Source organism: Arthrobacter sp. AG367, from assembly GCF_007828995.1.
Lineage (GTDB): Bacteria > Actinomycetota > Actinomycetes > Actinomycetales > Micrococcaceae > Arthrobacter.
In genome coordinates, this window is the sequence record NZ_VIVE01000001.1 from 573,673 (window position 1) to 689,015 (window position 115,343).

General features: G+C 66.2%; 98 protein-coding genes and 1 pseudogene (2 of these 99 only partly in view). 27 read left to right on the top strand and 72 right to left on the bottom strand.

What is annotated here, in order from left to right:
• A protein-coding gene (leuA, locus tag FB478_RS02625) for a 2-isopropylmalate synthase (protein ID WP_018769266.1) crosses the window boundary here: on the bottom strand, positions 1–1,133 show its 5' portion. The gene continues 607 nt to the left of window position 1, outside the view; only the first 1,133 of its 1,740 coding nucleotides appear in the window; the start codon lies at positions 1,131–1,133; the stop codon falls past the left edge of the window.
• A 252-nt stretch (positions 1,134–1,385) separates the two neighbouring features.
• Here leuA and FB478_RS02630 point away from each other — a divergent pair, with 252 nt between their 5' ends.
• Positions 1,386–3,338 carry a M13 family metallopeptidase gene (locus FB478_RS02630; RefSeq protein WP_144599753.1) on the top strand — a complete coding sequence of 651 codons (1,953 nt, stop codon included), beginning with the start codon at positions 1,386–1,388 and terminating at the stop codon, positions 3,336–3,338.
• Between the two features lie 99 nt (positions 3,339–3,437).
• Here the strand turns inward: FB478_RS02630 and FB478_RS02635 are convergent, their stop codons facing one another.
• From FB478_RS02635 to FB478_RS02655, 5 genes are all read right to left on the bottom strand, one after another.
• A complete protein-coding gene (locus FB478_RS02635; protein ID WP_144599754.1) occupies positions 3,438–5,024 on the bottom strand; it encodes an LCP family protein in 1,587 nt (528 codons plus the stop codon).
• A 97-nt stretch (positions 5,025–5,121) separates the two neighbouring features.
• Positions 5,122–6,081, bottom strand: a complete 960-nt coding sequence (gene era, locus FB478_RS02640) for a GTPase Era (RefSeq protein WP_018769269.1) — start codon at positions 6,079–6,081, stop codon at positions 5,122–5,124.
• Positions 6,065–7,396 carry a hemolysin family protein gene (locus FB478_RS02645; protein ID WP_018769270.1) on the bottom strand — a complete coding sequence of 444 codons (1,332 nt, stop codon included), beginning with the start codon at positions 7,394–7,396 and terminating at the stop codon, positions 6,065–6,067. The genes era and FB478_RS02645 overlap by 17 nt, the downstream gene beginning before the upstream one ends.
• Positions 7,393–7,866 (bottom strand): rRNA maturation RNase YbeY, encoded by a 474-nt coding sequence (gene ybeY, locus FB478_RS02650; protein ID WP_018769271.1) that lies wholly within the window; start codon positions 7,864–7,866, stop codon positions 7,393–7,395. The genes FB478_RS02645 and ybeY overlap by 4 nt, the downstream gene beginning before the upstream one ends.
• Complete coding sequence (locus FB478_RS02655; protein ID WP_144599755.1) at positions 7,863–8,951, bottom strand: PhoH family protein; 1,089 nt, start codon at positions 8,949–8,951, stop codon at positions 7,863–7,865. The genes ybeY and FB478_RS02655 overlap by 4 nt, the downstream gene beginning before the upstream one ends.
• 405 nt (positions 8,952–9,356) lie before the next feature.
• On the opposite strand from FB478_RS02655, the gene FB478_RS02660 reads away from it, so the two are divergent.
• Positions 9,357–10,274, top strand: a complete 918-nt coding sequence (locus tag FB478_RS02660) for a GerMN domain-containing protein (protein WP_018769273.1) — start codon at positions 9,357–9,359, stop codon at positions 10,272–10,274.
• Here FB478_RS02660 and FB478_RS02665 read toward each other — a convergent pair.
• The 3 genes from FB478_RS02665 to hrcA form a co-directional block, all read right to left on the bottom strand.
• Entirely contained in the window at positions 10,261–11,040 is a 780-nt protein-coding gene (locus FB478_RS02665; protein ID WP_144599756.1) for a 16S rRNA (uracil(1498)-N(3))-methyltransferase, read from the bottom strand. The two genes, FB478_RS02660 and FB478_RS02665, sit on opposite strands and share 14 nt — an antisense overlap.
• Positions 11,041–11,042: 2 nt before the next feature.
• Positions 11,043–12,170, bottom strand: a complete 1,128-nt coding sequence (dnaJ, locus tag FB478_RS02670) for a molecular chaperone DnaJ (RefSeq protein WP_056390413.1) — start codon at positions 12,168–12,170, stop codon at positions 11,043–11,045.
• Positions 12,171–12,257: 87 nt separating this feature from the next.
• On the bottom strand, positions 12,258–13,271 hold the full coding sequence (gene hrcA / locus FB478_RS02675; protein ID WP_018769276.1) for a heat-inducible transcriptional repressor HrcA: 1,014 nt from the start codon (positions 13,269–13,271) through the stop codon (positions 12,258–12,260).
• A gap of 172 nt (positions 13,272–13,443) precedes the next feature.
• On the opposite strand from hrcA, the gene FB478_RS02680 reads away from it, so the two are divergent.
• Together FB478_RS02680 and FB478_RS02685 are read left to right on the top strand one after the other, a co-directional pair.
• On the top strand, positions 13,444–14,295 hold the full coding sequence (locus tag FB478_RS02680; protein ID WP_056390420.1) for a DUF3097 domain-containing protein: 852 nt from the start codon (positions 13,444–13,446) through the stop codon (positions 14,293–14,295).
• Positions 14,296–14,414: 119 nt separating this feature from the next.
• Entirely contained in the window at positions 14,415–14,825 is a 411-nt protein-coding gene (locus FB478_RS02685) for a DUF4870 domain-containing protein (protein WP_018769278.1), read from the top strand.
• A gap of 23 nt (positions 14,826–14,848) precedes the next feature.
• Here the strand turns inward: FB478_RS02685 and hemW are convergent, their stop codons facing one another.
• Both hemW and lepA read right to left on the bottom strand, forming a co-directional pair.
• Positions 14,849–16,078: a radical SAM family heme chaperone HemW gene (hemW, locus tag FB478_RS02690; RefSeq protein WP_144599757.1), complete on the bottom strand. Its 1,230-nt coding sequence runs from the start codon at positions 16,076–16,078 to the stop codon at positions 14,849–14,851.
• A 25-nt stretch (positions 16,079–16,103) separates the two neighbouring features.
• Positions 16,104–17,960, bottom strand: a complete 1,857-nt coding sequence (gene lepA / locus FB478_RS02695) for a translation elongation factor 4 (protein WP_026265766.1) — start codon at positions 17,958–17,960, stop codon at positions 16,104–16,106.
• Positions 17,961–18,136: 176 nt separating this feature from the next.
• Between lepA and FB478_RS02700 the strand changes: the two genes are divergently transcribed.
• Both FB478_RS02700 and rpsT read left to right on the top strand, forming a co-directional pair.
• On the top strand, positions 18,137–18,682 hold the full coding sequence (locus FB478_RS02700; protein WP_144599758.1) for a type II toxin-antitoxin system PemK/MazF family toxin: 546 nt from the start codon (positions 18,137–18,139) through the stop codon (positions 18,680–18,682).
• A gap of 169 nt (positions 18,683–18,851) precedes the next feature.
• Positions 18,852–19,112, top strand: coding sequence for a 30S ribosomal protein S20 (gene rpsT / locus FB478_RS02705; RefSeq protein ID WP_018769282.1), 261 nt, complete (start codon positions 18,852–18,854; stop codon positions 19,110–19,112).
• A 75-nt stretch (positions 19,113–19,187) separates the two neighbouring features.
• On the opposite strand, the gene holA is transcribed toward rpsT, so the two are convergent.
• The 5 genes from holA to leuS form a co-directional block, all read right to left on the bottom strand.
• Positions 19,188–20,204, bottom strand: coding sequence for a DNA polymerase III subunit delta (gene holA, locus FB478_RS02710; RefSeq protein ID WP_144599759.1), 1,017 nt, complete (start codon positions 20,202–20,204; stop codon positions 19,188–19,190).
• Positions 20,138–22,021, bottom strand: a complete 1,884-nt coding sequence (locus tag FB478_RS02715; protein ID WP_261377343.1) for a ComEC/Rec2 family competence protein — start codon at positions 22,019–22,021, stop codon at positions 20,138–20,140. The genes holA and FB478_RS02715 overlap by 67 nt, the downstream gene beginning before the upstream one ends.
• A gap of 230 nt (positions 22,022–22,251) precedes the next feature.
• Positions 22,252–23,163, bottom strand: a complete 912-nt coding sequence (locus FB478_RS02720; protein WP_186447715.1) for a helix-hairpin-helix domain-containing protein — start codon at positions 23,161–23,163, stop codon at positions 22,252–22,254.
• A 48-nt stretch (positions 23,164–23,211) separates the two neighbouring features.
• Entirely contained in the window at positions 23,212–24,231 is a 1,020-nt protein-coding gene (locus FB478_RS02725) for a DegV family protein (RefSeq protein ID WP_144599760.1), read from the bottom strand.
• Positions 24,232–24,318: 87 nt separating this feature from the next.
• Positions 24,319–26,844 carry a leucine--tRNA ligase gene (gene leuS / locus FB478_RS02730; RefSeq protein ID WP_056390433.1) on the bottom strand — a complete coding sequence of 842 codons (2,526 nt, stop codon included), beginning with the start codon at positions 26,842–26,844 and terminating at the stop codon, positions 24,319–24,321.
• 532 nt (positions 26,845–27,376) lie between these two features.
• On the opposite strand from leuS, the gene FB478_RS02735 reads away from it, so the two are divergent.
• From FB478_RS02735 to FB478_RS02750, 4 genes are read left to right on the top strand one after another with little or no spacing between them, the layout of a single operon-like run.
• A complete protein-coding gene (locus FB478_RS02735) occupies positions 27,377–30,535 on the top strand; it encodes an efflux RND transporter permease subunit (RefSeq protein WP_144599761.1) in 3,159 nt (1,052 codons plus the stop codon).
• Positions 30,535–30,987 carry a hypothetical protein gene (locus FB478_RS02740; protein ID WP_018769288.1) on the top strand — a complete coding sequence of 151 codons (453 nt, stop codon included), beginning with the start codon at positions 30,535–30,537 and terminating at the stop codon, positions 30,985–30,987. Before FB478_RS02735 ends, FB478_RS02740 begins: the two co-directional genes overlap by 1 nt.
• Position 30,988: 1 nt before the next feature.
• Positions 30,989–34,132: an efflux RND transporter permease subunit gene (locus FB478_RS02745; RefSeq protein ID WP_026265769.1), complete on the top strand. Its 3,144-nt coding sequence runs from the start codon at positions 30,989–30,991 to the stop codon at positions 34,130–34,132.
• A gap of 41 nt (positions 34,133–34,173) precedes the next feature.
• A complete protein-coding gene (locus FB478_RS02750) occupies positions 34,174–35,073 on the top strand; it encodes a hypothetical protein (protein ID WP_056390439.1) in 900 nt (299 codons plus the stop codon).
• Between the two features lie 178 nt (positions 35,074–35,251).
• Here the strand turns inward: FB478_RS02750 and glpK are convergent, their stop codons facing one another.
• The 3 genes from glpK to FB478_RS02765 form a co-directional block, all read right to left on the bottom strand.
• Positions 35,252–36,766, bottom strand: a complete 1,515-nt coding sequence (gene glpK, locus FB478_RS02755; protein WP_018769291.1) for a glycerol kinase GlpK — start codon at positions 36,764–36,766, stop codon at positions 35,252–35,254.
• A gap of 41 nt (positions 36,767–36,807) precedes the next feature.
• Positions 36,808–37,557 carry an MIP/aquaporin family protein gene (locus FB478_RS02760; protein ID WP_026265770.1) on the bottom strand — a complete coding sequence of 250 codons (750 nt, stop codon included), beginning with the start codon at positions 37,555–37,557 and terminating at the stop codon, positions 36,808–36,810.
• Between the two features lie 93 nt (positions 37,558–37,650).
• Positions 37,651–39,435 (bottom strand): glycerol-3-phosphate dehydrogenase/oxidase, encoded by a 1,785-nt coding sequence (locus tag FB478_RS02765; RefSeq protein ID WP_056390442.1) that lies wholly within the window; start codon positions 39,433–39,435, stop codon positions 37,651–37,653.
• A gap of 166 nt (positions 39,436–39,601) precedes the next feature.
• Between FB478_RS02765 and FB478_RS02770 the strand changes: the two genes are divergently transcribed.
• The 4 genes from FB478_RS02770 to FB478_RS02785 are packed head-to-tail and all read left to right on the top strand — an operon-like array spanning position 39,602 to position 43,467.
• A complete protein-coding gene (locus tag FB478_RS02770; RefSeq protein ID WP_018769294.1) occupies positions 39,602–40,567 on the top strand; it encodes a sugar-binding transcriptional regulator in 966 nt (321 codons plus the stop codon).
• Positions 40,568–40,586: 19 nt separating this feature from the next.
• Positions 40,587–41,456, top strand: coding sequence for an aldo/keto reductase (locus FB478_RS02775; RefSeq protein WP_144599762.1), 870 nt, complete (start codon positions 40,587–40,589; stop codon positions 41,454–41,456).
• Between the two features lie 8 nt (positions 41,457–41,464).
• Complete coding sequence (locus FB478_RS02780) at positions 41,465–42,394, top strand: alpha/beta fold hydrolase (protein WP_018769296.1); 930 nt, start codon at positions 41,465–41,467, stop codon at positions 42,392–42,394.
• On the top strand, positions 42,391–43,467 hold the full coding sequence (locus tag FB478_RS02785; protein WP_018769297.1) for a glycosyltransferase family 1 protein: 1,077 nt from the start codon (positions 42,391–42,393) through the stop codon (positions 43,465–43,467). The genes FB478_RS02780 and FB478_RS02785 overlap by 4 nt, the downstream gene beginning before the upstream one ends.
• A gap of 49 nt (positions 43,468–43,516) precedes the next feature.
• On the opposite strand, the gene FB478_RS02790 is transcribed toward FB478_RS02785, so the two are convergent.
• From FB478_RS02790 to pyrR, 13 genes are all read right to left on the bottom strand, one after another.
• A complete protein-coding gene (locus tag FB478_RS02790; RefSeq protein WP_144599763.1) occupies positions 43,517–45,601 on the bottom strand; it encodes a primosomal protein N' in 2,085 nt (694 codons plus the stop codon).
• 90 nt (positions 45,602–45,691) lie between these two features.
• Positions 45,692–46,927, bottom strand: coding sequence for a methionine adenosyltransferase (metK, locus tag FB478_RS02795; protein WP_144599764.1), 1,236 nt, complete (start codon positions 46,925–46,927; stop codon positions 45,692–45,694).
• A gap of 110 nt (positions 46,928–47,037) precedes the next feature.
• Positions 47,038–48,273 carry a bifunctional phosphopantothenoylcysteine decarboxylase/phosphopantothenate--cysteine ligase CoaBC gene (gene coaBC / locus FB478_RS02800; RefSeq protein ID WP_144599765.1) on the bottom strand — a complete coding sequence of 412 codons (1,236 nt, stop codon included), beginning with the start codon at positions 48,271–48,273 and terminating at the stop codon, positions 47,038–47,040.
• A gap of 38 nt (positions 48,274–48,311) precedes the next feature.
• The gene (gene rpoZ / locus FB478_RS02805; RefSeq protein WP_003800778.1) at positions 48,312–48,572 is read right to left on the bottom strand and encodes a DNA-directed RNA polymerase subunit omega; all 261 of its coding nucleotides are present in this window, start codon (positions 48,570–48,572) and stop codon (positions 48,312–48,314) included.
• A gap of 15 nt (positions 48,573–48,587) precedes the next feature.
• Positions 48,588–49,181, bottom strand: coding sequence for a guanylate kinase (gmk, locus tag FB478_RS02810; protein WP_144599766.1), 594 nt, complete (start codon positions 49,179–49,181; stop codon positions 48,588–48,590).
• A 45-nt stretch (positions 49,182–49,226) separates the two neighbouring features.
• Complete coding sequence (gene mihF, locus FB478_RS02815; protein ID WP_186447716.1) at positions 49,227–49,544, bottom strand: integration host factor, actinobacterial type; 318 nt, start codon at positions 49,542–49,544, stop codon at positions 49,227–49,229.
• A 110-nt stretch (positions 49,545–49,654) separates the two neighbouring features.
• Positions 49,655–50,533 carry an orotidine-5'-phosphate decarboxylase gene (pyrF, locus tag FB478_RS02820; RefSeq protein ID WP_144599768.1) on the bottom strand — a complete coding sequence of 293 codons (879 nt, stop codon included), beginning with the start codon at positions 50,531–50,533 and terminating at the stop codon, positions 49,655–49,657.
• Positions 50,526–53,840 (bottom strand): carbamoyl-phosphate synthase large subunit, encoded by a 3,315-nt coding sequence (carB, locus tag FB478_RS02825; protein ID WP_018769305.1) that lies wholly within the window; start codon positions 53,838–53,840, stop codon positions 50,526–50,528. The genes pyrF and carB overlap by 8 nt, the downstream gene beginning before the upstream one ends.
• Positions 53,840–55,138 (bottom strand): glutamine-hydrolyzing carbamoyl-phosphate synthase small subunit, encoded by a 1,299-nt coding sequence (gene carA / locus FB478_RS02830; RefSeq protein WP_043424936.1) that lies wholly within the window; start codon positions 55,136–55,138, stop codon positions 53,840–53,842. Before carA ends, carB begins: the two co-directional genes overlap by 1 nt.
• Positions 55,119–55,637, bottom strand: coding sequence for a hypothetical protein (locus tag FB478_RS02835; RefSeq protein WP_018769307.1), 519 nt, complete (start codon positions 55,635–55,637; stop codon positions 55,119–55,121). The genes carA and FB478_RS02835 overlap by 20 nt, the downstream gene beginning before the upstream one ends.
• Complete coding sequence (locus FB478_RS02840; RefSeq protein WP_018769308.1) at positions 55,637–56,977, bottom strand: dihydroorotase; 1,341 nt, start codon at positions 56,975–56,977, stop codon at positions 55,637–55,639. Before FB478_RS02840 ends, FB478_RS02835 begins: the two co-directional genes overlap by 1 nt.
• On the bottom strand, positions 56,977–58,005 hold the full coding sequence (locus FB478_RS02845) for an aspartate carbamoyltransferase catalytic subunit (protein WP_018769309.1): 1,029 nt from the start codon (positions 58,003–58,005) through the stop codon (positions 56,977–56,979). Before FB478_RS02845 ends, FB478_RS02840 begins: the two co-directional genes overlap by 1 nt.
• Complete coding sequence (gene pyrR / locus FB478_RS02850; protein ID WP_018769310.1) at positions 58,002–58,589, bottom strand: bifunctional pyr operon transcriptional regulator/uracil phosphoribosyltransferase PyrR; 588 nt, start codon at positions 58,587–58,589, stop codon at positions 58,002–58,004. The genes FB478_RS02845 and pyrR overlap by 4 nt, the downstream gene beginning before the upstream one ends.
• Positions 58,590–58,774: 185 nt before the next feature.
• Here pyrR and FB478_RS02855 point away from each other — a divergent pair, with 185 nt between their 5' ends.
• Positions 58,775–60,046, top strand: a complete 1,272-nt coding sequence (locus FB478_RS02855; RefSeq protein ID WP_018769311.1) for a PrsW family intramembrane metalloprotease — start codon at positions 58,775–58,777, stop codon at positions 60,044–60,046.
• Positions 60,047–60,110: 64 nt separating this feature from the next.
• Here FB478_RS02855 and nusB read toward each other — a convergent pair whose 3' ends face one another.
• The 14 genes from nusB to FB478_RS02925 all read right to left on the bottom strand — a co-directional run bounded on the left by nusB (position 60,111) and on the right by FB478_RS02925 (position 73,697).
• Positions 60,111–60,521 (bottom strand): transcription antitermination factor NusB, encoded by a 411-nt coding sequence (nusB, locus tag FB478_RS02860; RefSeq protein ID WP_018769312.1) that lies wholly within the window; start codon positions 60,519–60,521, stop codon positions 60,111–60,113.
• Positions 60,521–61,084: an elongation factor P gene (efp, locus tag FB478_RS02865; RefSeq protein ID WP_018769313.1), complete on the bottom strand. Its 564-nt coding sequence runs from the start codon at positions 61,082–61,084 to the stop codon at positions 60,521–60,523. The genes nusB and efp overlap by 1 nt, the downstream gene beginning before the upstream one ends.
• A 172-nt stretch (positions 61,085–61,256) precedes the next feature.
• Positions 61,257–61,775, bottom strand: a complete 519-nt coding sequence (locus FB478_RS02870) for a hypothetical protein (protein WP_018769314.1) — start codon at positions 61,773–61,775, stop codon at positions 61,257–61,259.
• A complete protein-coding gene (gene aroB, locus FB478_RS02875; RefSeq protein WP_056390453.1) occupies positions 61,775–62,866 on the bottom strand; it encodes a 3-dehydroquinate synthase in 1,092 nt (363 codons plus the stop codon). The genes FB478_RS02870 and aroB overlap by 1 nt, the downstream gene beginning before the upstream one ends.
• A complete protein-coding gene (locus tag FB478_RS02880; protein WP_018769316.1) occupies positions 62,863–63,432 on the bottom strand; it encodes a shikimate kinase in 570 nt (189 codons plus the stop codon). Before FB478_RS02880 ends, aroB begins: the two co-directional genes overlap by 4 nt.
• Entirely contained in the window at positions 63,432–64,631 is a 1,200-nt protein-coding gene (gene aroC, locus FB478_RS02885; RefSeq protein ID WP_026265774.1) for a chorismate synthase, read from the bottom strand. Before aroC ends, FB478_RS02880 begins: the two co-directional genes overlap by 1 nt.
• Positions 64,632–64,654: 23 nt before the next feature.
• Positions 64,655–65,515, bottom strand: coding sequence for a shikimate dehydrogenase (locus FB478_RS02890; RefSeq protein ID WP_056390456.1), 861 nt, complete (start codon positions 65,513–65,515; stop codon positions 64,655–64,657).
• A complete protein-coding gene (gene mltG, locus FB478_RS02895) occupies positions 65,512–67,248 on the bottom strand; it encodes an endolytic transglycosylase MltG (protein ID WP_144599770.1) in 1,737 nt (578 codons plus the stop codon). Before mltG ends, FB478_RS02890 begins: the two co-directional genes overlap by 4 nt.
• Positions 67,245–67,844: a Holliday junction resolvase RuvX gene (gene ruvX / locus FB478_RS02900; protein ID WP_056390463.1), complete on the bottom strand. Its 600-nt coding sequence runs from the start codon at positions 67,842–67,844 to the stop codon at positions 67,245–67,247. Before ruvX ends, mltG begins: the two co-directional genes overlap by 4 nt.
• 7 nt (positions 67,845–67,851) lie before the next feature.
• Positions 67,852–70,530: an alanine--tRNA ligase gene (gene alaS / locus FB478_RS02905; RefSeq protein WP_056390465.1), complete on the bottom strand. Its 2,679-nt coding sequence runs from the start codon at positions 70,528–70,530 to the stop codon at positions 67,852–67,854.
• A gap of 123 nt (positions 70,531–70,653) precedes the next feature.
• A complete protein-coding gene (locus FB478_RS02910; RefSeq protein WP_222430050.1) occupies positions 70,654–70,884 on the bottom strand; it encodes a DUF6167 family protein in 231 nt (76 codons plus the stop codon).
• Positions 70,885–70,901: 17 nt separating this feature from the next.
• Complete coding sequence (locus FB478_RS02915) at positions 70,902–71,276, bottom strand: DUF948 domain-containing protein (RefSeq protein WP_018769323.1); 375 nt, start codon at positions 71,274–71,276, stop codon at positions 70,902–70,904.
• A 144-nt stretch (positions 71,277–71,420) separates the two neighbouring features.
• Positions 71,421–72,047, bottom strand: a complete 627-nt coding sequence (gene rpsD / locus FB478_RS02920; RefSeq protein ID WP_009357431.1) for a 30S ribosomal protein S4 — start codon at positions 72,045–72,047, stop codon at positions 71,421–71,423.
• Between the two features lie 168 nt (positions 72,048–72,215).
• The gene (locus FB478_RS02925; protein WP_056390468.1) at positions 72,216–73,697 is read right to left on the bottom strand and encodes a replication-associated recombination protein A; all 1,482 of its coding nucleotides are present in this window, start codon (positions 73,695–73,697) and stop codon (positions 72,216–72,218) included.
• Positions 73,698–73,773: 76 nt separating this feature from the next.
• Between FB478_RS02925 and FB478_RS02930 the strand changes: the two genes are divergently transcribed.
• The gene (locus tag FB478_RS02930) at positions 73,774–74,442 is read left to right on the top strand and encodes an acVLRF1 family peptidyl-tRNA hydrolase (RefSeq protein WP_056390471.1); all 669 of its coding nucleotides are present in this window, start codon (positions 73,774–73,776) and stop codon (positions 74,440–74,442) included.
• 18 nt (positions 74,443–74,460) lie between these two features.
• Here the strand turns inward: FB478_RS02930 and FB478_RS02935 are convergent, their stop codons facing one another.
• Complete coding sequence (locus tag FB478_RS02935) at positions 74,461–75,261, bottom strand: N-acetyltransferase (RefSeq protein ID WP_235509777.1); 801 nt, start codon at positions 75,259–75,261, stop codon at positions 74,461–74,463.
• 88 nt (positions 75,262–75,349) lie between these two features.
• Positions 75,350–77,146, bottom strand: a complete 1,797-nt coding sequence (gene aspS, locus FB478_RS02940) for an aspartate--tRNA ligase (RefSeq protein ID WP_018769327.1) — start codon at positions 77,144–77,146, stop codon at positions 75,350–75,352.
• A gap of 96 nt (positions 77,147–77,242) precedes the next feature.
• On the opposite strand from aspS, the gene FB478_RS02945 reads away from it, so the two are divergent.
• Positions 77,243–78,496, top strand: coding sequence for an APC family permease (locus FB478_RS02945; RefSeq protein ID WP_056390475.1), 1,254 nt, complete (start codon positions 77,243–77,245; stop codon positions 78,494–78,496).
• Positions 78,497–78,504: 8 nt separating this feature from the next.
• Here FB478_RS02945 and hisS read toward each other — a convergent pair whose 3' ends face one another.
• Positions 78,505–79,875, bottom strand: coding sequence for a histidine--tRNA ligase (gene hisS, locus FB478_RS02950; RefSeq protein WP_018769329.1), 1,371 nt, complete (start codon positions 79,873–79,875; stop codon positions 78,505–78,507).
• A gap of 229 nt (positions 79,876–80,104) precedes the next feature.
• On the opposite strand from hisS, the gene FB478_RS02955 reads away from it, so the two are divergent.
• The 3 genes from FB478_RS02955 to FB478_RS02965 all read left to right on the top strand — a co-directional run bounded on the left by FB478_RS02955 (position 80,105) and on the right by FB478_RS02965 (position 83,510).
• Entirely contained in the window at positions 80,105–80,923 is an 819-nt protein-coding gene (locus tag FB478_RS02955; RefSeq protein ID WP_018769330.1) for a peptidylprolyl isomerase, read from the top strand.
• Between the two features lie 67 nt (positions 80,924–80,990).
• Positions 80,991–82,634, top strand: a complete 1,644-nt coding sequence (locus tag FB478_RS02960; protein WP_026265776.1) for a DUF349 domain-containing protein — start codon at positions 80,991–80,993, stop codon at positions 82,632–82,634.
• A 102-nt stretch (positions 82,635–82,736) separates the two neighbouring features.
• On the top strand, positions 82,737–83,510 hold the full coding sequence (locus FB478_RS02965) for a type IV toxin-antitoxin system AbiEi family antitoxin (RefSeq protein WP_224083976.1): 774 nt from the start codon (positions 82,737–82,739) through the stop codon (positions 83,508–83,510).
• On the opposite strand, the gene FB478_RS02970 is transcribed toward FB478_RS02965, so the two are convergent.
• From FB478_RS02970 to pdxT, 9 genes are all read right to left on the bottom strand, one after another.
• Positions 83,391–85,781, bottom strand: coding sequence for a bifunctional (p)ppGpp synthetase/guanosine-3',5'-bis(diphosphate) 3'-pyrophosphohydrolase (locus FB478_RS02970; protein WP_026265777.1), 2,391 nt, complete (start codon positions 85,779–85,781; stop codon positions 83,391–83,393). The two genes, FB478_RS02965 and FB478_RS02970, sit on opposite strands and share 120 nt — an antisense overlap.
• A 149-nt stretch (positions 85,782–85,930) precedes the next feature.
• Positions 85,931–86,947 (bottom strand): protein translocase subunit SecF, encoded by a 1,017-nt coding sequence (gene secF, locus FB478_RS02975; protein ID WP_056390484.1) that lies wholly within the window; start codon positions 86,945–86,947, stop codon positions 85,931–85,933.
• Entirely contained in the window at positions 86,947–88,704 is a 1,758-nt protein-coding gene (gene secD / locus FB478_RS02980; RefSeq protein ID WP_018769335.1) for a protein translocase subunit SecD, read from the bottom strand. The genes secF and secD overlap by 1 nt, the downstream gene beginning before the upstream one ends.
• 99 nt (positions 88,705–88,803) lie before the next feature.
• Positions 88,804–89,211, bottom strand: coding sequence for a preprotein translocase subunit YajC (yajC, locus tag FB478_RS02985; protein WP_144599771.1), 408 nt, complete (start codon positions 89,209–89,211; stop codon positions 88,804–88,806).
• Positions 89,212–89,423: 212 nt separating this feature from the next.
• The gene (ruvB, locus tag FB478_RS02990) at positions 89,424–90,509 is read right to left on the bottom strand and encodes a Holliday junction branch migration DNA helicase RuvB (protein WP_018769337.1); all 1,086 of its coding nucleotides are present in this window, start codon (positions 90,507–90,509) and stop codon (positions 89,424–89,426) included.
• Positions 90,502–91,146, bottom strand: coding sequence for a Holliday junction branch migration protein RuvA (ruvA, locus tag FB478_RS02995; protein WP_018769338.1), 645 nt, complete (start codon positions 91,144–91,146; stop codon positions 90,502–90,504). Before ruvA ends, ruvB begins: the two co-directional genes overlap by 8 nt.
• 89 nt (positions 91,147–91,235) lie before the next feature.
• The gene (gene ruvC / locus FB478_RS03000; RefSeq protein ID WP_018769339.1) at positions 91,236–91,814 is read right to left on the bottom strand and encodes a crossover junction endodeoxyribonuclease RuvC; all 579 of its coding nucleotides are present in this window, start codon (positions 91,812–91,814) and stop codon (positions 91,236–91,238) included.
• Positions 91,815–91,876: 62 nt separating this feature from the next.
• Entirely contained in the window at positions 91,877–92,632 is a 756-nt protein-coding gene (locus FB478_RS03005) for a YebC/PmpR family DNA-binding transcriptional regulator (RefSeq protein WP_018769340.1), read from the bottom strand.
• 3 nt (positions 92,633–92,635) lie between these two features.
• Positions 92,636–93,346: a pyridoxal 5'-phosphate synthase glutaminase subunit PdxT gene (gene pdxT, locus FB478_RS03010; RefSeq protein WP_144599772.1), complete on the bottom strand. Its 711-nt coding sequence runs from the start codon at positions 93,344–93,346 to the stop codon at positions 92,636–92,638.
• Between the two features lie 90 nt (positions 93,347–93,436).
• Between pdxT and FB478_RS03015 the strand changes: the two genes are divergently transcribed.
• Both FB478_RS03015 and FB478_RS03020 read left to right on the top strand, forming a co-directional pair.
• Complete coding sequence (locus FB478_RS03015) at positions 93,437–94,729, top strand: Mur ligase family protein (protein ID WP_186447717.1); 1,293 nt, start codon at positions 93,437–93,439, stop codon at positions 94,727–94,729.
• Positions 94,726–95,481: a type 1 glutamine amidotransferase gene (locus FB478_RS03020; protein ID WP_144599774.1), complete on the top strand. Its 756-nt coding sequence runs from the start codon at positions 94,726–94,728 to the stop codon at positions 95,479–95,481. Before FB478_RS03015 ends, FB478_RS03020 begins: the two co-directional genes overlap by 4 nt.
• 48 nt (positions 95,482–95,529) lie before the next feature.
• On the opposite strand, the gene FB478_RS03025 is transcribed toward FB478_RS03020, so the two are convergent.
• Positions 95,530–96,912 carry a hypothetical protein gene (locus FB478_RS03025; RefSeq protein ID WP_144599775.1) on the bottom strand — a complete coding sequence of 461 codons (1,383 nt, stop codon included), beginning with the start codon at positions 96,910–96,912 and terminating at the stop codon, positions 95,530–95,532.
• A gap of 147 nt (positions 96,913–97,059) precedes the next feature.
• Between FB478_RS03025 and FB478_RS03030 the strand changes: the two are divergent.
• A pseudogene (locus tag FB478_RS03030) lies at positions 97,060–98,963 on the top strand (M3 family metallopeptidase).
• Between the two features lie 231 nt (positions 98,964–99,194).
• On the opposite strand, the gene pdxS reads toward FB478_RS03030, so the two are convergent.
• The 6 genes from pdxS to FB478_RS03060 all read right to left on the bottom strand — a co-directional run bounded on the left by pdxS (position 99,195) and on the right by FB478_RS03060 (position 107,463).
• The gene (pdxS, locus tag FB478_RS03035; protein WP_026265780.1) at positions 99,195–100,121 is read right to left on the bottom strand and encodes a pyridoxal 5'-phosphate synthase lyase subunit PdxS; all 927 of its coding nucleotides are present in this window, start codon (positions 100,119–100,121) and stop codon (positions 99,195–99,197) included.
• A 137-nt stretch (positions 100,122–100,258) separates the two neighbouring features.
• A complete protein-coding gene (gene pgsA, locus FB478_RS03040; RefSeq protein ID WP_134164696.1) occupies positions 100,259–100,882 on the bottom strand; it encodes a phosphatidylinositol phosphate synthase in 624 nt (207 codons plus the stop codon).
• A complete protein-coding gene (locus tag FB478_RS03045) occupies positions 100,872–101,459 on the bottom strand; it encodes an HIT domain-containing protein (protein ID WP_144599776.1) in 588 nt (195 codons plus the stop codon). Before FB478_RS03045 ends, pgsA begins: the two co-directional genes overlap by 11 nt.
• Positions 101,460–101,476: 17 nt before the next feature.
• Positions 101,477–103,486, bottom strand: a complete 2,010-nt coding sequence (thrS, locus tag FB478_RS03050; protein WP_056390502.1) for a threonine--tRNA ligase — start codon at positions 103,484–103,486, stop codon at positions 101,477–101,479.
• A gap of 115 nt (positions 103,487–103,601) precedes the next feature.
• Complete coding sequence (locus FB478_RS03055) at positions 103,602–107,093, bottom strand: DNA polymerase III subunit alpha (protein ID WP_144599777.1); 3,492 nt, start codon at positions 107,091–107,093, stop codon at positions 103,602–103,604.
• A gap of 19 nt (positions 107,094–107,112) precedes the next feature.
• Positions 107,113–107,463: a DUF6504 family protein gene (locus FB478_RS03060; RefSeq protein ID WP_018769351.1), complete on the bottom strand. Its 351-nt coding sequence runs from the start codon at positions 107,461–107,463 to the stop codon at positions 107,113–107,115.
• A gap of 132 nt (positions 107,464–107,595) precedes the next feature.
• Between FB478_RS03060 and FB478_RS03065 the strand changes: the two genes are divergently transcribed.
• Complete coding sequence (locus FB478_RS03065) at positions 107,596–107,985, top strand: hypothetical protein (RefSeq protein ID WP_018769352.1); 390 nt, start codon at positions 107,596–107,598, stop codon at positions 107,983–107,985.
• Between the two features lie 27 nt (positions 107,986–108,012).
• Here FB478_RS03065 and FB478_RS03070 read toward each other — a convergent pair whose 3' ends face one another.
• Positions 108,013–108,336, bottom strand: a complete 324-nt coding sequence (locus FB478_RS03070; protein WP_043424939.1) for a chorismate mutase — start codon at positions 108,334–108,336, stop codon at positions 108,013–108,015.
• A 16-nt stretch (positions 108,337–108,352) separates the two neighbouring features.
• Between FB478_RS03070 and FB478_RS03075 the strand changes: the two genes are divergently transcribed.
• Entirely contained in the window at positions 108,353–108,775 is a 423-nt protein-coding gene (locus FB478_RS03075) for a VOC family protein (RefSeq protein WP_018769354.1), read from the top strand.
• 95 nt (positions 108,776–108,870) lie between these two features.
• Here the strand turns inward: FB478_RS03075 and FB478_RS03080 are convergent, their stop codons facing one another.
• A complete protein-coding gene (locus FB478_RS03080) occupies positions 108,871–109,632 on the bottom strand; it encodes an SOS response-associated peptidase (RefSeq protein ID WP_082581718.1) in 762 nt (253 codons plus the stop codon).
• 132 nt (positions 109,633–109,764) lie between these two features.
• Here FB478_RS03080 and FB478_RS03085 point away from each other — a divergent pair, with 132 nt between their 5' ends.
• Complete coding sequence (locus tag FB478_RS03085; protein ID WP_018769356.1) at positions 109,765–110,022, top strand: mycoredoxin; 258 nt, start codon at positions 109,765–109,767, stop codon at positions 110,020–110,022.
• 39 nt (positions 110,023–110,061) lie between these two features.
• On the opposite strand, the gene FB478_RS03090 is transcribed toward FB478_RS03085, so the two are convergent.
• From FB478_RS03090 to FB478_RS03105, 4 genes are all read right to left on the bottom strand, one after another.
• Positions 110,062–110,811, bottom strand: a complete 750-nt coding sequence (locus tag FB478_RS03090) for a lipoyl protein ligase domain-containing protein (protein ID WP_144599778.1) — start codon at positions 110,809–110,811, stop codon at positions 110,062–110,064.
• Between the two features lie 68 nt (positions 110,812–110,879).
• Positions 110,880–112,592 (bottom strand): AarF/ABC1/UbiB kinase family protein, encoded by a 1,713-nt coding sequence (locus FB478_RS03095; protein ID WP_186447718.1) that lies wholly within the window; start codon positions 112,590–112,592, stop codon positions 110,880–110,882.
• Positions 112,593–112,596: 4 nt separating this feature from the next.
• Positions 112,597–113,139 carry a PadR family transcriptional regulator gene (locus FB478_RS03100; protein WP_018769359.1) on the bottom strand — a complete coding sequence of 181 codons (543 nt, stop codon included), beginning with the start codon at positions 113,137–113,139 and terminating at the stop codon, positions 112,597–112,599.
• A gap of 140 nt (positions 113,140–113,279) precedes the next feature.
• A complete protein-coding gene (locus tag FB478_RS03105; RefSeq protein ID WP_018769360.1) occupies positions 113,280–114,083 on the bottom strand; it encodes a thioesterase family protein in 804 nt (267 codons plus the stop codon).
• Positions 114,084–114,238: 155 nt separating this feature from the next.
• Here FB478_RS03105 and FB478_RS03110 point away from each other — a divergent pair, with 155 nt between their 5' ends.
• Positions 114,239–114,916 carry an endonuclease/exonuclease/phosphatase family protein gene (locus tag FB478_RS03110; protein WP_018769361.1) on the top strand — a complete coding sequence of 226 codons (678 nt, stop codon included), beginning with the start codon at positions 114,239–114,241 and terminating at the stop codon, positions 114,914–114,916.
• A 4-nt stretch (positions 114,917–114,920) separates the two neighbouring features.
• Here FB478_RS03110 and FB478_RS03115 read toward each other — a convergent pair whose 3' ends face one another.
• Positions 114,921–115,343, bottom strand: the 3' portion of a protein-coding gene (locus tag FB478_RS03115; protein WP_144599779.1) for a glycosyltransferase. It continues 1,359 nt past the right edge of the window; the window shows 423 of its 1,782 coding nt (coding positions 1,360–1,782); its start codon lies beyond the right edge, outside the window; the stop codon is at positions 114,921–114,923.

Here is a 115,343-nt window from a genome sequence, read left to right on the forward strand (position 1 = left end):
TACGGAACCTGCCAGGTGAAGTCGTCCACGGGCTTGCCGGCTGCTGCAGCATCGCGCTCCAGCGCTTCGAAGCCCTTCTTGATGGCGTCCTGGTGGGAGCCGGAGAAGGCGGTGAACACCAGGTCGCCGCCGTACGGCGAACGTTCCGGGACGGGCAGCTGGTTGCAGTACTCCACGGTGCGCCGGACGTCGTCGATGTTGGAGAAGTCGATCATGGGGTCGATGCCCTGGACGAACAGGTTCAGGCCCAGCGTCACCAGGTCCACGTTTCCTGTGCGTTCGCCGTTCCCGAAGAGGCAGCCCTCGATGCGGTCGGCGCCTGCCATGTAGCCCAGCTCGGCGGCGGCGACGCCGGTTCCGCGGTCGTTGTGCGGGTGCAGGGACAGGATGATGCCGTCCCGCGGGTGCAGGTGCCGGCTCATCCACTCGATGGAATCGGCGTAGACGTTGGGCGTGGCCATTTCCACCGTGGCGGGCAGGTTGATGATCACCTGCCGGTCGGCGGACGCTTCAAAGACATCGGCGACGGCGTTGCACACCCGGACGGCGTACTCGAGCTCCGTACCCGTGAAGGACTCCGGGGAGTACTCGTAGGTCACGTGCGTGTCCACGAGTGTTTCCTCGTACTTCTTGCACAGGCGGGCACCCTGCAGTGCGATGTCCAGGATGCCGTCCTCGTCCTGGTTGAAGACCACGCGCCGCTGCAGCACGGACGTGGAGTTGTAGAGGTGGACGATGGCCTGCTTGGCACCCACGAGGGACTCGTAGGTCCGTTCGATGAGGTGTTCCCGCGCCTGCGTCAGGACCTGGATGGTGACGTCGTCCGGGATGTGGTTGCCCTCGATGAGCTGGCGGACAAAGTCGAAGTCCGTCTGGGAAGCGGACGGGAAACCGACCTCGATTTCCTTGTAGCCCATGCGGACCAGCAGGTCGAACATCTTCATCTTGCGCGCCGGGCTCATGGGATCGATCAGGGCCTGGTTTCCGTCGCGCAGGTCCACCGCGCACCACCGCGGGGCCTTGGTGATGATCTTGTCCGGCCAGGTGCGGTCCGGCAGTTCAACCTTGATCAGGTCCTGGAAGGGCGTGTACCGGTGGGCGGGCATTCCGGAGGGCTTTTGTGCGTTACGCATGATGTTCGTGGCCTTTTCTATCGATCTTCAGTGAAAGGGTGGCCGGGCAACACAAACTCCGCAGCGAGGGTGGGCCGTGCGCTAGATAGCGTCTGTGGCCTCGCCGCGGCAGCTAAGGAGAAGGAGCTCTGCACGCACTCTTTGAGCCTAACACGGGTGCGTAAGATGAAAGGGCACTACCGTCCGTAAAGTCCAGCATGCAGACGCCTCCGGTGGTCAGCCGGACGCAGGCGTTCCAGCAAAGGAGTTGCAGTGCCCATTTCGGGGATCGATCTGTCCACCATTGATCACACAGTCCGGCCTCAGGACGACCTTTACCAACATGTCAACGGCGCCTGGTTGAAAGCCACCGAAATTCCGGACGACCGGCCACTGGAGGGAACCTTCACCGCTCTTCGCGACGGGTCCGAAATCGCTGTCCGGGACATCATCGAGGAGGCGGCGGCCAAGGGCGCGGACGCCAGCGGGATCGAACGGAAGATCGGCGGCCTCTACAACAGCTTCATGGACGAAGCGACGGTGGAAGGCAAGGGCATGGAGCCGATCCGCGGGCGGCTCGGCGACGTGTTCGCCACGGGCACGGCAGCTGACCTCATCGCACTGGCGGGCCGGTTGTTCCGTGCGGACGTGGGCGGGCTTTTCTACATCTACCCGGCCCCCGATGCGGGGAACCCTGACCGGGTCCTGTTGTACACCGGGCAGGGTGGCCTGGGCCTTCCCGACGAGTCGTACTACCGGGAAGAGAAGTTCGCGCCCATCGTGGCGGCCTACACCGCGCACGTCCAGAAAATGTTTGAACTGGCCGGGGTGGCCGATCCCCATGGTGCGGCCGGGCGGGTTGTCGAACTGGAGACGAAGCTCGCGTCCCACCACTGGGACAATGTCACCCTCCGGGATCCGCAAAAGACCTACAACCTGAAGACGGCGGAGGAAGCCAATGCGCTGTTCCCCCTCCTGGCCACGTGGTTCGACGCCGCGGGAATCGACGCAGACAAGCGTACGGAAATCGTGGTGAGCACCCCTGACTTCTTCACCGGTGCCGCCGGCCTCCTGGACGAAGTTCCGGTGGCAACGTGGCAGGAGTGGCTGGCCATGCGCGTCATCAGCGCCGCTGCACCTTATCTGTCGGCAGCCTTTGTGGACGCCAATTTCGCGTTTTACGGCACCACGATCAGCGGCACGCCCCGCAACAAGGACCGGTGGAAGCGCGGCGTTGGCGTCGTCGAAGCCGCCCTTGGTGAAGCTGTGGGCCAGATCTACGTGGCCCGCCATTTCCCCGAATCGCACAAGGCACGGATGCAGACCCTGGTGGCCAACCTTATCGAGGCCTACCGCCGCAGCATTAATGACGTTGCATGGATGGGCGGGGACACCAAGGCCGAGGCGCTCCGGAAGCTGGAGGCCTTCCGGGCCAAGATCGGCTACCCGGACGAGTGGATTGACTACTCAGCCGTGGAGATCGACCCCGAGGACCTCCTGGGGAACGTCGAACGCGCCCACAATGCCGACGTCGACAGGCACCTGGATGAGGTGGGCAAGCCGGTGGACCGGAACAAGTGGCTGATGACGCCGCAGACGGTTAACGCCTACTACCACCCGATGATGAACGAAATCGTGTTCCCGGCAGCGATCCTGCAGCCGCCCTTCTTCACCGCCGACGCGGACGACGCCGTGAACTACGGCGGCATTGGCGCCGTCATCGGCCACGAGATCGGGCATGGCTTTGATGACCAGGGCTCACAGTTCGACGGCGGCGGAGCGCTCCGCAACTGGTGGACGGACCAGGACCGCCAGGCTTTCGAGGCGCTGACGGCGCGGCTTGTGGCCCAGTTCGATGCGCTCTCCCCCGCTGCAGCGCCCGGACACCACGTCAACGGACGCCTGACATTGGGCGAAAATATTGGTGACCTGGCAGGCCTGACCATCGCCTACAAGGCCTACCAGATCAGCCTGGACGGGAAGGAACCGGAGGTCCTGGACGGGCTGACCGGTGAACAGCGCTTCTTCGCTTCCTGGGCAGCAGGCTGGCGCCAGGTCATCCGGCAGGAGGAGGCCATCCGGCGCCTTGCCACCGATCCCCACTCCCCCAACGAGTTCCGGACCAACGCGATCGCCAGGAACCTGGACCCGTTCCACGAAGCGTTCGACGTCACCGAGGAGGACGGCATGTGGATGCCGCCCGCCGAGCGGGTCAGCATCTGGTAGCCGCATAACAGAAATGGGCCCCGCCGTTGCCGGCGGGGCCCATTTTGTTGCCTGCCGGAGGTACTGCTGCCTGCAGCTGTACCAAGGCATGGAACGCCGCTACCGGCGCACGATCAGTTCGGGATTCGCCTGCTGGCAGACCTTGTCCCCGGCGGTCTGGTTGACGATGTCCTGGGGCAATGCTGCGGCAGGACTGCCGGCCTCATAGGCGGTGCCGGTGGTGAAGTCGCTGCCGAGGTAAACCTGTACGCCGGTCACGCCGGGAGCCGGAATCATCAGGGTGGCAGGAATCCCCAGCATGGCAGCGACATCTGCTGCCACGTCATCGAAGCCGTTGCCGTAATACACTGCCGTCTTGGCCACGGGCTGGGCCAGGAACTGGCCTGTCTGGGCGAAGCCGCCCGACACCAATGCCTGGACGATTTCCTGGGCGCGGCCTGCGACGCCGCTTCCGTTGGCGACGGTTACGGGCTGGATGGCCTTGTTGTAGGGCGGCACCGGCGGGGCTGTCTCAGTGGGGGCCGCGGACGGGGTTGCCGATTCAGTGGGTGACGGCGTGGTGGGCGCGGTGGGGTCGGTGAGGTCCACGTTCTTCCGCATTGCCGAGAAGAGCTGTGCGCCCGCTGGTTCGGCGATGACCAGCCGGTTGGGATCGATGGGTGCCGGCGCGGTGGGCACCGCGACAAACGCGACCTTGCCGATGTCGATGTTCTTGAGCCGGTTGCCGATCGTCAGCAGGGTGGGGACAGAGGCAAGGCCGTCATCCACTGTCAGGTTCTGGGTTACGACGTCCGCGATCTTCAGCATCTTCGCGGGATCGGACAGGGTTCCATCGTCCTTGATCTTGCGGGTCAGCGCCGAGAGGAAGCCCTGTTGCGCCTTGATGCGGCCAAGGTCGCCGCCGTCGGCAAAGGCGTGGCGGGTGCGGAGGAAGGCAAGCGCCATCTCGCCCTGCACGGTCGAGGTTCCGGCCGGCAGCCGCAGCCGGGAATCAGGATCGTAGACGGCGTCGCTGATGCAGACTTCCACACCACCCACGGCGTTGGAAAGTTCCTTCACTGCGTTGAAGTCGGCCATCATGAAGTGGTCCACCTGCATGCCGGTGAGCTTGTTGACGGTATCCACGGCGCAGCCGATGCCGGCCTCGCTCATGGCCTCATTGATCATGACGCCGGTGCGGGCAGGATAGTCCTTGCCGGTCTTCTTGTCCTTGCAGTCAGGAATGTCCACCAGCAGGTCGCGCGGAAAGCTGATGACGTTGACGCGCTTGTTGTCCTCGGAGATGTCCATCAGCATCATCACGTCCGACTTGCCATAGCCCGTGGAATCGTCGGCTGTGCCGTATTGCGAGTTTTTTCCGTCGCGGGTGTCCGAGCCGAGGATCAGGATCTGCAGCCGGCCCGTGGCATCGTTCCCGGGGGATTCGGTGCTTTCGCCGCCGGCATTCAGCGGCGCCTTGGAGATGTTGTTCTGCAGCCGGAGGAACCAAAAACCGGCAAAGGCGATCCCGGCCACGAGGACCAGCGCCATGACACCCGTGACGGCTTTGAGCCAGATGGGCATCCCGCGCAGCGTACCGAGGTGCCGGGCGGCACCTACGGCGCCGCCGTTCGCGTGGCGGGATACCGGTCCCGGTCCGGCTGACAGGTCAGCCTCGTTGTCGCGTTTGTCGCGGCCTCGACCCACGTCGTGAACCTTCCTCTAAATACAGAATCCGGTCCATTTTAGTGGTCCAGCCTGAAAAACTTGCCTGCCGCACTCCTGCGAACGTTCTTTTCGTGGATCAGAAACCCAGCTTGACCAGCTGTTTCGGGTCGCGCTGCCAGTCCTTGGCCACCTTGACGTGGAGGTCCAGGTAGATGCGCGTGCCCAGGAGGGCTTCGATGCCTTTGCGGGCGTTGGTCCCGACTTCACGCAACCGGCTGCCGCCCTTGCCGATGATGATGGCCTTCTGGGACGGCCGCTCGACATAGAGGTTGACGCGCACATCAAGCAGGGGGCTGTCGTCAGGCCGGTCCTCCCGGGGAACGATTTCCTCCACCACCACGGCCAGGGAATGGGGAAGCTCGTCCCGGACACCCTCAAGGGCAGCTTCGCGGATCAGTTCCGCCACCATGACTGCCTCGGGCTCATCCGTCAGTTCGCCGTCCGGGTACAACGGGGGCGACGGCGGCATGTGGCTGATCAGCACGTCGGCGACTGTTTCCACCTGGAAGCCGTCAGTGGCGGATACCGGAACGATGTCCTTCCAGCCGTCCTCCCCCATTACTTCGCGGCCCAGGGCCGCCACCGCAAGGAGCTGTTCGGTGAGCGCCTGCTTGTCCACGAGGTCAGTTTTGGTGACGATGGCGATCACCGGTTTGCGGCCGACGGCGGCAAGCTGGGCGGCGATGAACCTGTCGCCGGGGCCGATTTTCTCGTTGGCCGGCAGGCAGAATCCGATGGCGTCCACCTCGGCGAGGGTATCCGCGACGAGGTCGTTCAGGCGCTTGCCGAGCAGGGTGCGGGGACGGTGCAGGCCCGGAGTATCCACCAGGATCAGCTGGGCGTCCTCGCGGTGCACGATGCCCCGGATGGTGTGCCGCGTGGTCTGCGGTTTGGCGGACGTGATGGCCACCTTCTTGCCCACCAGCGCGTTGGTCAGGGTGGACTTGCCCGCATTGGGCCTGCCGACGAGCACCGAAAATCCGGCGCGGAATCCGCCGAAGTCGTCCGTGGCCGCAGCCTTATTTTTCTTGCTCACGTGGAACTCCCTGCTGGGTTGCTTCGGCCTCTTCCAGGAGGCCTTCAAGGTCAGTCTCTACTCTTGGTACCGGCGCCGCAATGATGTGGCTGACCCGGTTCCGCCGGCCTTCAAGCCGGTCCGCACGCAGCGATACGCCCTGCACTTCCACGCTGCTGCCCACGATCGGGACGCGGCCAAGTGCCTTGGCGAGGAGGCCGCCCACGGTGTCCACCTCGTCGTCGTCGATTTCCAGGTCGAAGAGCTCGCCGAGATCGTCGATGCCCATCCGGGCACTGACCCGGTAGGAACCGTCCCCCAGCGCGACGGCTTCCGCGCTCTCGGTGTCATATTCGTCGACGATCTCGCCGACGATCTCCTCGATCAGGTCCTCGAGGGTTACCAGTCCGGCGGTGCCGCCGTATTCGTCGATCACGATCGCAACGTGCGTGGACTCCTTCTGCAGTTCACGCAGGAGGTCGCTCACAGGCTTGGACTCCGGCACGTAGCGCACCTCGCGGGCCAGCGACTCGACCAGCGGCGGCTCCTGGTCCGCACGGAGCTGGTGGATCACTGCAGCAACGTCCTTGAGGTACACGATGCCAAGGATGTGGTCAGTGTTCTCGTTGATGACCGGGATCCGCGAGTATCCGGACCGCAGGAACAGGGACATCGCCTGGTGCAGGCTGGACCCGGCGTCAATGCTGACGATGTCCGTCCTGGGAACCATGACGGCGCGCACCAGGGTGTCGCCGAAGTCGAAGACCGACTGGATCATCTCCGCTTCGGTGTCCTCGATCATGTCGGACTCGCTGGCACGGTCCACCAGTTCCCGGAACTCCTGTTCGCTGAAGAACGCATCGTCGCCGCCCGGCGCCCCGGGGGCCGCCGAACTTCCCAACGCCACCAACCAGCCGGGAATCGGTCCCAGCACGCTGGTGAGGAACCGGACCATCGGGGCAGTGAAGCGGACAACGGCAGTGGAGTGCAGCCTGCCCAGCTGGCGGGGCGAAACGCCCACGATCACGAACCCAAGAAGGGCCATGATGCCGGTGGCGACCAGGCCGGCAAGCCACACGTTGTCCAGCAGGCTGGAGATCAGGACGGCGACGGCCACCGCGGAGGCCATCTCGAACCACACCCGCCAGAAGCGCAGCGCCCGGGTGTGGGCCACGGGCTCGGCAAGGATGCGCCGCATGGCGGTGCCGCGGCTCCTGTGCAGAGCATCTTCGGCGTCGTGCCGGGGAAGGAAACTGAAGGCGGCCTCGGCCGCTGTCAGCAGGGCCGCGACGGCAAGGAAAACCAATGCCACCGCGACCAGGAGCAGTTGCGTCACTGGGTCGTCTCTGCAGGTGCTTCTTTGCCCGTGAAGCCGGACAGGAGTTCCCGCTGGAGCCCGAACATCTCTGCCTTCTCCTCCGGTTCGGCATGGTCATAGCCCAGCAGGTGAAGGATGCCGTGTGTGGCCAGCAGCAGCATCTCGTCCTGCAGCGAGTGGCCGGCGTTCCGGGCCTGCACCTTTGCAACCTGCGGGCAGATGGCAATGTCACCCAGCATGCCCTGCGGGGTGGGCCGGTCGGGCGTCCCCGGGGTCAATTCGTCCATGGGAACCGAGAGCACGTCGGTGGCACCCGGTTCGTCCATCAGTTCAATGTGCAGCTTCTCCATGGCCGGCTCATCCACGAGGAGGATGGACAGTTCGGCCTGCGGATGAATGTAGAGCTGCTCAAAAATGTACCGCGACAGTGCCACGAGCTCCGACTCCTCCACCTGGACGCCGGACTCGTTGTTCACCTCGATGCTCACGCGTGTTCCCCCCGTTTTTCCCGGCCGGCTGAATGCTTGAGCCGGCTCCGCTGGGCTTCATCCCAGATGCTGTACGCGTTGACGATGTCCCCGACCAGCCGGTGCCGCACCACATCGGCGGCATCCAGGACCGAGAAGCTCACGCCGTCGATTCCCTGCAGGATTTCCTCAACGATCCGCAGCCCGGAACGCGTCCCAAACGGCAGGTCCACCTGGGTGACGTCTCCGGTGACCACCATCTTGGATCCGAAACCGAGCCGGGTGAGGAACATCTTCATCTGTTCCGGCGTGGTGTTCTGCGCCTCGTCAAGGATGATGAAGGCGTCGTTAAGCGTCCGGCCGCGCATGTAGGCCAGGGGTGCCACTTCAATGGTGCCGGCCGCCATCAGGCGCGGAATGGATTCGGGGTCCATCATGTCGTGCAGGGCGTCGTAGAGCGGCCGGAGATAGGGGTCGATCTTGTCGCTGAGCGTGCCGGGGAGGAAACCAAGCCGCTCCCCCGCTTCCACCGCGGGGCGGGTCAGGATGATCCGGCTGACCTCTTTTTGCTGCAGCGCCTGGACGGCTTTTGCCATGGCCAGGTACGTCTTGCCGGTGCCGGCCGGACCAATGCCGAAGATCACGGTGTTGGCGTCGATGGCGTCAACATAGTTCTTCTGGTTCAGCGTCTTGGGCCGGATGGTCCTGCCGCGGCTGGAGAGGATGTCGTGGGTGAGCACATCCACGGGATTCTGCAGTGACTGCGTGCGCAGGAGGGACACCAGCTGCTGCAGCACAGCAGGAGTGATGACCGTGCCGCGGGCCACCAGGCCACGGACTTCCTGCAGGAGCCGCATGATCCGGGGAACATCACCGGCGGGGCCGTTGATGGACAGTTCATTACCCCGGGCATGGAAGTTGACGGCCGGGAACTGCTCTTCGATGAACCGCAACGCCTCGTCATGGCTGCCGAGTGATTGAACCATCTGGTCGGAGTTCTCAAAGAGGACTACTTCAGTCCGGGTGCCGGGCAGGGAGTGCGGGAATTCACCCGGACTGCCTTCGCCCGTATTGAGCCGGCGCTTACCATTTGCTGATTCAGTCATGGTGCTGGCCCGCAGGCCCGTGGTCCCCTCGAAGATCGACATCAATGTTTGCGTTCGCTGATGCCGGCGCCCGTTGGACGGTGCTCCTGGCCCCAGCGATCCCTTTATCTTACGCCAGCGCGGGGCCGGGCCGGATACCAGGCCGCCATGGAGCAGCGGCTGCAACCCGTCCGGAGGGTGCCGGGACGTCCTTAGGTATCAACTTCATATCGGCCTCATATCGTTCCCGTTGCAGTTGTGCCCGCGGAGGCAAAGAGCGGCTGGGCGGCCGCGCCGCTGTGCAATGCTGGAAATCCAGCATCTGCTGGAACACCAGGCCGCCAGGGGGATCGGCCCGCCACGCCAGGAAAGGACAATGGCAGGACAGTGCCGGAAACCTCTGCGCCCGAAAGGGCAGGACGACCGATGGGCCGTCTGCGCCCCGCCGTCCTTGCAGGAATCCTGGTCCTGGTTCCGGTCCTTGCGGGCTGCACGGCCGAGGGCGGCCCCTCACCCACCGGCACCATCGCCTCGGTGCCGGCAACGGGCGGCACCATGCCGGACACGCTGTCCACCAGCGCCCCGCTGGAAACCGCACAGTCCTCCAACAAGGCGCCGGTCTACTGGATCGGCCGCAGCGGCGGGAACATCTTTCTTTACCGGGAATTCCGCGACGTCCCTGAACAGGAGAACCCGGTCACCCGCGCCCTGCGGGCCATGATGTCCGAGAAGCCGCTGGACCCTGACTTCTTCACGCCCTGGCAGAACCCGGACAAACTTGCCACCTCAATCTCCGGCAAGGACGTCATCACCGTCGACGTCTCCTCGGACGCTTTCAACAGCAACCTCGATGCCGACATGGCTGCCCGGGCCATCCAGCAGCTGATCTACACGGCAACCGCTGCCGCCGCCAGTTCGGGCCTGATCGACACCGGCCAGCAGATCCGGGTCCGGATCCTCGTGGACGGCCACACGGACTACGTGGCCTTCGGCAAAGTGCAGCTCGGGGCCCTGATGACCCGCGCCGCGGGCCTGGTGGCGCCCGTCTGGATCATTGATCCCCAGGAGAACGCCGAAGTGCCCGGCGGGAGCGTGAAGATCACCGGCCGCAGCACATCGCCCGGGGCGAAGCTCCGCTGGCAGATCCTGCAGTCTACGGACGGCGGCAGCAAAGCACCGTTCCTGGCGGGTGAAACCACGGCTGCGTCCGAACAGGGGCAGGCCGGCGTCTTCACCCTGGCCCTGAACCTTCCGCCGGGCGATTACATGCTGCGGGTGGCCCAGGCCGGCTCCGGCGGGGAACCGGACCGGAACGAGGACACGAGGTCCTTTAAGGTCCGGTAGCCGTCCACCGGCCAAGGACGTCGCTGGCAAGCACGACGGCGGCCGGGCCGGCTGTGGAGGACCGCAGGACATGGTGCCCCAGGAGGGCGGTCACGGCGCCCTTATCGCAGAGTTTGGTTACCTCCCGCTGGCTGATGCCGCCCTCCGGACCGACGATGAGCAGGATTTCCCGGGGTCCGGAGCCTGCTTTCCCTTGCCATGCTTCAAGGACGGTGCGCAGCGGCCGAACGGCGTCCTCATGCAGGATGACAGCGAGGTCGGCAGCTTCCACGGCAGCGGAAAGCCCGGCAGTGTCGACGGCGGACCGCACTTCGGGGATCCAGGCGCGCCGTGCCTGCTTGGCGGCCGCGGCCACGGAGGATTCCCATTTGGCATGGGCCCGGGCTGCGCGGTCGCCCTTCCAGCGGACGATTGACCGTTCGGACTGCCAGGGTATGACGGCGTCGATGCCCAGTTCCGTGGCCGTCTCGATGGCCAGCTCGTCGCGGTCCCCCTTGGCGAGGGCCTGGACCAGCACCAGCCGGACGTCCGGCCTGTCTTCGACGGTCAGCGTCCCGCATTCCACCTCGAGTGCGGAGGGAGCGGCGGACACCACCTTCCCGGTCATCCGGGTGCCGGCGCCGTCGACGATGTCCACCGCTTCGCCGGGAGACAGCCGTTTGACGGTGACGGCATGCCGCGCCTCCGCCCCGTCGAGGACAAAGAGTTGGCCGGCCGCCATCCCGGCCAGCGAACCGGGGGGCGTGAAGAAGACGGGGTTGCTCACCGCTACAGGTTACCGAGCCGGTCCCGGAGCTTGGCGAACATGCCGCCGCTGGCAGCGAGCTTGCCCTCGGTGATCTGTTCACCACGGAGCTTGGCCAGTTGGCGCAGGAGGTCCTCCTGCGCGGGGTCGAGCTTGGCCGGGGTGTCCACCTGGAGGTGGACCTTCAGGTCGCCGCGGCCGTAGCCCCTCAGGTGGGTGACGCCGAGGCCGCGCAGGGTGATGATCTCCCCCGACTGGGTACCGGGCTTGACGTCGATCTCCTGCGTGCCGTCGAAGGTTTCCAGGCTGACATCCGTGCCCAGGGCGGCTGCCGTCATGGGGATGTGCAGGGTGGCGTGCAGGTCGTCGCCCTCCCGCACGTAGGTGGCGTCATTGTTGACGCGGATCTCCACGTACAGGTCGCCGGCCGGACCGCCCGCGGGGCCGGCCTCGCCCTGGCCGGAGAGCTGGATCCGGGTTCCGGTGGCCACACCGGCAGGGACCTTGATGGTCAGCGACCGGCGGCTGCGGATACGGCCCTGGCCGCTGCACTCGTTGCAGGGATCCTTGATGACGGTGCCGAAACCTTCGCAGGTGCCGCAGGGGGCGGCCGTCATGACCTGGCCGAGGATGGAGCGGACGGCCCGCTGGACCTGTCCGCTGCCGCCGCAGATGTCGCAGCGTTCCGGATGGGTGCCGGGGCGGCAACAGGATCCGTCACAGGTGGGGCAGACCACGGCGGTGTCCACTTCGAGTTTCTTGTTCACGCCGAACACGGCGTCGCGGAGGTCGATCCGTACGCTGATCAGGGCATCCTGGCCGCGGCGGACACGGGAAGCCGGACCGGACGTGCCGCCGGCGCCGAAGAAGGTGTCGAAAATATCCTGGAACGCGAAGCCCTGGCCCGCGTAGCCTGCGCCGCCGAAACCGTTGTCGGTGCCGTTCTCATTGCCGGTGGTGTCGTAGATCCGGCGCTTCTGGGGGTCCGAAAGCACCTCGTAGGCGTGAGTTACTGCCTTGAACCGTTCCGATGCGTCCGCACCGGGGTTTACGTCCGGGTGAAGGGTGCGGGCCAGCTTGCGGTAGGCCTTTTTGATTTCTTCACCCGTCGCTTCGGGTGAGACTCCAAGGACGTCATAGTGGCTGCTCAAAGTTCGTATCTCTTCCTTGTTGTACTGCGTTCAGTTGGGCGGCCCGGCTCTTGCTTTCCGGCCGAAGCGCGCTCCGGCGGCCAAGAGTCAGGGCCCCAAAATCCTGGAAAGGTAGCGCGCCACTGCCCTGACGGCGGCCATGGTGGTGGGGTAATCCATCCGGGTGGGCCCGAGGATGCCTACTTTCGCCGAGCTGTCCGGACCGTAGGCAGTGGCCACCACGGAGGCCTCGGCAAGGCCGTCGTACGGGTTCTCCCGTCCGATGCTGACAGCGACGCCGCGGTGGTCCTGGGCCATTTCGCTCAACAGCCGCAGCATCACCACCTGTTCCTCCAGCGCCTCGAGCACCGGGCCGATGCTGAGGGGGAAGTCGACGTTGGACCTGGCCAGATTGGCGGTGCCGGCCATGACCATCCGGTCCTCCCGGCTGTTTTGCGCCAGGCCCTCCAGTCCGAGCGCCAATGCGTGTGCCGCCTGCCGCTGCGGGTGCGGGGTGGCGGCGACGACGGCGGGCAGCGCCTGGGCCAGTTGGCGCAGCGGTGTTCCGCCCAGTGCACCGAGGAACCGGGTGCGCAGTTCGGCCAGTGCGTCGTCGCCAAGGTCCTGCCCGACGTCGATCACCCGCTGCTCCACCTTGCCGCTGTTGGCGATCAGGACGACGAGGACCTTGCGCGGGGCGAGCAGGACGAATTCGATGTGCCGGACCAGTGCCCTGCTCAGGTGCGGATACTGCACCACGGCAACCTGGTTGGTCAGCTGCGACAGCAGCCGGACGGTCCTCTCCAGCACGTCGTCGAGGTCGTCCGCGCCTTCGAGCAGGGACTGGATGGCGCGGCGTTCGGCGGCCGAGAGCGGCTTGACAGCCGAGATTTGGTCCACAAAGAGCCGGTAGCCCTTGTCCGTGGGAATCCGGCCGGCACTGGTGTGCGGGGCGGTGATCAGCCCCTCGTCCTCCAGTGCGGCCATGTCATTGCGGATGGTGGCGCTGGAAACACCAAGATGATGCCGCTCCACCAGGGCCTTGGACCCAACCGGCTCGCGGGAGTGGACGTAGTCCTCCACGATGGCCCGCAGTACTTCCAGCTTGCGTGGCTCGCTCACTCTCCACCTCCATCCATGGTTCGGGGCGCATGCCCCTCCCGATGCAAACCCAGGGTTAGCACTCGACATGCCTAAGTGCTAACAGTCTATTATGCCTCGGCCCGTTGTTAGCATTGGTACCGCTCCGGGCGAAATTGCGGAGTTGAACACTAGCGCTAGGCGGATCAAATCCATGGATTACCGGAACTGGGGCCCACGCGGCATATCCGCTCCCGCACGGACGGAACTGCCTGAGGTCCCCGTGGAGCGCGGCATGGTGCTCGAGGAAGTGCAGTCGGGCTGGGTGGGTGCCGTGACCCGGGTGGAGAAATCCGGCGGCATGCATGTGGTGGCGCTGGAGGACCGCAGGGGAAAATCGCGTTCCTTCCGCCTTGGGTTCGGCTTCCTCCTGGAGGGCCGGCCGATCCGGCTGATGCCACCCGCCCCCCGGCCGGCCGCTGCCGGTCCCGCGGCGGGCAGGACGGCCTCGGGGTCCGTTCGGGTCGCCGGACAACGCGCCCAGGTGGCCAAGGCCAGCCGGATCTGGGTGGAAGGCAAGCACGACGCCGAACTGGTGGAAAAGGTCTGGGGAGACGACCTCCGGGTGGAGGGCATCGTCGTCGAGCCCCTGCACGGCATTGACGACCTTGCCGCAGCCGTCGCGGACTTCAGGCCGGGGCCTGGCCGCCGTCTTGGCGTCCTGGTGGACCACCTGGTTCCTGACTCCAAGGAGTCCCGCATCGCGGATGCCGTCATGGCCTCCCCGGGCGCCGCAGGCAACGTCCTGATCGTCGGTCACCCCTACGTGGACGTCTGGCAGGCGATCCGGCCCGCTGTCCTTGGCATCGACAAATGGCCGGCCGTGCCCCGCGGGCAGGACTGGAAGACGGGGATCCTGAAAGCCTTCGGCTGGCCCCACGCCACCAAGGAAGATGTCGGCCTGGGATGGCAGAAGCTGCTGGGCGCCGTGCGCACGTACGCGGACCTCGAAGCGTCGCTGCTGGGCAGGGTCGAGGAAGTCATCGATTTCCTGACCGTGCCGTGAAGGGCGGACGGCGTCCCGGGAACCAGTATTCTTGGTAGTGCGGTTCCTTGTTTCCTGAGGCACTGCGCACCGCGCCGGAATTGTAGTCAGCACCACTTGCACCTTCGAAGGAACAGACTGTGGCAGAAAACGCACGTGATCACAGGGACGGCCAGGGCCGTTCCGAGTACCATGGCGTCCCCGCCAACGCCCTGCCGCTTACGGCCAGCGAAGACCGCCAGTGGGCGACGCTGGCGCACTTCGGCGGGATCCTGGGGTGCGTCCCCTCGCTGCTGATCTACTTGATCTTCCGTGACCGCGGGCCATTTACCGCCCAGGAATCCAAGGAAGCGCTGAACTTCAGCCTGCCGCCCACCATCGCCGCGGTGCTGGCCAACATCCTGGTGTTCGTCCCCTACGTCGGGAACATCTTCGCGGTCATTGCCACGCTGATCTGGGTGGCGCTCACGTGCTTCTCCGTCGCGGCAGGGATCCACGTCAACCGGGGCCAGCCGCACCGCTACCAGTACAACCTGCGCTGGATCAAGTAAGGGCAACTGCCCGCGGGCCGGCTCTAGTCCGGCAGGATGCGGCGGACTACTGCGTCTGCCAAGAGCCTGCCCTTGAGGGTCAGGACCAGGCGTCCGCGGAATGCGGCAGCAGGATCAACCAGGCCGGCTGCGATCAGTCCGGCCACCTCGTGGCGTCCCCCGGCACTCAGCGTTGAGACATCCAGTCCCGACTGGAGGCGGGCCTCCAGCATGACCCGCTCCAGGTTCCTTGTTTCCGCGTCCAGGGTTTCCCTGCCGGCGGCGGGCGAAAGCCCCTGCGACAGCCGGTTCGCGTAAGCGGACGGGTGCTTAACGTTCCACCAGCGGACCCCGCCCATGTGTGAGTGCGCGCCCGGGCCGATGCCCCACCAGTCGTCACCCCGCCAGTATGCGAGGTTGTGGCGGCAGGCCTGCTCCGGAGTCCGCGCCCAGTTGCTGACCTCGTACCAGCCAAGTCCGGCTTCGGTGATCAGCTGGTCGGCGAGCTCGTACTTGTCGGCGTGGTCGTCGTCGTCGATTCCCGGGACTTCGCCGCGGCGCATCTGCGCGGCCAGCTTGGTGCCCTCCTCAACGATCAGCGCGTAGGCGCTGATGTGGTCCGGCCCGTAGGAAAGCGCCGTTTCGAGGGAGTGCCGCCAGTCGGCCAGCGACTCCCCCGGCGTCCCGTAAATCAGGTCCAGGCTGACAGCCAGTCCTGCCTCGCGCGCCCACTGCACCACCTGCGGCACCCGGCTGGGCGTATGGGTCCGGTCCAGCACCTTGAGCACGTGCGGAACCGCGGACTGCATCCCAAAGGACACCCTGGTGAACCCGGCGTCCTTGAGGACGGCAAGGGACTCCGGCGTGACGGAATCGGGGTTGGCTTCGGTGGTGACCTCGGCGCCGTCGTCAATGCCCCATTGGTCGATGGCGGCCCGGAGGATCAGGGCGAGGTCATCGGCCGGCAGCAGCGTGGGCGTGCCGCCGCCAAAGAAGACGGTGCTGAGCTTCCGGTCCGGCAGCCCTGAACGTGACAGCACAGCAGCCGCCAGCGACACCTCGGACACGGCGGTCTGGGCGTATGCGTCCTGGGACGCTCCGCCGCCAAGTTCCGTGGCGGTGTAGGTGTTGAAGTCGCAGTAGCCGCAGCGCACAGCGCAGAACGGGATGTGGACGTACAACCCGAAAGCCCGGGCCACCGCACCGTCCGCTGCCTGGGCAGGCAGCAGACCGTCCGACGGCGCCGGGTCGCCGAGGGGAAGAACGCTGGGCATCAGCGGGTCCCCCGCTGTGCGGTGGTCACTTCTTCTTGGCCTTGTCCTTCGATTCGTCGGTGGTCAGGGCGGCGATGAACGCTTCCTGCGGCACCTCCACTGTGCCCACCATCTTCATGCGCTTCTTGCCTTCTTTTTGCTTCTCCAGCAGCTTGCGCTTCCGCGAGATGTCACCGCCGTAGCACTTGGCCAGCACGTCCTTGCGGATGGCGCGGATGCTTTCGCGGGCGATGATCCTGGAACCGATCGCGGCCTGGATGGGCACTTCGAACTGCTGGCGGGGAATCAGTTCGCGCAGCTTGCCGGTCATCATCACGCCGTAGGCGTACGCCTTGTCCCGGTGCGTGATGGCGCTGAACGCGTCCACCTGTTCGCCCTGGAGCATGATGTCCACCTTCACCAGGTCGGCGGCCTGCTCGCCGTCGGCCTTCCAGTCCAGCGAGCCGTAGCCCCGGGTCTTGGATTTCAGGATGTCGAAGAAGTCGAAGACGATTTCCGCCAACGGCAGGCGGTAGCGGATTTCCACCCGGTCCTCGGAAAGGTAGTCCATGCCGCCCATGACGCCGCGGCGGGACTGGCACAGTTCCATGATGGCGCCGACAAATTCGTTGGGGGCCAGGATGGTGGCGGAGACCATGGGCTCGCGTACCTCGGCGATCTTCCCGGTGGGGTACTCGCTGGGGTTGGTCACCCGGACCACCTTCTTGTCCTCCAGGGTCACCTCGTATTCCACGTTCGGTGCGGTGGAGATGAGGTCGAGGTTGTATTCGCGCTCCAGGCGTTCGCGGGTGATCTCGAGGTGCAGGAGACCCAGGAAGCCCACGCGGAACCCGAAGCCGAGGGCAGCCGAGGTTTCCGGTTCGTAAACCAGCGCGGCGTCGTTGAGCATGAGCTTTTCGAGGGCGTCGCGGAGTACCGGATAGTCGGCGCCGTCCAGCGGATACAGGCCGGAGAACACCATGGGCTTGGCATCGGCGTAGCCGGGGAGGGACTCCGCCGCCGGCTTGGCCAGGTTGGTGACGGTATCGCCCACCTTCGACTGCCGGACGTCCTTCACGCCTGTGATCAGGTAGCCCACTTCACCGACGCCGAGCCCCTTGGACGGTGTGGGTTCCGGGGAGCTGACACCGATTTCCAGAAGCTCGTGCGAGGCCCTGGTGGACATCATCTGGATGCGCTCACGCGGATGGAGCATGCCATCCATCACACGCACGTAGGTGACCACGCCGCGGTAGGTGTCGTAGACCGAGTCGAAGATCATGGCACGGGCCGGGGCATCGGGGTTGCCCTTCGGCGCCGGCAGGTCGCGGACGATCTTGTCCAGGAGGGCCTCGACGCCGACGCCGGTCTTGCCGGATACGCGCAGGACGTCCTCGGGATCGCCGCCGATGAGGCTGGCCAGCTCGGCGGCGTACTTTTCAGGCTGCGCCGCCGGAAGGTCGATCTTGTTCAGCACCGGGATGATGGTGAGGTTGTTCTCCATGGCCAGGTACAGGTTGGCCAGCGTCTGGGCCTCAATGCCCTGCGCCGCGTCCACCAGCAGGATGGCGCCTTCGCAGGCCGCGAGTGACCGGGATACCTCGTAGGTGAAGTCCACGTGGCCGGGCGTGTCGATCATGTTCAGCGCGTAGCTGACGCCGTCCACCTCCCAGGGCATGCGGACGGCCTGGGACTTGATGGTGATGCCACGTTCCCGCTCGATGTCCATCCGGTCCAGGTACTGGGCCTTCATGTCACGCGCCTGGACCACACCGGTGGACTGCAGCATGCGGTCAGCCAGCGTGGACTTGCCGTGGTCGATATGCGCGATGATGCAAAAGTTCCGAATGATTGCCGGATCTGTCGCGGCGGGCACCGGTGCGGTGCGGGCCATGGGAGACACGCAGGGTCCTTACTGTTGGCTTTTCAGCAGCCACCCGCCGGGCAACGCCATAGGCGCCTGCGGAACAGCTGCACGTCTTGAACATCCAGTGTCCCACGTCCGGGACGCACGGACCGCATCCGGGCAGGGCGCCGCCCGGCAGTTCCATGCCGAACCACCGCCGATAGGCTTTTCGCATGGTCATTGATCTCCGCTCCCTGGGAAACGCCGTCCGCCGCGGCCTGCGCATGCTGCAGAAACGGCGGCCCGCCCCGCCGGCCCCGGGCCCCGGCCGGGACCGCCGGGCCATGCCTCAGGCTCCCGGCGGAGGTCCTGCCGGGTCCGGGTATCCCGGTGATTACCGCGGGCGGTCCGCCGTCCGGTATGCACCGCAGCCGGACGGCGACCCGGATCCGGGCGAGGTGGTGTGGGCCTGGGTCCCTTACGAGGAGGACCACGGCAAGGGGAAGGACCGGCCGGTGCTGCTGGTGGGGCATAACGGCCCGTTCCTCCTGGGACTGATGCTGACCAGCAGGGACAGGGTGCCTGCCGGTTCAACGTCCGGCGACTACGTGGACCTCGGTTCCGGGGACTGGGACAAGCAGGGCAGGCCCAGTGAAGTGCGCCTGGACCGTATCCTGCAGATCCGCCCTGACAGCATCCGGCGGGAGGGCGCCGTGCTGGACGCGGCGCGGTTTGAGAAAGTTGCGGCCGGGCTGCGCCGGCGACACGGCTGGACCTGACCAACCCAAATGGCCAGTGCCGCCGCTGACCTGCTATTCTTTATTGCTGTGTGTCCGTGCAGGTCGACGGTCACTGATGGCTGGCCGCCATAGGTATCCCCACGCCGCTCAGTCAAGGCCAGCCTGAAAGCCCTCTAGACCATTTCCGCATTACAAAGAGAGTTCACACGTGGCGAATATCAAGTCCCAGAAGAAGCGCATCCTGACCAACGAGAAGGCACGCCTGCGCAACAACGCAGTCAAGTCTGAGCTGAAGACGGCCATCCGCGCCGTCAACACCGCCGTTGAGTCCTCTGACAAGGAAGCTGCTACTACTGCGCTCGTTACTGCCAGCCGTAAGCTGGACAAGGCTGTCAGCAAGGGTGTTCTGCACAAGAACAACGCAGCGAACCGCAAGTCGGCGATCTCCAAGAAGGTCAACGCACTCTAAGGTTTCCAGTTCCCACGAACTGATGGTGTGGCCGGTACCGCAAGGTACCGGCCACACGCTTTTAATCGCTGCGGCCTACCTGCCCTGGACGGACATGGCAATCACCGTCACAGCGTGTTCGACGGCGTAGACGGGGTCCCGGGACAAGCCCTTGACCTGCGCATCAGCCTCCGCCGTGGCCTGGATGGACCGGACCAGGCCTTCCGGGGTCCAGCGCCGGACGTCCCGCTGTGCCTGCTCCACGAGCCAGGGCTGCATCCCGAGTTCCGCCGCGATCTGCGCGGGCGATCCGGAGGCGCCGGCCACCCGTGCTACAGTCCTCAGCTTCGAGGCGAGGGCTGCCACCAGCGGAACCGGGTCAGCACCGGTGGCAAGGGCGTGGCGCAGCGTCGACAGCGCCTCGGGGGCGTTTCCTGCCATTGCGGCGTCGGCGACCTTGAACGCGGTGGCCTCGATCCGTCCGCCGTAGTACTTGTCCACGGTCTCAGTAGTGACGGTGCTCCCTGCGTCGGCAATCAGTTGCGAGCACGCCGCGGCGAGTTCCGAAAGGTCGGCCCCCACGGCATTCACCAGCGCCTGGACGGCGTCCTGGTTGATCCGCCGCCCGGCCGCCTTGAACTCCGCCATGACGAACGAGACCTTGTCCGCATCCTTCTTCAGTGGCTGGCAGTCGACGACCGGCCAGCCACCCTTCTTAACGGCGTCGAGGAGCTTTTTGCCGCGTGCTCCGCCGGCGTGCCGGAGCACGACGACGGCGTCCTGTTCCGGGTGCTGCAGGTAGGCAAGGGCATCCGCCAGGAAGGCGTCGTTCATCCCTTCCACGGCCTCCACTTCAATGAGCTTGCTCTCACCGAACAGTGAAGGGCTCACCTGCATGGTCAGGGTGCCGGCGTCATAGCCGGCGGCGTTGATGCGGCTCAATTCGACGTCCGGCGCGGCCGCCCTGACCTGGGATCGGATCCTGTCCATGGCCCTGATGCCCAGGTACTCTTCCGGGCCGCTTATCAGCACGATCGAGGCCGGGGCTACGTCCCGCCAGGAGGCTGTGTTCGACGCCGGGGAGCGTGTTGCCCGCTTTTGCGCGACGGCCATCCAAGGTCCCTTCCGGAGGTTTTATTGCAGTATCCCAGCCTGCCACGTCTGCGCCCGCGGTCCAAGCTGCCCTTGCGGCGGACGTGCTGCAGCCGCAGCTCCATCAGCCCGATCAGTGCCACCGTGACGGCGTGCGCTTTCCGGACCTGGCAGGCGAACCGCAGGGGCCGGACCACTGCCCACACGGCCGCCAGGGTAACGGTGGACAACAGCACCATCGACAGCAGCCCGGGCACTCCCTCAGGCCAGGGCAGGGCGGAGCCGGGCAGCTGCGCCGTGAACCTGGCGGTGGCGGCGACCCCGGCGCTGAACGTTCCAGCCACAGCGATCAGAAACGTGGCGGCCCACGGAAGCAGGACCACCAGCGGCACCGCTGCCGTTCCCAGCAGGGTCACCGGCGCCACCAGGGGTGACACCACGACATTGGCCAGCAGCGAATAGGTGGCGAACCGGGGCTGCAGGAGGACGATGACGGGCCCGCACAACAGCTGTGCGGACAGCGGAACCGCAACGGCGGCGGCGATCCACCGGGGCACCGCTGCGGGAATCCAGGCGACGATCCGCCGCCCCAGGAGAATGATCCCCAGCGTGGCAAGGACGGACAGCAGGAATCCGAAACTGGTGCCAAGGGCAGGCTCGGCCAGTAGAAGGCCGATGACGGCGAGGCACAGGAAGCTCAGTCCGCGCCCTGGGCGTCCGCCCGCGAGGGCGGCCACCCCGATGGCACCCATGAGAGCGGCCCGCAGGACGCTGGCGTCCGGTCCCACCAGGACTATGAAGAGGGCCAGGCCGCAAAGTGCTCCAGCCGCAGCGGGAGCACGCGGCAGCCGGCACCGGCGGCACAGGAGCAGCAAGGCCCCCAGCACCAGGCTGCAGTTTGCCCCGCTGACCGCCGTTAGGTGGGTCATGCCCACAGCCTTCATGGCGTTGTCCAGTCCCTCGTCCAGTGCGCTGGTGTCTCCGGTGACCATTCCCGGAAGGAGTCCGCGGGCATCGGGTGACAGGAAAACCGCGGCGGAAACGAAGCGCGTCCGAAGCTCCTTCGCTGCCCCCTCCAGCAGCGAGCCTCCCATGGCCTTGCCGGGGGCGGTGGAGGCGGCCAGGGTTCCCGCGTCCTGGTCCCCCGGCTCCGCCGGCCGCAGCTTTCCTGCTGCGCGCAGGGTCTGCCCCGGCACCACCCCGCCCCAGCCTTGCCCGCCCATGATGGTGAGCCGCGCCCGTGTCCGCACCAGCATGCCGCCGGTGGTCACTTCCTGCGTCCACACCGGAACTGCCCAGCGTCCCGCCGACCCGCCCGGTCCTGCCATGGCACTTGGGTTTCCGGCCACCTCCACAATGGCGACGACGGACTTGCCGGCAGTGACCGCGTCGGCGAGGGGACCCTCGAACCGTTGGCTTGACGACGTTGCAGCGTGGGCTGCGGCGGCAGCGGCCAGCATCAGGGAGACGCCCAGGGCGGCGGGAAAGCTGCGTCCGGTGGCGCGGGGCGGCCCGGCCCGTTCCTGGTGGCCGACGGCGGGACGCGCAGTTCGTGCCGTGCGATGCCTGGCCGCGCGGGCCAGGAGGAGGCCGCCAAGTGCCGCCAGTGCGGAGCACAGTGCTGCAAGCTCCGCAGGCGGCAGCCAGAGCCCGGCCACTGAGGCGGTCCATACCAACAATGCCGGAAGGGCAAGGCGGAGGTCCGTGCGGCGTCGTGGTTCCGCGGGACTGGTATCAGCGTTTTCCTGGGCCTTGCCGCCATCGGCCACCCGCTGGCGCACGTGGTGCACGGCGCGCGTCCAGTGCCCCTGCAGCGGCCGGTGCCCGGTGGCCGGCAAGCAGGGGGTCCGTGGGTGGGCCGGTGTCGATGGCGGAGAAGGGGTCCCGGAGGCTTCCGTTGCGCCTGGAGGCGTCGGAGCCTGTGGTTCCAGGCCGGGGCCATTCACCGCGGATTCGATGAAGCGGTGCCAGGGACTGCGCCGTTGCTTTCCGCCGCCGGGATCGGGCGCATTCCTTCCCTGACCCTTGTCCCGGCCTCCCCTTCCTGAATTCGCTCCCACGGCCGTCCCTAGACCGTCACCAGCGGGAGCAAGGCCTCAAGCATTTTTGGTCCCACGCCGTCGACGGCGTCCAGTTCTTCCGCGCTCTTGAAGGGGCCGTGTTCCTTCCGCCAGTCCACGATCCGCTGGGCCAGGACCGGCCCGACTTTTGGCAGCGTGTCCAGCGTGGCAGCGTCCGCGGTGTTGAGGTTGACCTTTCCGCCGGTCTGGCCGGGTACCGTCCCCTGCTGCGCAGTGCCTGAACCAGCACCCATTGACCCAGTGCCGTCCGGACCTGCGGCACCGGCCGCGGAGGCCTGGGGTTCCCCTTGCCGCGGAACGTGGATTTTCTGGCCGTCCTCCATCACGAGCGCAAGGTTGAGCCGGTTGACGTCGGCGTCCGGAGTAGCACCGCCCGCCGCAGCGATGGCGTCGTCAACGCGGCTGCCGTGCGGCAGCCGGATAACACCGGGTCTGGCCACGGCGCCAACAACGTGCACCACCACCGTCCCCGCTGACGCGGAGCCGCCCTGCCCGCTGCCGGAATCCGGTGGGGCTGGGGTCCCGCCCTGGACGGAACCACTGTCACCGGCCGCTGCTGATGCGCCGCCGGAACCGGTGCCGCCCAACGGCAGGACCTGGGGCGCGGCCGCCCCGGCCTGCCACCAAAACCAGGCTCCCGCGGCCACGGCCAGAACAGCCAGCAGCACGGCGACGCGCAGCCCCACCCGCCACCGGAGCGAAGGCGCCACACCGGAACCAGCTCCGGAGCCACTGCCGGGTTTGTCTCCGCCCGCGTCACCGGAACCCCGGTACTCAAAACCGTCGGGGCCGGCCCCGTCCTGCAGGAGCCCGGAAGGTCCCTCCCCCAGGGTGGCATGGAGCCTCGCCCTCACATGGCGCGCCTGCTGACCTGCTGCTCCAGCATCCCGGCGTGACATAGCTCCACCCTAGGAACACGGTCCGCCGACCGGCAGCCGGCAAAGAGGCTATGTGGAAAGGTGCGCTTCGGCGGCCGGTCCGCCGTCCGTCCCGCCATCGGCGGCCGTCCTGCCCACGATGACCGCAAGGACGCCGAGGCCCGCATGGGCAGCGAGGACCGCCGGGAGGGAACTGATCTGGGCGGGCGGGCATTCGGGAAGTGCCGCTTCCAGCCGCGCGGCCAGGCTCTCCGCCTCTTCGGGGTTCCCGAAATGATGGACGGCCAGGCGCACGGCCTCTCCCGGACGCGCCGCCGCTTCGGCCACCACGATTTCCTCAAGGCGCGCCACGGCCCTGGCACCTGACCGCACCTTCTCCAGCGGGACGATCCTGCCGCCGTCGACCGCAAGGATAGGTTTGATGGCAAACATGGTGCCCAGCAGCGAGGCCGCGGCGCCGATCCGTCCGCCCCGCCGCAGCTGTTCCAGGCTGGGGACGTAGAAGAAGACCTTGGTGCGGGCTGCCTGGGCCGCTGCCGCGGCAGCAACCCCCGCATGGTCGGCGCCGGCGGCGGCTGCCTCCACGGCAGCCTGCACGGCCATCCCCTGTGCCATGCCCACGGTTCGGGTATCCACCACCTCCACGGGGATCCCCACCTTTGCCGCAGCAAGCCGGGCCGCGTCGGCAGTGCCGGAAAGTTCCCCGGAGATATGGACGGAAACGACCGCCTGGAATCCCCGGAGTTCGGCCGCGCGGTACGCCTGCTCAAATTGGCCCGGTGACGGCCTGGATGTTTTGACCTGCGTTCCGGAGGCCAGCGCCACGGCGATGGTCTCGAGGATGTCGTCTTCACCCTCGCCGTAGATTTCCCGGCCCACCATGACGGGCATGGGTGTCACGGTCAGGATGCCGTCCCGCGGCAGCCTGCCTGCATAGTCTGCAGGCAGGGCGGCAGCGGAATCAGTGACGACGGCGGTGCGCACCTCAGCGCTCCCGGCCGCCCGCCGCGTCCCCGGCCGCGCCCCGGGACGGAGGCCTGACAGCCGTGCACGGACCCATGGCCAGGCGGCGGCATTACTGTCGGGCAAGGGGCCTCCTGGAGACGGTGTCCGGATCAGTCAGCACCGGCCGCCGGAAAACTTCCCGCGGCCGGTGCGTGCTGCAGGGTGCAGCGCTTATGCCGGGACGATGTTGACCAGCTTAGGCGCACGGACGATGACTGTCCTGATGCCGCGGCCGTCAAGGGCGCGCTGGACGTTGTCGGACGCCAGGGCCAGCTCGCGGAGCTGATCCTCGGAGACGTCCGGGGACACCTCAAGCCGGTCACGGACCTTGCCCTGCACCTGGACAACGGCGGTGACCGTGTCCTGGACCAGGAGCGCGGGATCGTGGGCGGGCCAGCCTGCGTTGGCCACCGACGCCGGGTGGCCCAGCAGGTTCCACATGTCCTCGGCGGTGTATGGCGCGAAGAGGCTGAGGATCACGGCGACGGCTTCAGCGGCTTCGCGGACCGCCGGATCCGCCGCCCCTGCGCCGGAGTCAATGGCCTTGCGGGTGGCGTTGACCAGCTCCATCAGCTTGGCCACCACCACGTTGAACTTGTTGGCGTCCAGCAGTTCAGCGGCGTCCGCGATGGTGCGGTGCGTTACCGACCGCAGCGCGCGGTCGCCGGTGGTGGCGTCCACGCCGGGCCCGCTGGCCACGTCCTGCGCCAGGCGCCAGGCGCGGGCCAGGAATTTCGCCGAGCCCGACGGCGAAACATCGGCCCAGTCGACGTCGTCCTCCGGCGGGGAGGCGAAGATCATGGTCAGCCGGACCGCGTCCACACCGTACTTGTCGAGCTGCTCGCCGAGGTCCACGCCGTTGCCCAGCGACTTGCTCATGGCTTTGCCGCCGTTGAGTACCTGGCCCTGGTTCAGCAGGGCGCTGAAGGGTTCGTCGGCGTCGATCATGCCCAGGTCGTGGATGACCTTGGTGAAGAAGCGGGCGTACAGCAGGTGGAGGATGGCGTGCTCCACACCGCCGACGTACTGGCCCACGGGCATCCAGTCGTTGATCTTCTCCGGATCGAAGGGGCCCCCGGTGTAGTGCGGGGAGACGAAGCGCAGGAAGTACCAGGAGGAGTCGACGAACGTGTCCATGGTGTCGGTGTCCCGCTTGGCAGGGCCGTGGCAGGTGGGGCATTCGACGTTGACCCAGGACTCGGCCGCGGCCAGCGGCGAGGTGCCCTTCGGGGCCAGGTCCTCGCCGCGGAGGTCCGAGGGAAGGGTCACGGGCAGCTGCTCATCGGGAACGGGGACTTCGCCGCAGGACGGGCAGTGGATGATGGGGATGGGGGTGCCCCAGAACCGCTGCCGGCTCAGGAGCCAGTCGCGGAGCCGGAAGTTCACGAACTTCTCGCCGGTGCCCTGCCGCTCCAGGATGGTGATGGCCGCCGGGATGGCCTCGGCCTTGGGCAGTCCGTCGAGCTCGCCGGAGTTGATCAGGGTGCCCTCCCCCGAGGTGGCGGTGCCCGAGACGGCGGGGTCCTCTTCGCCGGTGTCCAGGACGGCGCGGACCGGCAGGTTGAACGCGCGGGCGAAGTCGAGGTCCCGCTGGTCATGCGCGGGCACGGCCATGATGGCGCCCGTGCCGTAGTCGGCCAGGACGTAGTCGGCAGCCCAGACCGGCAGTTTTTCGCCGTTCAGCGGGTTGATGGCGTAGCGGCCGGTGAAGACACCGGTCTTTTCGCGCTCGGTGGACTGGCGTTCGATCTCGGAGAGCGCCTTGACCCGTTCACGGTATTCGTCCAGGGCAGCTGCGTGGTCGTCCGTGACAAGTTCGACGGCGAGCGGCGCGTCGGCAGCCACCACGAAGAAGGTTGCCCCGTACAGGGTGTCCGGGCGGGTGGTGAAGACCGTGACCTCCTTGGCGGGCTTGCCGCCGTCGGCCTCGATCACGAAGTTGACGTGGGCACCCTCGGACCGGCCGATCCAGTTCTTCTGCATGGCCAGGACGCGCTCGGGCCAGTGGCCGCGCAGCTCGTCCATGTCATCCAGCAGGCGGTCCGCGTAGTCGGTGATCTTGAAGTACCACTGGTTGAGCGACTTCTTGGTCACGGTGGTGCCGCAGCGCTCGCAGGCGCCGTTGACCACCTGCTCGTTGGCCAGGACGGTCTGGTCCTTGGGGCACCAGTTGACCGGGGAGTTCTTCCGGTAGGCCAGCCCGCGCTCGTAGAAGCGCTTGAACAGCCACTGGGTCCAGCGGTAGTACTCGGGGTCGGAGGTGTGGAGGCGGCGCGACCAGTCGGCGGAGATGGCGTACCGCTTGAAGGACGCTGCCTGGGTGTCGATGTTGGCGTAGGTCCACTCGCTGGGGTGGGCGTTGCGCTTGATGGCAGCGTTCTCCGCGGGCAGGCCAAAGGAGTCCCAGCCGATGGGGTGCAGGACGTCGTACCCCTTCTGGCGCAGGTAGCGGGCCACGACGTCACCCATGGCGAACGCTTCGGCGTGGCCCATGTGCAGGTCACCGGACGGGTACGGGAACATGTCAAGCACGTAGCGGCGCTCCCGGGACCCGTCATCCACCGGGGTGAAGACCTTGAGGTCCTCCCACACCTGGGGCCATTTGGCCTCCATGGCGGTGAAACTGTAGGTGCCCTCTTCAGGCTCCGCCGATACTGTTGTTGCTGTTCCGGTCTCTGTCTCCGGCTGAACGCCCACTGCTGCCCTCTTCTGTTCTGTTACGGCATCGGTGCTGCCATAACGGCCTGATCCTCCTGCTGCCGGCCCGGCGCCATACCCCGGACACACAAAAGCCCCTCGCCAAGGGAGGGGCTGCCGCTCAGCTATCCGATATCCGGAGCCGGCGGCTAACTAAGCAGAAGGATCGCACGCATGGCTCTACTTTAGCGCACCGCCAGTGTAAACAAGTGCCGGATTACCGCCCAGCCGATGAGGGCACGCGCCGGAGCCCGCATCCCCCTAAAGCCACCACCCCCGAATTGGGTGCTCCCCCTACTGCCGGAGCCGCAAAGTTGAGGGGCTAAGTACTCTTGCCAAGTTATGCTATGCGGTCCACAGTGATGGCAAGTCTGCGGGGTACTGAACGGTCTCAGGTCGAGGAGCCCGAAATGTGTTCTTGGCGTAGATTTCCCGCACGACAACTGGCGGACAGCAGCTTCGCCCCCGCAAAAGTAAAGGTCCGCACCGAAGCTCCCGGGTTGTGGGCCAGGCAATCACCGTGGTACTGGTCATGACCGCCATAATTCGCTGGGCAGTCCAGTTCCGGTTGTTGGTCCTGGCATTGGCTGCGGGAATTCTCGCTTTTGGGTTATCAAGTTTGCCGGGCATGTCCGTTGATGCCTATCCGGAATTCGCCCCGCCGCAGGTGGAGATCCAGACGGAGGCCCTGGGGCTCTCGGCCGCCGAGGTGGAACAGCTCGTCACCTCCCCGATGGAGGCCGACCTGCTGAACGGCGTTGCCTGGGTGGAGGCGATCCGATCCAAGTCCCTCCCCGGGCTGTCCTCGATCCAGATGGTCTTCAAGCCGGGGACTGACCTTTTCCGGGCACGCCAGCTGGTCTCTGAGCGCCTTACCCAGGCCCGCGCACTGCCGAACGTGTCAGCAGCGCCGGTCCTCATGCAGCCGCTCTCATCCACCAGCCGGGTGATGATGATCAAGCTCACGTCAAAGGACATGTCGGCCATCGACATGTCTGTCCTGGCCCGCTGGACGATGAAACCAGGTCTCCTGGCGGTGCCTGGTGTCGCCAACGTGGCCATCTGGGGCCAACGGGATCAGCAACTGCAGGTCCTGGTGGATCCGGGTCAGCTTGCAGCCAAAGGCGTCACGCTGGACGATGTCATCAAGACCACCGGCAACTCAGTATGGGTATCACCGCTGAGCTACCTGGAGGCCTCCACCCCGGGAACGGGCGGCTTCTTCGAGACCGGACACCAGCGGATCGGCGTCCAGCACGTCCTGCCAATCACCACTCCCCAGGACCTGGGTCAGGTTCCATTGGACAGTCCGGCGGGGAACCTCCTCCTGAAGGACGTCGCCACGGTTCAAACGGACCACCAGCCACTGATCGGCGATGCCCTCCTGAGCAAGGAAACCGAGCTCCTCCTGGTGATCGAGAAATTCCCCGAGACCAACACCATGGACGTGACGCGGGGCGTGGACGAGGCACTGCGCGCACTCCAGCCGGGCCTGCCCGGGGTACAGGTGGACACCACCGTTTACCGGCAGGCGTCCTTCATCGAGGAGGAAGTCGGCGTAATCGGCGTCGGCCTGCTCATCACATTGCTGGTCATCGTCGCGATGTTCTGGGCGTTCTTCCGGTCATGGCGTGCCGCTGTCATCAGCCTGGTCACCATCCCGGCGGCACTCACCGCGGCGGCCCTTGTCCTGTACTGGCGCGGGGTCGGGATGAACTCCATGGTGTTCGCGGGCATGGTGCTCGCCCTCGCGGTTATCGTAGGCGACGTCGCCGAGGACCTCAGTGGGGTGGTGGCGGCGAACCTTTCCGCCAGGAAACGCGGGGACGCGCTGCACGATACCCAGCGGGGCTCGGGCCTGATTCCGGAGGCCCTTCGCTCGGTTCGTACTCCGATTCTCTACTCGCTGTTGATCATGGCGCTGGCCACGATGCCGGCATTCTTCTTCACAGGTGAGAATGGAGCCCTTTTCGGTCCACTTGTCCTGGCCTACCTGCTTGCCCTGGCAGTCTCGATGATCGTGGCGCTGGCCGTCACAGCCGCGCTGGCGTTCGTCCTCCCCGGAGCGTTGAACGCGCCGCGGGAACGCCGGTCGCTGAAGCGGCTCGAGGTGGGCTACGGCCGGCTCCTGGTCCGCCTGAGGGGAGGGGCTAAATGGATGTTCGCTGCTTCCGCCGTTGTGGCGCTGGCGGGGCTGGCCTTGATGCCCCAGCTGGCAGCCGGCCACCCCGTGGTGCCGGTAATGGCGGACAAGACCCTGGTGGTGCACTGGAGCGCGATCGCTGGTACCTCGGACCAGGAAATGAGCCGGATCACGGAGGCGGCGGCGGGCGAGCTGCGCGGCGTGCCCGGCGTGGCCAATGTGGGAGGCCACGTTGGCCGGGCCATCACCTCCGACCAGGTCGGTGACGTAAGTTCGGGTGAACTTTGGGTCAGCGTGGCACACGATGCGTCCTTCAGGGATACTGCTGCCGCCGTCAAGCAGGTCATTGCCGGCTACCCCGGGCTGACCAGCAAGGTATCGACCTATCCCCAGGAGCGCCTCGACGCGATCCGGGACGCTGCGGACAGCGGATTCGCCGTCCGGGTCTACGGCCTGGACCCCGCGATCCTGCGGCAGAAGGCGTCGGAGGTGCAGCAGATTCTGGAACACACCGCCGGCATTGCGAACGCCCATGTTGACGTTCCCCCCGAGCAGCCCATTGCCGAGGTCACGGTTGACCTTGCCAAGGCGCAGAAGGCCGGCGTCGCCCCCGGGGATGTTCGACGCGCTGCGGCCGCCTTGGTGCAAGGTATCGAAGTGGGCAACCTCTACGAACAGCAGAAGGTCTTCTCGGTCATCGTCAAGGGGGTCCCGTCCACGCGGAACAGCCTGGACAGCGTTCGTGACCTGATCATCGACACCCCCAGCGGCGGGCATGCCCGCCTGGGCGACGTCGCCCAGGTCAATATGGTCGGAAACGAGTCCGTCATTCTTCACGATGACACCTATCGCCGCCTTGACGTGAAAGCCGATATCCAGGGCCGGCCCCTGAGCGACATCCAAAACGACATTAATGCGGGCCTCCAAAAGATGCAGTTCCCGATGTCGTACCACGCCGAAATCCTCACGCAGTATGCCCAGCAGCAAAGCAACATCCAGTGGCTCTGGTTGCTCGGAGCCATTGCCGCGGCCGGCATCCTGGTGCTTCTGCAGACTGCTGCCGGAAGCTGGCGGCTCGCCGTCCCGCTCGCCCTGTGCCTGGTCCTTTCGCTCTCCGGAGGCGTGCTTGCCGCCCTGGTTACCGGGGCGGTAAATTCCCTGGTCGCACTGGTGGCGTTCGCCGTCGTGCTGGGGATCGCGGCCCGGGGCACCCTGCTGATGGCGGAACGCGTCCGGACACTACAGGCCCGGGGCGGTGAAATGCCGATGCCTGGCCTGGTGGTCCATGCGGCGAGGGACAGGCTGGGTCCGACGTTGATGTCGGCCGGGATGACGGCACTTGCACTTGTGCCCCTCGTCCTGTTCGGCGGTGTGGCAGGAACGGATATCATTCAACCGCTTGCCGTGATCATCTGGGGCGGCCTGCTGACCTCCACCCTGTCCACCCTGTTTGTGGTACCCGCCGTACTGCTCGCCTTCGCGCCGAAGGCACCAGCACACAGCGCCGGCCACGCCATCTATGAACCTACTGAAAACCAGGTTGTGTGATGAAATCAATTCCAGCAGGGCCTGCCAGGAAGCACGCAGCCCTCATTATCGCGGCGTTCCTGTCACTCCTGGTTGCAGGGTGCGCACAAGTGTCCGAAGCGGCGTCAGCCAACGACCCGGCGGCTATTGCCACGGTGCCGGGAACGGACCTTCACCGCATCACGCTCACCGATCACGCTGTCCAACGCCTCGGGCTTACCACCGTCCAGGTGGCGACGGACCCCCAGACCGGGAAGCTCACCGTCTCCTATGCGGCCATTCTGTATGACAGCACCGGCAAGACCTGGGTGTACACCAACCCCGAGCCCCTGGTTTACGTCCGCGCGCCAATCACCGTCGAACGCATCAACGCCGATGTTGCGCAGTTGGGCGACGGGCCGCCTCCCGGCACAACGGTGGTGACCACGGGCGCTGAGGAGCTTTTTGGCGCGGAATTCGACACGGCCCAGTGACATGCGCTGGATAATCGGGGTCAGCCTCAGGTTTAGGACGATCGTCGTCGCCATCGCGTGTGCGGTCATGCTGCTCGGATCCCTGCAGCTGGGTGCCGCGTCCGTGGACGTCTTTCCCGAATTCGCCCCACCCCGGGTCGAAATCCAGACCGCGTGCCTTGGCCTGACTGCCCAGGAAGTCGAAGAGCTGGTCAGCGTTCCCATCGAGGCAGCGGTAGGCGGCATGCCGGGACTGGACGAGCTGCGGTCCAAATCCGTTGCGCAGCTGTCTTCGATCGTGTTGCTCTTCCATCCGGGCACCGACCTGCTCAACGCCCGCCAGCAGGTCTCGGAACGCATGGCGTCCGTGACGGCGGCGCTGCCGACCTGGGCGGCCCCGCCGGTCATGCTGCAGCCGCTGTCCGCCACGAGCCGCGTGATGAAGATAGGAATGACGTCATCTGAGCACTCGCTCATTGAGATGTCCATGCTGTCCTACTGGACCATCCGGGCCCGCCTCCTGCGGGTTCCCGGTGTGGCCAACGTGGCAATTTGGGGGGAACGGCTCCAGATGCTGCAGGTGCAGGTGGAACCCGACAAGCTCAAAGCCCAGGACGTTTCCCTCAACCAGGTCATGGAAGTTACCGCCGGCGCCCTCGACGCAGGCCTGCTTAGGTACTCGCCCGGAAGGTTCATCGGCACCGGGGGCTTTATTGACAGCCCCAACCAGAGAATGGGGGTTCGGCACGTCCAGCCGATAAAGACTCCCGCCGACCTGGCCCAGGTGACGATCCGTGAAAAGGACGGCGTGCCCCTCCACCTTGGCGACGTAGCCCAAGTAGTGGAAGACCACCAGCCACTCATCGGTGACGCCGTCATCAATAGCGGCCATGGGCTCATGCTCATTGTCGAGAAACTGCCCTGGGGCAACACCCTGGACGTGACCAAGGGCGTTGAGGAGGCCCTGCATGAGTTGCAGCCCGGCTTGAGTGGAATCAGCTTCGACACCACCATCTTCCGCCCGGCAAGCTTTGTGGAGGAATCCATCTCCAACCTCAGCCTGGCCCTGCTGCTCGGCTGCCTGCTCGTCGTCCTGATCCTGGGCGCTTTCCTCTTCCAATGGCGGACAGCCCTCATCAGCCTCATCGCGATTCCGCTGTCCTTGCTCACAGCTGCCCTGGTCCTGTATTTCACCGCCAGTTCGATCAACACGATGGTCCTTGCGGGGCTGGTCATTGCGGTCGGTGTCGTGGTCGATGACGCCATCATCGACGTCGAAAACATCATGCGGCGGCTGCGGCAGCACCGCGCCCGGGGCAGCGGCGAATCCACGTCCTCGGTGGTGTTGAAAGCCTCGCTCGAAATGCGGAGCCCCATCGTCTATGCCACCCTGATCATTGTGGTGGCGGCAGTACCCATCTTCTTCCTGGATGGACTGACGGGCGTCTTCTTCCGGCCGCTGGCAATCACCTACACGCTGGCAGTACTCGCCTCAATGCTGGTGGCGCTGACGGTCACTCCGGCCCTGGCACTGATCCTCCTCGGTAACGCCAAACTGGAGGAGCGTGACGCTCCCCTCGTCCGCGTGCTCAAGCGCGGCTACCACGCGGTCCTTTCAGGCATGATGAAGCGGCCCCGCTACGGCTACGCGGGATTTGGAGTCGTCGCCCTGGCAGGTTTGGCGATAGCACCCCTCCTGGGCTCATCCCTGTTCCCCACTTTCAAGGAACGGGACTTCCTGATGCACTGGGTCTCACAGCCGGGAACGTCAGCCGCGGAGGAATATCGGATCTCCCAGCGCGGCTGCGAGGAGTTCCTCAAAGTGCCCGGCGTCCTGAATTGCGGTACACACATTGGTCAGGCCTTCACCGCCGACGAGATTGTTGGCGTCAACGCGGGCGAGCACTGGATCAGCATTGACCGTCACGCCAACTACGACGAGACGCTCGCCGCCGTGCAGGACGTTGTCAACGGGTATCCCGGCCTGCACCGGGACGTCCAGACCTACCTGAAGGAACGGATCGAAGAGGTCCTCACGGGAGCCAGTGAGCCGATCCTCGTCCGCGTTTACGGGGATGACCTCAACGTGCTGCGTGAACAGGCCCAACGGGTCAAAGACATCCTGGACGGCATCCACGGCACCCAGGACGCCCATGTCTCCCTTGAGGTTGAGGTTCCGCAGATCTCTGTCACGGTCAACCTGGCCCAGGCACAGAAATACGGACTGAAACCTGGCGATGTGAGACGTGCGGCAGCCACGCTCGTGGCTGGCGAGGAGGTAGGCGACGTCTTCCGCGACGGACGTGCCTACGACGTCCACGTCTGGAGCACTCCCGCCACCCGGTCCAGCGTTACCAGCATCGAAGACCTGCCGATCGACACGCCCACCGGCCAGCGGGTCCGCCTCGCTGATCTGGCCACCGTGGCCCTTCAGCCGGTGCCGAACCAGATTGACCGTACCAACGGATCGCGCCGCGTTGAAGTTGGATCGTTCCTGGCATCGGGCGCAGACCTCGGCAACGTCGCCCGCGAGCTGCAGCAACGCCTTGACACCCTGGACCTGCCGGCCGGTTACAGCGTGCAGCTGCTAGGCGAATACACCGAACGTGAGGCGGCCACGAACCGCCTGATGATTTTCGCCGCCGCTGCCCTCGTCCTGATCCTCCTGCTCCTCCAAACATCATTCCGGAGCTGGCGGCTCGCCGTACTGTCCCTTCTGACCCTGCCGATCGCCTTGGTGGGCGGGGTTTTCGCCGCTTTCATGTCCGGCGGGATCCTTTCCCTGGGCTCGGTTGTGGGCTTCCTGACGGTGATGGGTATCGCTGCGCGCAACGGCATTTTGCTCATCAGCCACTGCCAGCATCTGGAAAGGGACGAGGGTGAGACCTTTGGCCGTGACCTGGTGCTGCGCGGGGCAGCCGAGCGGCTGTCCCCGATCCTCATGACCACCCTGGCAACCGGATTGGCCCTGGTGCCCCTGGTGGTCATGGGGAATGTCCCGGGCCACGAAATCGAACACCCCATGGCAGTGGTCATCCTGGGCGGCCTCGTCACGTCCACCCTGCTGAACCTCTTCATTGTGCCGTCGCTGTACCTCCGCTTCGCCAAGCGGCGCCCGGCCCGCGGCACTCGCCGCCCCAACCCGGAACCAGCCCCCGCTGGATAGCGGCAGGGTGCACAAAACCCACTCACAACGAAAGGCCGGCCATGTTCCATCGACAAAAGCGATTCACCGCATACGGTTCCACGCTCATGCTTGTCCTGGCGACGCTCACCGTGACGTCCGCCGCCACCGCGGCCGCGGCACAACAACCACCGGAGCTCTGCGGTCCCGGCTCTGCGATCAACTTCGACCCTTCTGATTTCCAGACAAAACCGCATATCGACAACAAATGGTTCCCGCTCAAGCCGGGCATGCAATTCACAACCACTGGGGAGGTGTCCTCTTCGGACGGCGTCCACGCGCACAGCGTGGTCAGCACCGTGACAGGGCTGACGAAAGTGATTGACGGCATCACCACGCAGGTGGTGTGGGACCGCGATTATGACAACGGCGAACTGGTCGAATCCGAGCTGGCGTTCTTCGCGCAGAGCACCAGCGGCGCCGTCTGGCTGTTCGGCGAATACCCCGAGGAATACGAAAACGGCAAGTTGGCCGGCGCACCAAGCACCTTCATCAGCGGCATCGCGAAGGCGCAGGCCGGTATCGCAATGAAGGCCACGCCCCGGACAGATACTCCTCCGTATGTGCAGGCGTACGCACCGAAGGTGGATTTCCTTGACTGCGGGCAAGTCTTCAAGCAGGACCAGCACGTTTGTGTTCCTACGGGCTGCTACAACGACGTGCTGGTGATCGATGAATTCAACCCTCTGGAACCACCTGACGCCGGGCATCAGCGAAAGTTCTATTCAGCCGGAACCGGGCTGGTGAAGGTCACTGCAGTGGGCGGTTCCGACCAGGAATTCATGGATCTGGTGAAAGTGCGGCAGCTGGATGCCCGGCACTTCGCCCGTGTCAATGAGGAGGCCCTGGAGCAGGACGCGAGGGGCTACGAGGTCAGCAGGAGCGTTTACGCGAAGACACCGCGGGCCCAACTCTGCGATTGAGCCTCGGAACCGGACATCTCCTGACCGGAGCCCGTGAACAGGGAGGGCGGCACCAATGCCGCCCTCCCTTTTCACTGCTGTCCGGATTGTTCACTGCTGTCCGGATTGTACACTGCTGCCCGGACTGTTCACTGCTGCCCGGATTGTCCACTGCTGTCCGGGCCGCAGAGAGTGCTGCCTAGCGCACGTCCTCGTCGACCCAGTCCATGGACTTGGTGACAGCCTTCTTCCAGAGCCGCATCTGGCGGTCCTGTTCGGCCTTGTCCATCTGCGGTTCCCAGCGCTTGTCCTCGGACCAGTTGGCCGAGCACTCGCCCAGGTCCTTCCAGAAGCCAACAGCCAGGCCAGCCGCGTAGGCTGCCCCCAGCGCCGTGGTCTCGATGACCTTGGGCCTGATCACCGGGACGCCGAGGATGTCCGCCTGGAACTGCATCAATGCGTCGTTGGCGACCATGCCGCCGTCGACCTTCAGTTCGGTCAGCGGAACGCCGGAGTCCGCGTTGACGGCGTCAAGCACCTCGCGGGTCTGGAATGCCGTGGCCTCCAGGGCTGCCCGGGCGATATGGTTCTTGTTAACGAACCGGGTCAGGCCCACGATGGCCCCCCGCGCGTCGGAGCGCCAGTACGGGGCGAAGAGGCCGGAGAACGCGGGGACGATGTAGACGCCGCCGTTGTCCTTGACGGATGCGGCCAGGGTTTCCACCTCGGGGGCGCTGCTGATCATGCCCAGGTTGTCGCGCAGCCACTGGATCAGCGAGCCGGTCACGGCGATTGAACCTTCCAGGGCGTAGTGCGGCTTGGCATCGCCCAGCTTGTAGCCCACGGTGGTCAGCAGCCCGTTCTTCGAGTGGACAATTTCCTCGCCCGTGTTGAAGATCAGGAAGCAGCCGGTGCCGTAGGTGTTCTTGGCTTCTCCTGCTTCAAAGGCGGCCTGGCCGAATGTGGCGGCCTGCTGGTCGCCCAGGATGCCCGCCACCGGCGTTTCCCGCAGCAGCTGCGAGCTGTGGACGGTGCCGTAAACCTCTGAGGAGGACTTGATCTCCGGCATCATGCTTCGCGGCACGCCAAAGATCCCGAGGATTTCGTCGTCCCACTGCAGGGTTTCGAGGTCCATGAACAGGGTCCGGGAGGCGTTGGTGACATCGGTGACGTGGACACCGCCGTCCACGCCGCCCGTGAGGTTCCAGAGGACCCAGGCGTCGGTGTTGCCGAACACCAGGTCCCCGGCCTCTGCCTTTTCACGGGCGCCGTCAACGTTGTCCAGGATCCATTTGATCTTGGTGCCGGAGAAGTAGGTGGCCAGCGGCAGGCCCACCTTTTGTTTGAAACGGTCCGCGCCGCCGTCCCTGCCCAGTTCGTCGACGATGTCCTGGGTGCGGGTGTCCTGCCACACGATGGCGTTGTACACCGGCTTGCCTGTGGTCTTGTCCCACACGACGGCTGTTTCACGCTGGTTGGTGATGCCGACGGCGGCAATGTCGTGCCGCGTCAGGTTCGCCTTGGAGAGGGCCGAGCCGATGACCTCACGGGTGTTGTTCCAGATTTCCGCGGCGTCGTGTTCCACCCATCCTGCCTGCGGGAAGATCTGCTCATGTTCCATCTGGCCGGAGGAGACTATGGCGCCGCTGTGGTCGAAGATGATGGCGCGGGTGCTGGTGGTGCCCTGGTCAATGGCGATTACGTACTGGTTCATGATGACGTCCTTGTCTTGTTAATGGCTGTGATGAGTACGGGTCAGGAAGCGGCCGTGATGATGATCGGGACAATCCGGGCGACGAGTCCACCCAGGGCGCCGCCCACAAGCGGGCCGACCACAGGAATCCACGAATAGCTCCAGTCGCTGGAGCCCTTGCCCTTGATGGGAAGCACAGCGTGGGCGATGCGCGGTCCCAGGTCACGGGCAGGGTTGATGGCGTAGCCGGTGGGGCCGCCGAGGGAAACACCGATACCGACCACGAGCAGCGCTACTGCCAGCGGGCCGAGCCCTGAGGGGGTACCGCCGAGGGTGAGGATGACGAAGACCAGCACAAAAGTGCCGATGATTTCGGTGATCAGGTTCCATGGGGTGGACCGGATGGCAGGGCCGGTGGAAAAGGTCCCAAGCTTGCTGGCAGGCTCGGGTTCGTCGTCGAAGTGCTGCTTGTAGGCCAGCCAGCAGACCACGGCACCAAGGAATGCACCCACCATCTCGCCACCGAAGTAGGTGAGGGTGGAAGCGAAGTCTACGGTGACTCCCGGCGCATATTCAGCCTTGCCATTGAGCAGCAGGCCGAGCGTGACGGCAGGGTTCAGGTGCGCGCCCGACTTGGCGGCGACGAAGACACCACAGAAGACGGCAATGCCCCATCCCCAAGTGACCATCAGGAAGCCGCCACTGTTGCCTTTTGTCCCCCGCAAAGCCACGTTGGCAACGACGCCGCAACCCAACAGGGTCAGCATGCCCGTGCCAAAGACTTCGGAGAGGAAGACTATTCCTAGAGACATCTTTGACTCCATTTCTTTGTTTAGTTGTCGGTCCTCCGCTGGTGAAGGACCGTGTGGCCGGGACGCTGTAACGCCCCGGCCGGAAACCTGGCCTTAGGCGACCAGGCTGTGCGTTTCCACGCGGTGGAAACGCTGCAGCACGTCCTGTGCGTGCTTGATCTCGGCGGCGCGCGCCGCCGCGTCCCACTGGAGCGGGACGGACAGGACTTCCGCCACTTCGTTGAGGAGTTCACCGGTAACCAGTCCGCGGAAGGCCAGGGAGGTACGCCGGATGAGGACGTCCACCAGGTGCCCCACCTGCTCATTGGCCGCCATGAATTCCAGTTCACGGACGCTCAGTTCACGGGTGGACCGCAGCGCGTGGTCGGGCTCGGCATCGAGGTAGGCGATGACCTCTTCGGCCCGGGTCCCGTAGCGGGTCAGCAGTCCGGCCGTGCGGTCTGCATCCCGGCCGCCGGCCATGTGGGCCTTGATCCATTTCTGCACGCCAGCTTCGTCGGCAGGGAAACCGGCGCCGCCGCCGATGGGGAGCTGCGCCGTGGACACCTTGCGCTGCACGCCGAGTTCACTGAGGACCTCGTTGGTCAGGTGCTCGGCAAGGGCACGGAAGGTGGTCCATTTGCCGCCCACCAGGCTCAGCACGACGGCGCCGCTCCCCTCAGGTGCGGACGCGCGGCGTTCGATGCGGTAATCACGTGAGACGAAGCCGGGCTGGGTGGCGTCATGGCTGGGCAGGGGGCGGACACCCGAGAACGTGTACACGATGTCCTCTGGTGTGACGTCGACCGAGGGGAAGACGTGGTTGATCAGTTCAAAGAAGTACTGGATCTCCTCGTCGGTGCAGACGGCGTCCTCCGACATGTCCGCGTCAACGTCCGTGGTGCCCACGAGAACCCGGTCGCCCATGGGGTAGATGAGGACGATCCGGCCGTCGGTGTGCTCGAAGAAGATTTCCCGGCCGCGGCAGGCGGCGAGGAGGCCCGGGTGGTCCAGCACGATGTGGGACCCCTTGGTGCCTCCCATGAACGAGGATGCCGCACCCATTGCCTGGTTGGTGTGGTCCACCCAGGCCCCGGTGGTGTTGACGATGATGTCCGCCGTGAAGTCGAATTCCTCACCGGTCAGTTCGTCGCGAAGGCGGACAGTGCTTCCCCTGCCGGTTCCCGGATTGGGGGTTGCAGACATGGATTGGAGTGACAGGTAATTGCTGGCGCGGGCCGTATCACTCTGTGCGCTGGTGCCCCTCGCGTTACCGGCGCGTCCGGCCTTTTCGCCGTCCTGCAGGACGTCCAGGGTCAGCCGCTCCGGGTTGTGGACGGACGCGTCGAAGTAGGTGGCCGTGTATTTGACGTCGGGCCGCAGGGCGGGCAGTTCCCCGAGGGCTGCCTTGTGGGTCCTGAACTGGTGCCGCGGTACCGTCCCGCCGTTCCTGGAGAACGAATCGTAGAGACTAAGCCCCACCTTGATGAGGAACGCTCCACGCTCCTTGGGCTTTCCCTGCTGCTTGTGGGTCAGGAAGCGCAGCGGTGCCGAGAGGATGCCGGAGAAGGTGCTGAAGATGGGGATGGTTGTCTGCAGCGGCTTGACATAGTGCGGCGCAATCCTGAGCAGGCGGTTGCGTTCCACCACGGACTCCCGGACCAGGCGGAACTCGCCGTTCTCGAGGTAGCGGATTCCGCCATGGATCATGTGCGAGGACGCACCGCTGGCGCCCTGGCAGTAATCTCCGCGTTCCACGAGCGCGACATCGACGCCCTGGAGTGCCAGATCACGGAAGGTGCCCACTCCGTTGATGCCACCGCCAACAACCAGCACCTTCGCGTGCGGACGTTGCCGCAGGCTGTGGACGGACGCGCGCCCGGCCCCCGGCCGGGGCACTGAAACAGAGGAGGGTTGAACAGTTGAATCCTTGGGTCCCAAAACGACTCCCTTGGGGCTTTGTGTGATGCGGACGCACTGGATAGCGCCGCCGTTCTGCTCTATTGTTCGGAGAAATGGAAAATGGAGTCAAGGACTATGCACGAACGTGCAGAATGGAAGTGAGATGGCACTTTCACGGGACGCAGATGCCCTCCGAGCTGCACAAATGTACTACTTGCAGGACCTCACCATGGACGCGATTGCGCGTGAACTGCGCACGTCACGGTCCACGGTTTCCCGCCTTTTGTCGTCCGCACGGGATTCGGGCCTGGTGCAGATCCAAATCCGCAACCCTTTGGACACCGGACCCGAACTGGAAGGGATCATCCGCCGCCGGTACAACCTTGATGTCCACGTGGTTCCCATCCTTGGCACGCTCAACGAAGCCGAAACCCTCGACCGCGTGGCCATGCAGGCGGCGCGCACCATCGGGCCCCTGGTGGATTCCAACGCCATTATCGGCGTGGCCTGGGGATCAACGCTCAGTGCAGTCAGCCGGCACCTCACCAGGAAAATCACGCATGACAGCGTGATAGTCCAGCTCAACGGCGCCGGAAACATGCACACCACGGGCATTACCTATGCCAGCGACATCATGCGCAGGTTCGGCAGCGCGTACGGAGCCCGGGTGGAGCAGTTCCCGGTTCCGGCCTTCTTCGACCACGCCGCCACCAAGACGGCAATGTGGAATGAACGCAGCGTGCAGCGCGTGCTGGAGCTGCAGGCAAAGATGAGCATCGCCATCTTCGGTGTGGGTTCCGTGCACGCCGACTATCCCAGCCACGTCTACGCGGGCGGGTACCTCGATGAGGACGACCTGAACGCCCTTGCCAACTCGGACGTGGTGGGTGACGTCGCCACGGTCTTCTTCCGCGCCGACGGGTCCTCCGACGGGATCGTCCTGAACGAAAGGTCCACCGGTCCGGCGCTTGCCCAGCTGCGGCAGGTGCGCCGCAGGATCTGCGTGGTGTCGGGGGTTTCCAAGATCAACGGCCTGCGCGGCGCCCTGGCAGCGAGGCTGGCCACCGACCTGATCCTGGACGAAGCCACCGCACGCCGCCTAGTCGATTACGAGGGACTGACCAGCTGAAGTGGGTAGAGTCGTTGCCATGAGAACCTCACCCCGGCTCAGCCTGAACAACGGCGTGCTGATAGACCAGCTCGGCTTTGGGCTGTACAAGGTGCCGCCAGCAGAGGCGGAAGGGCTCGTGGCCACCGCGCTCGCCGCCGGCTACCGCCACTTCGATACCGCCGCCATGTACGGGAACGAAACCGGCGTGGCCCGCGGCATCAGTTCCCAGTTGGGCGACGGGACAGGCAGCGGCGGCTCCGGGGAACTGTCGCCGTCCCTGAGCCGGGAGGACGTCTTCATCACCACGAAAGTGTGGAACGACCACCACGGCTACGACGCCACGCTGCGGGCTTTCGACGACTCCATGGTCAACCTGGGACTGGACTACGTGGACATGTACCTCATCCATTGGCCCTGCCCACGCCGTGGCCTGTTCCCGGAAACCTACCGGGCCCTGGAAACGCTGTACCGCGAAGGCAGGGTCCGTGCCATTGGCGTCAGCAACTTCCAGCCGGCACACCTTGACCGCCTGCTCCAAAGTGCCGAGGTGGTTCCCGCCGTCAACCAGATCGAACTGCACCCGTGGCTGCAGCAGGAGGAACTGCGCAGCAAGCACGCCGGCCTGGGCATCCGGACAGAAGCGTGGAGCCCGCTGGGCCGCGGCCAGGTCCTGGCCGATCCGGTGATCCAGGCCTGCGCCGCCGAGCACGGCCGGACGCCTGCGCAGGTGATCCTTCGCTGGCACATGCAGCTGGGGAACATCGCCATTCCCAAGGCCAGTTCCGAAGCGCGGATCCGGGAGAACCTTAACGTCTTCAATTTCGAACTCTCCGAACGCGACCTGGCGGCCATCAACGCGCTGGACCGCGGGCAGCGGACGGGCTCGCACCCGGACAACGTCAACTAGGCCCGCGCATGGACACCGTAAATCCGGGGACCTCCCCTGCGCCTGCGTACCTGAGCGCGGGGCTTTCCGCCCGCACCTCCGCCTCCACCGTGACCATCGACGGCGGCACGGTGGCCTTCTGGACCTATGCGCCCCTGCAGGAAACGCCGGAGACCCGCACCATCCTGGTGGTCCATGGGTTCCGCGGCGACCACCACGGGCTCCTGCGCGTCGCGGACAAACTGCCGGAGATGCGCATCATCATGCCGGACCTGCCCGGCTTCGGCAGCTCCGATGCCTTTGCCCGGGACCCGCACTCGGTGGAGCGCTACGGGCAGTTCATCAGTGACTTCATGGCGTCCCAGGGACTGGGGCCGGAAACCGTGCTGCTGGGACATTCATTCGGCTCCATCCTTGCTGCGTACTTCGTGGCCAACAACCCGGAGGCCGTGCGTCCCCTGATCCTCATCAACCCCATCGCTGCTCCGGCGCTGGAAGGACCCAAGGGCGTGATGACGCGGCTGGCAGTCCTGTATTACCGGCTGGCGGCACGGCTCCCCCGCGGGCCGGGCCTGGCCCTGCTGCGCAACCGGCTGATTGTGCGGGTCATGAGCGAGGCCATGGCCAAGACCCGCGACCGGGAGCTGAGGGCTTTCATCCACGGCCAGCACCACGCCTACTTCAGTTCCTTCGCGGACCGGGACAGCCTGCTGGAGTCGTTCACGGCCTCCGTCAGCAACCACGTGGCGGAGGTGGCCGGACAACTCGAACTTCCCGTGCTGCTCATCGCGGGCGAAAAGGATGAAATCGCCACCCTTCCCAGCCAGCACCGCCTCCTGTCACTGCTTCCGGACGGGGAACTGAAGGTGATTCCCGGCGTCGGACACCTGATCCACTACGAAACGCCGGAGCCGGCCGCCCGACACATCCGCAGCTTCCTGAAGGACCACCCCGCGTGAAGATCGTCATTGATGCACGTTTCACCCGTACCGACCATCACGACGGCATCAGCCGCTACGGAGCCAGCCTGATCGCTGCCACGGCAAAAATCGCGGATGTCTCCATGCTGGTTTCCGACGTCCGGCAGCTGGCCCTCCTGCCGGACGTGCCGTACACGCTCATCAGCAGTCCGCTGTCGCCGCTGGAGCTGTTCGTTGCCCGGAAGGTCAATGCCACCGGGGCTGACGTGGTGGTGTGCCCCATGCAGACCATGGGTACCTGGGGCCGGAAGTACGGGCTGATCCTCACGCTGCACGACCTCATCTACTATGAGCACCCCGCTCCCCCGGGCTTCCTGCCGGCCCCCGTCCGGCTGCTCTGGCGCCTCTACCACAAAGCGTTCTGGCCGCAGCGGCTGCTCCTCAACCGGGCCGACACCGTGGCCACCATCAGCAGGACCACGGAGGCGCTGATGGCCAAGTACCGGCTGACGCGCCGGCCCGTCCGCATCATCGCCAACGCTCCCCAACCGGCGCAGGAACCCCGCCAGCCTGGCGACGGCGCGGACAAGACCATCATTTACATGGGTTCGTTCATGCCCTACAAGAACGTGGAAACCATGGTGGCCGGCATGGCCGGACTGCCCAAATACACGCTGCACCTGCTGAGCCGGATCACGCCGGAGCGGCGGGCGGAACTGGAAAGCCTCATCCCGCCGGGCGCCTCCGTGGTGTTCCACAACGGCGTGACGGACGCAGAGTATGACGGCCTGCTGCGCCGGGCGACGGCGCTGGTGAGCCTGTCCCGGGCCGAGGGATACGGCCTTCCCCTGGTCGAGGCCATGGCCGTGGGTACCCCGGTGATCGCCAGCGACATTCCCATCTTCCGGGAAGTCGGCGCGGACGCCGCCACCTACGTGGACCCGGAGTCACCCGGGCAGTTCGCGGACGCGGTTGCGCAGCTGCAGGACGACGCGCACTGGCAGGACATGTCGCGCCGCTCCCTGGCCCGGGCGCGGGAGTTCAGCTGGGATGAATCGGCCCGCCAACTGGTGGAAGCGGCACACGAGGTCGTTGCGAAAAGGCGCCGCTGAGGACGTCCCCAAGGCACCATTGCCCTGGCCGTCACAGGACGTCCCCAGCCTAGAGGACGTCAACACCGTCCAGGCGCAGCTGCACAGGGTCCGTGGCCCGTTTGGCGGCCACGGCTGCGCGGGTCACCCGCAGGACACGGACGACGGCGGCGGCCTGGCCATAGGGGAAGAACAGCAGGGTCCGGACGTCCTCGGCCGAGCGCCGGCCGGAAGGCGGTGCGGTGAGCACCAGCGGCGCCGGACCGGCGGTGCGGATAGTTATCCCCGCGCCGGCGAGGTCCGCTTCCACGGCACCTGTGTAGTGTTCGACGGCGGCGCGCGGCCCGGTGACCGAGGCGATGCGCACCGCTGGGGGAAGCTGCAGTTCCACGCGCAGGGACAGTTCCCGCTGGGCATAGCCGGCCGGGTCCCAGCGCAGCAGCGCGCCGGTGGCTGCTGCGTCCGTGGCGGTGACCACCACCAGCCCGCCGTCCGGGGCGGGACGGACGAGGGCAGCGGCGTTGAACCAGCGGCGTACCGTGTCTTCGCCCGCCCGGAGAGTCTCCCGGCGCAGCAGGGAATCGCCGTCCAGCAGCAGGGCGGCGGCATACCCGGCGTCCGCCACCGGTTCGGCCCCCACGGTCGCCACCACCAGCGACTTTCCCGCCCCCACCGTGGCTTTCACTTGGTCGCCGGACGACGTGATGACCGTTGTGCCGGGAAAGGCCCGGCCAAGCTCCTCGGCTGTACGGAGGACTCCGGTGGAACCTTTCCGCAGCCGCCGGGCGCCGCAGTGGGAGCACTTCCAGTCCGGCGCCGGCGTGGAACACCAGCGGCATTGGGGAAGCGCGGAGGTGCCGGCCAGCGCAAGGGGCCCCTGGCAGTTCCCGCAGCGGGCCGGCTCCCGGCAGGTTTCACACACCAGTGACGGCGCGTACCCTGCCCTGGCAACCTGGACCAGGACAGGGCCACGCTCAAGACCTTCCTTGGCGGCCTGCCAGGCAGCGTGCGGCAGGCGCGCGATGGTGGCCAGTGGGTCCCGCCCCTGCTCGAAGCTGTCTGCCGTGCTGACCACTCGGGGAACCGTCCTGCGGACGGTGGCACGCTCGGTGTCAACCGGAACGGCCCAGCCGGCTTCCACCAGACGCTGGACCTCGGTGCTGCGCGCGTGCCCGGCAAGGAGGCAGGCCGTGCCCTCCTGCTCGGCGCGAAGGAGCAGGACCTCCCGTGCGTGGGCGTACGGTGCGCGCTGCTCGATATGGAGGTCGTCGCCGTCGTCCCAGCACGCCACGAGCCCCAGGTCCTGCACCGGGGCGAAGGCGGCCGAGCGTGTACCGATGGCGATGGTGGCCTTGCCCGCGAGCAGGCGCAGGAAGTTCCGGTACCGGGGCGTGGGCCCGTCGTCGGCGGTCAGCCTGGCTACGGCAGCGTCCGGCACCAGGTCATTGAGTGCCTGCTCCAGGCGGTCCAGGTCCCGGTAGTCAGGCACCACCAGCAGGGCGCCCCTTCCGGAGGAATACGCTGCAGCGGCGGCCTGGGCAAGCATGGCCGGCCAGCCGGCAGTTCCGTAGCCCTGCAGCGGATTGACGGCGGCCCGCGGAGATCCACCGGCGGCCAGGTGCCGCAGGAAAGCGGCACCTGTGCGGAGTGTGCCCCAGGCTGAAGATCCGGGGCTGCCCTGGACGTCCTGCACGGCTTCGGCGTCGGGGATGTCCAACGAGTCCGGAAAGTCCTTTTCCAGCCTGGCAACCCGGGGTGGAACGGCTAGGCGCAGGACATCGCTGACCGTTCCCGCATACCGTGCAGCGACCGCCGTGGCAAGGTCCCGGACGGCCGGCGTAAGGACCTGGACCGGGGACACAACTTTTGCCAGGGGTACAAGGGTGTGTCCGGCGTCGGACTGTGCCACGCGTTCCAGGACGAATCCACTGAGGTCCTGGCCGTTGAACTTGACCTTGACCCGGACCCCAGGCTGGGCTGCCTGGTCAAGCGCGGCCGGGACGGCATAGTCGAATGGGCGGTCCAGGTGAGGCAGCGAGGACTCAATGAGCACCCGCGCCACCGGAAGCTGCTCCGCCACGGTGACGCCGCCTTGCACGGGACGTGCAGGGAAGCCCTGGAGCAGGGACGGCTGGACGGAACTGCCAGCAACCATGGCGGTCACCTCCGTTCAGCTGACGGGTTGGACAGGATCAGCCAAGCACCGGGCACTGACATTGGACGTCCGGCAGCCGGCGGAAGCCGGCTAGGCGTTGAAGAATGCCTTCAGGTCGTCCACCCGGTCCAGGCGCTCCCAGGTGAAGTCGGGCTCATCCCGGCCGAAGTGCCCGTGGGCGGCGGTCTTGGCGTAGATGGGGCGCTTCAGATCCAGGGCATCGATGATGGCGCGCGGACGGAGGTCGAAGATTTCCGCGATTGCTGCGCTGATCCGGGCCGGATCCACCGTCTCGGTGCCGAACGTCTCCACGTAGGTTCCCACCGGCCGGGCCTGGCCGATGGCGTACGCGATCTGGATCTCCGCGCGCTTGGCCAGTCCAGCGGCCACCACGTTCTTGGCAACCCAGCGCATGGCGTACGCGGCGGAGCGGTCCACCTTGGACGGGTCCTTCCCCGAGAAGGCGCCGCCGCCGTGGCGGGCCATACCGCCGTAGGTGTCCACAATGATCTTGCGGCCGGTGAGGCCGGCGTCGCCCACCGGGCCGCCGATGACGAACTCGCCGGCAGGATTGAGGATATTTGCCGTCCGTGAGATGTCCAGGTTGGCGCCCGCGAGGACGGGTTCAATGACGATGGCGGCAAGGTCGGCGCGCAACTGCTCCAGGCTTGCCCCCTCCGCGTGCTGGCTCGAAATCACCACGGTTTCCACGGAAACGGGCACGTCTTTGTCGTAGCCGACCGTCACCTGGGTCTTGCCGTCGGGGCGAAGATACGGCAGCTGGCCGGTCTTGCGGACTTCGGTGAGCCGCTCGGACAGCCGGTGGGCCAGCCAGATGGGCGTGGGCATGTAGGAAGGGGTTTCATCGCTGGCGTAGCCGAACATCAGGCCCTGGTCGCCGGCACCCTGGAGGTCATAGTCGTCCTCCTGGCGGCCTTCGCGTGCCTCGAGGGAGTTGAACACGCCGCCGGCGATGTCGTTGGACTGCTGGCCGATGGAGACGGACACGCCGCAGCGGGCGCCGTCGAAGCCGTTGGCTGAGGAGTCGTAGCCGATGCCCAGGATGGTCTCGCGGACGATCTGCGGGATTTCGACGTACGCGTCGGTGGTGACTTCGCCTGCCACGTGCACCAGGCCCGTGGTGGCCATCGTTTCCACAGCCACGCGGGATTCGGGGTCCGCGGCCAGCAGCGCGTCCAGGATGGCGTCACTGATCTGGTCGCAGATCTTGTCCGGATGGCCTTCGGTGACCGATTCGGACGTGAAAAGCCGGAGCGCGGAGGGCGTGGCCCCATGGGTGTGGGGAAGGTGCAGCGGTAAAGTCACTCAACTACCTTACTGGTTGGTGGTGGCACTCCCGTCAGGGAGAAGTCGGTAGATGTCCCCGTGCTAAGCAAAGGTGGCCGGAAACACTTCAGGCGAGGGGCGAAACAGGTTCAAGTGGACGAAACACGGTTCAGTTCAAAGCTGATGCGGCGGACGATGGCTTCCGAAACCTCTGTCTTGGTTCCCGAAGCTTCCTGTGGTTCGGAGCCGGAGCGCGACAGGATGACCACCGAGTTGGAGTCGTGGCCAAAGACCTTGTCCGCTCCTACGTGGTTCACCACCAGCAGGTCGCAGCCTTTCCGCTGGAGCTTTGCTTCCGCATATGCCAGGACGTCGCCCTGGCTGTCCCCGGTTTCGGCGGCGAATCCGACGATGAGCTGCCCGGCCTCCCCGGCACCCGCGTTGCGCTGCTCCACGAGCTCCTGCAGGATGTCCGGGTTGCGGACCAGGGTGATGACGGGATCGGCGGTGTCGTCCCGTTTCTTGATCTTGGTGTCCGAGACTTCCGCCGGGCGGAAATCGGCCACGGCCGCGGACATGATGACGACGTCGGACACGGCGGCGGCTTCCAGTGCGGCTTCCCGAAGTTGCAGGGCGGTCTCCACGCGGACCACCTCCACGCCGGCGGGCGGCGGAACGTCCATGTGGGCTGCCAGCAGGCGCACGGTAGCCCCGGCGTTCCGCGCTGCGACCGCAAGGGCCACTCCCTGCTTGCCGGATGACCGGTTGCCAAGGAAGCGAACGGGGTCCAGCGGTTCGCGGGTGCCGCCGGCGCTGATGGTGACGGTGCGGCCGGCAAGGGGCAACTGGTAATCACTGCGTCCCTGGACCAGGGCCATGGCTGCGTCGAAGATCACCTGGGGTTCCGGAAGCCTGCCGGGACCTGAGTCTGCCCCGGTCAACCTGCCGGAGGCGGGTTCCAGGACGGCTGCGCCCCGGCCGCGGAGCGTCTCAACGTTGGCCCGGGTGGCCGGATGCTGCCACATTTCCGTGTGCATCGCGGGGGCGAACAGCACCGGGCCGTGGGCCATCAGCAGGGTGTTGGTGAGCAGGTCCCCGGCCTGGCCGGTGGCAGCCTTCGCCAGGAGGTCCGCTGTGGCAGGTGCCACCACCACGAGGTCCGCCTCATGGCCAAGGCGGACGTGGTTCACCAGGTGCACGTCATCAAAGACACTGTTGCTGACCGGGTTTCCGGACAGCGCCTCCCAGGTGGCGGTACCGATGAAGCGGGTGGACGCCTCCGTGGGAATCACCGTGACGTCATGGCCGGCTTCAGTAAAAAGCCGGAGGAGCGATGCCACCTTGTAGGCGGCGATCCCTCCCCCGACTCCGAGGACTATGCGCACGTGACCTCCGTCAACAGCAAGTCAGTTCAGCGGCAGGATTACTCTGCGGCTTCGATCGGCGTGGAAACCAGCTTGCCTTCGTTGATTTCGCGCAGTGCGATCGACAGCGACTTTTCGTTCAGCTTGGTGTCGACCAGGGGTCCGACATACTCGAAGAGGCCCTCGTGCAGCTGGGCGTAGTAGGCGTTGATCTGACGAGCACGCTTGGCACCGAAGATCACCAGGCCGTACTTGGAGTCGGCTGCCTCAAGCAGCGAGTCGATCGGCGGGTTGATGATGCCTTCAAGGTTCGTGGACACGAATTCTCCAAATTCCTAGCGGGCTGACGGTTCCGGCAGGTGTGGATGCGGTGTCAGCCCCATGAGTGAAACTAGCTCGTCCGCTGCCCGGCGGACGTCGTCGTTGATGACGGTGTGGTCGAACTCCGGTTCAGCAGCAAGTTCCAGTTTAGCGGTTTCCAGGCGTCGCTGCTGTTCTTCCGGTGTTTCGGTGCCCCGGCCCACCAGCCGGCGGACCATCTCGTCCCAGGTGGGCGGGGCCAGGAAGACGAACTGGGCGTCCGGAACGGCTGCCTTGACCTGGCGCGCACCCTGCAGGTCGATCTCCAGCAGCACGGAGCGGCCCTCCGCGATGGCCTGGTTCACGGTGCTCTTCAGGGTGCCGTAGGTGTTCTGACCATGGACGACGGCCCATTCCAGGAGTTCACCATCGGCGATAAGCCGCTCGAACTCATCCTTGGTCTTGAAGAAGTAGTGGACGCCGTCAACTTCCCCGGGCCGGGGCGCCCGGGTGGTGGCTGAAACGGAAAGCCATACTTCGGGGTAGTTGTCACGGATGTAGGTGGACACGGTGCCTTTGCCAACAGCCGTCGGACCTGCGAGGACTGTCAGTCCAGGTTTCTTGCTCACGTATTCCTTTTGCCGCAGTTGGGGGAAAGACAGGCGCCGCCTGCCTCAATGCTCGTCAATAAAATCTACCAGCGCCCGGCGCTGGTGGACGCCCAGGCCCCGGACCCTGCGGGACGCCGCGATGCCCAGCTGCTGCATGATGGCGGCGGCCCGCACCTTCCCGATGCCGGGAAGGGCGTCAAGCAGTTCCGAGACCTTCATCCTGGCCAGTGCGTCGTCTTCCAGGGCGGAGCTGATAATGTCCGCCGCGGACCTGTCGCCGTTCCGAAGGCTTTCCTTGGCGGCCGCACGGGTGGCCCTGGCTGCCGCTGCCTTGCCCAGGGCGTCGGCCCGTTCAGATGCGGATAAAGGTCGCAGGACCATCACGGACACCCCCGGATTCGGCGGATTTCATCCAAGGGCGGCCGCCCTTGGACCTGTCCTGAAACTACCCTTTGGTGCAGCCCGAATCAATGCATCCGGGCAATTGCAGCCTATTGTCCCCGCAGCCCATCCAGCGTCCGCAGGGCCGCCTCCCGCAGGCCACCCATGTGCGGGCCTGCCGAAAGGATGTCGCGGCTGGAGGTTCCCAGGACCAGCGGGTAGGCGTCGCCGAAGGTGGAGCGGAGGTCGGCCGGCGTTGCCCCCTGCGCCCCCAGGCCGGGGGCGAGGATGGGCCCGCGGACGGCAGCGAGGTCGAGTCCAAGGTCTTTCAGGGCACTGCCAACGGTGGCGCCAACCACCAGGCCCACGGAACCCAGGCTGCCCCCGTACCGGGCATTTTCGGCCGCTGCGGCGGCCGTGATCCTGCGGGCCACCGAGTCCTTACCGCCAACATGCTGGACGGAAGCGCCTTCAGGGTTGGACGTCAGCGCCAGCACGAAGACACCGCGCCCGGTTTCGGCCGCGAGGTCCAGCGCGGGGCGCAGCGACTCGAAGCCGAGGTAGGGGCTCAGCGTGACGGAGTCCGCCGCCAGCGGGGACCCGTCCCGGAGCCAGGCGTCGGCATAGGCGGCCATGGTGGACCCGATGTCGCCGCGCTTGGCGTCGGCGATGCTCAGGACGGACTCGTCCCGGGCGGTGGCCAGGACTTCCTCCAGGACCGCCATACCGGCCGATCCGTGCCGTTCGTAGAGCGCCACCTGGGGCTTTACCGCGGCAGCGAGCGAAGCCACCGCCTCCAGGACGGTGAGGGAAAAACGCCTCAGCCCGGCGGCGTCGTCGTCCAGTCCCCAGCTCTTCAGCAGTGCCGGATGCGGGTCGATGCCCACGCAAAGCGGGCCGCGGGCGGCCATGGCCGCGCCGAGCCGGGAGCCGAAGGACTCCCGGCCGGCGGCGGATACCGGCCTGCTGCCTGGTACCTGCTCAGGCATGCTGCAGCGCAGCCTTCTGTGATTCCGCAAGCGCGGCGGCGTGCTCCTGCAGGCTGGTGACGGACCACTCGTAGGTGCGCAGGGCTTCGATGGCCTGGACGGCGGCGTTGAACTCGGCCACCGTGGTGATGCACGGAATGCCGATGGACGTCGCCGCTGCGCGCAGTTCGTAACCGTCGCTGCGGGCTTCGCCGCCGGAGGGGGTGTTGAAGACCATGTCGATCTCGCCGGCCACAATGAGGTCCGCGATGGTGCCTTCACCCTCAGCGCTGCTGCCCTCGGCGACCTTGCGGACCGGGGTGGCCTGGATGCCGTTGCGGCGCAGCACGTCGGCGGTGCCGCCGGTAGAGACGATCTCGAAGCCGAGGTCCGAGAGCCGCTTGACGCCCATGATCACCGAGCGCTTGTCCCGGTTGGCTACGGAGACAAACACCTTGCCCTCGGTGGGCAGCGCGTTGTTGGCGGCCGCCTGGCTCTTGGCGAAGGCGGTGTCGAAGTGCTTGTCGATTCCCATGACCTCGCCGGTGGAACGCATCTCGGGACCGAGCAGGGAGTCCACCACCTTGCCTTCAAGGGTCCGGAACCGGCTGAACGGCAGGACCGCTTCCTTGACGGCGACGGGGGCGTCCAGTGGCAGGGTGGAGCCGTCACCGGTTTCCGGCAGCATCTTGTAGGCGCTGCGGAGCTGGTTGATGGTCACGCCGGTGCCAATGAGGGCTGCGGCCTTGGCCATCTGGACGCCGGTGGCCTTGGACACGAACGGCACGGTCCGGGACGCGCGGGGGTTGGCTTCCAGGACGTACAGGACGTCCGAGGCCAGCGCGAACTGGATGTTGATCAGGCCGCGGACGCCCACGCCTTCAGCGATGGCGCGGGTGGCGGTGCGGACGCGTTCGACGACGTTGCTCCCCAGGGTGATCGGCGGCAGGACGCAGGCGGAGTCGCCGGAGTGGATGCCGGCTTCCTCGATGTGTTCCATGATGCCGCCCAGGTACATGTCGGTGCCGTCGTAGAGGGCGTCGACGTCGATTTCGACGGCGTCCTCAAGGAACCGGTCAATCAGCACGGGGTGGTCCGGGGTGATTTCGGTGGCGTTGGCGATGTAGCGGGAGAGATTGGGCTCGTCATAGACGATTTCCATGCCGCGGCCGCCCAGCACGTAGGACGGACGGACCAGGACGGGGTAGCCGATCTCGTCCGCGATCTTCTTGGCGTCCTCGAAGGAGACGGCGGTGCCGTTCTTGGGCGATACCAGGCCGGCCTTGTCCAGCACCCGGGAGAAGGCGCCGCGGTGCTCGGCGAGGTCGATGGCCTCCGGGGACGTTCCCAGGATGGGGACGCCGGCGTCGGCCAGCTGCTGGGCCAGCTTCAGCGGGGTCTGGCCCCCGAGCTGGACGAACACGCCCATGACGCCGCCGGTGCGTTCCTCGGCCGCGATGACCTCCAGCACGTCCTCGAGCGTCAGCGGCTCGAAGTACAGGCGGGTGGAGACGTCGTAGTCGGTGGAGACGGTTTCCGGGTTGCAGTTGACCATGACGGTCTCGTAGCCGGCCTTGCGCAGCGCCATGGAGGCGTGGACGCAGGAGTAGTCGAACTCGATGCCCTGGCCGATGCGGTTGGGCCCTGAGCCGAGGATCAGGATGGACGGCTTGGAGTGCAGCGCAACCTCGTCCTCCTCGTCATATGCCGAGTAGTGGTACGGCGTGTAGGCGGCGAATTCTGCGGCGCAGGTGTCCACGGTCTTGTAGACGGGACGGATGCCCAGCGCCTGGCGTACGCCGCGGACCACGGCCTCGGGGTTGTGCGTCAGGGCGCCGATCTGTTCGTCGGAGAAACCGTGGCGCTTGGCACGCTTGAGCATGTCGGCGGTCAGGGCGCCGGCCTGGCGGATTTCGCGGGAGATTTCGTTGAGCAGCTCCAGCTGGTCAAGGAACCACGGGTCGATCTTGGTGGCTTCGAAGAGCTGTTCCACGGTGGCGCCGCCCAGGAGGGCGCGCTGGACCTGGTGCAGGCGCTCGGTGGTGGGGCGCTTGGCCTTCTCGATGAGCTCCGGCACTTCCCATTCCGGGACGGAGCTGAAGTCCAGCTGCGAGCCCTTCTGTTCCAGGGAGCGCAGGGCCTTCTGCAGGGCTTCGGTGAAGTTCCGGCCCATGGCCATGGCCTCGCCCACCGACTTCATGGTGGTGGTGAGGGTGTTGTCCGCTGCCGGGAACTTTTCGAAGGCGAACCGCGGGACCTTGACCACCACGTAGTCCAGGGTGGGTTCGAAGGACGCGGGGGTCTTCTGCGTGATGTCGTTGGGGATCTCGTCCAGGGTGTAGCCGAGCGAGAGCTTGGTGGCGATCTTGGCAATGGCGAAGCCGGTGGCCTTGGATGCCAGTGCCGAGGAGCGGGAAACGCGGGGGTTCATCTCGATGACCACCACGCGGCCGGTCTTGGGATCGATGGCGAACTGGATGTTGCAGCCGCCGGTGTCCACGCCCACCTCGCGGATGACGGCGATGGCGACGTCGCGCAGCTTCTGGTATTCGCGGTCGGTGAGGGTCAGCGCCGGTGCCACGGTGATGGAGTCGCCGGTGTGCACGCCTACGGGGTCGAAGTTCTCGATGGAGCAGACGACAACCACGTTGTCGTTCTTGTCCCGCATCATTTCGAGCTCGTATTCCTTCCAGCCCAGGATGCTCTCTTCGAGCAGCACCTCGCTGGTGGGGCTGTACTGCAGGCCCTGTCCGACGATGCGGCGCAGGTCCTGTTCGTTGTAGGCCAGGCCGGAACCCAGACCGCCCATGGTGAAGGACGGGCGCACCACCATGGGGTAGCCCAAATCTTCGGCCGCCGTGAGGGCCTCATTCATGCTGTGGATGATGTGGCTGCGGGCGGATTCCGCGCCACAGCGCTCCACCACGCCCTTGAACTTTTCACGGTCCTCGCCCAGCTCGATCGCGGCGATGTTGGCGCCGATCAGCTCGACGTTGTACTTCTCCAGTACGCCGTTCTTGTCCAGGGCGATGGCGGTGTTCAGCGCGGTCTGCCCGCCCAGGGTGGGCAGGACGGCGTCCGGACGTTCCTTGGCGATGATCTTCTCCACCACCTCGGGGGTGATGGGCTCAACGTAGGTGGCGTCGGCGAACTCGGGGTCGGTCATGATGGTGGCCGGGTTGGAGTTCACGAGGATGACGCGCAGGCCTTCCTCCTTGAGGACACGCAGTGCCTGCGTGCCGGAGTAGTCGAATTCGGCGGCCTGGCCGATGACGATCGGGCCGGAACCAATGACGAGGACGCTCTTGAGATCTGTACGTTTCGGCATTACTTCTTGTCCTCAGTCTTGTTGTCGTTTTTGTGGTCAGCGCCTGCGGGGTGGGCCGCGTCCACGGGGTCCTTGGACGCGTTGGCGTTCCGGCCGTCCCGTGTGCCTTCCATGAGCTCGATGAAGCGGTCGAACAGGTAGGCGGCATCGTGCGGTCCTGCCGCGGCTTCCGGGTGGTACTGCACGGAGAACGCCGGGATGTCCAGGCAGGCGAGGCCTTCCACGACGTCGTCGTTCAGGCTGATGTGGCTCACTTCCACCCGCCCGTAGCGTGCCTCCGGGGCCTGCGTGGCGCCGTCGAGGGGGGCGTCCACGGCAAAGCCGTGGTTCTGGGAGGTGATCTCCACCTTGCCGGTGCGCCGGTCCATCACGGGCTGGTTGATGCCGCGGTGGCCGTAGCGGAGCTTGTAGGTGCCAAAGCCCAGGGCGCGGCCCAGGATCTGGTTGCCGAAGCAGATGCCGAAGTAGGGCAGCTTTTCGTCCAGGACCGAGCGGAGCAGCTTGACCTGGGCGTCGGCGGTGGCGGGGTCGCCGGGGCCGTTGGACATGAAGAAGCCGTCCGGGTTGACGGCCTTGACGTCCTCAAGGGTGGCGGTGGCGGGAAGCACGTGGACTCGGACGCCGCGCTCGGCGAACCGGACCGGGGTCATGGCCTTGATGCCCAGGTCGATTGCAGCGATGGTGAGGCGGGGTTCGCCGTCCCAGCCGTGGTCCTTTGGCTCCACGACGTAGGCTTCGTCCACGCTGACTTCCTCGGCCAGGCGCGAGCCCTCCATGGGGGCGCTGGCCAGGACGGCGTCGAGCAGTTCCTTGTCCGTGGCCTGGGCTGCCTCGCCGGAGAAGATGCCGGCGCGCATGGTCTTGTGCTCACGCAGGTGCCGGGTGATGGCGCGGGTGTCCACGCCCTGGATGCCCACGATGCCCTGGGACACCAGCTCTTCGTCCAGCGACCGTTCGGAGCGCCAGTTGGAGGGCCGGCGCGCGGCGTCGCGCACAATGTAGCCGGCCACCCAGATGCGCCGGGACTCGGCGTCGTCGTCATTCACGCCGGTGTTGCCGATGTGCGGGGCCGTCTGGACCACCAGCTGGCGGGCGTAGGAGGGATCGGTGATGGTTTCCTGGTATCCGGTCATCCCGGTGGCGAAGACGGCTTCGCCCAGGGCGGTGCCGGTGGCGCCGTAGCTGGTGCCGCGGAAGATGCGCCCGTCTTCGAGTACCAGCGCAGCTGGCGCTGCCGGAGCGGAGGTGGTTGCTGTCAATGTATTCGCTTTCACTGTCTTACTTTCCACTGGTGGCACCAGCCGCTGGGGCTGACGAAATCAAATCCTGCAGGGCCTGGTAGAGCACGTCCTTGTCCGCGGCGCGGCGGGTCCGGAAGCCGGTGTCCAGCTGGTGGGCACCGTGCGTCCATGCCAGCACCAGCAGGCCGTCCTTCTCCACGAACTTCCCCGCCATGCCGCTGTCCTGCCGGACATCGGAGAGGGAGGCTGCGGGGATGTACAGCGCAGGCGCACCCGACCGCTCATAGAGCACGCCGTGCGGGTACACCGCGAGGGTGGCATTGGTGCGGATCCCCAGCCCATGCACGGCAATGCGGTCCAGCCAGTCGCCGGCCGTGGTGGTGGCCACGTACTGCCCTTCGGCAGTTGCGGTGGGCTCACCGGGCACGGCGGGCACCTGGGGCAGTTGTTCGACGTCGGACTGGCGCTTGAGGCGGTTGCGCCAGCCGACGGCGAGGAGGACGAACACGACGGCGACCACCGCCAGCATGGCAAGTCCGGGAAGGATTTTGTCCATCAGGCAGCGCCTGCCGGGGTTGCGGCGGAGTCCGGGTGCGGGGTGTTGAGTTTGCCGTCAAGGACGGTGGGGTGCCCCCTGAAGAAGGTGGCCACCACCTTGCCGGGGAGTTCCCTGCCCTTGAACGGCGAGTTGCGGCCCATGGTGGCCATCTGGAAGGGGTCCACCGTCCAGCGCGCCGCCGGATCCACCAGGATGAGGTTGGCGGGTTCCCCGGCTTCGATGGGCCGGCCCTGGTCGCTCAGCCGGCCAATCGTCGCGGCCGCCGTGGACGTGACCCGGGCGAAGTCCGCCCAGGTCATCAGGCCGGTTTCAATCATGGCGTGCTGGACCACGGACAGGGCGGTTTCCAGCCCGGTCATGCCCATGGCTGCCTGCGCCCATTCGCATTCCTTGTGCTCACTGGGGTGCGGCGCGTGGTCGGTACCCACAACGTCGATCGTCCCGTCTGCCAGCCCGGCGCGCAATGCCTGGACGTCGGCGTCGGTGCGCAGCGGCGGGTTGACCTTGAACACGGGGTCGTAGCTGCGCACCAGGTCATCGGTCAGCAGCAGGTGGTGCGGGGTGACCTCGGCCGTGACGTCGATGCCGCGTTCCTTGGCCCAGCGGATGATTTCCACCGAGCCTGCCGTGGATACGTGGCAGACATGCAGCCGCGAGCCGACGTGCTGGGCCAGCAGGACGTCGCGGGCGATGATGCTTTCCTCGGCGACCGCGGGCCAACCGGTCAGGCCGAGGACCGCGGAGACGTCGCCCTCGTTCATCTGTGCCCCGGCTGTAAGTCGGGGTTCCTGTGCGTGCTGGGCCACGACGCCGTCGAACGCCTTGACGTATTCCAGGGCGCGGCGCATCAGCACGGGGTCGTGGACGCAGATGCCGTCATCGGAGAACATCCGCACCCGGGCGCGGGAATCGGCCATGGCGCCCAGCTCGGCCAGTTGCTCCCCTGCCAGTCCAACGGTGACGGCACCAACGGGGCGCACGTCCACCCAGCCGGCCGCGCGGCCCAGAGTGTAGACCTGCTCCACCACGCCTGCGGTGTCCGCGACGGGGGTGCTGTTGGCCATGGCGTGCACAGCTGTGTAGCCGCCCAGGGCCGCAGCCCGTGTTCCGGTCTCCACGGTCTCGGCGTCCTCGCGGCCGGGTTCGCGGAGGTGCGTGTGCACATCGACCATGCCCGGCAGGGCCACCAGGCCTGCAGCGTCGATGACAGTGGCCCCATCAGCGTCAAGGCCGGTGCCAATCTCGGCGATGATGCCGTCACGGACCAGCAGGTCCGCGGGGTCGCCGCCCAGGATGGCGGCGCCTTGGATGAGGTAGGTTCCGGTGTTGCCTGCCATCAGTTGCTCTCCTTGGGGGACGGGGCCGCGGCGGCATAGGCCGGTGCCCGGTGGGCGGCTGGTTCCCGGGTATCCCCGGAGAGCAGCAGGTACAGTGCGGCCATCCGCACGGACACGCCGTTGCGGACCTGAGCCAGGACGGTGGAACGGGGTGAGTCCGCTGCGGCGGCGCTGATTTCCAGGCCCCTGTTCATTGGCCCCGGGTGCATGATGATGGTGTCCGTCATGCCCAGGTCGTCAAGGGCGCGGAGGCGGTTGTCGTCGAAACCCCACCGGCGCGAGTATTCGCGGGTGCTGGGGAAGAACGAGGCGTTCATGCGTTCGCCCTGGACGCGGAGCATCATCATGGCGTCGACACCGTTGGCCAGGGTCTGGTCCAGATCGTAGCTGACGCTGCAGGGCCATTTGTCGACGCCGACCGGCAGGAGGGTGGGCGGCGCCACCAGCGTGACTTCGGCCCCGAGTGTCCGGAGCAGCCAGACGTTGGACCGGGCCACACGGGAATGCAGGACGTCGCCGGCGATGGCGACCCGCATGCCCTTCAGGTCAGTCCCATCGGAACGCGTGCCGGCCAGGCGGGCCCAGTGCCGGCGCATGGTGAAGGCGTCAAGCAGGGCCTGGGTGGGGTGTTCGTGGGTGCCGTCGCCGGCGTTGATGACTGCGGCGTCGATCCAGTCGGTGGCGGCCAGCCGGTGCGGCGCGCCGGAGGCCCAGTGCCGGATGACGACGGCGTCGGCGCCCATGGCGGACAGGGTCTGGGCGGTGTCCTTGAGGGATTCGCCCTTGGACACCGATGATCCCTTGGCGGCAAAGTTGATGACGTCAGCGGACAACCGCTTGGCAGCGGCTTCGAAGGAGATGCGGGTCCGCGTGGAGTCCTCGAAGAAGAGGTTGACCACGGTGCGTCCGCGCAGCGCGGGAAGCTTCTTGACTTCCCGCTCCCCCACGGCAGACATTTCCTCCGCGGTGTCAAGGATGCGGATGGCGTTCGAAAGGCTGAGGTCCTCGGTGGACAGGAGGTGTTTCATGCGCCGCCTTCGATCACGACTTCGTTGACCGGGGTTCCGGCGTCGGACGTGTCTGTTTCTTCGAGCCGGACCCGGACCTTCTCGGCGGAGGACGTGGGCAGGTTCTTGCCAACGTGGTCAGCCCGGATGGGAAGTTCGCGGTGGCCCCTGTCGATCAGGACCGCAAGCCGGACGATGCGGGGGCGGCCGAGATCTACCAGCGCATCCAGGGCGGCGCGGATGGTCCGGCCGGAGTACAGGACGTCGTCGATGAGCACCACTACTTTGTTGTCGATGCCTGTCCGGGGCAGCCTGGTGGGGTACGGCGGCCGTGTCCCCTGGTGGGAGAGGTCGTCGCGGAACATGGTGACGTCGAGCTGGCCCACAATGGCGGCGGCGTCAACGGTGGCGTCCGCGGCGGCGATTTTTTCCGCCAGCCGGACAGCCAGTGGGTAGCCGCGGCGGGGAATGCCCAACAGGACCAGGTCCTGGGATCCCTTGTTGGCTTCGAGGATCTCATGGGCGATACGAGTAAGTGCCCGGTCAATGTCCGCCTGGCTGAGGACAACCCTGGCTGGAACCGGTGCGCTGGTGACGGAAGTCAACGCTCGTCTCCCCTTTCCCCGCCTCACAGGACGGAATTAAAAAAGGAATGTTTGCTGTTCAAAATTACCACACGGTCCCTGCCCGGCCGGTCCCCGGGTGACGCGGTACTGGTCACACCCGAACGGCGCGGGAGGCCCGGTCCTTTGTGGTGTGGTGGCCCCCGCTTAGGCTTTCGGATATGCCGATGTATCCGCAGCAGCCTTCCTCCGGCCTCCCCGACGACCCCTACCGCAGGCCCACCGGCCCCCTGCCCCGGCAGGCCAATCCCAGCTGGATGGGACAGGTGCAGCCCGAATACTACCGCGCCGCCCCCGGACACCAGGGCCACCCGCTGGCTGCAGTGGTGCCGCCGCAGGCGCAGGAAGCCGCGCTGCGGGCATCGCGGACCCGCAGCGGGCTGGCGGGCCTGACGGTTGCGGGCGGCGTGCTTGCTTTCCTGAGCCTTTTCCTGGTGGTGCCGTTCCTGCTGTCCAACACCGGCGCCGCCGGTTTCCTGATTGGTTTCCTGGCATCGCTGGTCCCGCTGTCGGTGGTCCTGGCTGCGGTCCACATCATCGACAGGTGGGAACCGGAACCCAAGCGGCTGTTGTTCTTTGCCTTCACGTGGGGTGCGGCGGTGTCCGTTGCCGTGACCCTGCTCATCCAGCCGTTCTTCGTGATCGCCTTCCAGTTCACCGACGAACCAGACCTGCAGACCTACATGGCCACCGTCCAGGCCCCCATCGTCGAGGAGTTCGCTAAGTCCCTTGGCCTGCTCATCCTCCTCCTCGCGGCGCGCCGGCAATTCGACGGTCCCGTGGACGGGGTGGTGTTTGCCTTCACCATCGCCGGCGGCTTCGCCTTCACCGAAAACATCCTCTACTTCGGCAGGGCCATCGCGGAATCGGCATCCCCGGCCAGCGACTTCGCCCAGGTGTTCTTCCTCCGCGGTGTCATGTCCCCCTTCGCCCATGCGATTTTCACCGGCACCACAGGCCTGGTCATGGGCTTCGCTGCCAGGCGCTGGCACACGGGCGCCTCGATCGGCGCCTTCTTCGTGGGACTGCTGCCGGCCATGTTCCTGCACAACAGGTGGAACAGCATGGGCGGCGGCTTCCTGCTGGACTACATCATGGTCCAGGTACCGATCTTCGTGCTGGCAGTGGGCGGCATCATCTTCCTGCGGGTGGCCGAAAACCGCCTCACCCGGCAGCGGCTGATGGAGTATTCCGCTGCGGGATGGTTCACGCCCGCGGAAGTCCAACTGCTGGCCACCCGCGGCGGCAGGCGCATGGTCCTGGCATGGGCTGCGGGTTCGGGCAGGAAGCGGCAGATGAAGCAGTTCGTGAAGGCGGCCACCCAGCTTGCCAACACCCGCCAGCGGATCCTGAGCGGACGCGATGTTCCGCTGCACCAGGCCGAGGAAAGGCAGCAGCTCCAGCGGATCGTGTCCCTGAGGGCGGCAGTGGCCGGATGATGTGAACCGCTTGCACGCAACAGGGCCCCGCCGGATGGCGGGGCCCTGTTGCGTGGTGGAAAGGCTACGCGAGCAGCGAAGGCTTCAGCTGCTGCAGCCGGCCCAGCAGGCCGTTGATGAACTGCGGCGACTCGTCCGTGGACAACGTCTTGGCCAGCGCGACGGCCTCACTGACCGCCACGCCGTCGGGGACGTCGTCGTTGTAGAGCAGCTCCCAGGTGCCGATGCGCAGGATGATGCGGTCTACGGACGGCATCCGCTCCAGGCTCCAGCCCTGCGAGTACGTCTCCAGGAACTCGTCAATGGCTGCCTGCTGGGAAAGCACGCCTTCGACGATTTCCAGGGTGTAGGGGTTGACCACCTGGTCGGTCTTTTCCCGGCGCGCACGAAGCACGTCGAACGCCGAAACGGAGCGCTGCTCCGCCTCGAAAAGAACATCCAGTGCCCTGTTGCGGGCTTTACCGCGGGCGCTCACTACTCAGTGACCCGGCCCAGGTAGCTGCCGTCGCGGGTGTCCACCTTGACCTTGGTGTTGTTCTCGATGAACAGCGGAACCTGGATCTCGTAGCCGGTCTCCAGCGTGGCGGGCTTGGTACCCGCGGAAGAGCGGTCACCCTGCAGGCCCGGCTCGGTGTAGGTGATTTCGAGGACGACGCTCGGCGGCAGTTCAATGTAGAGGGGGTTGCCGTCGTGGATGGCAATGTTGACCATCTGGTTCTCGAGCATGAAGTTGGTGGCGTCGCCCACCGTGGCACCGGAGACGGTGATCTGGTCGTAGTCGGAGGTGTCCATGAAGACGAAGTCCGCACCGTCCTGGTACAGGTACTGGTAGTCGCGGCGGTCCACGGTGGCCGTCTCGATCTTGAGCCCGGCGTTGAAGGTCTTGTCAACAACCTTGCCGGACATCACGTTGCGCATCTTGGTCCGCACAAAGGCGCCGCCCTTGCCGGGCTTGACGTGCTGGAATTCGATGACGTTCCAGAGCTGGCCCTCAAGCTTCAGGACCGTTCCGTTCTTAATGTCGTTAGTGGTTGCCACTGGTTTCCTCTGATTTCTTTGTCTGGCCGCGTGGTCAGATGCTGTATGCCGGGCGGGCACGCCACAACGGCCCGCCTGCACGTGTTTGTCAAAAATCGCGTGGATGCAAAAATTCCACAACCATTCTACCGGTAAATCGGAGCGGGCCTTTCCGCCGGCGCTGCCGGCCGGCTCAGCAGGCCAGGTCCAGGACGTCCCTGGCACGCTGGAGGGCCACCGTGGAGGAATAGATCTGGGCGGCATCCGCCGATTGCGCCACCCCCAGGTCAAGCGCCCTGGAGAAGGACTCCACCGCCGCGGAGGTTTGGCCGGCTGCGTACTGCGTGCGGCCCAGGTACAGCAGGGCCAGGGCCTCCCGCGGCGTGCCGTGCGCCTCAGCCAGGAGCTGCCGGAACAACCCAATGGCACGGTCCATGCGGTGGCTGACGCTGAGCACCTCGGCTTCGAACACACGGAGCAGGAATGATTCCGGGTCCTTGAAGCGTGCCTCGGCCAGCAGTTCGGCAGCTTCGGACGCGTGGCCCTCAACCAGCAGCACGAAGATGTGGTCAGCGGGGTCGGTGGAGGCGGCCAACGCCTCCCGCACCGCGTCCTCGTTGACGACCTGGGGCAGCAGCGTGTCCGGATTGATCCGGATACCCGGGAAGCCGGCCTCGGGCCAGTCGGAGGTTCCGCTCATGTTGCCCTGCATCAGGAGGCAATTTCCTGGTAGGCCGCAAACAGCAGCGAGGTGTCCGGGACGTCGAGGATCCCCGGTTTGGCGATGCCGTCAAGCACCACGAAGCGCAGCAGGTCGCCGCGGGATTTCTTATCGCGCCGCATCCCGTCCAGCAGGCCCTGCCAACGGTCCCGCCGGTAGGTGACCGGGAGCCCAAGGCCTTCCAGGATGCTCCGGTGCCGGTCGGCGTCGGTATCGCTGAGCCGGCCCACGCTGCGGGCAAGTTCCGCTGCGAACATCATGCCCACGGACACGGCGGCGCCGTGCCGCCAGGAATACCGTTCCACCAGTTCGATGGCGTGTCCCAGGGTGTGTCCGTAGTTCAGGATTTCCCGCAGCCCGGACTCTTTGAGGTCCTCGGAAACAACTTTCGCCTTGACGGCGATAGCCCGCTCGATGAGTTCCCGGAGCACGTCGGAGCGCGGGTCAACCACGGTGGCCGGGTCCTTTTCCACCAGGTCAAGAATGGCGGGATCGGCAATAAAGCCGCACTTGATCACCTCGGCCAGTCCGGAAATGATCTCGTTCTTCGGCAGCGTGTCCAGGGTGTCCAGGTCCGCCAGGACGGCGGCGGGCGGGTGGAAGGCGCCGACGAGGTTCTTCCCCTCCGCGGTATTGATGCCGGTCTTGCCGCCCACGGACGCGTCCACCATGCCCAACAGGCTGGTGGGCATGTGGATGACTTTGACCCCCCGCAGCCAGGTGGCGGCGACGAAGCCTGCCAGGTCGGTCACTGCCCCGCCGCCGACGGCGACGATGGCGTCCGAGCGGGTGAAGTCGTTTTGGCCCAGGACCTGCCAGCAGAAAGCTGCCACCTGGATGTGCTTGCCTTCTTCGGCGTCCGGGATTTCGGCGGTGAGGGAGGTGAAACCGGCGGCTGCGAGTTCATCGCGGACGGTGTCGCCGGTGAGGCGCAGGGCGCGGGGGTGGATCACCAGGACCCGGCGGACGCGCTCCCCGAGCAGCGCGGGAAGGTCACCAAGCAGGCCGCGCCCGACGACGACGCCGTAGTTGTTGCCGGCACCCTCGCCGGTGACGTTGATGACTGTTGATTGGGTGTTCACTTTTCAACTTCCTGTTTGGCAGCTGCGTGGTTCCGCAGTGCTGCTTCCAGCCGGCCGCCGAGCTCGGGTATCGAGCCGTGGCGGACGTCCAGGGTGATGTCGGCCAGCTTCTCGTAGACCGGCCTGCGGGTGGCGAACATTGCTGTCCAGCGGCCCATGGCGTCGCCGGCAAGGAGCGGCCGGCCGGAGTTCCGGGCAATCCGGTCGGCGACGGTGTCGGCGTCGCACTCCAGGTACACGACGGTGCAGTGGCTGATCAGCTGCTGCGTCCCCGAGTCGAGCACCGCTCCCCCGCCGAGCGAAATAACAGTGGTTGTCCCTTCGGCTTCCTCAACGGCGCGGGCGACGGTCCGCGCCTCAATTTCCCGGAAGGCGTGTTCACCGCGGCCCGCGAAGATCTCGGCGATGGATCCGTGCCCGGCAACGATCACGGCGTCCGTGTCGACAAACCGGACGCCCAACTGCTGCGCCAGCTGCTGGCCGATGGCCGATTTGCCCACGGCCATGGGGCCGATGAGCACAATCGGCCGGTCGCCGACAGATCCGGTACTGCTGCGGTGGAGCACTACTGGCCGATCGAGTCCAGGGATGCCGGGATGTTGTCCAGGTAACCCTTGATGTTGCGTGCGGTTTCCGCCACGGAGTCACCGCCGAACTTTTCGATGACAGCCTCGGCGAGGACCAGGGCCACCATGGCCTCGGCCACCACGCCGGCGGCCGGGACTGCACAAACGTCCGAGCGCTGGTGGTGGGCCTTGGCCGGTTCACCGGTGCTGACGTCGATGGTCCGCAGGGCACGCGGCACGGTGGCGATGGGCTTCATGGCTGCACGGACGCGGAGGACATCCCCGATGCTCATGCCGCCTTCGATGCCGCCGGCACGGTTGCTGGCGCGCACAATCCGGCCGCCGCCGTCGCGGACGATCTCGTCATGGGCGGCAGAACCGCGGCGGGCTGCGGTGAGGAAGCCGTCGCCCACCTCCACGCCTTTGATGGCCTGGATCCCCATGAGGGCCGCAGCAAGCCTGGCGTCCAGCCGGCGGTCCCAGTGCACGTAGCTGCCAAGTCCCGGCGGGAGGCCGTAGGCAAGGACCTCCACCACGCCGCCCAGTGTTTCGCCTTCCTTGTGCGCGGCGTCCACCTCGGCCACCATGGCGTTCGACGTGTCACGGTCGAAGCAGCGCAGGGGGTCGGTATCCAGGGCAATGACATCGCCCGGTACGGGCAACGGACGGCCTTCGGGCACCGTCACGCTGGCAATGGACACGGTGTGGCTGACGAGCTCAATGCCGAGGTGCTTGAGGAACTGCGCCGCTACGGTGCCCAGCGCCACCCGGGTGGCGGTCTCCCGCGCGCTGGCGCGTTCCAGCACCGGACGCGCTTCGTCGAAGCCGTACTTCTGCATGCCGGTGAAGTCCGCGTGCCCCGGACGGGGACGCGTCAGGGGCGCGTTGCGCGCCTGGTCGGCGAGGAGTTCGGGGGCCACCGGGTCGGCGGACATGATCTGCTCCCATTTGGGCCATTCGGTGTTTCCCACCTGGATGGCAACGGGGCCGCCCTGGGTGATGCCGTGCCGGACACCGCCGAGGATGGTGACCACGTCCTGCTCGAACTTCATCCGCGCACCGCGGCCGTAGCCAAGGCGGCGGCGGGCCAGGGAGTCTGCGATGTGCCCGCTGGTGATTTCCACACCGGCGGGGACGCCCTCAATAATTCCCATCAGAGCCGGACCATGGGATTCACCGGCAGTCAACCAACGCATAATTTCCATCCTGCCACGTAGGGCGGTCAGAACGCCCGCCGGGCAAGGCCGACTGCGTCACACATCACATCTATGACAGCTGCATTAACGTCTTCCCCGCGACGGGTGAAGAGCCGCACCTGCTCCACTGCCTGGTAAAGCAACATCTCCAGCCCCGGCACCACGCGGCCACCGCCGGCCTGCCATACCGAGGCAACCAGGCTGGGCCACGGATCGTAGGCAACATCCAGCAGCACGCCGGGCGTCGGAGCTTTCAAGGCGGCCACTTCGGCTGCGAGTCCGTCTGCCGCACGGGGCGGCAGGGTGGAAATCACGACGTCGGCTTCCGACGTGGGGCGCGCGGCTCCAGCCAGGGGGCGGACCTCCAGGGCAACTCCCAGGCTGTCCGCGGCTGCACGGACATCTGCTGTGCGTGAGGCATCGCGGACGAAGACCTGCACCGTTCCGGTGCCCAGTTCCTTCAGGGCAGCGATGGCCGATGCAGCGGTCCCGCCGCCACCAAGGATGACAGCCGTTGGTGCTGCGGGGGTGCCCGCATGGCACAGGGCGTTGACGATCCCGGCAACGTCCGTGTTGGAGCCCACCGTCTTGATGCCGCCGGCTGAGTCCTCGAAGGTAACGGTGTTCACCACGCCGAGGGTCTGCGCGACTCCCCGTACCTCGTCCACTTCCTGGAGCATCGCCGTCTTCAACGGCATCGTGACGGAGAGCCCGCGCCAGCCCGGCTGGTGCCGGATCTGGCGCATGAAGGACGGCAGCAACTCCTCTGTGACGTCGATGGCCGTGTAGCTGATGCCCGCGCCCAGCTGCCCGTATGCCGAGAGATGCAGCGCCGGGGATTTCGAGTGGCTGATCGGGTGGCCCAGCACGGCAGCCCGCAGAGTCATGTGCAGCGGCCCGCGTTGGCCTGGCACCACGCGTTGTACTGCTCGACGTACGCGTTGTGTTCAGCCAGTGTCTTGGCGAACTTGGTTTCCTTGGTGTCCAAATTGATGGTCACCCAGTACAGGTAGTCATTGGCTTTGGGCCGGGCGGCCGCATCGATGGCGGTCTTGCCGGGAGAACCGATGGGTCCCGGCGGCAGCCCCGGATTGGCGTAGGTGTTGTAGGGGTTGGATTTGTCCTGGCGCTGCTCGTCCGTGAAGTTGAAGCTCCGGGTGCCAAGGCCGTACGTGACGGCGGAGTCAACCTGCAGGAAGCCACCGGTCTGGTCATTGGGCTTGAGCCGGTTGTAAATGGCGCCCGCCACGTCACCGTAGTCTGCCTGTCCGCCCTCGGCCTGGACAATGCTGGCCACGATAACGGCCTGGTACTGCTTGGCGGGGTCCGTGATGCCCTGCGAGACGAGTTCATCGGTGGTGGACTTCACCAGCGCCTGCAGGATGTCCTTGGCCGGGGTTCCCAGCGGGAAACGGTACTCACCCGGTGCCAGGTAGCCTTCGAGGTTCTTGGCGTTGGCGGGCAGGCCAAACTGTGCGGGCTGGTTGCTGAGGGCCTGCAGCTGCTGCACGGAAATCCCCGAGCCCTCCGAGATCGCCTGCAGCGATTCGCCAATCCTGAGGCCCGCGCTAAGGGCGAAGTAAATGACCTTCGTCTTGTCCTTGCCCGCCAGGATGTTGACCGCGTCCGCGTTCTTCATCTCGGTTTTGAAGGTGTAGTCGCCCGGCGACAATGTGCCGCCGGAGGCATGGAACGCCTGCATGAACGTGTCGGCGTTGGCCACGACGCGCTGGTTCTCCAGTTCCGTGGCGACCGATCGGGTTCCCTCGCCGCTTGCCACCGTGATCCGGACCTCACCCGATCCGGGACCCGGGAAGTCCGAAGGCTTGCCGTTGCCCAGGAGTGGCTTGAGGAATTGGGCTCCCACGGCCACAGCCGCCACAAAAACGGCAAGGGTCAGGAACAGGGCGAGCAGCCTGCGCCGGCGCCGGACCTTCTTCGAGGGGCGCGGCACTACCTGGGCTGCCGATGAGCCGGGCAGCAATCCATGGTCCGCGTCGTGGTGGTGGACATCGTGGTGCGGCGCGTCCACGTGGGCATCGTCGTGGTATCCGGCGGCGTGGTGGACATGGTCGTCGTGCACTTCCTGGTAGTCGTGCAGGTCCGGGTGGTGCAGGTCCGCTTCATGGTGCACGTGGTCTTGGTGCCCGACGGCGTCGTGCTGCAGGGCGACTTCATGGTGCACATCGTCATGAAGCGTGACAGCGTCATTATGTCCGACGGCGTCATGGCCGCCGACGTTGCCATGGTGCGGGACGTCGTCGTGATGTCCAAGGGGCGCAGGGGCGTCCGGGGCGGCAGCGTCGCCGTCGAAAGGGTCCGCGTGGGAAGGACCTGCGGGCTCTTCATCCTGGATGGACGGGGGTGCCTCCGGTGCCGCAGGAACATCACCTGCGCCGGGCAGCGGAGCAAACGTGGGCGCCGCTGCGGGCGACGGCGCCGCAGGCGGTGCGGCCGGGGGCGGCGGGACGTCGCCGGTTTCATAGGCCTGCTCGGGCACGGCGTCCTGGCCACCGGTATTGAGGCTCTTCTCCCGTGCCCGCAGTTCCTTGCGGGTCAACGGCCTCCCAGCCCCGGTATCCAGCCGGCCGAAGGTGTCGTCAATGTTGGCAGGGCTCACTGTTGCCTTCCATTATCTGAAGATTGGGCCGTGTCTGCGGGGATGGCGCGGACGGTTTCGTCCGTCCCACCGGCCCCCAGGTCCACGGACGGGGGTGGCGCTGTCACGCGTGAGCCGACATCCGCTCCCCTGGCTTTCTGCATGTCGATGGCGTGCTGAAGAATACCCGCCGCCGCGACCTGATCCACTACTTTACGGTGGTCCCTGCTGCTCATGCCAGCTTCGTGCAGGTTCCGGTGGGCCGTGACACTGCTGAGGCGCTCATCCACGAGGTTCACCGGAACGGCAAGACCGCGCCGTGAAAACTCCGCGGCGAGGAGGAGGGCATAGTCCGTGGCCATCCTGGCCGAGGCATGTTCTTCGCCCTTCATCGTCCTGGGCAGCCCGACGATAACCTGCACCGCGCCGAGTTCCTCCGCCAGTTTGGCGATGACGCGCACGTCCGAGTTTTTCCTGGCATTCCGGTCGAGGGTCTTGTACGGCGTGGCAAGGATGGAGTCGCGGTCGCAGACGGCCACGCCCACCCGGACGGTGCCGACGTCCACCCCCAGTTTGACGCCCTGGGGGTAGCCGCCGGCAGCAACAGGATCGGTCATAACGTGGTTAGCGCCTTGAAATGGCGTCGACGACGGCTGCCAGGGCAGCGCCGACCTTTCCGGCGTCGGTTCCGCCGCCTTGGGCGACGTCGTCTTTGCCGCCGCCACCACCACCGAGGACACCGGCAGCCACCCGGACCAGGGCACCGGCCTTGACGCCGGCCTCCCTGGCTGCCTCATTGGTGGCTACCAGGATCAGTGGACGGTCGTTGGCGACGCCGGCCACAGCCACGGCGGCAGCTGCCGAACCGAGCCGGTTGCGCAGGTCAAGGGCCAGGCCGCGAAGGTCATCGGCTCCGCTGACGGTGCCGGCGTCGTGGGCCAGCACCTTGACGCCTGCGGCGTCCTGGGCGGTGTTGACCAGCTGCGCAGCGGAAGCGGCCAGCTGTTCCTTGCGGAGCCGGTCCAGTTCCTTCTCGGTGGCCTTCAACTTGGCCAGGGTGGCGGAAATCCTGTCGGCGAGCTGGCCGGACGGGACCTTCAACAGGTCCGTCAGTTCGGTCACCAGGGCACGCTCAGCCGCAAGGTGGCGGAAGGCCTCCATGCCAACGAAGGCCTCCACGCGGCGGTTGCCCGAGCCGACGGACTGTTCGCCCAGGAGCGACAGGCTGCCGATCAGCGAGGTGTTGGCAACGTGGGTGCCGCCGCACAGCTCGCGTGACCACGCGCCGTCGATCTCCACCACGCGCACCTCGCTGCCGTAGTTCTCCCCGAAAAGGGCCATGGCGCCCATGGCTTTCGCTTCGGCCAGCCCCATGATCTTCGTTTCCACCGCGTAGTTGTTACGGATGGCCAGGTTGGAGACTTCCTCGATTTCGGACCGCGTGGCGGTGCTCAGGCCTTCGCCCCAGGCGAAGTCGAAGCGCAGGTACCCCGCCTTGTTGAAGGATCCACGCTGGGTGGCCTCCGGACCAAGGATCTGGTGCAGCGCGGCATGCACGATGTGCGTGCCCGTGTGGGCCTGCTCAGCGGCATGGCGGCGTTCACGGTCGACGGCGGCGCGCACCAGCGAGTCAGCGCCGATTTCGCCTTCGCGGACAATCGCCTTGTGGACACTCAGACCCTTCACGGGCCGCTGGACGTCCAGGACCTCGACGACGAATCCGTCACCGGTGATCAGGCCGGTGTCGGCGGCCTGGCCGCCGGCTTCGGCGTAGAAGGGGGTTTCGGCCAGGACGAGTTCGATCTCGTCGCCGGTGGCGGCCTGCTGCACCTGGCGGCCGGCGCTGAGCAGGCCGCGAACGCGCGACTCGCCCTCAAGCTCGGTGTACCCGGTGAAGACCGTCTCGCCCTGGGCCAGGATGTCCTGGAAGACGGTGAGGTCGGCGTGGCCGCCCTTCTTGCCCTTGGCATCGGCCTGGGCGCGCTGGCGCTGTTCCTGCATGAGGCCGCGGAAGGCCGCCTCATCCACTTTGAGTCCCGCTTCCTCCGCCATCTCCAGCGTGAGGTCGATGGGGAAGCCGTAAGTGTCGTGCAGCGTGAAGGCGTCCGCACCGGACAGCGGCTTATTGGCGGCCTTGGATTCCTTCACGGCCTCTTCCAACCGGGCGGTGCCGGACGCGATGGTGCGCAGGAACGCCTTCTCTTCGGCGTAGGCAATGCGGCTGATCCGGTCGAAATCGGTCGCCACCACCGGGTAGACGCCCTTCATGGCGTCGCGCGATACGGGCAGCAGATCAGGCAGGCAGGCCTGTTCCACACCCAGGAGGCGCATGGAACGGACGGCACGCCGGATGAGGCGGCGCAGGACGTATCCGCGGCCCTCGTTGGAGGGGGTCACGCCGTCGGAGATCAGCATCAGTGCCGACCGGATGTGGTCGGCCACCACGCGCATGCGCACGTCGTCGGTGTGGTGGGGATCGTCCGGGGTTTCGGCGGAGGTGTATTCCCTGCCGGACAGTTCGGCGGCCTTGTCGATGACCGGCCGCACCTGGTCGGTCTCGTACATGTTCTCGACGCCCTGCAGGATCATGGCAAGGCGTTCCATGCCCAGGCCCGTGTCGATGTTCTTCTTGGGCAGCTCGCCGACGACGTCGAAGTCCACCTTGGAGCGGACGTTTTCGATCTGGTACTGCATGAACACCAGGTTCCAGATCTCGACGTAGCGGTTCTCGTCGGCGATGGGGCCGCCGTCAACGCCGTAGGCGGGACCGCGGTCGTAGTAGATCTCGGAGCAGGGGCCGGCGGGTCCGGGCTGGCCGGTGTGCCAGTAGTTGTCCGACTTGCCCATCCGCTGGATGCGTTCAGCCGGGACGCCGGTGTTCTTCAGCCACAGTTCCTCGGCTTCGTCGTCCTCTTCGTAGACCGTCACCCACAGACGTTCGGGCGCAAGGCCGTAGCCGCCGTCGTCAACGCTCTTGGTGAGGAGCTCCCAGGCGAACTTGATGGCGTCTTCCTTGAAGTAGTCGCCGAACGAGAAGTTGCCGCACATCTGGAAGAAGGTGCCGTGGCGGGCAGTCTTGCCCACTTCCTCGATGTCGCCGGTGCGGATGCACTTCTGCACGCTGGTGGCGCGGGAGTAGGGCGCTTCTTCGCGGGCAGTGAGGTACGGAATGAACGGGACCATGCCGGCCACCGTGAACAGCAGGGAGGGGTCGCTGGAGACCAGCGATGCGGAGGGAACCGCCGTGTGGCCCTTGCTGACAAAAAAGTCCACCCAGCGCTTTGTGATCTCCTGCGACTTCATGAGCTGTTTTCTTACCCTTCTTGGTCCGTCCCGCCGGGCGGCACGGAAATTTCGTTCAGGTGGCAAGGTTCCCGGATCGGGTTCCTGCCGGTTGTTGGCTGGTGCCGGTTGTGCCCCGCGGGCTCAGCGGCGGACCAGTTCCGCGGACTCGACGCCAAGGGCGGTCCGCAGGTCGGTTTCCCGTTCGCGCATCCCTGCGCGGACGGCATCCGCGAAGTCGTACACCCCGTCGGCAAGACGCCCTACCGCACGGTTGAGGCCCTCAGGTCCAAGAGTGGACTGGGCCTGGCTCACTTTGCGGAAGGCAATGACCCCAATGGCCACGCCGATTCCCATCCAGACAATTCTTTTCATGTTCGTTCTCTTCGAATCTAGCGGCTGCGGCGGCCGGCAGCGGGCTTCCGGCGGTTGGCGACGGCGCTGCGCACGCCGTAGCTGAACGCCGCAACCTTGATCAGCGGCGAGCCCACCGTGGCGGCCACCAGCGAGGACAGGGCGGAAATGTTGGCGGATGCGTCGGAGACGTTGGACGCGATACCGTCCACCTTCTTCAACTGCTGGTTGGTGGTGGAAACGGTGGCCGTTACCTCATCCATCAGGGGCGTGGCGCCGTCGCTGATGGACCTGATGGCAGTCCGCACTTCGTCGAAGACTTTCCCCAGCTTCAGGATGGGGACCGCGAGCAGCAGCACCAGGAGCGCGAACACCCCGGCAGCGATCAGGCCGGCAATATCGCCACCAGTCATAGACGTTCATCTCCTCGAAATTCTGTGATTGAGCCCCATCCGCGGCGTGACGGAATGCCCGTTGCGCAGATGTCCCCCAAGTACCTTACATACAAAGAAGCCCGCGGCGCGTGCCACGGGCTTCTTTGGATACGCTGCTGGGATTCAGCGTGCGTAGAATTCGACGACGAGCTGCTCTTCGCAGGTCACCGGGATTTCCGAACGCTTGGGGCGGCGGACCAGGCGTGCCTGCAGGGCTTCCAGCTTGACGTCCAGGTAGGCCGGAACGGCAGGCAGGACGTCGCGGTGTGCGCCGGCTGCGGCAACCTGGAGCGGAACCATGGTCTCGCTGCGGCTGTGGACGTGGACCAGCTGGCCCTCGCCGACGCGGAACGACGGGCGGTCAACGCGGACGCCGTCAACCATGATGTGGCGGTGCACAACCAGCTGGCGGGCCTGGGCGATGGTGCGGGCGAAGCCGGCACGCAGGACCAGGGCGTCGAGACGCATTTCGAGCAGCTCGATGAGGTTTTCACCGGTCAGGCCCTTGGTGCGGCGGGCTTCTTCGAAGGCACGGGTCATCTGTGCTTCGCGGATGCCGTACTGGGCGCGCAGGCGCTGCTTTTCGCGCAGACGTACGGCGTAGTCGGAGTCCTGCTTCTTGCGGGCACGGCCATGCTCACCGGGGCCGTACGGGCGGCGCTCCATGTACTTGGCGGCCTTGGGGGTCAGAGCGATGCCGAGGGACCGCGAGAGGCGGGCCTGACGGCGAGCACGAGTGTTGTTAGCCACTAGTGTCCTTCCAATATCTGCGGTGTGTCAGTGTTACTGGCCTCCACGATGGAGAGCATCGGCCAACCGCTGCCTTTTGCTACTGGGCGCAGGGCATAACCTTCTCAACGAATTGGGGAGATTGTGCGTCCGTGCCTTGCCAGACGAACATCCAGCCTACCATGGCGGCTACTTGCCCCGCACAATCTTCCGCAACCGCTCCAGCCGCTGGGCGATGTCCCGTTCCGCTCCGTTGCCGGTGGGCTGATAGTAGTCGCGGCCCACCAGGTCGTCCGGCGGGTACTGCTGCGTTGCCACCGCGTGCGGGGCGTCGTGGGCGTACTTGTACCCCACGCCGTGTCCCAGCTGCTTGGAGCCCGGGTAGTGCGCATCCCGCAGATGCGCGGGAATGCCGACGCCGAGTCCCGCGCGCACGTCCGCGATGGCTTTGTTGATGCCCATGTAGGCGGCATTCGATTTTGGCGCGGTGGCGAGGTGGACCACGGCCTCAGCCAGGATGATCCGTCCCTCCGGCATCCCGATCAGCTGCACCGCCTGCGCCGCGGCCACGGCGGTCTGCAGCGCCGTGGGGTCGGCCATGCCCACATCCTCTGCCGCCGAGATGACGATCCGCCGCGCCACGAACCGCGGGTCCTCCCCGGCTTCAAGCATCCGGGCAAGGTAATGCAGGGCAGCATCCACGTCCGAGCCCCTGATGGACTTGATGAATGCGCTGGCCACGTCGTAGTGCTGGTCACCGGCACGGTCATAGCGGACGGCGGCCGCATCCAGCGCACGCTCGGTGTGGCGCAACTCCACGGTGACCGGCTCAGCAGTGACCGGCTCAGCAGCTGCACCCTCCTCCCCCACGGAACGTTCGACGTCGTCCGCGTCACCGAAGGCGACGCCGGCCGCAGCCTCCAATGCAGTGAGCGCCCTTCGCGCGTCCCCGCCGGACAGCCGGACCAGGTGTTCCAGCGCTTCGTCGCTGAGCCGGACCTTCCCGCCCAGCCCGCGCGGGTCCTCGACGGCCCGCACCAGGAGGCCCTCGATGTCGGCATCCGTCAGCGGCCTGAGCGTGAGGAGCAGGGAGCGGGACAGCAGGGGTGAGACCACCGAAAAGGAAGGATTCTCCGTGGTGGCAGCCACCAGGACCACCCAACGGTTTTCGACGCCGGGAAGCAGCGCGTCCTGCTGGGCCTTGTTGAAGCGGTGGATCTCGTCAAGGAACAGCACCGTGGTGGTCTTGTACAGGTCCCTGGCCGTCAGGGCGTCGTCCATGACGCGGCGGACGTCCTTGACGCCGGCGGTGATGGCGGACAGTTCCACGAATTTCCGTCCCGGTCCGCGCGCGATGACGTGCGCCAGCGTGGTCTTTCCCGTACCGGGCGGCCCCCAGAGGATGAGGGAGGTGGGACCGGCCGGGCCCGTACTGTCCGCCCCGGCGCCTGCGGCCAGCTGCCGCAGCGGCGAACCCTGGCCGAGCAGGTGCTGCTGGCCCACCACTTCGTCCAGGGTGCGGGGCCGCATCCGGACGGCCAGCGGACTGCGCGGCGAACCTTGGCTACGGGAACCCTGCCCCCTGGAACCCTGGCCCCCGGAACCGGTGCTTGCCCCGGAGACGGGACCGTCGTCGTCGTTTTCTGGTCCGTGCCCGAAGAGATCATCCACATAGATAGGCTACTTCCAGTCCACCGCTGCTTTTCGCCTCCGTCTTCCGCCCGGCCCTGACACCAAAGGAACTCCCATGCCTGCCACCGTTGCCCACGGCGGGCCGCCGTCCGTCCGCACCGCGTTCGTGCCCGGCAGCCGGCTGCCGGGCTGGGCCGACCGGTTCGGCGCCTCGCATGGCGGTTACCGGCTGCAGGATGACGACGACGGCCTCCGCCTGGTGGCGGCCGACGGCACCGAAGCGCTCCTGCAGGCGCCGTGGCCGGCCGACGGACGCCCGGGACGCGGCAGCGGAGCGCTGGAGCGGCTGGCCGCCCTTGCGGCCCAACCGCGACGGCTGGGCCTGCTGCTGGTGCGGCGCGGCGGTTACGGCATAGGGGTGGCAAGCGAAGGCATCCTGCTGGCATCCAAGGCAGGCACCAGGTACGTCCAGTCCCGTACGGCTGCGGGCGGACAGTCCCAGCAGCGGTTTGCCCGCCGCCGTTCCAACCAGGCGGACGCTTTGGTTGCGGCCGTGGCCGGCCAGGCGGCGGACGTGTTCCGTAGTGCGGCCTTCGAGTACCTGGTGCCCGGCGGCGACCGGCCCCTGGCCGACCTTGTCCTCCAGGAACCTGCCCTGCGTGACTACGCTCGCCTGCCACGCCTCGCGTGGCTCGACGTCGCCGAGCCCCGGGCCGCCGTGTTGAAGAAGGCCGCGGTGGACGCCTGCTCGGTCCGGATCACGGTGACCGACGCATCCGGATAGCGCACGGCTGTTGCCTGGTCAGCAGCCTGTCAGGGCGCGGCGGGGGCGTTCCTGCCGGTACAGGTAACGCCCGGCTTCCGTGAACCCGGCGTTGGCATACATCGCCTGCGCCCCATGGTTGGCGGCGGTGACAAGGAGCCAGTACTTCCCCGCCCCCTGCTCCGCACCGGCCTGCAGCAAGGACTGGAGGACAGCAGTTCCGTAGCCGCGGCGGCGCGCTTCAGCCCGGGTGGCCATGCAGTACAGCCCGCCCTGGGCGCTTCCGGCGGGAAGGGCGAGGCGCCCGACGGCGGCGGGCAGCCCGGCTCCGTCACGGACAAGCGCGTAAATCGAAGGACAGCCCAGCAGGATTTCCCTGGCGGTGGCGAGGGCGTCCTCCCCGCCGCGCCCGTCCACCTCCCACCAGACGCGCAGCCAGTCCGCGGAGGGTTCCCGGGAAACTTCAACGGCAGCGTCCGCGGTTCCTCCAGTCATCGGGCCGCGGGTCATGACTACGGTCTCGGATTGCCGGGTGAAGCCTTCAGCGTCGAGCAGGTCGTGCAGCGCGGCTGTTGCGGGGGTGTCGAACAGCTGGAAGATGACCGGCAGCCGGCGGCTGCGGTACCAGGACCTGGCGTCGGCGAGCAGGCCCCGGAGGCTGTCACCTTGCAAATCCGCGGTGACGGCACGCGGCCAGATGGAGTTGGCGCGCTGGGTCACTCCGCCTGCTGCGCGCAGGACCCAGCCCCCGGCGTCGTACCGTTCCAGGGCCGGCCAGGCGGCATCCATGGCGGCTTCGAGGTCCAGTGGTGCGGGTTCACTTTTGCCCGGGGCGGACAACTGACAGCTCCTTCGTTAAAGGCGGGAGGTTCCCCGGTGATCCGGGGAACCTCCCTTGGCCGCTGCCTTGCGGCAGCGTTGCGTGATGCTACTGCTTCTCTTCGGGCTTCTTCACTTCCGGCTTTTTGGCCTCCGGCTTGAAGTCCACGCCTGCCTCCTTGCGCTGCTGCGGCGTGATGGGGGCCGGGGCATCGGTGAGGGGGTCGTGGCCGCCGCCGGACTTCGGGAAGGCGATGACGTCGCGGATGGACTCGACGCCCGCCAGCAGCGAAACCACGCGGTCCCAGCCGAAGGCGATTCCGCCGTGCGGCGGGGCGCCGTACTTAAAGCCCTCCAGCAGGAAGCCGAACTTGGTCTGGGCGTCCTCCTTGTCCAGGCCCATCAGCTCGAAGACGCGCTCCTGCACGTCCCGCTGGTGGATACGGATGGAGCCGCCGCCGATTTCGTTGCCGTTGCACACGATGTCGTAGGCGTAGGAGAGCGCCGATTCCGGATCCTTGTCGAAGGTGTCAAGGAACTCGGGCTTGGGCGAGGTGAAGGCGTGATGGACGGCGGTCCACTGCCCTCCGCCGACGGCGACGTCACCGGAGGCAACAGCGGCTGCTGCGGGCTCGAACATCGGCGCGTCCACCACCCAGCAGAAAGCCCAGGCGTTGGGATCGATCAGGCCGGTGCGGTGGCCGATCTCCACGCGTGCAGCACCCAGCAGGGCCCGCGACGGCGTCTTCTCACCCGCGGCGAAGAAGATGCAGTCCCCGGGCTTGGCGCCCACGGCGTCAGCCAGGCCGGCGCGCTCGAACTCGGTGAGGTTCTTGGCGACCGGTCCGGCGAGCTCGCCGTCCTCCTTGTAGAGGACATACGCCAGGCCCTTGGCGCCGCGCTGCTTGGCCCACTCCTGCCAGGCATCAAGGGCACGGCGTGCCTGCGACGCGCCGCCGGGCATGACGACGGCCCCAACGTAGGGTGCCTTGAAGACGCCGAAGTTGGTGTCCTTGAAGAAATCCGTGAGCTCGGTCAGTTCCTGGCCAAAGCGCAGGTCCGGCTTGTCCGAGCCGTAGCGCGCCATCGCGTCGGCGTACGTGATCCGCTGGATGGGCGTGGGGATGTCGACGCCGATGAGCTGCCACACCGCCTTGACGATGTTTTCGCCCAGCCGGATCACGTCGTCCTGGTCCACGAAGCTGGCCTCAATGTCCAGCTGGGTGAATTCCGGCTGGCGGTCCGCGCGGAAGTCCTCGTCCCGGTAGCAGCGGGCAATCTGGTAGTACTTTTCGAAGCCACCCACCTGCAGCAGCTGCTTGAACAGCTGCGGGGACTGCGGCAGCGCGTACCAGGACCCCGGAGCCAGGCGTGCCGGAACCAGGAAGTCACGGGCGCCTTCCGGCGTCGAACGTGTCAGCGTGGGCGTCTCGATCTCCACGAAGCCCTCATGGTGGAGCAGTTCGCGCGCCACCCGGTTTGCCTCGGAGCGGAGGCGCAGGTTGCGGCTGGGGCCGGGACGGCGCAGGTCCAGGTAGCGGTGCTTGAGGCGCGCTTCCTCGCCGACTTCCACGTGCTCGTCGATCTGGAACGGCAGCGGGTCGGAGGTGTTGAGGACGGTGACGTCCTCGGCGATGACCTCGATTTCGCCCGTGGCCAGCGCCGGGTTCTCGTTGCCTTCAGGACGCCTGGAAACGGTGCCCTTGATCTGCAGGACGTATTCATTGCGCAGTCCGTGGAACACTTCCTCCTCGCGGACCACCACCTGGGCCACGCCCGAAGCGTCGCGCAAATCCACGAATGCCACACCACCGTGATCACGGCGGCGGCCCACCCAGCCGGCCAGGGTTACGGTTTGTCCAATGTGCTCGGAGCGAAGGGATCCGAGGTCATGTGTGCGCAGCACAGCACGCCTTTCTGCGGGAAAACAGTGGGAAGTCAATATGATCGTTGCGGGAACGATCCCGTCCGAGTTTACCCGCTGGAAAGGGACTGCCGCCGCATGAGCGAACCGCAGCAGCTGCAACGCAGGCTGGGAACCTTTGATGCCACCGCCATCGGACTGGGCTCCATGCTGGGTGCCGGAGTGTTCGTGGTGTTCTCCCCGGCCGCGGCACTGGCAGGGAATCTGCTGGTCCTGTCCGTGGCTGTTGCCGGGCTGGTGGCGTACTGCAACGCCGTGGCATCGGCAGCCCTCGCCGCCAAGTACCCCACCAGCGGCGGGACCTACGTCTATGGCCGGAAACAGCTGGGCGAATGGCCGGGCTTCCTGGCCGGCTGGGGTTTCGTCACGGGCAAGACGGCCTCCTGCGCGGCCATGGCGTTGACGTTCGGCAGCTATGTGGCGCGGGACTACGCCGTCCCGGTTGCCGTGGCCGCCGTCGTGGCCCTTACCGCCGTCAACCTGCTGGGCATCACCAGGACAGCCCTGCTGACGAGGATCCTGCTGTGCCTGGTCCTGGCAACACTGGTGTTCGTTGGCACCGCCGCCGTGCTGGGTCCGCACCCCGCGCCACTGCCGGGAGGCGCGCATTCCGGCGGGGTGGAGGGCGTCCTGCCTGCCGCCGGGCTGATGTTCTTCGCGTTTGCCGGTTATGCCCGGATCGCCACGCTGGGCGAGGAGGTCAGGAATCCGGCGCGTGCCATCCCCCGCGCCATCCTGGCGGCCCTGGCGGGCGCATTCGCCATTTACCTGCTGCTGGCCCTGCTCCTGCAGGCCCACCTCGGAGAGCGGTTGGGGTCCACGGGCACTCCCCTGCTGGACGCAGTGCTGGACAGCCGGCTGGCAGCGGGTGCACCGCTGGTGCAGGCAGGAGCAGCGGCCGCGTGCCTGGGCGCACTCCTCGCGCTGATCACGGGCGTGGGAAGGACAACGTTGGCCATGGCCAGGGAGCGCGATCTTCCGGGGCCTCTGGCCAGGGTGGGCGGTCCCCACACCGTTCCGTTCGTCGCCGAACTGGCCGTGGCCGCCGTCGTGATCCTGCTGCTCCTGACCACCAACGTGATGACCGTCGTGGGCTTCTCAAGCTTCGGCGTGCTGGTCTACTACGCGGTAGCCAACGCGTCAGCATTCACCCTTTCCGCCCATCCCGGCTACGCTCCCCGGTGGCTTAACGCGCTGGGTTTCGTGGGCTGCGTGGTACTGGCCTTCACTTTGCCGGCTGCGTCGGTGCTGACCATGGCCGCAGTCCTTGCCGCCGGCGTGGTGGGGCGCTGGCTGGTGCTGCGGTTCCGGCAGCACCGGCACCGGACATAAGCGCCCGGCTAGACCGACGCCGCGGCGGCCGCGGTTGTCTCAACCTGCACTGCCAGGTCCTCCAGCGGCGGCATCCAGGTTTCAGGGGCGGCCAGCACCTGCTCGCCGGTGCGGATGTCCTTGACCTGGTGGGTGCCGTCCTCGTCCGTGAACCAGACGAACGGGATTCCCCGGCGGTCCGCGAACTTGATCTGCTTGCCGAACTTCTCGGCCTTGGCAGCCACTTCGGTGGGGATTCCCCGGCTGCGCAGCAGGGCGGCGACATCCTGGGCAGTGCCCCAGCTGTCGTCATGGTTCAGGGCCACCAGCACTGCAGTGGGAACAGAGCGGGAGGCTTTGGCCAGGTCCTGGCTCAGGATCCGGGACACCAGGCGGGTGACGCCGATGGAGAGGCCAACGCCCGGGAACTTGCGGTTGCCCTTCGACGCCAGGGCGTCGTACCGGCCGCCGGAGCAGATGGACCCCAACTGTTCGTGGCCCACCAGGACGGTTTCCACCACCGTGCCGGTGTAGTAGTCCAGGCCACGGGCGATGCTGAGGTCCGCCAGTACCTTGCCGGGCGCCCGCTGCACGGCGGCATCGATGACCTGCTCCAGTTCGTCCAGGCCCTCGTCCAGGAGTTCGCTGCTGACACCCAGGGCACGGACCTGGTCCACAAAGGACGTATCTTCCGTTCGGATGGCAGCCAGTTGAAGCGCCTTGGCAGCCTGCTCGTCGGTTGCGCCGAGCTCGGTCTTGAGCAGTTCGGCCACCTTTGCCGGACCGATCTTTTCGAGTTTGTCGATACTGCGCAGCACGCCTGCGGTGTCATCGAGTCCGATGCCCCGGTAGAAGCCTTCCGCCAGTTTGCGGTTGTTGATCCGGAGACGGAAATCGGGGATGGGCAGCGCACTGAGTGCTTCGGCGATGACCAAGGCGATCTCGACGTCGTAGCGGAACGGAAGCTCGCCGTCGCCGACCACGTCGATGTCCGCCTGGGTGAACTCGCGGGCCCGGCCTTCCTGGGGCCGCTCGCCGCGCCACACTTTCTGGATCTGGTAGCGGCGGAAGGGGAAGGCCAGGTAGCCGGCGTTTTCCACCACGTACCGGGCGAAGGGAACGGTCAGGTCGAAATGCAGGGCAAGCGCGTGGGGATCGGCCTTGCCGGCTTTAACGGGGTTCTCGCTCTCGTCCTCCTGGAGCCGGCTGAGCCCGTACACTTCCTTGTCGATCTCGCCCTTGCGCAGCAGCTGGCCCACTGTCTCCACGGCGCGGGTTTCGATCGAGGTGAAACCATGCAGTTCAAAAACCCGGCGCAGGGTATCGAGCACATGCAGCTCCACCAGCCGCTCCTCGGGAAGCCACTCGGGGAATCCGGACAGGGAGGCGGTGCGTGCCATGGGGAAGGTTCTCCTTAGGAATGGAAGGTGCGCCGGAGCTGCCGGCCGCGCCCGCAACGGCGGTCGTTCGGCGGCAGCACAGCCAGCCATGCATAAACTATGTGCGGCAGCCAGTTTATGCGTCATCCGTGTGCATCTCTAATGCGGCGGACCCGCACGGCCTGGCCCTTAACACCTGCGCCCCGCGGCCAACCGCCGGGCACCAGCAGCCCGACGACGAGGAGGACCCTTGGCGGCCAGTTCACGCAGTGCACGCGAAGCAAAACGGCGCATCCAGCAGATGGAAGCCAAGCGTGAGCTCCGGCGCGACCAGGAGAAGCGGCGGAAACGCGACAACCTCGTGGCCGCCGGCGCCGGAACCGCCGCCGTGCTGCTCGCCGTCGTCCTCCAGCTCACCGCCTTCGCCGGAAACCCCACTGAGGACGAATATGCCGCCGCGCAGGCGGGACTGACGGAACCATCCACCTCTGCAAGCGCCTCCGCGACACCCTCGGCGCCGGCCACCAACGGGCCCAACATCCCGTCCGCGGACACGGCGGCGGGCAAGACGTTCACCGGCGAACTGCTGCTGAACGGCAGCGCGCTCGGCGTGGAAGTGGACGGGACCAAGGCTCCGCAGGCAGCAGCCGTTTTCAAGTCCCTCAGCGACCAAGGCTATTTCAACGGCAAGTCATGCCACCGGCTCACCACTGCGGACCAGTTCGGCGTGCTGCAGTGCGGCTCCCCCAACGGGGACGGACAGGGCGACCCTAATTACACTTGGGGTCCGCTGGAAAACACGCCCGCAGACAACACCTACCCTGCCGGCACCATCGCCGTGGCCCGCACGGGGAACAACGCGTACGGCAACGGGACACAGTTCTTTATTGTCTACAAGGACACGGTCATTCCGGCCGATGCTGCCGGCGGCTATACCGTGGTGGGGAAGGTGACATCCGGGCTTGATGTTGTATCCAACATCGCTGCCGCAGGCATCACCCCGGGAGCCGGCGACACGGACGGCGCGCCAAAACAACCAGTCACGATAGACTCGTTCTCTCTGAAGTAGGAAGCCGGGCCGGCCAGGCCGCGGTGCAGTACGTGAGTATTTCCCTCCAAGCGAAAGACTTTTAGCGGTGACAGACAGTCAGAAATCCGACGAAACAGCAACAGACATGACCGAAGCAGCGGCTCCGGCCGAGGTTGGCGGTACTGATGCCAATGCCGGGCAGTCCCCCGTGACCCCTGAAGCCGCCGCTTCCGATGAGGGCACCGGGCAGGCTGACGAAGCCCAGGCCGCCGAAAGCCAGGCCATCGGGGACCCGGCCAGCGGGGCCCTGGCCACCGAAGACCACGGCGCTGAAGACCAGGCTGGAGGGACCGCCGCAGCGGAGACCTCCGCACCTGCCCCGGCTCCTGCCCCCGCTCCGCGGCCGTCTGCACCGTCACCGGCAGCGTTCGCGTCGCGTCCCAAGCCTGCCGCTGCCGCTCCGGCCGCGGTTACGGCTCCGGCTGCACCTGGTACGTCCGTTGCCGAAGCCTCCAAATGGGGCCGGGTGGAGGGGGACGGACACGTCTACCTGAGCATCGACGGTGGCGAACACCCCGTGGGCCAGTACCCGGGTGTCAGCGACGACGAAGCGCTGCTCTACTTCGCGCGGAAGTACGACGACGTCGTGGCCCAGATCGTCCTGCTGGAGCAGCGGGTCAGCTCCAAGGCACCCAGCACCGACATGCAGAAGACCGTGACGCACCTGCGGGAACAGCTCGCCGAGCGCAACATGGTGGGCGACCTCCGTGCAGCGGAGGCGCGCCTGGACGCGCTGGCAGGCCAGATCACCGAGCTGGAAAAGGCCGAAAAGGCGGAGCACGACGCCGTGCGTGCCGCCGAGCTGGCAGCACGTGAAGCCATAGTCGCTGAAGCAGAGGAAATCTCCGGCCAGGATCCGGCGCAGACGCAGTGGAAGACCTCCAGCGCCCGGATGAACGAGCTCTTCGAGAACTGGAAGACGGCCCAGAAGAGCGGCGTCCGCCTGGGCCGCAGCAACGAAGATGCCCTGTGGAAGCGGTTCCGTGCCGCCCGCACCGTTTTCGACCGGCACCGCCGTGCCTATTTCTCCCAGCTGGACAGCAACAACTCTGCCGCGAAGGCCGCCAAGGAGAAGTTGATTGCCGAGGCTGAGGCACTCTCCACATCAACCGACTGGGGCTTCGCTGCCGGTGAGTACCGCCGGCTGATGGACCAGTGGAAGGCCTCACCGCGGGCAAGCCGCAAGGACGACGACGCGCTCTGGGCAAGGTTCCGCGCCGCCCAGGACGTCTTCTTCACGTCCCGCCAGGCTGCCAACGAGGAGATCGACCAGGAGTACGCAGCAAACCTCACGGTAAAGGAGGCGCTGCTGGCCGAGGCCAACGCCATCCTGCCGGTGAAGGACCTGGCAGCGGCCAAGAAAGCCCTTCAGTCCGTTCGTGACCGCTGGGAGGAAGCCGGCAAGGTTCCCCGCGCGGACATGGGCCGGGTCGAGGCCGGGCTGCGGAAGGTTGAAGACGCCGTGCGGCACGCTGAGGAAGAGCAGTGGCAGCGGTCCAACCCCGAGCGCAAGGCACGCACCAACAGCGCGCTCTCGCAGCTGGAATCCGCAATTGCCGGGCTCCAGGAAGACCTTGCCAAGGCTGAGAAGAGCGGCGACCAGCGCAAGATCAAGGCCGCCCAGGAAGCACTCGAGGCACGCCAGGCATGGCTCGACCAGATCCAGCGTTCCGCCAGCGAGCTTGCCTGATTTTTCTGTCGTGAACTGACGGGCACAGGCCCGGTCCGGGTGTTATCCACATACTCCGGGCCGGGCCTGTGCCTGTTAACGGCGTCGGGGCAGGATGAAGGCATGGCCTCATCTCCAATCCCCTCCGCCGCCGGTCCCGGCAGGGAAGCCACCGCTGCCGGCGTACGGCCGGGCTGTCAGGCAAACGTTGGGGAGGCGGCCGCGCCGCCGCGTTTTCCCGACCTGTACGCACCCGGCGTGCCCTTCGCCGCTCCCGAGTTGCAGTCCCTGGCGGCCGACGGGCTGTTGGCCCGCTTCCACCAGCATGGCTACACCCTCCCCGGAATACCGGCATCGCCGCAGCTCCGGGCCAGGGCAGCAGCCGGAATCGTCCCGGCGGCCATACGGCAACGTGTTGTCGCCGGGCGCATGACGGCGGCCTGGATCTACGGCTGCGCAGCGGAACCGGAGAGGCTGGCGCTGCTGGTGGACGCCAAGCGAAGGGTGTCCAGTCTCCGGAACACCCGGGGCTGCACGCTGCACGAAGTGAAGCTCGGGCCCTTCGATGTGATCAGCCTCGGCGGACTGATGGTCTCCAGCCCGCTGCGGACCGCACTCGATATCGCCCTGCATGTGGATGCCGAACGGGCCGTCCCCGCCCTGGCGGGATTGCTGGCCCGGCCGCAGCAGGATGTCAGGCTGCGCCTGCTGGTGCGCGCCATTGAGGCCACCCCAAGGGTCCCGCACAAGCGGGCTGCTTTGGAAAAGCTTGCCCTGCTAGCTCCGGCGCTTGTTCCCGGTGGTGCGGTAGACGTCGAAAACCCCGTCGATCCTGCGGACGGCGCTCAGGACGTGGCTGAGGTATTTGGGGTCGCCCATCTCGAAAGCGAATCTTGAAATGGCCACCCGGTCGGTGGACGTGTGGACGCTGGCAGCAAGGATGTTGACATGGTTGTCGGACAGGACCCGCGTCACGTCCGAGAGCAGGGATTTCCGGTCCAGGGCCTCAACCTGGATTTCCACCAGGAAGACGCTCGACTGGGTGGGTGCCCAGTCCACGTCCACGATCCGGTCCGGCTGGTCCTTCAGGTCGGAGATGTTGGTGCAGTCGGTGCGGTGCACGGACACGCCGGATCCCCGGGTCACGAAGCCAAGGATCGGGTCCGGCGGAACGGGCGTGCAGCAGCGCGCCAGCTTCACCCATACATCGCCTACTCCACGGACCACGACGCCGGAGTCGGAGAAGCGGGCCTTGCTGACCTGGGTGGGGATGCTGACCTCTTCGACGTCATCATCGGCACTCTCGTTGCCGCCCAGGCTTTCAATGAGTTTCTCCATGACCGACTGGGCGGAGGTATGCCCGTCGCCCACACCGGCGTACAGGCCGGAGATGTCCGCGTACTTGAATTCCTCGGCCACGGCGGCCAGGGCCTCGTGCGTCATCAGCCGCTGCAGCGGAAGGTTCTGTTTCCGCATGGCACGGGTCAGCAGTTCCTTGCCGCGGTCAATTGCCTCTTCGCGGCGTTCCTTGCTGAACCATTGGCGGATCTTGTTGCGCGCCCTGGCGCTCTTGACGAAATGCTGCCAGTCCTGGCTGGGACCTGCCCCCTCGGCCTTGGAGGTGAAAATCTCCACCCAGTCGCCGTGGTTCAGCTCGCTGTTGAGCGGAACCAGCTTTCCATTGACCCTGGCGCCGATGGTGCGGTGGCCCACCTCGGTGTGCACGGCATAGGCGAAGTCCACGGGAGTCGATCCTGCCGGGAGCGCCATGACTTCGCCCTTGGGCGTAAACACGAACACTTCGCGCGCATTGATTTCGAAACGCAGTGAGTCCAGGAACTCGCCGGGATCGGACGTTTCCTGCTGCCAGTCCACCAGTGAGCGCAGCCACCCCATGTCTCCGTCGCGCGGGCTTCCGGGACCGACGGCGGTGCGGTTGGGCTGGTCCTTGTATTTCCAGTGCGCCGCAACACCGTACTCCGCCCGGCGGTGCATTTCGTGCGTGCGGATCTGGATTTCCACCGGCTTGCCGCCGGGGCCAATCACCGTGGTGTGCAGGGATTGGTACATGTTGTACTTGGGCATCGCGATGTAGTCCTTGAACCTGCCGGGCAGGGGGTTCCAGCGCGAGTGCAGGGTGCCCAGGGCGGCGTAGCAGTCCCGGACCGAGTCCACCAGGACGCGGACGCCCATGAGGTCGTTGATGTCGTCGAAGTCCTTGTCGCGGACAATCATCTTTTGGTAGATGGAGTAGTAGTGCTTGGGCCTGCCGGTGATGGTGGCTTTAATCCGGGCAGCGCGGAGGTCCTCAGTGATCTGGTCACGGATGACACCCAGGCTCTTCTCCCGCTCCGGCGTCCTGTCCCCCACCATCCGCACGATCTCTTCGTACACCTTGGGGTAGAGCGCAGCGAAGGACAGGTCCTCAAGTTCCCACTTAATAGTGTTCATGCCCAGCCGGTGCGCCAGCGGCGCGAAGATCTCCAGGGTTTCGCGGGCCTTGCGGGCGGACGATTCAGCCGACACGAAGCGCCAGGTGCGGGCATTGTGCAGCCGGTCCGCCAGCTTGATCATCAGGACCCGGATGTCCTTGGCCATGGCCACGACCATTTTGCGGACCGTCTCGGACTGTGCGGCCTCGCCAAAGCTGACCTTGTCGAGCTTGGTGACGCCGTCCACCAGCATGGCCACTTCCGGCCCGAAGTCCCGTTTCAGGTCCGCCAGGGTGTAGGGAGTGTCCTCGACCGTGTCGTGGAGCAGGGCGGCTGCCAGTGTGGTGCCGCTGAGGCCCAGTTCCGCAAGGATGGTGGCCACAGCCACCGGGTGGGTGATGTACGGATCCCCACTCTTGCGCTTTTGCCCGCGGTGGCTGCGCTCGGCGACGTCGAACGCACGCTGGATGAGGTCGAAGTCCTCTTTGGGGTTGTTGGCGCGTACGGTCCGCAGCAGCGGCTCAAGGATGGGTGAGTATGTGGCGGTTCCCCGTCCGGTCAGGCGGGCAAGCCGGGAGCGTGTGCGCTCCCTGCGGCCGGGAAACGTGGGGCGGGATCCTGAGTTATCGACAGGTACCAATGAGCCCGGGCGCGCAGAAGGTGCCGCACCGGCTTGCATGCCGGCAGGATTTTTTTCCTCCTGTGCCGTTGGCGCTGACGCCGAACGTTCTTCCAATGAAGCACCCCTCACCACCGTCTTAATTACCCCAGTCTATTCCTCCGGGCAGCGACTTTTATAACCGGGCCTGCACAGGCAAAGGCCGGGCGGCGCAAAGTACGCGCCGCCCGGCCTTTGGGTGGTTTAAAGCTGCCGGTGGTTGCTGATCAGGCCTTGGCCGGCGATGCCGGAACTGCCCGTTCAGCTGCACCTGCGCGGCGCTGTTCAACACGCCTTGCCTGCTTCACCAGCTCCGGTTCGCCCTGGCGGAGCCAGGCGTACATCGGCGCCGCCACGAAGATGGTTGCCGCTGTACCGATGAGGATTCCGACGAACAGTGCCAGGGACAGGTCACGCAGGGTTCCTGCGCCCAGGAGGCCGGCACCAATGAACAGGATGGCGCCCACGGGAAGGATGGCCACCATCATGGTGTTGATGGAGCGCACCAGCGTCTGGTTGACGGCAAGGTTGACTTCCTCGCCGAAGGTCCGGCGCGTGGACGCGTCGATCCCGGCCGTGTTTTCGCGGATCTTGTCGAAAACCACCACGGTGTCATACAGCGAGTAGCTGAGGACGGTGAGGAACCCGATGATGGCCGAGGGCGTGACCTCGAAATCGCTGAGGGCATAGACCCCGGCCGTGATGAACATGGTGACGGCCATGCCGGCAAGCGCCGAGAGGGACATCTTCCAGGTACGGAAGTACAGGGCCATCAGCAGGGCCGCGAGCAGCACGAATACTCCCAGGCCGATCAGTGCCTGCTTGGTCACGTCTGCACCCCAGGTGGGCCCGACGAACGTGGAGGTCACCTCGTTGTCGGTAACGCCGTAGGCGGTGGTGAGGCCCTCCTTGATCCGGAGGGTCTCGTCATCCGTCAGTTTGTCGGTCTGGATGCGCATGGTGTTGCCTGCCACGTTGGCTACCCGCGGAACACTGCCTGACACCACATCAGTCACGGCCTTCTCACCGATGGAGGCATCGGTGGTCTTGACGTTGGACACGGTGAATTCGGAGCCGCCGCGGAATTCGATGCCGAGGTTGAAGCCGCCCTTGGCCACCGGGATAAGGATGGACAGGGCCACGCCCACCGCGGCGATGATGAACCAGATCTTCTTGGCGCCGACGAAGTCGTAGGAGCGCTTCCCGGTGTAGAGCTCGTTGCCGAAAGTAGCGAAGCCTGACATTACTTGTTCTCCTTCGCGGAGGTCTTGGACGAACCAGCCAACTGTTCCTGCTTCTCTGCCAGGCGCCGCTCGGCGATGGTCATGCGGCGCTCGGCCTCGGCAGCCGCCCCTGTGTTCTTGGTGCGGACCACCACGGGCTTGTCCTCCGGGGTGCGGACGCGTCCGGCGCCGCGGTACAGCGGGACGGCACCCAGCCGTTCGGGGTCGAGGCCGGAGAACTTGTGGCCTTCACCGAAGAACCGGGTACGGGCCAGGAGCTGCAGCGTGGGGTGGGTGAACATGAACACCACGATGAGGTCGGCGATGGCGGTCAGGCCCAGGGTGAAGGCGAAGCCGCGGACGTTGCCCACTGCCACGAAGTACAGGACCAGTGCGGCCAGGAGGTTGACGGCCTTGGAGGCGAGGACGGTGCGCTTGGCGCGCTTCCAGCCGTTTTCGACGGCGGATACCAGGCCGCGCCCTTCACGCAGTTCATCCCTGATGCGTTCGAAGTAGACGATGAAGGAGTCTGCCGTCTGGCCGATGGCCACGATGATGCCGGCCACGCCGGCCAGTGACAGCCGGTAGTTCTCCGTCCAGCCCAGGATCGCGATGGCCAGGTACGTCAGGGCACCGGCCACCACCAGCGATGCGATGGTGACGAAGCCCAGGGCACGGTACTGGAACAGCGAGTAGACCACCACGAGCAGGAGCCCGATCAGGCCGGCCAGCAGGCCCATGCGCAGCTGTTCGCCACCAAGCGTGGCGGAAATCTGCTGCTCGCTCTGGATGTCGAAGCTGATGGGAAGGGCGCCGAACTTCAACTGGTCGGAGAGTGCCTTGGCCGTCTTCTCATTGAAGCCACCGGTAATCTGCGGACGGCCGTCAGTGATGACAGCCAGGGAACGCGGGGCGGAGATGACCTGGTCATCCAGCACAATGGCGAACTGGGACTTGGGGTCGGTGCCCGACTGGCCGCCGGCTGCCACGTAGAACTGGTTGAGCCGTTCGGTGACCTCTTTGAACTTGGCTGTACCCTCGGCGTCGAACTGGATGTTGACGGCCCATTCATTGGTGACAGCCCCCTGTGCGCCCTGCTGCAGCTGGAAGGACGAGGTGACGATGTTGCTGCCCTTCACCTCCACGGGACCCAGGATGTACTTGATGGCCGGCGACTTGTCCGTGGCCGGCTCGCAGGTCACCAGCGGCTTGGTGGGATCCGACCGCTGGGCTTTCTCCGCAGCGGCACTGTTGCAGTCCAGTGCCTCGAACTGCTTGTAGATCTCGGGCGTGATCCAGTTGGTGTCACTGCTGTTGGCAGGCTCGGCGGTCGGCTTGGGCAGCTGGTCCTCCGGCGTCTGCGACTCGGCAGGAACTGCTGCGCCGTCGCCATTGAGGAGGACAGGGCGGAAGTTCATGTCCGCCGAGGCCTGGATCAGGTTGCGCGTCTCGGCAGAGGGTGTGCCGGGAAGGCTGACCACCACGTTGCGCCCTGACTGGGTGCTGATTTCCGCCTCGGAGACGCCGGAACCGTCAACGCGCTGGCGGATGATCGCCACCGCCTGGTTGAGCTGCTGTTCGTTGATGTCCGAACCGCCCTCCACCTTCGGGGCCAGGATCATCTGGGTGCCGCCCTCGAGGTCCAGCGCCAGCTTGGGTGCCCAGCTGGCCTGTCCGGCAATGGTGCCGCCGGCCAGGACGGCGGTCAGCGCTGCCAGGATTACACCAAGCCAGACCAGGACGCGGAGCCCTGGTTTCTTGCGGCCAGTTCGTGCCATTGTCGATCTTTCTCTTGTTCGCGGAGAAACCGCCGGAGCGGGCTGCTGCCTGCGCCGGCGGTGGTCCGCAGCGGTAGAGGGAGGAAGGGGCCAGCGGGCCTAGCTGTCCTTTTTGCCCTCGTCGTTGAGGCGCTTCAGGGTTTCCTCGGGAGTCTCGGCACCTGTTGCGGTGCTTCCGGACTCCGGGGTGGTGAGGGAGGACGCATCATCCGGAACCACCGGGGAGGCGTCGGCCGGCTGGGCGGCGGCTTCTGCCACCGGCTCAACGACCTTGGTGACGGCCTGGCGGTGCACAGTGGCCAGGTTGCCGGGGGAAAGTTCAAGGGTGACCTTGTTCTCGGCCTCGTCGATGTCCACGATCCGGCCGAAAAGGCCAAAGCTGGTCATGACCTCCACGCCCGGGGCAAACTTCGACTGGAGCTCTGCCTGCTGCTGCTGCGTCTTCTTGTTGCGGCGGAACATCATGAAGATGAATACGCCGAGCATGACGAACAGGAGAATTGACATTGGATCCAAGGGGAATTCCGTTCTTTAGCGTGGTGTAGCTGGGTTTTCCGGCGACGTTGGCTTCGCTTCGGCCGGGGCGGGTTTGCGGTGCAGGCAGAACGCCTGACATGTTCCTTCCCCAAGCGACGGGGGCGTCAGGGCCACCCGCGAAACAAAGACCCGAACGTGCCGGGCGTCATACCAGTCTAAAGGGAAAAGCTGAAGGGAGCCTGCTATTGGCTCTCCGGGGCCCAGTCCCCCGCCGCGGCATCGCCCCCGGCGGGCTCGAAAAGGTCCAGTTGCTCCTGCGCGAAGACGCCGGACGGGATGGCATAGCCCAGGTGCGTCCATGCCGGTGCCATGGCAATCCTGCCGCGGGGCGTACGGCCCAGCAGGCCCTCCCGGACCAGGAACGGTTCGGCGACTGTCTCAACGGTTTCGGTTTCTTCACCGACGGCGATGGCGAGGGTGGACAGTCCGACCGGACCGCCGCCGAACTTGGTGATGAGTGCGTCGAGGACGGCCCGGTCCAGCCGGTCCAGTCCCTTTTTGTCCACCTCATACATATCCAGGGCAGCGGACGCGGTCCTGGCGTCGATTTGTTCGACGCCGTGCACCAGCGCCCAGTCCCGGACGCGCCGCAACAGCCGGTTGGCAATACGGGGAGTGCCGCGGGAACGGCCGGCGATTTCGGCGAAGCCGGCCGAGTTGACCTTCAGGTCCAGCAGTCCGGCAGAACGCCGCAGCACCAGTTCCAGCTCCGGAACCGAGTAGAACTCGAGGTGCCCGGTGAAGCCGAACCGGTCGCGCAGCGGTCCCGGCAGCAGTCCCGCGCGGGTGGTGGCGCCCACCAGGGTGAACGGCGGCAGCTCGAGCGGGATGGCGGTGGCACCGGCCCCTTTGCCCACCACGATGTCAACGCGGAAGTCCTCCATTGCCATGTAGAGCATTTCCTCTGCAGGCCGGGACATGCGGTGGATCTCGTCCAGGAACAGGACCTCGCCCTCAGAGAGCGAGGACAGGATTGCTGCGAGGTCGCCGGCGTGCTGGATGGCAGGTCCGCTGCTGAGGCGCAGCGGCGCGTTCATCTCGGCGGCAACGATCATCGCCAGGGTGGTCTTGCCCAGGCCGGGCGGCCCGGAGAACAGCACGTGGTCGGCAGTCCGTCCGCGCATCCGGGACGCCTGGAGCACCAGCGACAGCTGCTTGCGCACCCGGTGCTGGCCAACGAAGTCGTCAAGGTTCTTGGGCCTGAGCGCCGCCTCAATGGCACGCTCCTCCGGCTCCTCCCCCGCTGCGACCAGGGACGGTTCAGCCACGGGTGCCTACGCGGTTGCCTGCCCGGGCGCCGTCCTGGCCCAGCCAGCGGAGGGTGGTGCGCAGGATTTCGGGCACGTTGCCGCGGAAGGACACTTCCGGGTCCTCCGCAAGGGCTTTGTCGATGCTGGTGGAGGCGTCCTTTTCGGACCAGCCCAGGCTGGTCATGGCAGCCACCACCTGGGGCTTCCAGGCAGCTTCTGCGGGCGTGGCGGCACCGGGGGCCGCGGCGGTTCCGTGCGGGACGAGCTTTCCAGCCAGCTCCAGCACTATCCTGCCGGCCACCTTGGGGCCGATTCCGGGGACCTTCGTGAAGGTCTTGCTGTCCCCTGTGTGCGCGGCAACCCTGATTGCTTCGGGATCGTGGACGGCCAGGACTGCAAGCGCAAGCCGGGGACCGACGCCGCTGACACTCAGCAGGATGTCGAAGACCTCGCGTTCGTCGTCGGAGGCGAAGCCAAAGAGCGTCAGCGAGTCTTCCCGCACGATCAGGGAGGTGAACAGCTGGCCTTGTTCACCCACGTGCAGCCTGCTGAGCGTCTGGGGCGTGGCGTTGACGCTCATCCCGGCACCGTTGAGGTCTATCACGGCCGTGGACAGGCCAACATGCGCTACGGTTCCGCGGAGGAAACTGATCAAGGCCGGGCTCCCGTTGTACCGCCGGCCTCACAGTGAGGGCCCGGCTATCCGAACATATTTACGAATACCCTAGCAAGCAGCAGGGACAATCAGCGTGCACGGCGCGCCTTCGCCTCCGCCTCGGCCCATGCCCGCTGCGCGGGAGTCAGGGATGAACTGCCGGGACCCGTGGTGGCCACGGCCGCGCCGCTTCCGGCCCGCCACGCGTGCGTGATGGCCAGCGCCAGCGCGTCGGCGGCGTCGGCCGGACGCGGCGGCGCGTCAAGGCGGAGGATCTTGGTGACCAGCTTGGTCACGGCGTCCTTGTTGGAGGACCCGCTCCCGGTCACGGCGGCCTTGACCTCTGATGGCGTGTGCAGCGCCACCGGAATTCCCCGGCGGGCCGCCGCAGCGATGACCACGCCGGAAGCCTGGGCTACGCCCATCACCGTGCTGACGTTGAGCTGGGAAAAGACGCGTTCGACGGCGAGGACGTCCGGCTCGTAGCGGTCAAGCCATTCGTCAATTGCCGTGGCGATCACCAGCAGGCGCCGGTCCAGCGTCTCCTCAGGGGACGTGCCTACCACGCCGACGGCCACCATGCTGGCCCGCCGGTTCCGCTCAACATCCACCACGCCAATGCCGCACCGGGTGAGGCCGGGATCAACGCCGAGGACGCGGAGTGTCACCCGGCCCCCATCGAAGTGCCCGGCACAGCCTCCGGGGACGCACTAGCCGGCAAGGCGGGACGTCACTCGGATTCCAGGGCGGCCTGGACTTCGTCGCTGAGGTCGGCGTTGCTGTACACGTTCTGGACGTCGTCGAGGTCCTCGAGGGCGTCGGCAAGCTTCAGGAACTTGCGGGCGCCGTCCACATCCAGCTCAACCTGCATTGAGGGCACGAACTCAACTTCGTCGGTGTCGTACTCGATGCCGGCTTCCTTGAGTGCTTCGCGGATGGCGGGAAGATCTCCCGGCTCCGAATGGATCTCGAAGGTCTCGCCGTTGTCCTTGACTTCCTCCGCGCCTGCGTCGAGGACGGCCATCAGGACGTCGTCCTCGCTCAGGCCGTTCTTGGGCAGGTTCACAACACCCTTGCGGGTGAAGAGGTAGCTGACGGAGCCCGGGTCCGCGATGGTGCCGCCGTTGCGGGAGATGGCCAGCCTTACTTCGGAAGCCGCCCGGTTCTTGTTGTCGGTAAGGCACTCGATCAGCAGGGCTGAGCCCTGGGGCCCGCGGGCCTCGTACATGATTTCGGTGTAGTCCACCACTTCACCGGTGAGCCCGGCGCCGCGCTTGATGGCGCGGTCAATGTTGTCGTTGGGGACGGACGTTTTCTTGGCCTTGGTAACGGCCAGTTCCAGGCCGGGGTTGCCGGCGAGGTCCGGTCCACCCATCCGGGCGGCAACTTCGATGTTCTTGATCAGTTTGGCAAACGACTTTGCGCGGCGGCTGTCAATGATCGCCTTTTTGTGCTTGGTCGTTGCCCATTTGGAGTGGCCTGACATGCTTTACGCTTCTCCTCTGATCATGCGGATAAAAAGTTCGTGTACGCGTTTCTCGCCGGTCACTTCCGGGTGGAAGGAGGTGGCCAGCAGCTGGCCGGAACGCACTGCGACAATTCTAGCCGTCCCGGGCAGCGCTGCGGCGTGGGACGCCTGGCCGGGGTCCGCCGGTTCCACCTGCGCCAGGACCTCCACGTCCGCACCGACCCGCTCCACCCACGGACCGCGGATGAAGACAGCGTGCACGAGTGCCACGCCTGATTCCGTGGCGCTGAATTCCAGGCCCTTGAACTCCAGATCGGTTTCGAAGGACTCGCGCTGCCGGCCAAAGGCGTTGCGGCGGACGGTGATGTCCAGGCCGCCGAACGTCTGCTGGGGGGCGCCCGAAAGATCGGTGGCAGGATCGGCGATGTCCGAGGCAAGCAGGATCATCCCTGCGCAGGAGCCATAGACCGGCAGTCCCTCGGCGATGTACTTCCGGAGCGGGTCTGCAAGGTCGAAGGCCCTCGCCAGCTTGTCGATGGTGGTGGATTCGCCACCGGGAATGATAAGGCCGTCCAGGCCGTCCAGCTCCTCCGGGCGGCGGACAGCCACACCCTGCGCGCCGGTGGCTTCGGCGGCGCGGAGGTGTTCGCGGAAGTCTCCCTGGAGGGCCAGGACGCCAATCCGCAGGCCTGAGCCCACGCGCGCAGGAGCAGCAGAGGGGGGATTCGTCATCCCTCCAGCATACGGGCCCTCCCTCCATGGCTGCTGCCACTCGGAGGCCCCGGCAAAGGTTGCATGCCGCTGCTGGGATATATTCAAAACATGGTCTTCTTCAGTGTTCCGCTCGGCAAGCTGGTCCGCAGGGTGTCCCGGCTGCGGGGCGGCGGGTCCGCACTTCCAGGACTGGTGGTCGAGAAAATCGATCCCGGCTTCATGCGGCGGACGCTCACCACGCTGCCCCATGGTGTGGCGGTGGTCAGCGGTACCAACGGCAAGACGACCACCACCAAGATGGTGGTCGAACTGCTGGAGAGCCAGGGCCTGAAGGTCTTCACGAACCGGACCGGCAGCAACTTCACCCGGGGCGTGGCGGCGGCCCTCCTCGGCGAGGTGGACTGGCGCGGCAGGCTGGACGCGGACGTCGCGGTGCTGGAACTGGACGAAGCCCATGCGGTCCATTTCGTGAACAGCGTCCCGCCCCGCTACTGCCTCTTGCTGAACGTTCTGCGTGACCAACTGGACCGTTTCGGCGAGATCGACAAAACGGCACAGCTCCTGCAGCACATCGCTTCCAAGACCACAGGAACCGTGGTCCTGAACCGCGAGGACCCCCGCGTTGCCAGGATCGCGGATACACTGACCGGCCAGGAGGTCAAGTACTTCGGCCTTGACGACTCCCTGCTGGGCACCTTTCCCAATGACGACGACATGCGTGCCGCTCCGGGGAGCCCCGCGCCGGCGGGCCTGCAGGAAAAGCCGGCAGCCGACGTCGTGCTCCGCAAAGTGGGCGCGGACAGCGCCGAGTTTGAGTACGACGGCGGGACGGTCACCACGGCGATGAAGCTGCGCGGCGTCTACAACATCTTTAACGCCGCTGCTGCGCTGACGCTGGCCCGCAGCATCTGCGGCGGTGGCGCCGCCACCGCCGACCACGCCACTTTGCTGGACGCGCTGTCCCGGGTGGCGCCGGCCTTCGGCCGCGGCGAAAGCCTCACCGTGGACGGCCAGCCGCTGGACCTGGTGCTGGTGAAGAACCCCAGCGGTTTCCGGCTGGGACTGAAATCCTTCCCCGCCGCCGGGTACGCCACCATGATCGCCATCAACGACAACTACGCGGACGGGCGGGACATGTCCTGGCTGTGGGACGTGGAATTTGATTCCCTGCGCGGGGCGGGGGTGGAAATGATAAGCGGGTCGCGCGCCTACGACATGGCGCTGCGGCTCCAGTACGACGACGTCCAGGTCGGAGCGGTGCAGACCGACATCCCGGCCGCCCTGGCAGCCTTTATCCGGGAAGGCCAGGGCAAACCCAAACGGATTTTCTGCACCTACACCGCTATGCTGGCCATCCGCCGCGAGCTGTCCAAAATCACCACCGTGGAGGTTGTCTCGTGAATCCTGCAGAAGCAGCGACGGCCGGCGGCCAGTCCAAGGGCACCCTCCGGGTGGTGCAGCTGTATCCGCGCGACATGAACATCTACGGCGACTGGGGCAATGCCCTGGTCCTGCAGCGCCGCATTTCCTGGCACGGGTACACCCCTGAACTGCTCGAATACAACGTGGGCGATCCTTTTCCCGAGGGCGTGGACATCATTGTCGGCGGCGGCGGGCAGGACAGCGGGCAACTGGTGATCCAGGACGACCTGCAGGCCCGGGCCGGCCAGCTCAAGGAGCTGGCCGAGGATGGTGCGCCGATGCTGGTCATTTGCGGCCTCTACCAGCTTTTTGGCCGGTTCTTCAAAACCCGCACCGGCGCTGTCATCCCGGGCATCGGCATCCTGGACGTGGAAACCCACGGCACCGATGAGCGCCTGATCGGCAACGTCAAAGTCTCAACCAATGAGTTCGGCGACGTCCTCGGCTACGAAAACCACAGCGGCCAAACCACGTTGGGCAGCGGTGTGCGGCCACTCGGTACCGTGGCCAAGGGAACGGGTAACAACAGCAACGACGGCCATGAAGGGGCCCGCTACCGCAACATCGTGGCCAGCTACCTGCACGGCTCGCTGCTGCCGAAGAACCCCGCCATCGCCGACTTCCTCATCCGCACCGCAGCGGAGCGCAACTTCGGCAGCTTCTCCCCCGGCAACCCGGACGACACCTTTGCCGTCCTGGCCCGGGAGCACGCTGCCCGCCGGCCGCGCTGACCAAAAAGACTACTGACCCGGGTTACCGGCAGAGGTGCGGCATCCCGGTCAACGCCACTGGAAGTACTCCCGGTGGATGTTGGCCCGGCGGACTCCGGCGGCCCGGAAGGCTTTGCGGAACTGCCGCAGCATGGGATCCGGTCCGCCCATGAAAACCGACAGCTGGCGTGGTTCGGTTCCCACTGCGGCCAGGACTGCCTCCGGGGTGAGCCGGCCATCCGCCTCGGTGTCCACCAGATGGACCGTGAGCCGTGGCTGATTCCAGGCGGCGGCAGTGATCTCGTCGGCAAAGGGCGACGGACCTGCCGAGGTCACGAAGAAGTGGACGTCTTCGTGGAGCTCCCCGTCCAGTGACCGCAGCCAGCTGAGGAAGGGCGTGATTCCCACACCGCCGGCGATCCAGGCCTGATGGGACGTGCCGCGGTGCCGGTCAAAGCGTCCGTAGGGCCCACCGACCACGGCCGGCATCCCCGGCTGGACCACGTCCGGAAGCCTGGCTGTATGGTCGCCCAGCGCCTTGACCGTGATGCTGATTCCACCTTCCTCTGCCGGTCCCGAGATGGAGAATGGGTGCCGCTGCCAGCCCTCTGCTGTTTCCAGGTAGACCATGGCGAACTGGCCCGGCCTGAAATCCAGCGGCCGGCCCAGGGGACGGAGCGCCACTTCCACCAGGTCCGGCGCAACGGGCCGGACGGACGCAACCTGGTAGTCGTGGTGCGGCAGGAAATGCCGCGACAGCAGCTCGCGGTAGGCGTAGAACCCCAGTCCCGTCCCGCCGATAACCACGTAACTCCACCGGAGCGCGGGCACGGCCTCAAACGCGCTGGCGTCGAGCAGGCCGTGCAGGAAGCCGGCGGCCAGGAACAAGCCGGTCAGCCGGTGGAAGCCCCGCCACCGCTCGTAGCCACCCAGCACGCGGGCCGCCATCTGGACCGGCCGGGTTCCAAGAGATGCCAGGACCAGGCGGCGGAGAGGTGCGGGAAGCATCGTCCGCCAGCGCGGCAGGACTGCCCACACCACCAACGCGGCCAGGCCGCTGATGGCAACCACTGCCAACGTCTTGCCCAGGCTGGTTGCTCCCGGATTGGCGGCAAGTTCAATATGTGGCAGCAACAGGATGGTTGCCATAATTGCCGCCCTGCGGTGCCAAATGGCGGCGTGGTCAATGCCACCAAAAATCGGCTCGACGTGAGGGAGGGTGCTGACCAGGACCAGCGCGATCGAATACAACAAGACGGACTCGCCACCGAAGAGCTGCCCAACATGCCCCAGGACAGGTTCGCCGGCAGGGCGTGCCAGTAACCAGAAGACGCCGTACACCGCCACCAGCACCATGATGGCGCCGGGCCCCAGCCATCGGAACGGTATGCCCAGGAAGGCGGTCCCGGGCCTGCTGCCAACCTTGGTCATGGGCCACGGTCCCTTCGTCATTGCCATGCCTTTTGCGCGTGCCATGCAGGTCGCGTCGAATGCGGCCCGTGCCGGGCCCCATAGCGGCAATTGTAGGGACACAGGCTGGGAGCGCATCCTCCATCCCCCCAATTGAGAAGCGTGCCCCGCTGTGAAAGGTTTTACCCCATGACGAACCCGCTCCTTTCCGCCAGTCCCCTGCCCTACGGCCTTCCACCGTTCCAAACCATCGCCGTGGAGCAGTACCGTGAAGCCATCAACGCGGGGTTGTCCGCGCACCTGGACGAGATCGGGGCCATCGCCGGCAACGCCCAGCCCGCGACATTCGAGAACACGGCCCTGGCCATGGAACGTTCCGGGCAGTTGCTGAACCGGTCAGCCGCGGCGTTCTTCACCCTGGTGTCGGCAGATGCGTCGCAGGAAATCCGGGAGCTGGAGACAGAACTGTCCCCGCGCTTCCAGGCCCACCAGGACGAGGTGTACCTCAACAGGGCCTTGTTCGAACGCTTCGCCGCCATCGATACGGACACTTGCGATCCCGAGTCGGCCCGCCTGGTGGAGGAATACCTCAAAGAGTTCCGCCAGTCAGGCATCCAGCTGGATGCGCCGGGCCAGGAGCGGCTGCGCGCCATCAACGCCGAACTGGCGCGCCTGGGCACCGAGTTCGGCCAGCGGGTCAAGGAAGGAATGAAGTCCGCCGCACTGCTGCTGGATGACGCGGGCGACCTGGCGGGGCTGCCGGCCGACGACGTCGCCAGCGCAGCGGTTGCAGCCCGCGACGCCGGACACGACGGCAAATACCTGCTCACCCTGATCCAGCCCGGCAACCAGCCTGCCCTCGCCGCACTCGAGAACCGTGACGTCCGCCGTCGCCTGTTCGAAGCCTCCGTGGCGAGGGGCAGTGACGGCGGCAGCCTGGATGTCCTGGACCTGGCCCGGGACATGGCCGGGCTGAGGGCGGAGAAGGCACGGCTGCTGGGGTTCGCCAACTATGCCGAACTTGTGGTTGACCGGCAGACGGCGCCGGACTTCGAAGCGGTCCGGACCATGCTGGGCCGGATGGCGCCGGCCGCCATCCGCAATGCCGACGCCGAGGCGGCGGCGCTGGCCGGGGTTGCCGGCCACCCGCTGGAAGCGTGGGACTGGGCCTACTACTCGGCCAAGGTGCGGCGGGAAAAGTACGACGTCGACGAACAGGCGCTCCGGCCGTACTTTGAACTCAACCGCACCATTAACGACGGCGTGTTTTTTGCGGCCACATCCCTGTACGGCGTCACCTTCCACGAGCGGACCGACCTCCACGGCTACCACCCTGACGTGCGTATCTGGGAGGTCCGCCACGAGGACGGCTCCGCCCTGGGGCTGTTCCTGGGCGACTATTACGCGCGCGAATCGAAGCGCGGCGGCGCCTGGATGAACTCGCTCGTGGACCAATCGGCGCTGCTGGGCACCCGGCCCGTGGTGATCAATACCCTGAATATTTCCAAGCCGCCCGCGGGTGAACTGACGCTTCTCACCCTGGACGAACTGCGCAGGTGAACGAAATGTGGATCATGTGGCCGGATGTAGTGTCCAACTACGCACGCCACCACATCACCGGCGAGCCGCTGCCGCAGGACATCGTGGACCGGCTGGAGGAATCCCGGCTCTGGGGCGAGGGATTCGCCACCACCGAATACCTGGGAGCTGCCCTTCTTGACCTGGCGTGGCATGTGCTGGAACCGGGCGGTGCCCCTGACCATGTGCTGGAGTTTGAGGCGAAGGCCCTGGCTTCCGCCGGGATCGCCCATCGCCTGATTCCGCCCCGGTACCGCACCGGGTACTTCCAGCACATCTTCGCCGGGGACGGATACGCGGCGGGCTACTACTCCTATATCTGGAGCGAAGTATTGGACGCAGAGACCGTTGACTGGTTCAAGGAGAACGGCGGCCTAACCAGGGCGAACGGCGAACGCTTCCGGCAGGAGTTGCTCTCCCGGGGCAACAGCCGCGACCCGCTGGAATTGTTCCGCATCGTGAGGGGCCGCGACGCACAGCTGGACCCCCTGCTAAGGCGCCGCGGCCTGGAGTAACCCCCTGACCTTAAAGAAGTACGACGCCGGTCCCCCACCGAAAGAAGGTGAGGAACCGGCGTCGTCATTACTTAGGTGAGGCGACCACCAGCGACAGGCGGGGGTGATCCGGCAGCACGCGTAAAAGGGGCCCCGCGCCCCGACCAGCGACAAAGCCGCCAAACGAGGCGCGGGGAATAGCGTGCAGAGGATCAGCGCCGCCAGGCGCCCAAAGAGGACGCGAGGAGGGTGTTACCAGCCGCGTTCGGCGAGGCGGTGCGGCTGGGGGATCTCGTCGACGTTGATGCCCACCATGGCTTCGCCGAGGCCGCGGGAGGCCTTGGCGATGACGTCGGGGTCGTCGAAGAAGGTGGTGGCCTTGACGACGGCGGCCGCGCGCTGGGCGGGGTTGCCGGACTTGAAGATGCCGGAGCCGACGAAGACGCCGTCGGCACCGAGCTGCATCATCATGGCCGCGTCAGCGGGGGTGGCGATGCCGCCGGCGGTGAACAGGACGACGGGCAGCTTGCCGGCGGCGGCAACTTCCTTGACCAGTTCATACGGGGCCTGCAGTTCCTTGGCCGCGACGTAGAGCTCGTCCTCGGGCAGGGAGGACAGCCGGGCGATCTCGGAGCGGATCTTGCGCATGTGTCCGGTGGCGTTGGAGACGTCGCCGGTGCCGGCTTCGCCTTTGGAGCGGATCATGGCCGCGCCCTCGTTGATGCGGCGCAGGGCCTCACCGAGGTTGGTGGCGCCACAGACGAAGGGAACCTTGAAGTTCCACTTGTCGATGTGGTTGATGTAGTCGGCGGGGGTCAGGACCTCGGACTCGTCGATGTAGTCGACACCAAGGGACTGCAGGACCTGGGCCTCGACAAAGTGGCCGATGCGGGCCTTGGCCATGACCGGGATGGACACGGCATCAATGATCTGGTCGATCATGTCGGGATCGGACATGCGGGACACGCCGCCCTGGGCACGGATATCGGCCGGAACACGCTCCAGCGCCATGACTGCCACGGCACCGGCGTCTTCGGCGATGCGGGCCTGCTCGACGTTGACGACGTCCATGATGACGCCGCCCTTGAGCATCTCGGCCATGCCACGCTTCACGCGGCTGCTGCCCGTGACGCTGTTCGCGGACGAACCGGCCTCGTTGCTTACATCAGGTGTAGACACAAAAACCCCTATGGGTAGACAGATGATCTTCGCCGGGCATGCGGCGGCAGCTGCCGGAGGTGCACGCACGGATTGCCGGGTCGCTTGACCGGGCACTTATATACTAGTCCCCCGCCGCACGGCAGGCTTAATCATGTCTAATCTGCGGGCGTGGGCTCTGCCAATGCCTGCCGGCGTACCGAGACAACGCGCTGAACGACGGTGATGAGGCTGGCCGCCGCCAGGAGGACCAGTGTGACCAGGAGCACCACCGGCGGGAGGCCCAGGCCGGTCAGGCCGGTCACCACCAGGATGGATACCAGGCGTTCCGCCCGCTCGGCGATCCCCACGTTGGCCGTGAAGCCCAGCGACTCCGCCTTCGCCCGGGCGTAGGAGACAACCATGCCCAGGACAAGGCAGAGCAGGGCGGCCACGGCGATGGCCATGTTGTTGCCGCCGGTGAAGAACCAGACGGACACCCCGGCGAAGAGGGCACCGTCGGCAACCCGGTCCAGGGTGGAGTCGAGGAAGTTCCCCCAGCGGCTCTTCACACCCTGCATCCGGGCCATGATGCCGTCCAGGACGTCCGAGAAGATGAAAGCAGTGATGAAGAGCGTGCCCCAGAAGAGCTGCCCCAGCGGGTAGAAGCCCAGGCTTCCGGCCGCAACACCTGCAGTTCCGAGGATGGTTACCGCATCCGGGGAGACACCGATCTTCAGGAGCCAGCGGGCCAGCGGGGTGAACAGTGCGGTGAAAAAACCGCGGGCATGCCTATTCAGCATCCGACTCCCCGGGCCAGGCTTCGGCCACTTGTCTCCGGACCTCGTCAAGGGTCTGGGTGATGGCCTTGGTTTGGGCGATGATGGGGAAGAAATTGCCGTCCCCGCCCCACCGCGGAACGATGTGCTGGTGCAGGTGCGCCGAGATGCCGGCTCCGCCCACAACCCCTTGGTTCATGCCCAGGTTGAAGCCGCCGGGATTGGACACCTTGCGCAGGACCCGCATTGCCGTCTGGGTTAGGTCGGCAAATTCGGCGGTTTCTTCGACAGTGAGGTCCGTGTAGTCCGGAATATGCCGGTACGGACACACCAGAAGGTGCCCGGGATTGTAGGGGAACAGGTTCAGCACCACGTAGCAGGTCCGGCCGCGGTAGACGATGAGCGCCTCTTCGTCGGTGCGGGCGGGGCCCACGCAGAACGGGCAGTCGTTCTCATTCTTGAACTGGTGCTGCCCGCCCTTGATGTAGGCCATCCGGTGCGGAGTCCACAGGCGCTGGAAGGCGTCGGGGACACCGGCGAGGGCGAAGTCGTCGGTAACGCCGGCATCGCCTGGATATTCTGCGCCTGTGTTCTCCTGCACTGTGCTGCTTCCGTTCGCTAGCTGGTCCGGTTGCGGACGGCGTCGGTGATCCGCTTGACCGCTTCCGACACGGGCACGCCGTTGTCCTGGCTGCCGTCGCGGAAACGGAAGGAAACGGCGCCGGCCTCCGCGTCGTCGCCGCCGGCGATCAGCACGAACGGGATCTTGTCCTTGCTGGCGGTGCGGATCTTCTTGGGGAACCGGTCCGAGGACGTATCCACCTCGGCGCGGATGCCCTCGGCCTTAAGCTGGTCGACGACGTCGAACATGTACTCGTTGAACGCCTCCGCCACGGGGATGCCCACCACCTGGACCGGAGCCAGCCAGGCGGGGAACGCGCCGGCGTAGTGCTCGGTGAGGACGCCCATGAACCGCTCCACCGAGCCGAAGAGCGCACGGTGGATCATCACCGGCCGCTGCCGGCTGCCATCGGCGGCCTGGAATTCCAGTTCGAAGCGTTCGGGCAGGTTGAAGTCCAGCTGGATGGTGGACATCTGCCAGGTGCGGCCCAGTGCATCCTTGGCCTGCACGGAAATCTTGGGGCCGTAGAACGCCGCTCCGCCCGGATCGGGCACCAGCTCCAGCCCGGACTCCTGGGCCACCTCGGCAAGGGTTCTGGTGGCTTCCTCCCAGGTGGCGTCGTCGCCCACGTACTTTTCCGGGTCCTTGGTGGACAGCTCCAGGTAGAAGTCGTTCAGGCCGTAGTCCTTGAGCAGGTCCAGGACAAAGGTCAGGGTCTTGGTGAGTTCGTCCTTCATCTGCTCGCGGGTGCAGTAGATGTGGGCGTCGTCCTGTGTCATTCCACGGACGCGGGTGAGGCCGTGGACCACGCCGGATTTCTCGTAGCGGTAGACCGATCCGAATTCAAACAGCCGGAGGGGCAGTTCACGGTAGGACCGGCCGCGGGAGCGGAAGATGAGGTTGTGCATGGGGCAGTTCATCGGCTTCAGGTAGTAGTCCTGGCCGGGCTTGCGCACGGTGCCGTCCTCGTTGAGTTCGGCGTCCACGTGCATGGCGGGGAACATGCCGTCCTTGTACCAGTCCAGGTGGCCGGAGACCTCGTAGAGGTGGCCCTTGGTGATGTGGGGGGTGTAGACGAACTCGTAGCCGGCCTCGACGTGGCGCTGGCGGGAGTAGTCCTCCATCTCCTTGCGGATGATGCCGCCCTTGGGGTGGAAGACGGGCAGCCCGGAGCCCAGTTCGTCCGGGAAGGAGAAGAGGTCGAGTTCCGAGCCGAGCTTGCGGTGGTCGCGGCGTTCGGCCTCGGCAATGCGCTCCTGGTATGCCTTCAGCGCTTCCTTGGTGGGCCACGCGGTTCCGTAGATGCGCTGCAGCTGCTGGTTTTTCTGGTTGCCCAGCCAGTACGCCGACGACGAACGGGTCAGCGCGAAGGCGTTGGAGATCATCTTGGTGTTGGGCAGGTGCGGGCCGCGGCAGAGGTCACACCAGACGGTGGTGCCTTCCTTGCGCTCCACGTTGTCGTAGATGGTGATGTCACCGGCGCCGACCTCGACGTTCACGCCCTCGCCTGCCTCGGCAGCGTCGTTCTTCTTGCCGAGCAGTTCGATCTTGTAGGGCTCGTTCTTCATGGCTTCGCGGGCCTCGTCCTCGCTGACCACGCGGCGGACGAATTTCTGGTTCTGGTTGACGATCTTGAGCATCATCTTTTCGAGGGTCTTGAGATCCTCGGGGGTGAAAGGCTCGGCGACGTCGAAATCGAAGTAGAAACCGTCGGTGATGTAGGGGCCAATGCCGAGTTTGGCGTCGGGGCGCAGCTGCTGCACTGCCTGTGCCATCACGTGGGCGGTGGAGTGGCGCAGGACGTTCAGGCCGTCGGGCGAATCAATGGTTACGCCTTCCACCTCGGCGCCTTCGGGCAGTTCCTGGTCCAGGTCCTTCAGCTCGCCGTTGACGCGGGCCACAACAACATCACGGCGCTCAAAGAAGAGTTCCGCACCGGTTGTCCCGGTAGTCACCTTGGTCTCTTCGCCATCGACGAGAAGGGTGATCTGCTGGGCATCTGACACGGGTGTCTCCTATTCAAAGTTGAGGCTTCATAGCTTGTGGCATACGGGGACCACAGCCAGCCACCGTCAATGCTATCGGTTCCGGTTGAGCCCACCAACGCGGCGCACAGCACGCTCACCCGTTAAAGCCGGTAATCGCCAGCGTCCTGCTGATGCCGTCCAGGGGATGCGGGCCGTCCTGGGCAGCCGCAGGCGAGGACTCCGGGAAGGGCAGCGTCTCGGTGCGGCTGAGGTCCCAGGCCATGCTTGCGCTCAGGCTGATCCCCCGGGGGCCGGTCCTTCGGGTGGTGCCGCGGATCAGCAGCAGGCGGGTGCCGAACAGGAGTGGCCCTGCACTTTCCTGGGCTTCGTGGAAGAAGACCGAATCAACGCAGCCGGTGCCGTCGTCGATGCTGATGAACACCACCCTTCGTCCGCCGCGCATGGGAGGGGTCTGGGTTGCCACCCGCACCCCGGCCACCAGCACTTCGGTCCCGTTGCGCAGGCTGAGGAGTTTATCGGCTGTGGTGACACCCAGCTTTTCCAGCAGGGGACGGTGGCTTTCCATCAGATGGGTGCTGACATCGACGGCCATGAGGTCCAGTTCCGCCCGGACGTTTTCCACCAGCGTGGGGGCTGGAAGCCCGGGCTTGATGTTGCGCAGTTCAATATCGCCCAAGGGTAGGGACAGCTGTCCCTCCAGGATGTCGGCGCCTTTGCGCGCGCCAGTGGCCGACTGGAGCTGCTGCAGGTGCTGCACCAGGTCGGCCCGGTTGGCTGTTCCCCCGGCTTCCCGGTGCAGGGCATCAAAGGCTCCCAGCTGGGCGAGCCGCCTGATGCTTGGCTTGCTGAGCCGCGAGCGCGCGCGGAGGTCTGCCAGTGAGTCATATGGCTGGCCTGCCACTATCCGCTTCAATTCGGCTGCGGACAGCCCGTAGATCCCGTTCAGGCTGAGCCGGATCCCCAGCCTGCCGGCGTCCTGGCCGGACTCGATCCGCTCCACCCGGTATTCAGCTTTGCTCCGGTTGATGTCCAGCGGAAGGATGGGTATCCCGAGCCTGCGGGCTTCGGCCACCAGCAGCCGTTTGGGATACATCCCGGGGTCGTGCTCCCATAAGCCGGCAAGGAAGGCTTCCGGGTGGTGTGTCTTAAGCCAGGCGGACTGGTAGGTGGGGACGGCGAAGGCAGCACCGTGGGCTTTGCAGAAGCCGAAACTGGCGAACGACTTCAATGTCCCCCATACCTTGTCCACTACTTCGGGGGTGTATCCCCTGGTTTTTGCATTGCGCCGGAAGTATTCCTCCACCCTGGCTTCACCGTCGTCGCTGCTCAGCGCCCTGCGGAACTCGTCGGCTTTGGCAAGCCCGCAGCCGGTCATGATGTCGAGGGTTTTCAGGATCTGTTCGTGGAACACCGTGACCCCATGGGTTTCCTGCAGCACCGGTTTAAGGTCCGGGTGGGGGTAGACCTCAGGGGCGAACCCGTGCCGGTGTTCCAGGAAGGGCCGCACCATGTCGGATTTCATGGGGCCGGGACGGAACAGTGAAATATCGATGATGAGGTCGTTGAACTCCCGGGGTGCCATCTTTCCAATCAGCTCCCGCTGCCCCGGGGATTCAATCTGGAAGCAGCCAAGGGTGTGCGTGCTCCTGATCAGCTGGTATGTCGGTTCGTCGTCGAGGGGAACGGCGTTGAGGTCGATCCGGCCGTCCCCGGCGATGTAGTCAGGGCCTGTTCCGTCAGGTCCTGCCGGGTGCCTTCCTGCCTCCACCACGTCCTTCTTGCTGGGGTGGATGCGGATGATCTCCCGGACTGCGAAGGCCATGGCGCTTTGCATGCGCACCCCCAGGACATCGAGTTTGAGCATGCCCATGGGGTCCATGTCGTGCTTGTCGAACTGGCTCATGGGCAGCCCCAGGCCGCTTGGCTGGACCGGGGTGCGGTCCAGGAGTGTGGCATCGCCCAGGATCACTCCGCACGGGTGCATGGAGATGTGGCGGGGCAGCCGGTCCAGGCGTTCGGTCAGGTCCACCAGGAGGTCAAGCTGCTGGTTCCCGTCCGTGTCGCGCTGCTCCACCCGGCCAGCGAACTCCCGGAGTTCGGGCTTTTCCTGCAGTGCTTCACGGAACTTCCGGGCGGAGAAGCGCCACAACTGCTTGGCGATCTCCCCCACCTCGCCGTCGTCCATGCCCAGCGCCAGCCCGGCGTCGCGAACCGCCCCCCGGGCCCGGTACCCGTTCTGCATGCTCATCAGGGTGACGCGCTCCGGGCCGAACCGGTCAAAAATCCTGTGGTACACGTTGTGGCGTTCCGCGCTTTCCACATCGATGTCAATGTCAGGGAGGGTGGCCCGGTCGTTGGAAAGGAAACGTTCAAAGATCAGGTCATGCTGGAGGGGATTCACATGGCTGACCTCGATCAGGTAGTTGACCAGGCTTGAGGCTCCTGAGCCCCTGGCGGCCGCCCGGACCCCCATGTCCTGGATCATGCGGGATACCTCCGCCACCGTCAGGAAATAGGCGGAGAAACCCAGGTTCCGGATGATGCCAAGCTCATGCTCCAGCCGGGACAGCATCTCCTGTTCGGGTTTTCCTGAGATCCCCGGGAAACGCCTGCCGATTCCCGCATGGCAGCGCTGGATCAGTTCGGCGTGCGGATCCTGGCTGATCCCAATAACCGATGCTTCCGGAACCACTGGCTGCTTCCACCCCATATCGGTGCTGGGGTCGATCCGGCAGAGGTCGGCGAGCGCCTCTGTTTGCGCCATCAGCTGTTTGAGGTCTGCTGCACCGTAACCGGCAGCGGAAATGATTTCCTTTCCCAGTCCCAGCATTTGTTCGGAGGTTTTCAGCCAGCCCTGCCCGGTGGGCTGCAGGAGCGGTTCACCTGCAAGTTCCGGAAGGGACTTCAGGGTCCGGGCAGAATCCAGGACGTCGGCGGTTGGTGCGCCGTCTGCGGCACAGTACCTGACGGCGTTGGTGAGGATGGCGGGTACGTGGTGTTCCTCTGCGAGCCTGAGCATGCGGACTGCATGTGCGGTGCTGAAGGGAGTCCCCGGAGCGCTGAGCTGGGAGACAATTTCCGCCACGACCGTTCCAGCGGGCATGGCATCCAGCCATTGCTTGAACAGGGTCCGTGGACGCAGGTAGCGCCGGCCACCCATGGCCCGTCCGACGTCGGAATCCGGTCCAATCAGGACGGTCAGCACCGGCTTGAGGGTCTGGGGGTCAAGGGTGCGGGAGGCGAGTTCGGCACGGGTGACCGCGGCGGGCACCGCTCCCCCGGCTTTCCCCGAGGTCCTGGCGTGGGCATCGGAAACCAGCCGGCACAGCGCACGGTACCCGGCACCGTTGTTGTGGCCGCGGGCCAGCACCACCACCCTGCCGGATACCTGTGTGCGGTGATCGCCGTCGTCGTCAAATACTGCAAGGTCCACCCCCACTATGGGGTCGATGCCCGCCGCCATGCAGGCCTTGAGGTGCTTGATGGTGCCGTACAGCCCGTCCCGGTCGGTGCAGGCAAGGGCCGTTGCGCCGTCGGCTGCGGCCGCCATTGCCAGCTCTTCAGGCCAGGAGACACCGTAGTGGGCACTAAATGCCGTGGAAACGTGGAGGTGGGTAAAGCTCATGGTGATGGGAGGTGGGGATTCATGCGGTTTTGGGGCGAAGGCCGTCATGGATCCGCAGCAGCCGCCAACGGCCACTGCGGATATGGCGGGTCAGGTCAAGGGTGAGGGGTTCGGCAACGGCAGGTTCTCCTGGCCCCATCGGGCGGGACGCCACTTTGGCAGGCAGTACCTGGACCCGCCAGATTTCGTGGTCCACCACGCCCGGTCCGCTTCCCAGCGGAGCCCGGGTATCCTCTGCCCACCATTGCCGGCGTTCATACCAGCGGACAGGTTCGGCACAGACGATGTATGACGTTCCTGCCCACGTCAGGGATTCCGGCTGCCCGGAAGCGGAGCACACCACGTCAACGGACTCGCTGAACATGCCCACGTGCGCCTCCCTGCAGCTGCAGATTTTGACCCTTATTCGAATATGTATTCGAACGAATCCAGTCTACGCCGGGGAGGCAGCAAAACATAGGCGGGGGTGGACGGAGCGTGCGGCAGGGAGCAGGATGATGGCATGAGTACCGATGACGCACTCCTGAAGCAGGCAAGCATCAAGACCCAGGACTCCACCCTGGTTGCACGGTTCGACATCGACGGCACCATTCCGGACTCCGGGGCCTATGTGGTGGGCCTGATGGGAGCCTCGCCGGATTATTCCATGCAACGACGGCTGTGCATTGAGTTCATGAACGGGGAGGCAATCGCCTGCTACTCGTTCAACCGGGACCAGGGAATCGAGGAAGACTACGACCTGTCGGGAGTGTCCCACTCGGACAACAGCATTACCGGGAGCTTTCCCGCGACGGCCTTGACCGGGCTGGGGCAGGGCCATGTCCTGTCAGCCTTCAGTGAGGCGGACGGCCGGGAGTTCCAGCACGGGGTGCCGGTGGAGGAAGCCCTTTAGGGCTCCTCCGCCAGCCCCCGGAACAGGTCAGCTGTTTTCTTTGTGGATCCGCAGTTCAAGTTCAATAAACGCGGAGATCATCGCCCGGTAGGTTGCTTCGACGATGTCCGGATCGATGTCCTTTTTCTCTGCGGCGGACCGGACGTGCTCGATGATCCGCTCCACCCGGCCCGGGGCACGCACCTCTGCGTCATCACCCTTGAGGGTCCCGGCGATCCTGATCAGCCGTTCGCGGCGGGCAATGAGGGTGACAATCTGTTCATCCACCTCATCAACGGCAACCCGAACGGCAGCGAGCTGTTCCTTGTCGGCCCGGGCATCCCTATCGTTTCCTTGAATTGTCGCCATCATCTGACAGTATCGAAGCATGGAGCCAAGAGTCGACTTTATCTCCCTCGGAGTCCGCAATGTTCAGGCATCCCGCGACTTCTACGTTGATGGCCTTGGCTGGCCGGTCCACCGTGAGGTTGCCGGGGAAGTGCTGTTCATCCAGGTGAACCACGGCCTGGTGCTGTCCCTGTGGGACGTCCGCCAAATGCAGGCCGAAGCGGGCACCAGCCCTCCCGCCGGCATCCCCTGCATCACCCTCAGCCACAACGTCGCCGGTCCCGGGGACGTGGACAGGGTCATGGAAGAGGCCGCGGAGGCCGGCGCTGACATCATTGCCGAGCCGGTCACCCAGCCGTGGGGCGGCTACACGGGCTATTTTGCCGACCCCGACGGGTTCCGCTGGGAAGTGGCGTACAACCCCACCTGGGCAGTGGACGACGCCGGCAGGGTCACCGTCTGATCCCCGGCCTCACCATGAGGTGCGGCTGCTGGAGCTGGGCTGAAAAACAGGGCTGGGAAAACAGGCCGCTAGAACAGGGCGCTGGAACAGGGCAGCTAGAACAGGGCTTCGACCGGGCGGATCAGTTCGGGGCCGTTGTTGCGGACATTGCCCACTTCCTTGCCCACCGACTCCACCCGCCAGTCGGCCGCGGCATTCTTGACGCCGGACCGCACCAGGTCCACGAGTCCGGCGGCGTCATCCGCCTGCGGATCCAGCCATGCCTCCATGGTGTCCCTGTCCATGGGCAGGGGGACGCGGTCGTGCAGCTCCGTCAGCTTCCCGAAGATGGTGGATTCAGACCCCGGCGGAGGCGTGTCTGCCGTGAGGATGGACGTTGAGAGCAGCCAGCGGCCCGGATCCCCTTCGGGAACGGAGGGGTCCTTCCACCACTCGTAGAGGCCGGCGAAGACCAGCCCGTGGTCCGTGCCCGGGTGCACGTAGTAGGGCTGCTTCGACTTCCCAGGTCCCTGCTTCCATTCGTAGTAGCCATCGGCCGGGACCGCGCAGCGGCGGGACTGGACTGCCTTCCGGAACGCCGGCTTCTCCAGCACCGATTCGCTCCGGGCGTTGATCATGCGGGAACCGATTCCGGGGTCCTTGGCCCAGGACGGGACCATGCCCCAGCGTGCCACGTGCAGCTGGCGCACCTGCCGGGGCGCGGCACTGTCATCCACCAGGCGCTCCAGCACGATGGGGACGGCATCGGTGGGTGCCACGTTCCACGACGGCGGGATGCTCACCTCGCTCTCCAGCTCGGCATCGAACTCAGCCAGCAGGTCCCCCACGGCGCGTGCCATTACGTAGCGTCCACACATGGCACCAGCTTGCCACCGGCCGCCACAAACTGTCATCCGGCGCCGTTTCAGGCGTCAGGCACCGGGGAATACCGGCAGCCACGCTACGGTTGACGGTAAGGAAACCTTTCAAGCGACGTATAGGAGATCCCTGTGGACTTCACTCCCGAATCCGGCACCATCACCATGTTCTCCACCACCTGGTGCGGCTACTGCAACCGGCTCAAGAAGCAGCTGGACGCGCAGGGCATCGGCTACACGGAAGTCAACATCGAAGAGGTGGACGGCACTGCCGAACTCGTGGAGCAGCTGAACGGGGGCAACCGTACGGTTCCCACAGTGCTTTTCCCGGACGGCTCCGCAGCCACCAACCCGTCTGCTGCCGAGGTCAAGAGCCGGCTGGCTGCCTGACCGGCCCAAGACGCGGCATCGCCGCAACTTTAGTGCGGGTCATGCCCCCAGGCTGCTGAAGGAAGCAGTTTCCAGGGTGGCATGGCTCGCATATGTTTTCAGCAGGGACCGCTCAACGGCTGCCACGTCAAGGCCGGGCACCAGGTCGTTGGCGGCACCGGCGGTTGCCGGGTCCCAGTTCAGGCCGAGCGCGGCATAGCTGTCGGTGAGGACCTTGCGGATCGGGGCGGAATCCTCCACCACGATGACGGAGCTGAAGAGCCAGCCACCCGAGACCACACGCTGCGCGGTACCCACCAGTTTCACCCGCCGGGAGTTGTCCGCTGGATCCGTTCCATGCACGCTGAATTCACCGGGACAGTACTCGCCTGGGATTTCCCCCACCGCCGCCTGCACCCCAACGCCCCGCAGCGCCTGCGCAAAGAGCTCACCGAAGTAACCGAACCTGGTTTTGGAACCGGCGACGGCGTCCGCGTCCGGTTCGATATGGTCCACCACAAGGGTGCCACGGTGGTAGGCGGCCGCGCGTCCCCCCGCCCGCCGGACCAGGGGTTCGAAGCCGTTGTCCCGGCAGGCACGGGCGGCGGCGTCAAAGCCGGGCAGGCGGGTGTCCCGCTGCCCGAACGCCACAGTGGGAGCCGGCCGGTACAGCCGCAGGGTGGGGCCGATGCCGCCGCTCCTTGCCCTGGCCAGCAGCTCCAGGCCGAATTCAAGGTCACGGCCCGCGCCGAGGGACACGTCCTGCCGCACCACGGTAAGCGTGCGGAGTCCAGTACCGGTGTGGTGCATTGTTGCGAAACTCCTGGGTCGGGTGCGGGCAGGCCATCCCTAGGTTACGCCCGACGGCGGCAACCGCCTTAACGAACCCGGCGCCCGGCCCACAGTGCGTGCAGCAGCGGAAGGGACGACGCAGCCATCAGCGCGTTCCCGGCCGCCAGGTCGTCGGCGCGGACGATGGCGCCGGCCACCAGCAGGGCAGCGAAAACCACGGCGGAGGCCGCGCGCCGTCCCGCCCGTTCCAGCCGCGCCGCCTGCCGCTCCAGCCGCGGAACAGCCACCTCCAGCGACCCCTCCTCAAGCCGGCCGGCCAGCGCGTCCAGCCTGCCGGGCAGGCGCAAGGCAATACCGGCGGCATCGAGCGCCTGCCGGGCCACGTCCTGCACCACGTTGCCGCGCTCGTCGCGCAGCAGCTGCGCCGCGTAGGGTTCCACCGAGTCCCAGAGGTTGAAACGTTCATCCAGCGCGCTGCACACACCGGAGGTCAGGGACATGGCTCGAATGATCAGCAGGAAATTCTCCGGCAGCTGGAACGGCAGCGAGCGGACCACGTCGCCGAACTCCACCGCGAAATCCCGGAACTCCCGGGGGTCGACTTCGCGGAGCTCGGCAAAGCCCATGCCGCCGAAGCGGGCAAAGAGCTGGGTCATGGCGCGTTCCAGGCCCACGCTGTCCGCCGACGGCATCAGGACGCCGACGTCGTTGATCGCCGCCACGAGTCCCTTGCCGTCGCGGGCGGCTGCTGCGATCAGGAGCTTCCGCAGGCCGCTGCGCGTGGAGGGGGTAACCTCGCCCATCATGCCGAAGTCAATGAACGTCAGTTTCCAGGGGCGTTCGCCTGCGCCTGCACGGACGGGAGTGACGAAAATGTTCCCAGGGTGCGGGTCCGCATGGAAGAAGCCGTTGGTGAACAGCTGGTCGAACATGATGGCGGCAAACACCGGGGCCACCGTGGCGGGATCGATGCCCGCGGCACGGAGCGCACGGGCATCGGTGATCTTGATGGCCGTGACATCCTCAAGGGTGAGTACACGGCGGGTTGTCCGTTCCCAGACAACTTCCGGTACCGCCACCCGGTCATCACCGGCAAAGTCAGCCGCAAAGCGCTCGGCGTTGACTGCCTCCTGCAGGTAATCAATCTCCTGCAGGCTGATCATGGCGAATTCCTCTACCAGGGCCCGCATGTCGGCGCGGCGGGAGACGAGCCGGACGTGGCTGAGCCAGCCGGCCACTTTCCGCAGCGCGGCAAGGTCGACGTCGACGATGGCGCCGATGCCCGGACGCTGAACTTTCAGGACCACGGCATCCAGTCCAGTGTCCCCGGCATCCATCGGGTTCAGGCGGGCCCGGTGGGCCTGTCCCAGCGAGGCGGCTGCAATCGGAGACTCGTCCACGGAGGCGAAAACCTGGTCCGGCGGTGCACCCAGTTCATGTCCCGCCAGGGCGGCGATTCCCGGGAAGGCCACCGGCGGCACCTCGTCCTGCAGCCCTTCGAGCTCTTTGGTGATCTCCGGAGGTAGGACGTCGAGCCGGGAGGACAGGAACTGGCCCACCTTGATCATCAGGCCCCCGAGTTCCACGGCCAGATCATGGAACCGCCGGGCAAACTGCCGCATCCTCCGGGAGCGCGTCCGGGCGGCGACGCCACCAAGCCCTATCCGCGGCAGGAACAGCTCAAACCACCACGTGGTTGCAAGGTTCCAGGCGGCGAAGCGCAGGATCCGCCGGTAGCGCCCGCGGTGCTGCCTCAACGGGCGCTGCGGGTCGTCCCTGGCATGGAGGATCGACGACACCCGATCAGTCCCGGGCGAGGATGGCGTAGAGCCGGCGGCGGGCCTCGTCCAGCACCGCCACTGCCTGCTGCACCTGTTCCGCTGAACCGGTTCGGCCTACCTGCGCCGCAGCCTGGGCCAGTTCAATCCCGGCCTTGGGAAGGGAAGCGATGCCGCCTCCGCCCATGGAGGCCGCCGGATCCCATGGCGCAGATCCCCGCTGGGCCGCCACCTCCTCACGGCCGGCTTCGGTCAGCGAGTAGATCTTCCGCCCGTTGGATTCCTCGGCGCTGATGGACCCTTCATCGGCCAGCAGCTGCAGCGTGGGGTAGACAGAACCCGCGCTCGGTTTCCAGCTGCCGCCGCTGCGCTCCTCGATCTCCCGGATGATCTGGTACCCATGCATGGGCCGTTCCGCGAGCAGTGCCAGCACCGCTGCCCGCACCTCTCCCTTCCCGGCGCGGGTTCCCACCCGTTTGTCGAAACGGGCGCGCAATTCCTCCACGGCCTGCCACATGCCGTCCAGATTGTTTCCGCCGAATCCCCCTGTGGGGTGTGAAGCACGCATGATGAACTCCTTTGCCGATCGCGAACGATATACAACGATACTCAGCGATATACGCCGCGCACCATACCAGGAGCAAGGATGCTGCCCGCGGACACCCAGCAGCCGGCCACCGCCCGCGTACTGTCAGGACGTGCGCAGGGTCAGGATTTGCGCAGGGTCAGGATTTGTTCAGCGCGGCCGAACGGGCCCTGCCGGTCGTGCAGCACGGTGGAGGTCAGCCCGATCCCGTCGCGGCCGAACGACACCGCGTTGTCCAGCCCCAGCCACTCCCCCTCGGGCCTGCGGTACATGTGGATCTGCAGGTCCAGGTTGGGGAACGCATAGCTGTCCTTGCCCGGAGGTACCCGGGCGGCAATGCCGTTGGCGGTATCCACCAGACCCATGAGCCGCGGGAAGTCACCGCTGTCCGCCCGGTCGGTCAGCGGATGATCGGTGCGGAGCCATACTTTCCCGGCGCCCGGCCGGTGCCCTTCGGCCACCCGCATTTCGAGGGACCGGATGTAGCCTCCGGGCCACACGGCGGAGCCGTCATAGGGTTTGCATTCATCGGGCCCCGGTATCGCCGCGTCCTCGACGGCGGCCACCCCTGCGGTGTCACTGGTCTGCAGGCGCCAGCCGGTGGCACGGATCGCGGTCCGGCCCCCGGCCACCAGCTCGGCCTGGACCAGTTCGATGGTCCTGCCGGGCCGCAGGGTGGTGGTGTCAATGCGGAACTCGCCGCCGGGAATCAGCCCAAGGATTTCGTAGCTGATCCGGGCCATCCGCATGTCCCCGCGCGGCTGATGCCGTTCCAGGACATCTGCCATCAACCCGGAAGCGGGAGCCATGTGCTGTTCGTGGGCGTTCCAGGCGCCCTGGGCGTGGATGGTGGACCGGAACAGGCCGCCGCCAAGGTCCTGGTAGTAGAAGTTGCCCCCGGCGAGTTCGGACAGGTCTGCAGTCAAGGCTGGCCCCTTACGGAATTTCAGTGAATTGGCACTAACTCTATCCTCCTGCCGTGGAAGGCACGCTGCGGCAAGGCCACGAAATGTTGGAGGGTGCGGGTGCCAATCGGACTAGACTCAGGAACTGGTCCTGTCAGCAACCCAAAAGAGGTTCCATGCGCGTCATCAGCTATAACCTCCGCAAGCACAAGGCCAGCGGCGAGCTTCTTGCCCTGGCACGGAACCATGACATCGATGCGCTGTGCCTCCAGGAAGTGGATTCCAGCGATCTTCCGGAGACCCTTGGTCCCCTGCACCTGGCCGACGTCACCAAGGGCAACCGGCTGGGGCTGGCCATCTATTACCGCACCACCCGGTTCACGGCTTTGGACACGCAATCCTTCGCCTTAAAGAAATCCATGCATGACCGGGTGCTGGCCCCGGCCCATGAGCGGCTCATCGGAACACGGGTGATGGACAACGAAACCCAGCATGAACTGGTGATCGGCTCGTTCCACGCAGCCCCGCTGACCGCATCGAACTCGCTGCGCAGGAAGCAGATCCACGCAGCCCACGCCGAACTGCTGAGCATGGGCAAGGGGTTGATGACCCTGATGGTGGGCGACTTCAACTATCCGTTCTTCACCAAGAACCTGGACATGCATATGAAGAACTCGGGGTACGCCCTCTCGCTGAGCAACAGGCGGACCTACACCAGGTACAAGGTGTTCAAGGGTCATTTCGACTTTGCCACGTCCCTGGGCCTGGACATCACCAGCGTGGAAACCCTGCCGCGCGGAAACTCCGATCACCTGCCCATCCTGGTGACCGCCGAGTACGGCGAGGGCTACTAAAGGATCAGGGCGACGGCAACCGGTAGATTCGGGCGTCGGCGTTACTGAATATGAGCTCCACGCCTCCTTGGGCCTTTAGCCAGTCTTCCAATTCCTTGGAGTTGCGTTCGGTGCTCTGGCCCTGGAGCTCGAGGCTTGCCTCTGTTGACCGCATGAGCAGCACGAAGGCGCCGGCAGGGTTGTGCCGGCCGTAGTTATAGAAGATTGGGCCGCAGCTCGCTGCTGACAAGTCCCGCCGGCACAACTCGTCCATGGTCCGGTACCGGTGTTCCAGGTAGGCATCGCTGCGCCATGGTGTGGGGTGGGCAGCGGAAATAATGGCCGCTCCGTGAGGCGCGATCCGCTCCACTTCGGCCACGGCGGCCATCTCACTGTCGGTGAAGATGTCGAACTTCGTATTCCCGAACCTGCTGGTCTCGATCAACAA

Excerpts from the sequence above, each read along its gene's own strand:
- FB478_RS02655 (WP_144599755.1), bottom strand. The coding sequence starts at position 8,951 with ATGACTGAATCAGCAAATGGTAAGCGCCGGCTCAATACGGGCGAAGGC.
- FB478_RS02660 (WP_018769273.1), top strand. The coding sequence starts at position 9,357 with ATGGGCCGTCTGCGCCCCGCCGTCCTTGCAGGAATCCTGGTCCTGGTT.
- FB478_RS02680 (WP_056390420.1), top strand. The coding sequence starts at position 13,444 with ATGGATTACCGGAACTGGGGCCCACGCGGCATATCCGCTCCCGCACGG.
- hemW (WP_144599757.1), bottom strand. The coding sequence starts at position 16,078 with ATGCCCAGCGTTCTTCCCCTCGGCGACCCGGCGCCGTCGGACGGTCTG.
- FB478_RS02700 (WP_144599758.1), top strand. The coding sequence starts at position 18,137 with ATGGTCATTGATCTCCGCTCCCTGGGAAACGCCGTCCGCCGCGGCCTG.
- holA (WP_144599759.1), bottom strand. The coding sequence starts at position 20,204 with ATGGCCGTCGCGCAAAAGCGGGCAACACGCTCCCCGGCGTCGAACACA.
- FB478_RS02720 (WP_186447715.1), bottom strand. The coding sequence starts at position 23,163 with ATGTCACGCCGGGATGCTGGAGCAGCAGGTCAGCAGGCGCGCCATGTG.
- FB478_RS02735 (WP_144599761.1), top strand. The coding sequence starts at position 27,377 with ATGACCGCCATAATTCGCTGGGCAGTCCAGTTCCGGTTGTTGGTCCTG.
- FB478_RS02740 (WP_018769288.1), top strand. The coding sequence starts at position 30,535 with ATGAAATCAATTCCAGCAGGGCCTGCCAGGAAGCACGCAGCCCTCATT.
- FB478_RS02745 (WP_026265769.1), top strand. The coding sequence starts at position 30,989 with ATGCGCTGGATAATCGGGGTCAGCCTCAGGTTTAGGACGATCGTCGTC.
- FB478_RS02750 (WP_056390439.1), top strand. The coding sequence starts at position 34,174 with ATGTTCCATCGACAAAAGCGATTCACCGCATACGGTTCCACGCTCATG.
- glpK (WP_018769291.1), bottom strand. The coding sequence starts at position 36,766 with ATGAACCAGTACGTAATCGCCATTGACCAGGGCACCACCAGCACCCGC.
- FB478_RS02760 (WP_026265770.1), bottom strand. The coding sequence starts at position 37,557 with ATGTCTCTAGGAATAGTCTTCCTCTCCGAAGTCTTTGGCACGGGCATG.
- FB478_RS02770 (WP_018769294.1), top strand. The coding sequence starts at position 39,602 with ATGGCACTTTCACGGGACGCAGATGCCCTCCGAGCTGCACAAATGTAC.
- FB478_RS02775 (WP_144599762.1), top strand. The coding sequence starts at position 40,587 with ATGAGAACCTCACCCCGGCTCAGCCTGAACAACGGCGTGCTGATAGAC.
- FB478_RS02780 (WP_018769296.1), top strand. The coding sequence starts at position 41,465 with ATGGACACCGTAAATCCGGGGACCTCCCCTGCGCCTGCGTACCTGAGC.
- FB478_RS02790 (WP_144599763.1), bottom strand. The coding sequence starts at position 45,601 with ATGGTTGCTGGCAGTTCCGTCCAGCCGTCCCTGCTCCAGGGCTTCCCT.
- mihF (WP_186447716.1), bottom strand. The coding sequence starts at position 49,544 with ATGGTCCTGCGACCTTTATCCGCATCTGAACGGGCCGACGCCCTGGGC.
- pyrF (WP_144599768.1), bottom strand. The coding sequence starts at position 50,533 with ATGCCTGAGCAGGTACCAGGCAGCAGGCCGGTATCCGCCGCCGGCCGG.
- carB (WP_018769305.1), bottom strand. The coding sequence starts at position 53,840 with ATGCCGAAACGTACAGATCTCAAGAGCGTCCTCGTCATTGGTTCCGGC.
- FB478_RS02835 (WP_018769307.1), bottom strand. The coding sequence starts at position 55,637 with ATGGACAAAATCCTTCCCGGACTTGCCATGCTGGCGGTGGTCGCCGTC.
- FB478_RS02840 (WP_018769308.1), bottom strand. The coding sequence starts at position 56,977 with ATGGCAGGCAACACCGGAACCTACCTCATCCAAGGCGCCGCCATCCTG.
- FB478_RS02845 (WP_018769309.1), bottom strand. The coding sequence starts at position 58,005 with ATGAAACACCTCCTGTCCACCGAGGACCTCAGCCTTTCGAACGCCATC.
- FB478_RS02855 (WP_018769311.1), top strand. The coding sequence starts at position 58,775 with ATGTATCCGCAGCAGCCTTCCTCCGGCCTCCCCGACGACCCCTACCGC.
- FB478_RS02870 (WP_018769314.1), bottom strand. The coding sequence starts at position 61,775 with ATGCAGGGCAACATGAGCGGAACCTCCGACTGGCCCGAGGCCGGCTTC.
- FB478_RS02890 (WP_056390456.1), bottom strand. The coding sequence starts at position 65,515 with ATGACTCTGCGGGCTGCCGTGCTGGGCCACCCGATCAGCCACTCGAAA.
- ruvX (WP_056390463.1), bottom strand. The coding sequence starts at position 67,844 with ATGACCGATCCTGTTGCTGCCGGCGGCTACCCCCAGGGCGTCAAACTG.
- alaS (WP_056390465.1), bottom strand. The coding sequence starts at position 70,530 with ATGAAGTCGCAGGAGATCACAAAGCGCTGGGTGGACTTTTTTGTCAGC.
- FB478_RS02910 (WP_222430050.1), bottom strand. The coding sequence starts at position 70,884 with ATGAAAAGAATTGTCTGGATGGGAATCGGCGTGGCCATTGGGGTCATT.
- FB478_RS02915 (WP_018769323.1), bottom strand. The coding sequence starts at position 71,276 with ATGACTGGTGGCGATATTGCCGGCCTGATCGCTGCCGGGGTGTTCGCG.
- FB478_RS02930 (WP_056390471.1), top strand. The coding sequence starts at position 73,774 with ATGCCTGCCACCGTTGCCCACGGCGGGCCGCCGTCCGTCCGCACCGCG.
- FB478_RS02945 (WP_056390475.1), top strand. The coding sequence starts at position 77,243 with ATGAGCGAACCGCAGCAGCTGCAACGCAGGCTGGGAACCTTTGATGCC.
- hisS (WP_018769329.1), bottom strand. The coding sequence starts at position 79,875 with ATGGCACGCACCGCCTCCCTGTCCGGATTCCCCGAGTGGCTTCCCGAG.
- FB478_RS02965 (WP_224083976.1), top strand. The coding sequence starts at position 82,737 with ATGGCCTCATCTCCAATCCCCTCCGCCGCCGGTCCCGGCAGGGAAGCC.
- secF (WP_056390484.1), bottom strand. The coding sequence starts at position 86,947 with ATGTCAGGCTTCGCTACTTTCGGCAACGAGCTCTACACCGGGAAGCGC.
- secD (WP_018769335.1), bottom strand. The coding sequence starts at position 88,704 with ATGGCACGAACTGGCCGCAAGAAACCAGGGCTCCGCGTCCTGGTCTGG.
- yajC (WP_144599771.1), bottom strand. The coding sequence starts at position 89,211 with ATGTCAATTCTCCTGTTCGTCATGCTCGGCGTATTCATCTTCATGATG.
- FB478_RS03005 (WP_018769340.1), bottom strand. The coding sequence starts at position 92,632 with ATGTCAGGCCACTCCAAATGGGCAACGACCAAGCACAAAAAGGCGATC.
- pdxT (WP_144599772.1), bottom strand. The coding sequence starts at position 93,346 with ATGACGAATCCCCCCTCTGCTGCTCCTGCGCGCGTGGGCTCAGGCCTG.
- FB478_RS03015 (WP_186447717.1), top strand. The coding sequence starts at position 93,437 with ATGGTCTTCTTCAGTGTTCCGCTCGGCAAGCTGGTCCGCAGGGTGTCC.
- FB478_RS03025 (WP_144599775.1), bottom strand. The coding sequence starts at position 96,912 with ATGACGAAGGGACCGTGGCCCATGACCAAGGTTGGCAGCAGGCCCGGG.
- pgsA (WP_134164696.1), bottom strand. The coding sequence starts at position 100,882 with ATGCTGAATAGGCATGCCCGCGGTTTTTTCACCGCACTGTTCACCCCG.
- FB478_RS03055 (WP_144599777.1), bottom strand. The coding sequence starts at position 107,093 with ATGAGCTTTACCCACCTCCACGTTTCCACGGCATTTAGTGCCCACTAC.
- FB478_RS03065 (WP_018769352.1), top strand. The coding sequence starts at position 107,596 with ATGAGTACCGATGACGCACTCCTGAAGCAGGCAAGCATCAAGACCCAG.
- FB478_RS03070 (WP_043424939.1), bottom strand. The coding sequence starts at position 108,336 with ATGATGGCGACAATTCAAGGAAACGATAGGGATGCCCGGGCCGACAAG.
- FB478_RS03075 (WP_018769354.1), top strand. The coding sequence starts at position 108,353 with ATGGAGCCAAGAGTCGACTTTATCTCCCTCGGAGTCCGCAATGTTCAG.
- FB478_RS03080 (WP_082581718.1), bottom strand. The coding sequence starts at position 109,632 with ATGTGTGGACGCTACGTAATGGCACGCGCCGTGGGGGACCTGCTGGCT.
- FB478_RS03090 (WP_144599778.1), bottom strand. The coding sequence starts at position 110,811 with ATGCACCACACCGGTACTGGACTCCGCACGCTTACCGTGGTGCGGCAG.
- FB478_RS03100 (WP_018769359.1), bottom strand. The coding sequence starts at position 113,139 with ATGCGTGCTTCACACCCCACAGGGGGATTCGGCGGAAACAATCTGGAC.
- FB478_RS03110 (WP_018769361.1), top strand. The coding sequence starts at position 114,239 with ATGCGCGTCATCAGCTATAACCTCCGCAAGCACAAGGCCAGCGGCGAG.